The sequence below is a fragment of the Pelovirga terrestris genome (genome assembly GCF_014773365.1).
GTDB classification, from domain to species: Bacteria; Desulfobacterota; Desulfuromonadia; order Desulfuromonadales; family Geopsychrobacteraceae; genus Pelovirga; species Pelovirga terrestris.
Genome location: NZ_JACWUN010000006.1, coordinates 56,382 through 171,033, shown reverse-complemented (window position 1 = coordinate 171,033; position 114,652 = coordinate 56,382). Strand labels below are relative to the sequence as shown.

Sequence of the window (114,652 nt, the reverse complement as noted above, 5' to 3'; positions counted from 1 at the left end):
GTTCGTCACCAGACCCTCAGCGGAGACTTCGTATTCCAGAATCTTGGTGGCTAGGCCGAACCCGTGAAAAAGGCCGAAGATCAGCGTGGCCAGCTTGGTGTTGGGTTGAAACCCGAACCAGCGCTGGTACGCACCCATATTGTCGAGAGCTTTGTATATAATGGACAATCCGATGATGGCGTCAATGAGATAGGCGCTGACGCTGATCTCCATCAGGACTCCGGCGATCAGGGTGACCGAGTGACCGACAGCGAACAGGGTGACGTAAAGGCCGATGTCCTTGAACCGGTAGAGAAAGAAAATAACCCCGAATAGAAAAAGAATGTGGTCGTACCCGGTGACCATGTGCTTGGCTCCCAGATAGATGAATGGCAGGGGCATAGCGCCGCTTATTTCCTGGATATATCCCTTGTCGCCTGCGGTCACGCCGTGGGCGAACACGTCAGCCGCTCCAACAAGAACCAGCGCCAACGGGAGAACACCCCACATCAGGCCACTCCCGGCCAGGTAGTTTTTGAACAATTTCATAGCGATCTTTCTGAAACAAAGGTTGTTTGGGTGAAGTAATTGAAAAAATCAGGAAAGAGGGACGCTGAACGGAGGGGCACGGGCAGGTGGACGCCCGGCGGTCAAGAGGCCATTCTTTTCTATGACATGCGAAGATGGAATACTGATGATTTCGGAGGGGGACACGCTGATGACCCGAGCACAGATGACTACGGGTATTTTTAATGTACTGTCACCATCCGTCTTGCCGCGAAGAGATTTCCAGCTGGGCTGATGTTTATACAAATGTGCTGTTTGATAAGGTGTATCATGGCTGTGTTCGCCGTGGTGTTCTGCATTGTCGTGATGACTGCCTGAAAAGCCGGACACAAAAGATTGGTATACGGAAGCAAGCTCCGTTTTTTCAGGACCATGTTGGTGATGCACATGGGAAGACTGCCAGAGTGACACGGCCAGGAAGACCACTACCAGCATCAGCGTCAGGAAGTGTTTTGTTGTCGTATGTCGAAGCAGAGAAGTCATGTTCACTATGGTCAGCATCGCACATTTCACATGCCAACGGTTATACAGTTTTTGGGTATTGCGTTACTATCTTTAGAAGCGCAACCTTTTCCCGAAGTGGTTTGGCGTCACAGCGAAAAAGGGTAATCTTAGTCTTTCATTATGTCAAACTGAAAACAAAGTGTAAAAATCAATAATGCGTCAACAAAGACCTTGAAAGGAGAGAGAAAAAGTTGAGTTACTATCTTGTAAAAATTGCAACAACGACATTACTGATTGTAGCTATTTCAGAAATTTCCAGGAGAAGCACCCTGGTTGGCGCCATACTGGCTTCGGTCCCCCTGGTTTCAGTGCTTGCGATACTCTGGATCTATATTGACACCAAAGATGTAGAGAGGATCAGCACTCTGGCATCAAGCGTGTTTTGGCTGGTCCTTCCTTCGTTGGCACTATTTTTTGTATTGCCGAGAATGTTGAAGCATGGATTGAACTTTTATCTGAGCCTTGGCCTGTCTGGTGCAATTACCGTAGTTTGTTATTTTCTCATGGTTTCAGTGCTGAGTCACTACGGGGTTAAATTGTAAAAAGCCACACATCAGCCACTTAACCTGGACGCTCCGACGTAAGACCACTGTCTGTTGGATACCAGCCTTGTTTATTGCCCCTGCTTTATTTCTGAATGTCTCAGGTATTGTGTCAGGGATTTTTGGCAAGTCAGAACCCACCAATCAAACCAATCCAAGAATCCCTGATGTTTAAGAACCCGCCCCTCCAGAGCAAAAAAATTAGTTGCTTCTGTGCTTACTTCCAATCACCTTTACTTTTTCCATCTTCTGGACCAATAAGAGAGTTGATCCCTTCGGCTAGAATGGTTCTTTTGGCTTCGACAAGAGCCTCTGAATCGGTATTAAATGTTTCGTTCCAGACTGATGAATTACCGTATTTGTCTTCGATCTCCAGAGTCCATGACGTCTCATTTTCTAGTCGGTATATTTCAACGCTCACCGTGTTGCCAACACTGGTGATGGGTTGAGATAACGGCGATTTTATGAGTTTTGGTTCCTCGTTCATTATCAATGACCTCGACATTTAGGAAATGCGTCCATTAACTTCCAAAAGATAACACAACAACTTCAAAACCTTCTCATAATTTATCTTACATTCAGATTCAGTGAAAAGCACCTCAGATGAACCATCATCTCACTTGGCCTGCATTACCGGAATGATCAGAAAGCTCAACGGTAGGATATTTCTTTACTGTTGATTGTGAGAGCCTTGCTGCCTTGCTTTACTCCAAGCAAACAGGCAGATATCACTGTCTTTCCTTCAGGAGGTCATGGAAAGAGTGAAACTTTTTTTCATATCCTTCTTTTAAAGACCACCGTTCGATTTCAGCAATGTCGATGTCAGAGGCATATGCGACAAGGAGAGCCTGTTCCAGGCACTGCTGATCATTCCAATGGAAATAGGCGGCCAATCGATCCTTGACGCAGTCTGTTGGAGATAACGCCGCCAACTCTCCCGTTTCAAAGCTCAACACGACAATTTTTTGCGGCGTTTCATCCCCTACTGCCAAAGGGCCGGCAGGAAACTCAAGAAAATACTGGGTCTCTGGGTGGGTAAAATACTTAGCCTCTTCCTGAAAACCGATCTCGGCCAAAACTTTTTTCAACTTGCGCCGCCCAGAGGATATGTTCTCGATAAAATCCAGGTCGTAAGACACGTACCGCCCTTCACTGTAGATAGCCACGCAGCCACCTCCAGAAAGAACTACGTCGATGCCATTTATTTGGAGATGGGTGCAGACGAAAGCAGCCAGCTCTCCCATGGTCATAGCGCGAATCTCTTTCACAGAGGTTTTCCTTTTCTTCGCGGCCGTTTTCTTACCATGACCAGCTGCTCACGTTCGCTGTCAGAATAAAAGGAAAGCGCTTTATCCAGCAAAGCTTTCAGCTCTTCAAGGAATGGATAGCGCGGGTTAAAAGCATAAAGACGCGTATTGCCAACCAAGCGACTGTAAAGTACCCTTCCGACCTCCAGATTTTCAAACTGGTTTTGAATCGATCGAAGATCTGCTCCGTAAAATTTGGCTACTTCTCTCGGGTAACCTTCTTCTCTGGCGAAAAGATATAAAAGAACCCTTTCTTTGTTGACGGTTCCAAGTAAAGCCTCAAGCATCCCGTCCTCCATTTTTGACGTGTATTGCTCACCTAAGTGACGTATGTATTCCATCAAATGACGTACTTTATCCGTCAATATACTTGATTGTAGCGGTATTTACAATAACCAGATTTGCCCATCGAATTGCAAAAAATGCTGATTGTGTTCGGGATAAGGATCAAAGGAATATCGACAGCAGTGTGTCTGAAAAATAGCGCAATACAGGAATACCCCGCCTGGATCGACAGACGGGGTATTCCTGTTCAATAAGTGGTGAGTTGTAGGATTTTTTATAGCCTCAACGATCAGGGTCACTTGTGCCGCTATCAAGCATTCCCTTCGGCCCGCCGGTTTGTTATTCTGTAACCCGTGGCCATCCTGAACCAGACGAACATCAAGCAAGTTTCCCGGCCAGAAATTAGAAATATCCTGTTGTGACAGTGAAATCAAGCGTCTGTGTGGAGCAATAGGTTCCGTGAAAGGGAATATCTCTGACGATGACTGATCGCCGACACATGGAACAGGTCGATGCCCTGCTGATTGGTGGCGATCGGCAAAGATAACAGCTCAATTCGACAAGTCGTCCCGGCAAAATAACATTCAAGCAGGAGGAACCCGATGGAAAGCGTTAAAATTATGCCTTGTCTCGACATGAAGGATGGTCGGGTGGTCAAGGGTGTTAACTTTGTCGATCTCAAGGATGCCGGCGATCCGGTCGAGAATGCCACCTTTTATCAGCAGGAAGGGGCCGATGAATTGGCCATGCTCGATATCGCTGCCACCCTCGAAAATCGTGGCAACCGTCTTGAATGGGTGCGCAATGTGGCAGCGGTTATTACCATCCCGTTAACCGTGGGTGGCGGCATCGGCAGCCTTAAAGATATCGAAGAAACCCTTGCCGCCGGCGCGGATAAAGTGTCGATAAACAGTGCTGCCGTCAAAAATCCGGCTCTGATCAGCCAGGCTTCAGCAAAATTTGGTTCCGAGCGGATTGTCGTTGCTGTTGATGCGCGGCGTAATGTGGAAATGCCGTCCGGGTTTGAACTGGTGGTCGCCGGCGGAACCAAGCCGGTTGGTAAGGATGCCATCGCCTGGGCACGGGAGTGTGAAGAGTTAGGGGCCGGCACCATTCTGCCTACCAGTATGGATGGTGACGGTACCCGCGCCGGTTATGATCTGGAATTCACCAGGGCGATTGCTGATGCGGTCAGTGTGCCGGTGATTGCCTCCGGTGGTGCCGGCACCCTGGAACACTTTTATGATGGAGTGGTAAAAGGGGGGGCTCAGGTGCTGCTGGCGGCGTCGGTGTTTCACTTCCGCACTTTTCGCATTTGTGAGGTGAAGGAGTATTTGCTGAGTCGTGGGCTGACAATGAAATAAAAGCAAAAAGGCCACCCCCACAGGAATGGCCTAAGTACTTGTTTTTAAATGGTCGGGGCGAGAGGATTTGCCCACTATGTCACCGCCATCACGGCAGTTCCTGCGTCGGCTCCCCTGCGCTCACTGACGCGACCATCCATAGCCGCTCATCTGACATCAAGTCAGCGTTCGCTTCGCTTCAAATCCCTCGCACCCTGCAATTTAAAAGGCACCTTCGGTGCGCAGGTGCCTTTTAATTTTGAATGGTCGGGGCGAGAGGATTTGAACCTCCGACCCCCTCGTCCCGAACGAGGTGCGCTACCAGACTGCGCTACGCCCCGACATCATTTCTCCATCCGGGTGTTTTCGGATGGACAATTAATTAGCACCCTTAATGGTCAAATGCAAGACTCTTTTACTGCGATTCGATCAGTGGATATAGTGGAAACTGAACTCAACAGAACAGCTCTTAGTGACCTCTCCGGTCGAGTAAGCATTGCCGATCCATGTACCTTGGGGGCAATCGCCATCCACGGTGACACTACGAGCATAACCAAAATCGGGTACCACGGTAAAACTGGCAGTGGCTCCGCTGGTCACCGAACGAATTGCCGTTGTGACAGTGCCACCGAACCCGGTGTTGGCGGTCACCGTATGTTCTTCGCCAATAGTACTGAAGCGTACAGTACAATGATCTCTGATTGGCCCGGTGGTGTACCTATCACCGCTCCAGCCGCCCCCCGCACAGGAACCACCAATTGCGCTGTTGATACGGTGCCCGACGTCTGCTTGAACCCGAAAACTGGCGTTACCACCGTCAGCAATCGTCTGACGCATCGGCGCAACCTGACCCCCACCATCGACAGTGGCGTTGACCGTGTAGCGGGCAGAAACAAAACTGAAGCTGACATGACAATCGCTATGAACATCTCCCGTACTATATCGGTTACCACTCCAGGAACCAACGGCGCAGGTACCACCTGCGGAACGGTCAACACTGTAGCCACTCTGGGGATTAACAGTAAATTCAGCGCGATTGCCCCGATTGACAACTTGGACTGCCGGACTGACACCTCCCCCTGCACCTGCGACGGCACTAACTGTGACATTGCTGACCAGCGGAGAAAAAGCAAAGTCGATGGCACAATTATCCGTTATAATTCCAGTAGTGTATGTGTTTCCACCCCAGCTTCCCCCCGGGCAATTACCACTGACTTGTTCAAGCGAAACATAGCCGGCATCGGGTTGCAGATTAAAACTGGCGCGCGAACCGCCGGCAACCTGACGGTTCGTCGGAGTGACCTGCCCGCCCCTGCCGGCACTGGCGGTGACGGAACGTTGCGCTGAAAAACCGATGGTGACCGTACAGTCGCGGTTGATGGCGCCGATAGTATACAGATTGCCGTTCCAACTGCCTTGCGGACACGTGCCACCGACGGTACTGCTTGGAACATAACCGGAATCAGGAGAAACGGTAAAACTAGTACCGGACCCGCTGACAACCGACTGCCTGGCAGGTGTCAGGGTGCCACCGCTACTTGCCGTGGCGGTTACGCTATGGAGTCTGGGGAATTCAAACTGAACGGCACAGTTGCCACTGATCATCCCGGTGGTATAGGTGTTGCCATTCCAGGAGCCGGACGGGCAGTCGCCGCGGACTGCTGTGCTGATGATATGACCTGGATTGGGGACGACGTTAAAACTGCCGGTTGATCCGCTGGTGACAACCCGGTTTGGTGGATCGACCTGTCCCCCCCGGGGCGCTGCTGCCGTGACAACGTGGGATGACGAATAAAATCGAAAACTGACGGTGCAGTCGGCGTTGATCGCACCGGTAGTATAATGATTGTCTTTCCAGGTTCCACGCGGGCAATTGCCCCCAACCAGGGAATCGAGTACCCGGTAACCGGCTTCCGGCTGGACGGTGAAGGTCATAGTGGCACCCGCACGTACCGTTCGTTGTGTCGGCACAACCTGACCACCGCGGGCAGCCGTCGCAGTAACCTGGTAGTCTGAAGCCAAGACCGTGGCGCTACCCCAGGAACCACCCCCAACAGGGGCTAGCAATAGCAACATCAGGCCGGCGACTGTTGTGAATAGCCGTTTGTGCCAGCTGTGTTTGATCGGAATGACGTTCATCATGCAATATCCTCAAAGATAACCATTTACCGCCACACCAGGACACGGCAAAAGAGGCCCTTACCGCTCCCCATTGTGACAGAATGAATCCTCATTTCGGAAGATGAAAATATATCAATTTCACGGTTTACTCAAAGAAAAATTGATAAAGATTGTATTTTTGTAATAATTTTTCGGCCCCAACTTCTCTCACCCGACAATTCCTTCCAATCCACACCAACAAAAAAAGCCCGGGCAAATGCCGGGCACAACAATCATCTACTGTTATTTTTTGTGGGTATTAACGATCAATCAATCTGTTGCAGTTGCTTTAGCATCATCTCTGCCAGACCAATCCCGCCCTGGCGGGCAGTAGCTTTGGCTACTTCGAGATCCTGCATCTGGATAAAAGTATCTTCGGCATTGGTGCGCGGAATCAGGCCATCATCGGGGATGGTGTTGCGCATTTCTTTATACATCTGCTGAATAAAGATCGCCTCAAATTCCTGCGCCAGCTCTTTCAGCCGGGCTGGATCCTGCTGTCCACCCCCTTTGGCCGTGCGGGGCGCACGGGTAACCTGCCCCACAATGTGCGCCGTATCAAAACCGTGATTAATGTCCATAAAATCGTCCGTTGTCTGCCGCTTCGCGGCGTCCATCGCTATGCGATGTCATTTGTCCCACTCCCCACTCCCCACTCCCCACTCCCCACTAAAGCACCACCAGATCGGCATACAGGGCTCCCGACGCCTTAATCGCCTGAAAGATGGCGATCAGATCGCGCGGCGTGGCACCGATAGCATTGAGGGCCGAAGCGACATCACCAATACTCACACCCTGCTCCATCACGACCAGATTCCCCATCTCTTCAATCACTTCGATCTCGGTTTCCGGGATCACCACCGTCTGCCCTTCCGACAACGGAAGAGGTTGGGAGACCCTGGCCGATTCACTGATCACCAGACTGAGATTGCCGTGGGAGACGGCCACTGTCGAAATCCTGACACCTTCACCCATGACGATGGTGCCGGTGCGTTCATTGACAACAATCCGCGCGATGGTATCGGGAGTAATCCGCAACTGCTCAACCTCGGAAACAAAGGCGACCACATTGTCGCGAAATTGCGGCGGGACCTGGATTGCCAATTGTCCGGCGTCAAGTGAGCGCGCGAGTGAGCTGCCAAAATGCTGATTAACCGCATCACGCATACGGGATACCGTAGTGAAATCGGAATTTTTCAAACGATAATTGAGGTTATCTGTGTCACCAAAGACGTAAGGGACTTCACGTTCAACAAAAGCACCACCGGGAATCCGTCCCGAGGTCGGATGGTTTTTCTGAACCGTCGCCGCCTTGCCGCCAAAAGCCAGGGAGCCTACCACCAGCGGTCCTTGAGCCACGGCATAAACATTGCCATCAGCGGCATTCAACGGGGTCATCAACAAGGTTCCCCCAGCCAGGTTGTCAGCATCACCAATGGACGACACGCTGACATCAATGGTACTACCGGCGCGGGCAAAAGGAGGCAGTTCGGCCGTAACGATCACCGCGGCAACATTATCCACCTTGACCAGCGCCGGATTCACTGCCACCCCCAGACGTTCCATCATATTAACCAGCGATTGCACAGTAAAGCGGGTACCGGCACTATCGCCGGTACCGTCAAGGCCGACGACCAGACCGTAACCCACCAGCTGGTTTGCCCGTACTCCTTCAAGTTGAGCCAGTTCCTTGATGCGTGAGGCTTCAGCGTTCACTGCCAGAAACATGCCCGACACCAGCATCAGCGCGATAAGTAATTTGGTCGTAAGATTTGTCATGGTGATACTCCTGTCGATTGCTGCCGGCGCTAAAAAGGCCAGACCTGATCCAGAACCTGAACCAGCCAGCCCTGCTGTTGCTTATCACTGATGACCCCTTTGCCAACGTAGGAGATACGGGCATTGAGAACATTCTGTGAATCAACCAGATTACGGGCGGAAACATCGGACGGCCTGACGATACCGGATAACTGCACAATCTGCATCTCGCGGTTGACCGTGACGGTTTTGTTCCCTTCGATCCGCAGGTTGCCATTGGGCAGGATTTCCACCACCTGGGTCGTCAGGGTCGCAGTGAGAGCTTCTTTACGCTCGGTTTTACCACTGCCGTCAAACTTGTTGCCGGCGTTGGCGTTAACGATGCTGGAGGGACTACCGCCAATAAAATCGCCAATGTCCGTTTCCAGACCAAAAAGGTTGGTGATCCCGGCCGACATAGTACTGTTACGCCCGGTCTGGGTTTTGGCTTCCTTGCTGGCACTGGCATTTTCGGAAATCACCACGGTAATAATGTCACCGACGGTGTTGCCCTTCATGTCAGCAAAAATCCCGCCTCGGCTGGTTGTCCACAGTGAACCTGCGGTCTGCGGTGGTGCCGGTTCTGAAATCACCGGGGCAATCGGCTCCACCTCGGCCAGATCGACGGATTGGCCCGGCATGGCACAGCCACTGACAAGGAGTAATACGACAATCCACAAGAGATGTTTTAACATAACTATAACTCCACTCTGACCAGCCCGGGGGCAACGACCCGGCTGATCACTTCGCGGGAAGAACCGGTATTGATCACCTTGATCGATTCCCCTTCACGCCCGTCCTGGCGCGCTTCACCAACCGCCGACAGGGTCATTCCGGCATGTTGAACTTCAATAACCACCCGCTCACCGCGCTTGATCAGGGGCGGATATTCCATCTGCTGAGCCTGCAGTGGTTCCCCTAAACGGACGGTCCGCTTGACGACTTTACCGACGGCATCGGCACTGTTGAAAATCGGTTCCGCCAACCGTGAAATATCCTGCAGGCGCATCTCGATCAGGTCCTCGGTGAGCATGGTGCCGCGTCGCAGCCCCTCTTTCGCGACAGCAATCTCAGCCATGGCTTCGATCTCGATCCGGATCGACTGATTGCTGACAATCTGGTCATCAACCCGGGTCATGATCGACATCCGGCGGCTACCAAGCACGCCGGGACGCGACGGCAGTAACTGATGCTCGATCCGCCCCATCGGCACCCTGTAGGGTGAAGGAAACTGCACTCCGGTAAGCCGCAGTTCAACCTGGGGCAACAGCGCGGACTGTTCGGCCAGAAAATCATCGAGAATCTGTTGCATCTCCTGATGATCGATGACCACATGGGTTGTCTCGCCGGCGCTGACCGGGTTCATCCCAAGCAGCAGCAGGACGATGGTCAGCAGGGTGAGCATTTGATGTCTCATGTTACATCCTTATCAGCGAACCAGCTGGCTGGTAATCGACAGCATCTCGTCTGCGGTTTTAATGGTTTTGGAATTGACTTCATAAGCACGCTGGCCGGCGATCATGTTGACCATCTCTTCCATGATGTTAACGTTAGAGCCTTCGAGAAAACCCTGAGACAAACTCCCGAAACCAGCCTCTCCGGGGGTTCCGGCAATAGGGGCGCCGGTCGTCGGGGTTTCGGAATAGAGATTGCGGCCCAGACTTTTCAATCCTGACGGATTGCCGAAGCGGATCAATTCAATGACACCGACCTCGGTGGGAGTGCTTTCACCATCAAGTAGGACATCAACCGTGCCGCCACTGCCGATGGCAATACTGGTCGAGCCTTCGGGGATAACGATTTCGGGAATCAGCGGGAAACCGTCAGAAGTTACCAGTCGGCCGGTACTGTCCTTTTTTAACGCTCCTGAACGGGTGTAGGCGTCCGTTCCATCCGGCAGAATCACCTGAAAAAAACCCGGCCCCTCAATCGCCACATCGAGTTCACTCTCGGTCTGAACAAAGTCACCGGAGGTAAAGACTTTCTGCACGGCCGCAACCCGTGATCCCAGGCCGATCTGGATGCCGGTGGGAACCTCACCTCCATCAACGCCGGCACCGGCAGCGCGGGTGGTCTGATAGAGGATATCCTGGAAATCGGCCCGGCTTTTTTTAAAGCCGGAACTGTTGACGTTGGCCAGGTTGTTGGCGATAACATCCATGTTGGTCTGCTGTGATTGCATACCGGTCGCGGCGGTCCAAAGGGCTCTGATCATGGTGTGGCTCCTTTACTCCAGACGCTGTATTGAGCGTCGGTGATATCTATTTATTATTTATCCATTTGTATCTGTTCAGCACCGGCTCGGCGATCCCGTGCAAAGATAGCGCTGAAGAGTTACATCCATTTTTTACTGTAGCAGTCCCATCTCGGTCGCTTTGGCATTCATATCACTGTAGATTTTAAGGGCTTTCTGGGTGGCTTCAAAAGCACGCAGGTTCGCGGTCATGAGCACCATTTCTTCCATCAGATTAACATTCGAACCTTCGAGGCTGTTCTGCACCATCTGGGGTTGCGGATGAATCTCCGGGGCAGCATCCTCGACCGGGACAAACAGATCCTTACCGGCACGTTGCAACAGCCCGGTGTCTTCGAACAGAAACAGGCCGATCCGGGCAACCTGCTGATCTTCGATCCAGATCGAACCGTCACCAAGGATATCGACATCCGGGCGCTCAAGAATAATTTCTTCGCCGTTGGGGCCGGTTACCGCATAGCCATTGCTGTCAACCAGGACCCCCTCAGCGTTAAGTTGGAAGCTCCCCTTGCGGGTATAAGCCAATTCACCATCAGGCTGTTGGATCTGAAAAAAACCTTCGCCGTTAATGGCGACATCAAGGGCCTTATCGCTGTGCTCAAGGTGACCAGGGGAAAAATCGATTTGATGACCGGTCAGCCCGGTAAAGTTGGTGGCATTGCTGGCCATCCCGGAGGTCGCCTCGCCCAGCCGAGCGGCAAAAGTGACGGTGCCTTTTTTGTAGCCGGGGGTGCGGGCGGAGGCCAGATGCTCACTGATATTATCAAGCTTGTGCATCCGTGCGACGGCTCCCGAGATTGCTGCATATTTTCCGTCTGCCATAAGACTTCTCCATCTATTATCAGGCATGAACCTTGTCGACCGTTACTGGCCGAAACTTTATCTCTGTATCGGTGAACCACCGGACCCGCCGTTCAGATTGGACGCTTTACCCGTGACAGCTGCATCACCTGTTCCACCTCGGCGGGAGCCATGTTCAGCGCCTGAGCAATACTGTCAACGTTTTGACCCTGGGCGGCCAGGGCCACGGCGTATCGGTACTTATCCGCCTGGCCCTGTGATTTAGCTGCGTTATTTTCCTGAAGTTTTTCTTTTAGCTCTTGCCGGTTTTGGTGCTGATTTTTCTCTGCATCGCTCAAATGAGCTGAAAATCCACTGGTTGCCGACGCCAAAGGCCGATCTTTCAGCACTTCAGCTATTTCCGACACGGTTGCTTCCATGTCTTGTAGCTGTTGCCGCAGAACCCTTAAGGTCCGGCGTTGCCATAACGTCATCAGTAGTGCGATGACGGCGCCAACCAATGCCGCTGCGCTTATCATTGCCGCTGCTGTCATCCTAACGACCTGTTCCCAGCGCATTGATACTGCGCTTCATCTTGACTTTCAGTTTTGCCAGCCCCTGACTGTGCAATTGGGAAATACGCCCCTCGGTCAACTCCAGCACATCGGCAATCTCTTTTTGCGACAGCTCTTCGTAATAGAGCAGAGCAATCACCAACCGTTCTTTTTCTGACAATTCGTCCAGATAACCTGCCAGTTCACGGGTTAACTCGTCGGCCTCCAGCCGCTGCTGGACATTGACCTGAAAGGTGTCTTCGAGGTTGTCGATGAACGATTTACCGTTACTCTCGCCCTGATCAATCTGGTCATCGAGGCTGACATAACCCAATTGACTGACCTGAAACTGCAGTTCACGAAAATCATCCAGCGACATCTCCATGGCAACAGCCACTTCTTCATCCTGCGGCAGGCGACCAAGACGTTGCCCCAATGTTTCCACTGCCCGATTCAACCGGGTCTGTTTTTCCCGCAGGGTGCGCGAGAACCAGTCCATACGACGCACTTCATCAAACACCGAACCCCGGATCCGGCGCTCGGCAAAGGTCTTGAACAGTACTCCGCGGCGCGGATCAAAGCGATTAGCGGCATCCATCAAGCCCATCAATGCGGCACTGCGGATATCATCACGGTTAACGAAAGAAGGGACCTGGGTCATCATCCGATCGACCAGAAAGTCGACCAGGACAAGATGAGCCTCGATCATTTTTTCACGTTCTGCCGGTCCCGGTGGACCGTATCCGCTCTGACTGTAGGTCATCAGCTTGCCTCCGCACCAACACCAAGAAACTGTTTCCAGAAAAACTGCAGGGTTCCCTGGGCCTGATTGTTCTGTGGTATTTCCATCAGGGTTGCTGCCAGTTCCACAAAAGATTTGGCCACTTTGCTGTCAGGATACAACTCAATCATCACCCGCTGCTGACGAACCGAGTCATGCATTTTACGGTCGAAGGGGATGGCGCCTAAATAGTCGATAAAAATATCAAGATAGCGCCCCGATACCATGGTCAGCTTTTCGAAGACGTCGAGTCCCTCGTCGGCACTGCGCACCGAGTTGACCGCGAGCAAAAACCGCTTCTGGTGATAGTGGGTCGACAGCAACTTCATCAGCGCATAAGCATCGGTAATGGCTGTCGGCTCAGGGGTGGTAACGACCAGGATATCCTGCGCCGCGACATTGAAGTAGGTGACGTTGTCAGAAATCCCGGCCTCCGTGTCGATCAGCACCACATCAAAGTGTTCGTCAAGCGCATCCAGGGCATCGATCAGGCGCATCTTCAATTGCCCGTCAAGCCGGGTAAACTGTTGAACGCCGGAGCCGGCAGGCAGAATCTTCAGGCCGTGAGGCCCTTCGACCATGATGTCAGCCAGGCTTCGCTCACCGCTGAAAAAATGATTGAGATTGTAGGGCGGGGAGATCCCCAGGACCACATCCACATTGGCCAAGCCCAGGTCGGCATCAATGATCAGGACTTTTTTGCCCAGGCGCGCCAGGCTCACTGCCACATTGGAAACAACTGCGGTCTTGCCGACGCCACCCTTGCCGCTGGTGATGGAAATGACCCGGGTCGCGGGCATCTGTAATTCGCTGGAGGCCTTGCTCTGGTGACTGCTCATCTGCCGCAGGGTTCCGGCCTGATCAGGGGTACTGCTCATCATACGGCTATCCTCCGGGCATCATCATAAGAACCCATGACCAGGTCGGCTACCAGTTGCGGATCAGCCGGTAGCAGATCTTCCGGCACTTTCTGTCCATTGGTCAGGCAGCCGATCGGCAGATTGGTCTTCAAGGGGAGATTGATCAGGCTGCCACACTGATCAGCTTCGTCCAGTTTGGTGAACATCAGCCGGCTGATCGGTAATTTGCTGAAGGCTTCAAAGCTCTTATGCTGCAGGCTGTCGGCAGTCGGCGCAGCGAGCACCAGGCAATTTTCGACGCCACTGTGGGCGCCGAGAAAACTGTTCAGTTCATCGATACGCGCTACGTCTTTGGGGCTGCGCCCAGCGGTATCAATAAGAATCAGATCCTTGTCACGGTGACGGCGGAAGGTTTCCTGCAGTTGCTCGGGAGAAAAAACCACATCGACGGGAATTCCCATAATCTCGCCATACACCTTGAGTTGTTCAACCGCGGCAATTCGATAGGTATCAATGGTCACCAGGGCGACGCGGGCACCGGTCTCGGTGATGGCCTGGGCGGCGAGTTTGGCGATGGTGGTAGTTTTGCCGACACCGGTGGCACCGATGAGAGAAAGTTTTTTTTGTGGTTGCCCGGGGCGCCACAAGGTCCCTTTGGACTGCACCAGACCGGCCAGGGTGGTACATAAAAATTCGCGCTGCTGGTGGATATCAAGACGCTGCTGTGAGGTCATGCGCGTAGCGGCGTAAGCGGCGATGGTCGTTGCCGATTCGGCATCGATGCCACGCTCCTGCAACATCGCCACCAAGGGATCGGGGTGGTCGCTCGCTACCACGGTCCTGAGCGGCATTGGTGCGGTACGGATAGACGGTTTACGCAGCTCAACCGACTCCGGCACAGCCGCCGGCTGTTGCTTCTGGGCCTGTGCTTGCGCCTGGGCCAGCTGGTTCATCAACGCTTTGAGTTGCTCAATTTCAGCCTTAAGCTGGCTGATGCTCTGCGCCTCGCTCTGAGCGCGCAGCCGGCGCAGCTCCTCATCAAGACGCGGATCAACAGCCGGAGCACCAGCTGCAGCGGGTGCCGCTGGTTGAGGCGCCGCGGGGTTGCGTCCCGACAGGCTGACGATCTCATCTTCCAAGGTTTCAACGCGATTGGCCGCCGTCACCGGATGAGTCAGCGCCGCAGCGCGCTGATCGCTATAAGCGTTACGGGCCGGCAGCGAGGAGCGGCGCATTGAGGGGGATTCAACCGCCGCGGTCACTTCGATGGTCTGCCGACCGAGAACCCCGAGCCCTTTTTTCCTCAGGGTGCGGGTTGAGAGGATCAGCGCCTCCGGGCCAAGGGTGTCTTTGACCTGCTTGAGGGCCGCAGCCATGGTTTCTGCTTCAAATTTTTTAACCAGCATTGACGGTCACCGTTCCTACCGACCGCACCTTGAGGTGGGGTGCGATCTCATTGTGGGAAATAATTGCCAGACCGGGCAGATAACGCTCAGTCAACCTTTTGACATGGAGTCGAATTGTTGGCGTACACAAGAGTACCGGATTGCCACCGGCAGCATTCTGTAAGACCTGGCTCAAGCTGTTAATCAGAGCCTGGGCGAATCCTGGCTCCAACGCCAGGTAGGAGCCCTGTTCGGTGCTGTGCAGGGCGTCCTGAATGCGGGTTTCAACGTTGCGATCGAAGGTCATCACTTCTAATACCTCATCATTTTGACTGTAGCTGCTGCTGATCGATCGGGCCATGGTCGCCCGCACATGTTCGGTCAGTTGATCTGGATCTTGCACAACTGGTGCCCAATCCGCCAGAGTTTCCAAAATAGTTCGCAAATCGCGCACAGACACGCCTTCACGCAGCAGATTCTGCAGTACCCGCATGATCACTCCGAGACTGAGCAGGCCCGGCACCAGTTCCTCCACCAGCTTGGGATATTGCTGGGCAAGGTTATCAATCAGGTTCTGGGTTTCCTGGCGGCCAAGCAACTCATAACTGTGGGTCTTGATCAGCTCACTTAAATGGGTCGCAACCACCGTTGTGTTGTCCACCACGGTATAGCCGGAGATCTGCGCCCGTTCTTTTTTATCTTCCGAGATCCAGATCGCCGGCAGCTTGAAGGCCGGTTCGATGGTTTCAATCCCCTTCATCACCTCGGTGGCGGTGCCGGGATTCATCGCCAGATAATGGCCGGGCAGCAGCTCTCCCCCACCAATTTTGACCCCTTTGAGAATAATGGCATATTCATTGGGTTTGAGCTGGAGGTTATCCTTGATATGTACCGGTGGAACAATGAAACCCATATCGAGGGTAAACTGACGGCGAATTGATTTGATCCGTGGCAGCAGCTCACCATTCTGGGCGGTATCGACCAGGGGAATCAGACCGTAACCAACCTCCATCTCAAGCAGATCAACGGAAAGCATCTGCTCGTAATTTTCTTCTTCGATCTGTTTTGGCGGTGGCGCATCGTCGATTTGTTGCTGGTGCAGTTTTTCCGTATGGGTCTTAGACACCTTCCAGGCGACCACTCCGGTCAGAATCGACAGTAAAAAGAAGGGAATCTTTGGCAGACCGGGAATCAGGGCAAAAATCAACAGAATCGCTGATACCACCCACAAGGAACGGGGATGAACGCTGAATTGACGCTTCATCTCGGTACCAAAATCCTCATCGCCGGCGGTGCGCGTCACCATGATACCAGCACCGGTAGCGATGATCAGGGCGGGGATCTGCCCGACCAGACCGTCACCGACAGTGAGGATGGTGTAGTTAGCTGCAGCTTCGGCAACCGGCATCCCTTTTTGCATGACCCCGATGACAATACCGGCGCCAATGTTGATCAGGGTGATGATGATACCGGCGATAGCATCCCCTTTAACAAACTTGCTGGCACCGTCCATCGCACCGTAAAAATCGGATTCTGAAGCGATCTCCTTGCGCCGCGCCCGCGCCTCGTCATCGTTGATCAGACCGGCATTCAAATCAGCATCGATCGCCATCTGCTTGCCCGGCATGGCATCGAGGGTAAAACGCGCCGCGACTTCAGCCACCCGCCCCGCACCTTTGGTGATAACCATAAAGTTGATGATGACCAGGATGGCAAAAATAACGATACCAACGACATAGTTACCGCCGACCACGAACTGGCCGAACGACTGGATAACGCTCCCGGCAGCGCCGGGACCTTCGTCACCGCGCAACAGAATCAAACGGGTGGAAGCCACGTTGAGAGAGAGGCGAAACAAGGTGGTAACCAGCAACACGCTGGGAAAAATGGCAAAATCCAGGGCGCGAGAGGTATACAGGGCAGTGATGAGAATCAACAAAGCGATGGTGATATTCAATGATAAAAACACGTCAAGCATCATCGGTGGAACCGGCAGAATCATCAGCATCAGGATCAGCACCAGCCCGAAGGCAATTAATACGTCGGTACGAATAATCAGCCTGCGCCAGTCATCGATAGTTGCTAGTGTTGCCATGATCTGCTCCTTGTTACTTAAATACTGACACCCTCTAGTGTCAATTTATCGGCACCGGGCTTCAACCCTGATCACTATAATTTTTCCCTATATTTTTCAGCTACTTTTTGTTTTTCAGGCGGTACACATAGGCCAGAACTTCGGCGACAGCAGTAAATAATTCCTCAGGAACCTGCTCGCCTATCTCCTGCTTGTACAAAGCCCGTGCCAGCGGCTTGTTTTCGATGACAGGAATTTTGTGTTCGCGGGCAATTTCACGAATTTTAAAGGCAACATGGTCGGCACCCTTGGCAATGATCTGCGGCGCATCCATGGTTTCACGCTCATAACTGATGGCGATGGAAAGGTGGGTCGGGTTGGTGATAATGACATCAGCCTTGGGTACTTCAGACATCATCCGCCGCCGCGCCTGCTGCATCTGCATGGAACGGATGCGCGATTTGAGGAGCGGGTCGCCCTCGGTCTCTTTATGTTCTTCTTTGACCTCCTGCTTGGTCATTTTCATTTTTTGCTCCATCTCATATTTAGAAAATGAGAAGTCAATAACTGCCAGCACGATCATGATGGCGCAGGTCTTGGCCATCACCAGAAAGGCAACCCGGGCAAGGAATACCAGCGTCTGATTCAGGTCCAACAGCCCCAGAAAAAGGGCGGTATCAAATTCATTAGCTACGGTCAGATAAGCGACATAGGCAATCAGTGACACCTTGGCCAATGACTTGATTAATTCCACTGCCGAACGTTTGGAGACAAATTTTGCCATCCCTTTGATCGGGTTGAATTTATTGATGTCCGGCTTGAAGACTTTGGTTGAAAGAAGGGGGCCAACCTGGGCGAAGGACGAAAGAAAACCAACGAACAGAGAAACGAAGAAAATGGGCCAGAGCAATTTGCCCAGAGCGCCGCCCAGCCCCCAGGCCAGTGCAACCACATCAGGAGGGGTTACGGCATAATCACGGATTCTGACGAGGGAAACCACATAAAGGTTTTCAAGATTCTGCCAGAAGGGGTGGGCGTAAAAAAACCACAACAGCAGCGACAGGGTGAACAGACCAGCGGTGGTCACCTCTTTGCTCTGGGCCACCTGTCCTTTTTCACGAAAATCGTTGCGCCGTTTGGTCGTCGCTGTTTCTGTCCGTTCCTGTCCTGAGTCTTCAGCCACACTGCTCTCCCGGAAGCGATCACTGCTATCACCTTGGTGCAGCCCTCGCCTGGCAGTCTAATCGGTGCCGGTTTTTTGGCACGATCATGCAAGGAAGCTACAACAAGCTGAACAGTCGCAAGAATCGTTCCGAAAGTGCGGCAAACTCGCCCTGAAGAATTGCAACAAAGACGCCGAAGGTCAGCCCCATAATGATAAACGACAGGCCGATGTTCAGTGGGAAGGAAAGCATGAAGACATTGAGTTGAGGAAAAATCCGGGTCATGAAACCAAGGGTCAGGGTGACCAGAATAAGAACTGCCATGATCGGCGCCACCAGTCGGACACTCAGGATCAGAGCATGATTGGACAGCTCAATCATCATTGGAATAGCACCACCGGAGAGATTAAGCCCGCCTGGCGGTAACATGGCAAAAGAGGCAACAATAGCTTCAAGAAACAGATGATGGGCATTTACCGACAGGAACAACAGGATCGCAAAAATCCCCTGAAACTGGGAAATCAGCGCCACCTGCTGCTGAGTGGTCGGGTCAAAGATATTGGCAGCGGCAAAGCCCATCTGGTAACCGATAACTGAACCGGCAAATTCTGCCGCCATGAAGATCAACTGCGCGATAAAGCCGACCAATAGACCAAAAATAACCTCGGCGGCGACAATGATCGCCATATCAGTAATGTTCAAGGAGGTGACCGGCAGAACATGCTGTACGACAGGATAGGTCAGCAGGGCAAACATCACCGCCACCCCAATCCGCATCTGGGGCGGAATCTGACCGCCGCTGAACACGGGGATGACCGCAAAAACGGCAGCAATGCGGGCCAGGCAGATCAGAAACCCCTGAACCATGGTGGTGGTAAAGATCGGCAACTCCATAGGGTGCCCGCGTCAGGGAGTGATATTGGGGAGGTGATTAAAAATAGAAATCAAAAACGCTGAGGCTTTCTGCAGAATCCAGGGCGCAAAAATCAGCAGGGTAACAAACACCCCGACGATCTTGGGGATAAAGGTCATGGTCTGTTCATTGATCTGGGTCGCCGCCTGAAAGATACTAATCACCAGACCGATAGATAATGCCGCAATCAGCATTGGAGCCGCACACATGAGCGTCGTTTCAATCGCCTGACGGCCGATATTAACCACAAATTCCGGAGTCATCAATGGATCCTTCTAGCCAAAGCTCTGGACCAAAGAGCCGATAACTAACGACCAGCCGTCCACCAGCACAAACAGCAAGATCTTGAACGGCAACGATACGATAATCGGTGGCAGCATCATCATCCCCATCGCCATCAGGATCGAGGCGACGATCATATCGATCATCAAGAAGGGGACAAACAGCAAAAACCCCATCTGAAAAGCGCGTTTAAGTTCCGACAGCATGAACGCCGGGATCAAGGTCAACATGCCGATATCTTCCATACTTTCCGGTTGTTCTGAACCGGAAATATCAACCAGCAATTGCAGGTCCTTTTCCCCGACCTGGGAGAACATAAAGCGCCGCATCGGTTCCAGAGCCAAGGGGATCGCTTCGTCCTGGCTGATTTCCTCGTTGAGATAGGGCTGCAAAGCCTCGTCATTTATCTGGGTGAACACCGGTGCCATGATAAAAAAGGTGAGAAACAGGGCTAAACCAACGACAATCTGGTTGGATGGGGCCTGCTGGGTACCCATGGCCTGGCGGACAAAGGACAACACAATGACGATACGGGTAAAGGCGGTGGTCATCAGCAGAATCGATGGGGCCACCGACAGAATCGTCAGCAGGATCAGAATCTGCAAAGCGGTCGACACCTGTGCCGGCTCGGTCGCTTCCCCGATCCCCAGGGTAATGGTCGGCAACCCCTGAGCCTGCGCCATCACCGGCAGCAGCAGGGCCGGCAGCATGAGGATTACGCGCCACGTCACGGCTGCTTCTCCTGGGCTGCATGCAGGCTGTCACTAAAAGTTTTTTTGGCCGGTTCCAGGCGCCCGAGATTTTCGATGCGATCGTGGGTCATCCCCAGGAGAATCTCTTCGTCGCGCACCTTCACCACACAGAGGAATTTTCGCCCACCTAGCGGGCGGGTCTCGATAATCTGAATAATTTCGCTTTTATTCTGCGGCAAAAAACCAAAACCCCGGCGGCTGGCGGCATAAAACAGCAGCAACAAACCGACGACAACCCCCAGCGCTGCCAGCATTTTCAAACTGGCGGTAAACAGGCTCGGTTCTTTTGCGGCAGTCTCAGCTAGCGCCGTTACCGGAACCAGCAGAACCATCAGTACCATCACTGCAGGCATCAGCTTACCCCAGGTTCTCAATGCGCTCGGACGGGCTGACAACATCGGTCAGGCGCAACCCGAACTTTTCATTGACCACCACCGCTTCACCGCGCGCGATCAGGCGTGAATTGACGTACAGATCAAGCGGCTCGCCGGCCAGCTTGTCGAGCTCGATCATAGAACCTTCCTGCAATTGCAGCAGATCGCGGACCAGAATCCGTGAGCGGCCTACCTCAACGGCAACCTCGAGGGGGATATCAAGGAGCAGATCGATTCCCCGGTCTTTCATTGGGGGGACTGCGGGGGCTTTTGGTGTTTGATTATGTTCAGTACTCATTGTTCTCCTCCACCGGGAATAGGTCCCGAAATACGTACCGCTTTTTTATTCCCCTGAACCCCCACCATCCCGAAAAACTTGGAGCGTTCTTCGATCGACACCTTGGCCGGGGTTTCCGGTTTAATTCCCAGATCAATCACATCCCCCACCTGAAAGTTGAGGATATCCCGCACCCGTAGAGATAAAGACGCTAATCTGACCTCGACCTTGACCTCCATGTTATTGAGCTCTGCACAGACCAGCTGCTGCCAGCGGGTGCTTTGCAACGAACTGGCAGGTACGGCTTTTAATTTCTGTTTTTTCTGCAGCGGCTCGAGGGTTAGATGAGGAATGACCAGGGTAATATGCCCCTCGAGATTTTCGATAGCGACCTTGAACTGGGAAACCGAGACCCCGACTTCCGGATCGACAAAGTTAAGCAGTCGCAGGTTACTGACCACCTCAACCAGCTCTGCCTTAATCGCTTCGATCTGTTTAAATCCTTTATTCAACTCCGGACAGGCAGAGAGAATCACATCGCGCAGGACATTCAACTCGATGGCACTTAACGGGCGTTCGGGGATCAGCGCCTGGCCCTGGGAGTTGCCACCCAGCACCATCTCCATCAGCGAGAAAGCCAGCTGCTCATCAAAGATCAGCAGACCACCTCCGGTTAGCGGCTCAAGCTGCAACACCCCGATAGCGCCACGACCGGACAGCCGTTGCAGCAGGGTGTCAAAGGACATGGATTCCAGCGCTTCAAGCTTGATATGGGCGGCGCGCTGAAAACGGGTTGATAAGGACATAGCGTAATTACGGGCAAAACTGTCAAGGATCAGATCGAAATTGCGCAACCGCCACCCTTCGGTGCCGCTGCTGCGGAACAGGTTACAGTTCTCCACCGACTTCGCTGCAGCCGGCTGGACGGCATCTTCAGCGACGGTTTCGATATCAACCTGGCCCTGGCGAACCGCCGAGAGCAGATCGGCAATTTCTTCTTTACTGAGGATCTTTTCCACAAGGTTGCCCTTTACTGAACAACAAAATCAGTAAAATAGATGCGTTTGACCTTGCCGACCAACAACAGGCTGTTGACCCGGTTGAGCAATTCTGCCCGCAGCTGCAGGCGACCTTGCAGGTCACTGAGTTCAGCAAAGGTTTTGTTGCCGATCAGCAGCAGAATCGCATCCTTGATCTGCGGCATACGCTGAGTGATTTCGGCGGCAGTTTCGGGCGTATCGGCTTCGAGGGTAATAGCTGCTTTGAGATAACGCACTTCCCCCTGATCAAGGATATTGACGATAAAGCTCTCGATATTCACCATCGGCCCGATTTCTTTCGCCTGGCGCTCCAACAACGCCTGTTCCTGCTCCGGCGTCAATGATTTGTCATCACTGCTAAAAAACAGATAGGCACCAATCCCGACCCCGATCAGCAGAACAACGCTCGCCACAATGATTATTATCATTTTGATCCTGGATTTACCGGCCTCTTCCGTTTTCTTTGCTGGTTCTTTTGCCATCGGTTTATCCTTCCCTGATCATTTTTTGACAGTCTTTAACCTTGGATTATCTACTTCTTAAAAGGGGGCTTGATCCCGTGCATCAATCAGATAAGGCAACTCCTGCTGCGGATCCCCCTGACTTTCCAGAACGAATTCGACCCGTCGGTTCAGGGCACGCTCACGGTCGCTGAGATTAGGAAACAGGGGTCGGTGGGATCCGTAACCGGTCGCCGAGATGCGTGCCAAGGGCAACAATTGATCGCTGACCATAAAACGCAGCACCGACACGGCACGAGCTACAGACAATTCCCAATTCTGCATATCATCCCCAATATCATCGGTGTGCCCCTCGATCTTGAGGTTGAGGGGCAGCGGACGGACCAACTCGGCCACCTTGCGCAGTACCGGATCGGCATCCGGGTTAAGGCTCGACTGGCCGACACCAAACAGGATGGCTGCGTCGACCCGCAGTACCACAGCACCACGATCCTTGACCAGTTCAATCTGCCGATCGAGTTTAAGTTCACGCAACTGGGTACGCAGGCGCTGATAAACCCGCGCGTTAAAATCATCGTCGATAGGGACACGAGACATGACTTGTGGTGGTGCAACTTCTGTACGGGTACTGCTTTCCAGCACCCCGACGCCGAAGGCTCCCGACAGAGATTCGGCGGCCTGCTGAAAACGCACCTGGTCAAGGGTGGCCATGGACAGCAACAGAACAAAAAAAGTCAACAGCAGAGTCATCATATCACTGAATGTGACCATCCACAGGGGGGCTCCCGCCATCGGTTTTTTTGGTTTTTTTGCCATCATTAAACCCTTTAACCAAAATTACTACGTCGCTCTTTCGGGGCAACAAAGGCGTGCAGACGCTGCTCCATCAAGCGCGGATTCTCCCCTTCCAGAATCGCCTTCATCCCCTCAGTCACCAGGGTCTTGTTGAGCACTTCGCTGGCCGACCTGAGTTTGAGCTTGCCGGCAATCGGATTGGCAATAATATTGGCAATAATTGCACCATAAAACGTGGTGAGCAACGCAACCGCCATGGCCGGGCCAATGGTGGAGGGATCGTCCATGGTTTGCAACATCTGCACCAGGCCGATCAGAGTACCAATCATCCCCATGGCAGGGGAATAGGCGGCAAAGGTGGAAAAAATCTCCGCGCCCTTGTCGTGACGCTCCATCACGTATTCGATTTCACGCTCGAGCATCTCCTTCAGGGCTTCCGGCTCCTGCCCGTCAACCGCCATTTGCAACCCTTTAAGAAAAAACTCGTCATCAATATCATTCATCACCGCCTGTAACGACAGGATCCCTTCTTTACGGGCCTTGCCGGCATAGGTAATCAGCCGCGAGATGGTGTCAGTCGGTGCGTGGGCTTTGTACCTGAAGGCTTTACCGGCGACCTTAACAGCACCCAGGATATCGCTGAAAGGGAAATGCACCAGCACCGTTCCGAAGGTTCCACCGATAACGATGGTCAGGGCGGCGATATCGACAAAAACCAGCAGGGAACTGCCCTGCATGATGGCGGTGATCATCAGGCCGAAGGCGGCAATCAAACCGACAATTGTTGCCAGATCCATAGGTATCCTCGAAGTGGCGTGGTTGCAAAAAGATCGACGCGGTCAATTAAACGACGAACGATCTATCAATATCAACAAATTACACCGATCATGTATTATCTTAAGCAGGTATCATGCCACTATGTAAGAAACTACTTAGACTATTTTCTGTCAAGTATTTTCAGTATGTTATAGTAAATATGTGCCACTACTAACAATGAAAAAGGCGCCTCCGGGACAGATTCCGGTGGCGCCTTCAGCCTAAGTCAGAATTTTGACCGATCCGCTTAACGCTTCAGGTTGATGACTTCAGCCAGCATTTCGTCCGTCGTGGTAATAGTTTTCGAGTTGGCCGAGAATCCCCGCTGGGTGGTGATCATCTTGACAAACTCACTGGCCAGGTCAACGTTGGACAGCTCCAGCGCGTTGGTAAAGATATTACCGACCCCGGAACCGACGGTGCCGACAACCGGCACCCCCGATGAGGTGCTCTGAGAGTACATGTTATTACCGATTTTATCCAGCGCGTTGGGGTTGGTAAATTTCGCCAGCGCCATCTGCATCAGTTTCCGCGGCGCACCGTTGGAGAAATTACCGACGATATAGCCTTCCGCATCAATACTCAGCTTGACCAACGTACCCGTGCCAAAGCCATCCTGCTCCTGCGACACCACCACTGAAGGGCTGGCATACTGGGTGGTCTGCATGTCGATGGCAATTTCCTGAGTTGGCAACGCACCGTTACCCCACGGCAGATTGCCACCAGGAATGGTGGCCTTTGGCTTAGGTTCAACGGGATCACCATAAGCAGACGAATCAAGTGGATAGACAAACGTACCAGAACCCGGTGGATCTTCAGTAATATTTGAATATAAAGGCTGTTCATCTATAACGATCAAATTACCACTGGGGTCAAACCCTAGAGTGCCACTACCAACAATGGCAAACTCACCAGGGATTCCAGCACCAACAATCGCATTTCCGTCAGAGTCCACAGCACCAGCTTCCAGTTCCCCGCCGTCAACAACCGCATTCCAATCCCAAGTTTGGTCTGCCGTCTTGGTAAAGTAGGTTGTCATCAGATGGGTACTGCCGAGGCTATCAAACACCTGGATTGATGTTGCGTAATTGGACGTGACGGAAGGATCAGAAATATCAAATCCACCTGGAATCGCCGTCGCATCAGAATTCAAGTTAGTATTGAGATTGACGTTGCCGGTCGGACCGGACTGGGTGAAGGAGTTGGTGTTGACCCAGATCGGTTGTAAATCGCCCACCGTATTACCGTTGGCGTCAAGGTCGTAGCCCATCACGTTGAACCCTTCCGGATTGACCAGAAAACCACCGGCATCAAAACGGAAGGCACCGGCACGGGTATAGAAGTTACCAGCATTACCGGTGGTTGGATCACTGACGATGAAAAAACCGGAACCTTCGATCGCCAGATCGGTATTGGTTTCAGTGTTTTCAAAGGTCCCCTGGCTGAAGATATTATCAACAATCGAGAGCCCGACCCCGCGGCCAACCTGGGAGGCGCCACCGGAGCCGGAGATCTGGCTGGAGAGCAGGTCACCAAAGATGGCGCGGCTCGATTTGAAACCAACGGTATTGGCGTTGGCGATGTTGTTACCAATAACGCTCATGGCGTTGGCATTGGCGTTGAGTCCACTGACACCACTATAAAGAGAACTCGATACTCCCATGGTCTTACTCCTTTTTTGTCGAAAGCCGCGTCCGTCGGTCGGCGGCTTGCGAACCTCCTCAAATGAGGACCGGTTCGGCAGGTTTTAAGCAATAACTGCGCTGTCGATGTTGGTAAATACGTTGTTTTTCAATTGATCCTTGCTCACGACGGTCACCACCGTGTCATTTTTGACACTGACCACCAGGGCGGTATCGTCGAGCATCACCAGGGACTCGCGTCCCCCCTTGAGGTTGATCTGCTCGATGGCTGATTCCAGTCGTTGCAATTGCTGCGGGTTAAAAGTAATGCCCCGGCTTTGCATGCGTTCGCCGGCATGACGCGAGAACTTGATGTTCTGCGGCGCCATTTTATTGCGCAACAACGCATCAAAGTTGGTTCCGGTCGCCGGCGCACGATCAGGCCGTTTAGCCGGCGGCTGACCACCCGGAAATACCGGTTGCGGAAAGATATTAATCGCATCGGTCATCAGCTGCCTCCGGCCCTGGTAATCCGTCCCAGCGCAAAGGTACCGCTACTGGTGTCGAGTTGCACGCTGGTACCGCCTAAATCGACTGACTCCACCCGCCCCTTGACCAGGCTCTTACTGTCGATGGTCTTCTCATCGGCATCGATAGCATGAACAATTAGGGAATAATCACCAGGAACCAGCGGCATGCCGGAATCGGTGTAACCATCCCAGTCAACAAAGTACTGACCGGAGCTGGTTTCACGGGCGCTAATGGTGGTCAGGGTGCTACCACTTTGGTTCTGCACGTAGAGGGTCACCTTCTCTGCCGGCGTATCCAGCTGGTAACCAAGTTGCATTGATTCGCCATTAAAATGGAAGGCCGACCCTTCCGCGACCACCTCCTGACCGATCAGGCTTAAAGCTGACATTTTTTCCATCTCGCCACTCATACGCCCGAGTTGTTCCAGGCTTTTGTTGGCATTGGTCAGCTGTTCGAGTTGGCCAAACTGCGCCAATTGGGAGGTAAACTCGGTCGGATCCGCTGGATTTAACGGGTCCTGATGCTGTAATTGGGCAACCAGAAGCTTGAGAAAGTCTTCCTTGCCCATGGACACATCACGATCGCCCATATTGGTCACTGGTGGCGCCTGTGCTGAAATGGCTGAGCTGATTGCTGTCATCGTTGTTTGACCTTTCTTCCTACCGACTTTTTATCAGGTTAAACATGAAGGCTGATACCTCTGCCACCATTCTGGATCAGGTGAGTCAGGGGGATGGCCTGATCTTCCACTAACGGCTCTTCCTTATGGGCGCGCCGGTGTTGTGCTGATTGTTCTGCTGCTTGGCGCTGGTGCGCCAAATCTTCGGCCGGTCCCTGTTGCTGATGCTGACGGGCATCACTGCTGACCTGAAAATGGTCGATCTTCAACCCCTGTTCAGCCAGGGAGTTACGCAGTTGTCCAAGATTGCGCTCAAGCACTTCCTGAACCTGCTGGGTCTGGGCATGGAGATTGGCACGCACCTTGTCTCCCTCAACCATCAACTCAATCCGCAAGGATCCCAGTTCCGCCGGGTGCAGGCGCAGCACCATGCGGCCCATATCACCTTTCGCGCTGCCGGAAAGATGAGTCACCACCTGGTCAAAGATCTGACTATCGGTAACTTGCGCGCTGGCGGCAAAGGGTGCTGCAACCGCTGCTGGAGCGGCTATGTGTTGCGCAGCATTAACCAGCGGGGTTGGTTGACCTGGCAACTGGCCGTGTTGTGACATCACAACTTCAGATCCTGGTTTGGCGTTCATGGCCATCTGGGCCACGGGGATTTGCCCACCATTCTTTTCAGCAACCTTGGCAAAAAAAGCCTCTACAGCATCATCCGAAGCGGCTTGATTGGTCTGCACCTGGGACAGTTGACGACCTGCTTCTGCTACCTGTGGTGGCGCTACCTGTGGTGGTCGGGGTTTAAGCAGTTCACTAAAGCGTGCTTCGAGGGGGGACTCGGGGGACTCCTTGTGCCCCGCCATTGCAGCACCGCGAACTGCAGCGGCAGCCATCTGGTGGCCTTTAGCTTCGCCTTCTACTTTAGCTGGCTCAGCCTTGTTGCCGGTTTCTGCCAGGCTGGCGCGCAGTTGCGTCAAGCGCTCACGAACCTGCTCGAGCTGTTGTGCGGCCACCAGTTGCCCGGGGGGTAAGTCACCGACAATCCCCTTGCCCGGGTGATGCTGAACCTGCTGCTCCTGATACTGATCGAACCAGGCGATCAGCTCTTCGACCTTCTGTTCTAAGGCCGGGTCCTGCTGTTCGGGCAGCAACTCCTGTCCGCTGTTCTGTTCTGCCACCACCTGATTGTGAAACGGCCACTCGGGCAGAACCTCTTCAACCAGATCGACCAGTTGTTGCAGTTGAGCGTGATCCATTGAGTTCGGAACGGCTCCTTGCTCAAGTAGCAGCGCCACACTGTCGAGCCATTCCATATGGAGTTTGCCACGTTGCTCCAGCAGATCCTGCTGCTGAGTTTGCTGGGCCAAGGACTCGCCAGCGTCTTTTCCCAACAGTTCGGAAAAGTTGCTCAGCAACAGCCCTTTGCCTGGCACACCAAACAGCGCGGTCTGCTCCTGTTCCGGGGTCTGATAAACCACCTGTTGCTCCTGTTGCGCCAGCGCCTGACCAAAAAGTGGCTCTTGTTCTGCTGCCGCTTTTCCCCCAAATTGGACAGTGCCCGGCTGGGGAGCCGGCGCAATCATCATCGCTGCATTCATCATCGCTGTTTCACCTCCTTTCCTTATTGATTATTTGCCGGATTAATTTCCCGCAGTTTCATCTACCGACAAGTCGGTAAAAGCGTTACTTAGCTTGATCGCCGTTTCGGCGTTGAGTCGTTCCATAATCTGCCCGGCGGTTTTCTTCTTGATGCCAAGCAGCAGATTAACCGCAAGTTGAGTTTCCAGTTCACTAATCAAAACCGCAGCCTGCTGCGGATTCATGCGCTCATAGATCAGGCTTAATTCTCCGATTCTGGCATTTTCTTCGGCATCACGACGATCGAGGAGTTCGCTCAGTTCAGTGCGCAGGCGCTGCATGGCGGCGATTTTCTTATCGACCTCTGCTTCCAGGGTCTTTAGCTGCAATTCACGCCCGTGCAGCTGTTCTTCCCGTACACTTAGGCGTTCATCACGCTCCCTGATGGCGGTGAGAATGCGGCGCTCTTCCACCGAGGCAAATTGTTCATCGCCGGTAAGGGCAAAGAGGGGTGTTTGCAGCAACAGGATGATGATGCTGACGAGAATGACAATAATCCACAGTCGCTTTTTCATGGCGTGGTCCCCTTACTGCGCAGGCTGATTTCATCGAGCTGAATGCGCTCTTTGCGCTCCTGCTCGCGCCGAAATTCAGCCTCCTGACGTTCCTTGAGCTTATCCATGACCTGCCGGTCACGCGCTGCTTGAAGCAACGCCTCACGTTGCTTGACAATCTTTTTTTCGAGCGTTGCAAACTGTGCCTGCAATTGTGCACTGCGGTGCCGACAATGGTTGATGCGGCTTTCATAAATATTGATCTCGGCGATGGTCAACCCCTCTCGCTGGCGCTGTTTAAGTTCTTGATCCTGGTCGTTCAATTCCTGCTGCTGGCGGGCAATGGCAGCCATTAATTCCTGTTGCTGCTGCTGACTTAAAGCCAGGGCTTGCTGCGCCTGCTCCTCGAGAGTCGTACGATAGTTGAGCACCGACTGCAGTTTGAACTTTTTCACCATGATCTAACCTTCGCGCGGCGCTTTACGCCGATCAAGAACCAATGAGTTCATCTCTTTGATGGTCGTTTGCAGATCAAAGGATTCATCCATTTCCTGCTGAAGAAAATCGTTCACGGCCTCAATACGACCGATGGCGTAATCTATTTTTTTATTACTGCCTTCGGCATAGGCACCGATATTGATCAGGTCTTCCGCCTCTTTATGGACGGCCATAATCTCACGCATGTTACCGGCCAACTGCAGGTGCTCCTTACTGACGATATCGCGCATGACACGGCTGGCCGAGGTCAGCACATCAATGGCGGGGAAATGGTTGCGCGCTGCCAGATCGCGTGACAGAACAATATGGCCATCAAGGATCGAACGTACCGAGTCAGCTACCGGCTCGTTCATGTCATCCCCTTCCACCAGCACGGTATAAAGACCGGTAATGCTCCCCTTGTTCTTGAAATTGCCGGCGCGTTCCAGCAATTTTGGCAGGGTGGCAAACACCGACGGGGTGTAACCTTTGGTGGTTGGCGGCTCACCGATGGCCAAGCCAACTTCACGCATGGCCATGGCAAAACGGGTGACCGAATCCATCAGCAACAGAACATCCTTGCCCTGGGCGCAGAAATATTCGGCAATAGTGGTTGCGACAAAGGCACCACGCATACGCAACAGCGGCGATTGGTCGGAGGTTGCCGTCACCACCACCGAGCGCGCCAATCCTTCAGGGCCCAGATCACGTTCGATAAATTCCCGCACCTCGCGGCCACGTTCACCAATCAGGGCGATCACATTGACGTCGGCCTTGGTATGTTTGGCGAGCATACCCAGCAGCACACTCTTACCAACCCCGGAACCGGCCATAATCCCCATGCGCTGACCGGTACCACAGGTCAACAAAGAATTGATCGCCCGCACCCCCAGGTCGAGGGGTGCGACGATCGGTTTTCGCGCCATCGGGCTGGCGGGCAGAGCGTACAGGGGGCATTCATTGTCGCAGGGTTGCAGCGGCATCTCATCCAGTGGGTGCCCGAGGGCATCCAGCACCCGCCCGAGGAGTTGCTCCCCTACCGCCAGGGTTGCGCTGCTGCGCACCACCTGAATGAGAGAGCCCGGCCCCAGGCCACGCAACTCCCCCAGGGGCATCAACAATGCCCGGGAATCACGAAAACCAACCACTTCGGCTGGAACCGCCGGACCACCGTCATGAGGTAACAGCTCACACAAGGTGCCGACGGTCGCCGATGGACAATAGCCTTCCACTACCAGTCCGACGATCTGAATGACCTTGCCACTGACCTTGTAGGGGTTGACGGCTTTGACCCGCTGGACCAGATCGATCATGAGTTTCCTGTCATCGTTTCCTGGAGGGCTTGACGAATAGCGGCAAGCTGGGTTTCCAGGGTGGCATCCACTGTGCCGAGATCTGACTCAATCTGACAACCGCCGGCAGTCACCGCCGGGTCAGCCTCCACCATCAGGTTTTTCAGGCCACTGATACTTGCCAAAAACAGGGGCTTGTGTTCGTTGACGGCGGCCAGATCAGCCGGATTGACCTTGATACGATAATGGTCGGCACGGACCGACACGGTCAGGGCTTCGGCAATCACCTGATTGATAATATCGGCGTGAACACTGACCTCACGCCGAATAATCTGCTCGGCAATCGCCATCACCAGACGCAACATATCGTCGCGGCTGTTCTCGGCCATCTGGGCGCGCAACTGGTCAACCTGCTTCAGTGTTGCAGCCAGCGCCTGGGCTGATGATTCCAGCCTGGCGGCGGCTGCCTTCATGGCATCTTGTTGGCCACGGGCATAGGCCTCGTCAACATCCTTTTTCGTCAGGGCCGCCGCTGCCGAGGAAGGCGCCGAACTGGTGGCGGGGACTTTGGCTTTTACCGGCTGATCAACGACAAAAGCGTGAGCCGCGGAGGTAATCGCGCCGTCCTCACCAAAGGAGCTGAAATGAAACTCTCTGACGTCAGCCGCTTCGGCTCCACGATAGATTTTAGACAAGCTCATCGCCACCACCACCTCGGCCCGGGATGACAATCGTGCCCTCTTCTTCCAGCTTCAGGGCCACCTTCACCACTTCCATCTGCATCGCTTCAACCTCGGACAACTTGCGTGGCCCCATAGCCTCAAGGTCTTCCATAATCATGTCGGCAGCACGCTGGGAGATATTGGAAAAAATTTTGTTTCTTACCGCATCACTGGCGGTCTTCAGCGCCAGGGTCAGCATGTCGGTGCTGACCTCACGCAATACTGCCTGCATGCCGCGGCTATCGATGGCAACCAGATCCTCGAAGGTGAACATGCGCCGACGGATTTCTTCAGCCATTTCAGGATCGGTCGCTTCAATACTGGTGAGGATATACTGATCGGCCCCTTTTTCCATTTTACCGAGGATCTCGACCACCTTCTCAATCCCTCCAACCTGCTTGTGATCGTGTCCGACGATGACTCCGACCTCACGTTGCAGGGCCGCCTCGATCTGATTGATCACTTCCGGCGAGACATTATCGATCTTGCCGATCCGATAAACCACTTCACCGCGCAGATCCTCCGACAGTTCCGCCAGGATCCGGCTGGCGTGATCATCACGCTGGGTCGACAGGATCAGGGCAATGGTCTGGGGATGTTCATTTTCAAGCAAGCCGGCGACCATCCGCGGATGCATCTTGGAGATAGTTTCCAGCGGTCGCCCTTCGATCCCGGCCGAGACCTGATCCAGCAGTTGCTGGGCCCGGTTGCTATCAGCACCGCCTAAAATCGCATGCTTGGCAAATTCTTCGCCGCGGATATACACGCCGATATCGTTATGGCGGGCACTCTTGTATTCTTCAAGAATTTCACGCGCCAATGAGGGTTCAACGTGCTCAATTTCCATCATGCAGCGGCTGATTTCGCGCACTTCGGCGTCATCGAGGGCTTCAAAAATGCGTGCTGTCGCTTCCTCGCCCAGACACAACAGGAGCAAAGCCGCTTTTTTGGCACCCGACAGATGTTTGGTTTTTTTCACTGCAGATTCTCCCTGTAAAAAATCAGATCAACACCAGATCAGGACTCAGCGGGCTCATGGCGCAACCAGTTTTTGACCACCTGGACCGGGAACATGTCACCGCCCAACACTTCCTGGCGGATTTGCGCCAGCGGATCGCCAGGGCCACCCAACAACGGGGTCGAAGATTGGCCACGCAGTTCATTTTCAAGCTCTTCGACGGTTTTCATCGGTTCAGTCTGCTCACCGGCGCCCCGCAGGGTGCGGAGCAACGGCTTCAGGAACAGCAGATAAACCATCAATGCAGCAATCGCCAACAGGCCATAACGGATCAAGGGCAACAACGGGTAGACTCGATCCACCATCGAGGGTTGCGGCAGGGTCATGTCACCAAAGGTGCTTTCAAAGGGCATAGAAACAACTGAGATCAGATCACCGCGGCCGTCATTGAGGCCCAAGGCGGTGCGTACCATCTGTTCGATTTCCTGGATTTCTCTAGCACTGCGCGGAGTGGTCACCGGCGCTTCGCCATCAGCACCAGGGGTCACTCGATCGGCCACCAGCACCGAAACCGACAGGTTCTTCACCGCTCCGACAGATTCTACCGTCTTGCTGACCACCTTGCTCAATTCATAGTTGACGGTTTCTTCGGTCCGACTGGAAGGGATATTGGTCATTACTCCGGCGCCACCCTCTTCCAGATTGGCCACAACCCCGGGGACACCACCGGTGATCTGCCGGCCGCCTTCTTCATTCATGGTCTGTTCACTTACCACCACCGTACCCCGTGGATCATAGGCTTCCTCAACCCGCTCACGTTGATCAAAATCGATGCCGGCATTCACTTTAACCAGGGCATTGCCTACCCCGAGAGCGCGGTCCAACAAGGTCTGGGCGCGATGTTCCAGACGACTCTCCATGGTTTGCTGGTAGCTCAGCATTCCCGGCGTCATGGGCCCGGGCATTTCATCGTTGCGATTGTTGGACAGGGTACGGCCATTGGAATCGACGACGGTGACATGTTCCGGTTCAAGTCCTTCGACACTACCGGATACCAGATGAACGATCCCCTGGACCTGGGTATCGCGCAAGGTGCGGCCGGCGACCAGCTTGACAATGACCGAAGCAGTAGCAGGTTGCTGCTGTTCACGAAACAGGCGTTTTTCCGGCAGGGCGAGATGGATCCGCGCCGCTTCCACCGGTGCCAGGGAGGTGATGGTGCGGGTCAATTCCCCCTGCAGAGCGCGGCGGTAGTTGACCTTCTGGGTGAAGTCGGTCATGCCGAAGCTCTGCTTGTCAAAAATTTCAAAGCCGACCCCGCCATCGGCCAGTCCGGAACCGGCCAACTCGAGCCGTGCCTCATAAACCTGATCGGCGGGGATCATGATCATGGTACCGTTACCTTCCAGACGATAGGGAATCTTGCGATCCTTCAGCCATTGCACCACCTCGGCCGCATCACGACTGGGAAGATTGGCAAACAGCAGACTGTAATCAGCCACCCGCGCCTGCATAATGATCAGGCTGAAGAGCAACATGCTGACCACCGCAACCCCGACCAGGCTGAGTTTACGCGCCATCGACCAGGCGGCAATCACATCGATGAAGGTTTGTTTTTTGTTGCTGCCGGCGGCGGCGCCTTCATCACTGGTACCGATCAAAGCCGGTTTGTCCTCAGCCATCGACTTGCTCCTTTTTCACTGGTTCTTGACCAAACAATGAACTCGCTTTTCCCAACCACGACCCACGACCCACGACCCACTACCCACTACCCACTACCCACTACCCACTACCCACTACCGAAACTTTATCCAACCTAGACCTGCATGCGCATCACTTCCTGATAGGCCTCAACCGCCTTATTGCGCACCTGAACCATCATGCGTAACGAAATATCTGCCTCTTCCAGGCGGATCATCGCTTCATGGAGGTTTTTGGTATCCCCGGCGACAATATTTTCAGCAGCGCGGTCGGCCGTTATCTGCGCCTGATTCACTCCGGCAATAGAAGCCTTCAGGGCCTCGGCAAACTTGTCACCAATCTGTTGAACCGGTGCGGTCCGTGGGTGCGCCAGGCTTTTGAGTTGGGTTGCGAGTGTGACATCCGTAATATGTTTCATCATTCACCTCAACGTCCGATATCCAGGGCTTTAAGAGCCATTCTTTTTGCCGCCTTGACCACGGTGACATTGGCCTCGTAGGCCCGCGATGCCGACATCATGTCGGCCGTCTCCTCAACCAGGCTGATGTCAGGCATGGCCACCGTGCCGTTTTCGTCTGCATCCGGGTGGGACGGGTCATACACCAACCGGGGGGGGCGATCGCTGGCCTGAATATGGGACACGCGCACCGCATGAGCCGCATCGCGCATCCGGTTATCGAGGGTAGCGGCAAAGTCTTGCTGGGTACTCTGAAACACTACTTCACGCTTGCGATAGGGGCCACCATCCGGGGTGCGGGTGGTTTCAATATTGGCCAGATTGGAACTGATGGCATTAAGCCGGGTGCGTTGCGCTTTTAATGCCGATGAGCTGATTTTCATACTGTTGAACAGATCCATAAAACCTCCTTAGCGCCTTATCGACCATCCGACACGGCGTACTTGAGCATCGTCAACTTCTTCTTTAAAATTTGGGTGCCGGCTTCATAGAGCAGCTGGTTCTCCGCCAGAGAAAACATCTCTTCATCAAGGGAGACGGTATTACCGTCACCAATGTCGCTGGTATCGACATTACGGTGAATACGCCCCTGAATCTGGTTAAGGCTGGCACCGTTGACCGGGAGGTGACGGGCGTGTGCCGGCTTGGTGTTCATTTCCGGGCGCTTGATGGCCTGCTGCAGATCGTCCTCAAAACTCAGCTTGCGGGCACTGTATCCAGGGGTGTCGGCGTTGGCCATGTTGCCCGCAATCACCTGCTGGTTCCGGGCACGCAGATCGAGACTCTTTTCAAGAACCGCAAGGGTACGATCAGTTATTTTCATGGGTCACTCCTGACTGTTTTTTGACACTTGGGTAAAAATTTCAGCGTTCCAGCTGTATGAGCAAATCCCGCGCCAACTTTCCCCAGGCGCTGTTGGCATCATCACCAATCAGGGCCTGCAACTGCGCTAAAGCCGCCGGCCGTTGACCTCGCTGAAGCAGCATCTGGGCGCTGCGGTAACGCGCCTGGGATGAAAAATCGGGATCATCAACCAGACCTTGATAGAGTCGCAATGACGAGGGTACGTTACCCAGCCGGTAATAGGATTCGGCCAGTCGGGCTTGCTCGCGTGGTAATAACGACTGAACGGCGGCAGCTCGTTCGAGGTTGTTGACGACCGCGGCAAAGTCATCCTGTTGCCAGTGAATAGCGGCGACGCGCAGATTGGCTTCCGGGGTATCCGGACGGTCACGGTGCTGAATCCTTTGACTGATCTCAGCGTCCAGTCCCTGCCGTTCCAGGCTGTCGATCAACAGCACAAACAAGGCGCCGGCATCAGCTCCGTCAGGGTATTGACTTAAATACTGGTGGGCATAGTCGCCGGCCGCCAGATACTGATCACGCTGCATGAAGCTTTGCGCCAGCGGTAGAAAAACATCTTTCTGGTCCGGGGTTCCGGCACTTTGGTTAAACAGGTAGAGCAGCACCCGCGATGAACGCTCATAAAGACCAAGACGATTAAATGCCCGCACCAGATTATTAAGAAAAGCCCGGTCATAACCACTGGCCAGCAACAATTCGCGATTCTGTTCCACCAGGACCACCGCCTGCAGATCGTTCCCTTGATCAAGCAGCTGCTCAACGACAATCGGTAATTGTTGGCTTAGCAGAATATTGGCTTCGCGCCGCAGTGGTGAGCCGGCAAAATCGCGGCGAAAACGCATCAGGCGGTTAACACTGGTTTGATGGTCAGCGGCCAGAAACCACACCAGGATTTCTTTGAAAAAAGCCTCTTCACGTAAGGTGCGGATCTGCGAACGTTTTCCGATGGCCTCATATTCACCGGCCATGGCAGCAATGGTCGTCTCTTGAGCATTCATCATCCGGATATCGAGCAAACGCAAGGCGGCCCGATCTCCCCCTTCGCTGCGCGGGTAATCCTGGGTTGTACGCTCCAGCCCGATCCACCCCCAGTCCGGATCACCGGCCTCAAAAACTGCGGCAGCGGCAGCGAAATGGATCATATCGGCACCCTGTTCACGGCTAAAGGCCAATGCCAGGGGTTGATAAAGGCGACGGGAGAATTCAAAATCCCGGGTCTGGAATGCCGCGTGGGCGGCGCGCTGGCAGGATGCGTAATAAAATTCGCACAATAACGGTTCGTCAGCCAATTCCCGGTAGGTGCTCAGGGCACGACTACGCTCTGACAATCCAGCCAGGGCATCAGCCAGGCGAATCCGGCGAACCTCTTCCAGCTGGTCAGGCCAGGACAATCCCTCCTCCCGCAACAGATCAAGCGCCAGTTGATGCTGGGACGCAGCCAGCGCCGCTTCGGCGTGAAGCAGACGTATCGGCCCGGCGAGAGGATGATCCTCGGACACATCGGTCAGATGGATTTGCAGATGGAGCAGGGCACCGATGGCATTATCACGCGCAGCCTCTCCCCACGCTGTCAAATAATCGACACGGATTTGCTCATCGCCACCTAGATCCCTCAGCGCCCCCAAACGCGCTAATCCGGCGGCATAAGATCCTGTGCGTAAATAAGCATCCCCCATCATCAGATCGCGCTGACGTCTTTCTTCAGCATTCACACCCTGGAACGCCATACCGCTCTGGAGCAGACTTAAAAACATCCCTTCATCTGCAAGTTGCTGTAATGGCAACAAGGCGCTGTCGGTGGCGGCATCCAGTGGTGGCGGGGGAGTCAGGCGCTGGGGGATACGAATGTCCCAGTCGCTACGATAATCGCGGAAAAACGCCAGCCAGTTGTCTTCCCAGGGTGATTGCTGCTGCAGGTGCAGGGCGACCGTGCCGCCACGGCGGGAAGGGACATCGGTCATACGAAAAGCGATCCCTGGACGGGCCGCGTCATCACCAATCCATTCAATATCCAGGACGATCCGGGCCGGATTGTTCAGCGCCTCAGCACTCACACGCAGTGGCGGACGCCGCATCAACATGGAAACCAGCAGATCGTTATGACGGCGGATCAGGGTCATGCGCACGACGGTACCATCCTCGGGCAGGGCTTGCAGAGTCGAGTCCGAACTCGCCCCGGCGAGAAGAAGATCGATTCGTTGACCTGATGAATCAACGCTGAAGTCCGTTGGTTGCGACAGCATAACGGTCACCCGGGTGCGACTTGGGTCTTCCTGCTTCTGAATCCCACTAACCGTCGTTGCAGCTTTGGCCGGCAGCACCAGACTCAGAAAGAACAACAACAGAAACAGGCCAACGCCAATAATTTTTTTCCAGGTCAACAATGGGGTCATGCGTTCCTCCGGCAATGGTCAAAGCACATCAGCGAGGATCAATGGCGAGAATCATGCCAATCCGCCGGAATCACTCTTATCCTACTATTTTTATTGGTATTTTTATTTTTACAAAAACTAAAACGAGCTTATAGGGAAGACTCTCTCAACCATGGTCAGTATTTTGACAGGCACGGGTTTAAGCGTCAGCTTCAAGAATATTCAGCAATTGACCCATTCGGTTTATATCGATTGAGCGCCAGCCCAACAATCCAACCATAGTGAATTGCTTCAATCAGGGGCTCCTGCTAAAGTAGCTCCGTTAAAATGAGATATCATTCGTATCTGTTCAGCCCAGTCCTTGCGCAGGGTCGGGGTTCCTGTGGCAAGGGTGTTTGTCGCCATGGATGGCGACAACAAGCGGTCATGGATGACGAAAAGCGTCCCTTGCCATAGGATCCCCGACCCGGTGCATGATAGTTACGATCATTCTTGTCAATCACAGCCAAAGGGCCCAGACCATGAATTTTTTCTGCAGCAAAGACTGTCCGGATCTCTGTGGGATGGATATTCACAGTGAAGAAAACATGATCAGTTACCGGGCCGAACCCCAACCGTGGAGTTCTCCCGGCTTTATCTGTTCAAAATTCAAAGATTTCGCCACCCGTGAAATCAACAACGGTCTGCGGTCGTGGCAAAAAACCGGGGACGACATACAGCATTTCCCTGATACCGCCGACGGTCTGGGTGCTCTTGCCAAGTGGCTGGCCCCTTACCGTAACAAAAACATCCTCTACCTGCGCGGATCCGGCAGTCTGGGCTACAACATGGGTTACTGGGATCAGCTGTTCGCCGCCTTTCCCCATTGTGTCACGGTCAACAGCGATCCCTGCAATGCCACCGGTGGCAAAGCCCACAGGCTGGACTTCGGCTGCGTCAGCAACCCTTGTGTCACCCATCTTGCCGAGGCCGAAACCATTATTCTGTACGGCAAAAATGCTGCGGTCACCTCACCCCATCTGTACAGCTATCTGAAAAAGCTGAAAAAATCGGGCAGTGAAATCATTCTGATTGATCCAGTCAGAACTGCCACTGTCAGCCTTGCCGATTACTTCATTCAGATTCAGCCGGCCTGTGATGGTCTGCTCGCCTGTGCTCTGCTGACGGAGCTGGGGCATGAACGGGACTACCCGATCCCTCAGCTTCTTGAAACTGCGGGAGTAGCTCACGAAGACTTCGCCCTGCTGCTCGACCGTTTGCGCCACAAAAAGGTCGCCCATATCCAGGGCATGGGACTGCAGCGCCAGGAAAACGGTATGAACGCCATGCGCTGGATCAACCGCCTGGTTCACTTTACGGCAGGGGAAGAACGTCTCTACTACGGTCATAAATCCAAACGCCGCTGGCAGCCACACCCGGTGCGTTTCAGTAAGGAACTTTCCCTGGATGAGATAACAGTACGTCTCGCAGCAGGAGAATTCGATCTGTTTGTCAACATTGCCGTCAATCCGGTAGTAACCTATGCCGACAGTAACCTCTGGATTCGCGCTCTGAACCGCACCCCCACCCTGGTAGTCGATACGAATATGACAACAACGGCTACCTATGCTGACTTTTTCCTTAAGGTCGGTGGCATGTTCGCGCAAGCAGATTTTCAGGGCAGCTACTTTTTCCCCCACCATTATTCGCGCCCCGCCCTTACTGATGAGCTCAGTGACATGCAGGCGGCCCACGCCCTGGCAAAAAAGCTCAACATTCCGCTGATCCGCACCCCTGAAGAGAATTTGCGCGCACCAGCACCAGCACCACGCAAATACCAAACACAAAGCCTTGATCTGCACTGGCCACAAGAGATGAAGGATTTTCGATTACTGACCGCCTCGCACCTTGACTACCTGAATTCGCAGATAATGAACGGACAGGAAGAAGGTCTTCAGGTTATTCACATCAACCCCCTGGATGCCGAACAAAAGGAAATAGCAAGCGGCGATCACCTGCGCGTCGAAGGGGATTGCGGCGCCTTCAGCGCTCAGGCCCTGATCACGGATGAGGTGCGTGCGGGCACCCTGATGTGCTGGAAAAACCTGCCCATGCTCGATGGCTTCTGCAACAGTGCGGTTCCCGGCCGCCTGACCGATGGCGAAACCGGTCTGGCCTATTACGCTGCCGAGGTGCGCATCTTTAAGATCAACGGCGGCTGATTGGCCGCTCCCTTGACCCCGCACATGAGTGCAACGCACAATAGGATCCAGACTCAAATAATCACGTGGAGGATGACCATGCGTTCTGTCCGTATGTTGTTACTGATCACCATCATCTTGTGGTTCCAGGTTATTTCAGCGTCAGCCCATCCCCATATACTTCATGTCGCTACGGGAGAAATACTCGATTTCCGGCAGCTGGTCGAGAAACTCGAACAAACCCGCGTGGTTTTTATCGGTGAACAACATGATCATGCCGGACACCATCAGATGCAGCTCGAAGTAATTCGTACCCTTGCCAAACAACAAGAAGTCGCCATCGGTCTGGAGATGTTTCAGGCTGAAGATCAGCAGGCGCTGGATGACTGGATAGCCGGTACCAGCAGTGTCGAAGAGTTTCGGCAGATTTACCAACGCAATTGGGGGTGGTGGTCGCTCTATGAGCCAATTTTTAGCTATGCCCGCCAACAGCAGATTCCCATGGTCGGCATCAACCTGCCGCGCAGCATCACCCGCCAGGTGGCAATTAGCGGTTTTTCGTCATTAGACCAGGAGCAGGTCAGTTTTCTTGGTGGCATGACCTGCAGTGTCGATGCCACATATGAAGATTTTATCCGTCGCGCCGTTGGGAGCCACGGTCATGGCAGCTTCGATTTTCTTAACTTCTGCGAAGCGCAACTGGTGTGGGATAAAGCCATGGCAGGTTATATGTCCCGCTATATTCAGAACAACCCCAAGCAAACCGCCATCGTCCTGGCCGGCAATGGCCACGCCTGGAAATATGGCATACCAACGCAGATGGCTGATGTTGGCTACAAAGACTATCTGGTCCTGCTACCGGAAGTCGCCGGACGCCTGACCCGTCATCAGGTCACGTTGGAAGATGCAGATTTTTTATGGCTGGATGAGGGCGAGGGTTCTTGGATAGCGAATGAAGAGTATAACTGATGCATATCTGGGTTGATGCCGACGCCTGTCCAGCGACGATCAAGGAAATTTTGTTTCGTGCCGCCCAGCGCACCGGTCTGAAGTTGACCCTGGTGGCCAATCACGGCATGCGCATTCCGTCTTCTCCAGACATCTCCTTCGTGCTGGTTGCCGCCGGCAGCGATGTCGCCGACAACGAGATCGTCAAACGCTTAAGCACAGGTGATCTGGTGGTGACCGCCGACATCCCCCTGGCCGCCGAAGTGGTCGCCAAGGGCGCCGTCGCCCTTGATCCGCGCGGTGAACTCTATACCGAGGAGAATGTCCGCGCCCGGCTCAATGTTCGTGATTTTATGGAAAGCCTGCGCAACAGCGGAGTTGAAACCGGCGGCCCGGCAGCGTTAACCGCCAAGGACCGCCAAGTGTTTGCCAATCGGTTGGACACTATTCTCCAACAGCGTAAACGCTGAGAAAAACTTGTTTTCCGGATAACACTTGGCTGTTCAAAAAAAAGGCCGACGCTTTTTTAGCGTCGGCCTCGCCCCTCTCCCCAACCCTGTCCCTCACGGAGAGGGGATGAGTTACCAGCTACGAAAGAGTCGTAATAAGCAGTAAAATTATTAGCGGACGCCGTCTCCCAGAATTAATGTCGCACTCCCGGCCAGCAGGGTGACATATCTTTGATCGTCCTCAAAAACATGGCGCACGGCGATCTGCGTCTCGTCATCGGTGGGTTTAAGCACATCGCCGTCATAGAGTTCATATTCTTCATTGAGTTGCATCACAATAACGCCGTCTTGCGCCGCGCTGCTACGATTGCTACTGCCGCAGCCGGCGAGCCAGAACAGACCACCGAGGACCACAAGGATCAGAAAAACAGATTTTTTAGGCATATAAATTCTCCTTATCAGAAGCGAATTTCGCGGGTAACCTGGGTTTTGATACGGATTTGCAGACCATCGGTTGCATCTTCCTCGATGACAATCTGATTGCCCGCCTCGAACGTGTCGATATCCCGCGCCAGGGTGGAAAAGGCTCTCTCCCAGGCGTCACCATCTTTGATCTCAAACCAGGTGCGGCTTTCACCGTCGCCATCGGTGATCGCAACCGCTCGCACTTCACTAAAGCCTGCACGCGTCACCGCCATCCAGCCGCCATGAAGTTCTTCAATGCCTGTCGAGTTTGAGTTTTCATCGGTGATGGTGCTTTGCACGCGGGTTTGCGCAGCGTCAGGGTCAGGCTCTACGACATGCCCCGCCTGGATGTCCCCCTCTTTTTCAACGAGCCATACTTGGGCAGCGCCAAACACGAAATGTTTCTGCCAGTCCAAATAGGGCAAAGTCGCCGCTTCGACGATATTCCAGGTCGCATTAAAATCCCAGCCCGTGAAGGTCACTGCCTGTTGCAGTTCAGCGGTGGTTTTAGGCTCTCCTTTGCCGCTGTCATCCTTATCGTTAGTATCGCTGTTGTAATATGAGGCAACAATTGTTGCATTCGAGAGTTTTCCAATCAGACCGCCAACATGGGGGCCTGCCGAAACCACCACGCCTGTAGCGTAGGAGTTTTTGACCATATCAGCCCCACTCACGCCACTGAGTTCACCGACAAGTCCGCCTACTTCTTCATCGCCAGTCACAGCACCTGACGCGTAGGAATCTACGATGGAAGACTGGCTCGCGGTTCCCACCAGTCCACCGATACGCAAATTTCCGTTGACATCACCGGTAGCATAGGATGCGTCAATTTTAGCATCTTCGGCGTCGAGATCACCCACCAAGCCGCCGACGGTATTGCCTCCCGTAACCTTACCCGTTGCATAAGAGGAAGAGACCTTACCGTCCAATCGTCCAATGAGTCCACCAATGGCACTTAATGTGCCAGAGACCGTGCCGGTGGCATAAGATTGGGTAATGTTGGTGGACTTTAAGGCATATCCAACCAAACCGCCAACGCGCCCCCCACTCTTGACCGCGCCCGTGGCAAAAGACAGATTAATCTCTCCATCCGTCCGGCCAACCAGGCCACCCACGTCCTCAACACCTTGCACGCTGCCAGTGGCATGAGAAGTAGAAATTACAGAACCCAGCACCGCATAACCCACCAGCCCACCTACATTTCTATTGCCCCTGACATTGACATTGACCAGCCCGATATTTGAGATATTTGCCCCTTGGGTATAACCAAACAAACCAACCCCTTCGTTATTAGGGGTACTAGGCCTGACAATAAAAAGATTGGAAATAACATGTCCATTACCGTTGAAATGGCCAGTGAAGCGTGCGGCGTTAGCTCCGATGGGCTCCCACCCTTCCCCCGTATTATAGGGCGCGACATCCAAATCGATATCCGCAATCAGGATAAAGTGACTGTCGAGGTTAAGGCGCACGGCATCAAGCTGCTCGACCGTTGCTATCTCAAAGGGATGATCGAAAGAGCCATCACCTCCGGCAAATGGAGAAGGAATAGCCAGCGCGGTTGAAGAAAAAACAAATAGCGCCGATAGCAAAACGCAAATCCCTGCTAACAATCTGAAACACCTCATCTGAAACCCCTTTCCTTACTTTTATAAAACTCAGAAACCTGGCAACCAACCCCACTCATTCGGAAAACAAATGACATGCGTGGTCGGATGGAAAAACTGCCCAACACCGGAACTTGAATCTGAAATTTTTCTAACAACTACCAAATGTTGTTGCTCTTAAAAAGTCGACTTTTTGTAAACCTTGCATTTATTTTTGCTTCCCTATACTATTTGAAAATATCAATATTCTGCCAAGCCATTGAAATAACAAACTTTTAACAAAAGCCACTAAATAATGTCCAAATTATCCCCTCTGTTACCGACCCTGTCCTTCGCCGCCTTTGTCTTTTGGCTGCTGGCGGTGCCGATGAATGGTCCGTTGATTGCGGGGATTGGTATTGATGATTCCATGCGCTGGTTTCTCTTGCCCCATGTGCTGGCGCTGGTAACCATTGGCACGTCCTTTTCCCGGCAACTTTTCACCCGTCTGGCTCCTATTGCCACCGTCCTGACTCCGGCTTTTTGTCTGTTGCTGCCGCTGGTGCCGGAATTGGGCAAACTGCTGCTGGTATTGCTCAGTTTTAGTGGCGCCTTTGTTGCGCTCGGGGCCTGTAAGCGCTTGCACTGTTCTCCATCCCCCCTGGTCAGTGCTGGCGGCGGATTGATTCTGGCGAATCTGGCGTTATTTGTTGTTTTTCGGCTTCCGGCAGCAGGGTTGCCGCTGTTTGCCCTGGCAACCCTGCCTCTATTCCTGCTGTTAGTGCCGACCGGAGAACAGCACCCGGTCCCGGTCGACAACAGCCTCAAGCTCAGCCACTACCTCCCTTTTATCCTGATTTTTCATGTCGTCAGCGGCCTGATGTACAGCGTCATTTATCCCGCGTATCAACAATTGGACGTACCGGGTGGGGTGGAGTTGCCTTTTTATATGGTGGCGGTGATTGCAGCGGTCTTTCTGGGGCGGATCAACCGCGAGATTCCGCTGATTTTGGGCGTGGTTTTAGGGATGGGAGCATTTATTGTACTGCAATGGGAACATGCTGCGGCCGTGACCCTCAGCCTGTTCATCATGCAGGCGGGGCAAGGGTTCATTGACCTGTTCCTGCTGGCGTTTTTGTTGCGCTTTAGCGACCCGCTACGGGCCTTTGGTATCGGCCTGGCGACCCTGTGTCTCGGCATCTATGGCGGGCAGATTCTCGGTGATTTACTCTCAGGCAGTGCCGGAACAGTAGCCATGTTCGGCCATCTTTTTCTGAACCTGGCGGTACTGTCCTTGTACCTGCTGCATCGCCGCCACCCCACGGCAGAGACCGAGATTCCCCCCGATCGACCGACCGCAATCGATCCCCTCGAAGCGGCCCCAAACAGTACGGATGAGATTTATATTCCCGATCATCTGCGCCTGCTGCTGTCCGAGCGCGAGCTTCTGGTACTGACCCAGAGCCTGAAAGGCACCACCTATAAAGAGATTGCCTCAGAACTCGACATTGCTGAATCCACCGTCAAAACCTACATGAAACGGATTTGCGACAAATGTGGCGTAACAGGCAAAAGAAACTTGCTGCAACAGCTTACACAACCAGGCAACCCGCCCTCAGCCTCAGGCTAACCCTACTAGTAAACCCTATTCCAGTTTATGGGTTGACTAGTGTGACATGTTTGAGTATCGTCCCCCTGTTTTTTCCACATCAACATAAACAAGGGGTTCATGATGGTTTATCTTGTCGGCATTACCCTGCTCTGGGCTTTTTCTTTCAGTCTTATCGGCGTTTATCTGGCCGGTCAGGTCGATTCCTACTTTTCTGTATTTATGCGCGTGGCGCTGGCGGCCCTGGTGTTTCTCCCCCTGCTGCGACCGATCCCGCTTAAACTCGCCGGTCAATTGATGGCTCTGGGCGCGATTCAGCTGGGGCTGATGTATGTTTTTTACTTCCACTCGTTTACCCTGCTCAGCGTCCCCGAAGTACTGATCTTCACTATTTTAACCCCCATCTATGTCACCCTGATCCATGATTTGCTGAAGCGGCGTTTCCGCCTGGGCTACCTGCTAACTGCGTTGCTGGCCGTTATCGGCGCGGCGATCATCCGTTACAGTCCGGTGGAAAGTCAGGTTTTTGCTGGATTCCTGGTGGTTCAGGGGGCTAATCTCTGCTTTGCCCTGGGGCAGGTTGGCTACAAGACATTGATTGAAAGAACGGCGACGAACCTGCCGCAACGTTATCTGTTCGGTTATTTTTACCTCGGCGCCCTGGCGGTGACCCTGGTCCTGTGGCTGGCCTTTGGCAACATGGACAAGTTACCGACAACCCATCTGCAATGGGGAATACTGGTTTACCTGGGAGTGATTGCTTCGGGACTGGGGTATTTTCTCTGGAACAAGGGGGCTACCCTGGTGGATGCCGGCACCCTGGCGATCATGAACAATGCGCTGATTCCCGCCGGGCTGATTGTCAACCTGTTGATCTGGAATCGTGATGCTGATCTGATACGTTTAAGCATTGGAGGTGGGGTACTGCTGGTATCACTGCTGGTACATGAGTGTTGGGTGAAAAAACCGGAACCCGTGGCAGATTCCGGCTGCTGAAACGATCAATCCTGAGGGGTTGCGTTGCGCTGACGCCTTTGCGCCAACTCTTCCTGCAGTGAAACAATAAGCAGGATCGCAACGCCGACACTGATCGCACTGTCAGCCACATTAAAAGCCGGCCAATGGTACTGATACCAGTGGACGCCGATAAAGTCGACCACCTCGCCCAGACGGATGCGGTCAATAACGTTGCCAATCGCACCGCCGAAAATCAGCCCGAGGGAGAAGTGCATCCCCCTGGCCGTCGCCGGCAGGCTCCGCAGGTACCAGAGGATCCCCACCACCGCAATCAATGCTACGGTCAAGAAAAACGGCAAGCGCCAGGGGCTGTCGGCGAGAATGCCAAAGGCGGCACCGGGGTTGCGCACATGGGTCAGGTAGAGGTGATTCTCGATCAGCACCTTGAATTGCCCAAGGGTGTAGTTACGCTCAAAATAGACCTTGGTGAGCTGATCAAGAATCAGCACAACCAAGGCGATACCGCAGAAGATACTGTATTTTTTCATTTCACTCCGCCGCCAGGGCCGCGACACAGCGCGAGCAAAGGCTTGGATGCTCGGCATGATCACCGACACTGGTGGCATAATTCCAGCAGCGTTCACATTTACTGCCCTCGGCGGCAACAACCTGCACTTTGAGTCCCGGCACCTGGGGAGAGGCCTCGACCTCAAGCGTGTCATGAGTCAATGCCACTTGCGATACAATGAAATAGGCCGGCAACAGCGGCAGATACTGGCTCAGTAATTCACGATATTCAGCGGGAACCTGAAGCACGACCTTGGCCTCCAACGACTGGCCAATCAGTTTTTCCGTTCGCGCCTTTTCCAACTGGCGTGAGACCTCGTTACGCACCTTGAGCAGCCGCTCGTAGGTGGCTTCCAGGGCATCATCCAGATCCGCCGTGGCAACCTCGGGAAAAGATGCCAGATGAACACTGACCGGCCGTTCACCGGGCAGGCGTTGCCAGATTTCATCAGCGGTAAAGCTCAAGACCGGCGCGATCAACCGGGTCAGTGTCTCAACAATACGGTACAAGGTGGTCCGGGCGCTGCGGTATTCGATGCTCGACGGGGCACTGGCGTACAGACGATCTTTTAAGATATCAAGATAAAAAGCACTTAAATCGATACTGCAGAAATTGTGGACGGCATGATAGAGCGTATGAAACTCGTAACGCTCATAAGCCTGACGCACCCGCTGGGTCAACCGGACCAGTCGTGACAAGGCCCAACGATCCAGCTCCAGCAGCTGTGATGAATCAACCTGATCGGCGGCAGGGTTAAAGTTGTTCAGGTTACCGAGCAGATAACGGGCGGTATTACGGATGCGCCGATAGGCGTCGGACAAGCGTTGCAGGGTTTCATCGCCGAGACGGATATCGTCGCGATAGTCAGTGGCGGCGACCCACAGGCGCAGAATCTCAGCACCGTACTTCTTGATGATTTCATCCGGAGCAATGACATTGCCCATCGACTTGGACATGGGGCGTCCGGCCTTGTCGAGCACAAAACCGTGGGTCAGTACCGCCTTGTAGGGGGCGCAATCTCTGGTACCAACCGATTCCAGCAAGCTGGAGTGAAACCAGCCGCGGTGCTGATCTGACCCTTCGAGGTAGAGATCGGCGGGGCTGTGAAGCTCATCCCGCAACTCACAAACAGCCGCATGGGACACGCCGGAATCAAACCAGACATCGAGGATGTCGGTTTCCTTGGTGAAGCGGTCATGGTTGCAAGCCGGACAGCGGGTGTCGGCCGGGAGCAGTTCGGCGGCGTCCTTCTCGAACCAGACATCACTGCCCGCCTCGTCAAACTGGTCGGCGATATGGTGCATGATGGCACCATCGTTGAGGGCTTCGCCACATTTCTCACAATACATGATGGTGATCGGCACCCCCCAACTGCGCTGCCGACTGACACACCAGTCGGGACGGGCTTCAATCATATTATAGATGCGGTCACGCCCCCAGGCCGGAATCCACTCGACCTGCTCAATCGCTGCGAGAGCCTTGTGACGCAGGTTGTTGTGTTCCATGCTGATGAACCATTGCTCGGTGGCGCGAAAAATAACCGGCTTTTTACAGCGCCAGCAGTGAGGATAGCTGTGGCTGAGGTCACTCTCATGCAACAGCGCCCCAACGTCAAGGAGCTTATCGTTGACCGCGCGGTTGGCCTCAGTCAGCTTCATACCGCCGAACAGCCCCAGTTCTTCGCGGTAGCGGCCATAATCATCCACCGGATTGTAGATCTCCAGGCCGTACTTAAGGCCGATCACATAGTCATCATGACCGTGCCCGGGAGCGGTATGAACACAACCGGTTCCGGCTTCGAGAGTAACATGATCACCAAGCATGATCAGGGAATTGCGCTGATAGAGGGGATGACGGCAATTTTTTTGATCGAACTCCGCCGCGTCAAGAGGCGCAACGACCCGGGCACCTTCGAGGCCAAGGGCGGCTTCTACCTTTTCGCGCAATCCTTCGGCAACCACCAGGTAGTCCGTCCCCGTGTCAATCACCACATAGGGCAGCTCCGGATTCAGGCTGATGCCAAGATTGGCGGGAATGGTCCAGGGAGTTGTCGTCCAGATGACAAAACTCAAGGGTTTATCGGTCAGCTGCGCCAACGACTTCGGCAAGGCATCAGCATAGGGGAATTTGACATAGATCGAAGGGGAGCTGTGGTCGGCGTACTCGACTTCGGCTTCAGCCAGAGCGGTGACACAGGAGGCACACCAGTGAATCGGCTTTTTCCCTTTAAACAGGGAACCGCGTTCGGCCAGACGTGCAAGCTCACGGGCGGTGGTTGCTTCATAGCCGGTGGTCATGGTCAGGTAAGGGTCGGCCCAATTACCAAAAATCCCCAGGCGCTGGAATTCCTCTGACTGGGTGGCAACCCACACCTTGGCATATTCACGGCATTCGCGGCGAAATTCGGTTTTGCTCATCTCGCGCTTCTTTTTGCCGAGCTTTTTATCAACCATCAGCTCAATCGGCAAACCGTGACAATCCCAGCCGGGGACGTAGGGAGTATGGAACCCTTCCATCCGCTTGCTCTTGACGATGATATCCTTGAGCACCTTGTTCAGGGCGTGGCCCATGTGGATATGGCCGTTGGCATAAGGGGGGCCATCATGCAGGATAAATTTCTGCTTGCCGCTATTGGCCTCTTCGAGCTGGCGATTGAGATCGGCCTGCTGCCACTGGGCGAGGATTTCCGGCTCACGCACCGGCAGATTGGCGCGCATGGGAAAATCGGTGACAGGTAAATTGAGGGTGTCTTTATAGTCCATGAGTTGTCTCTCCACGGGGCTTGAAATGCCCTGATATAATAGTGTTGTCCAGCCTACTCCTGCGCACTTTGTCCCATCAGCCGCGCCCACAACATCCCCAGATGCTCATGAATCAAAGCATCAGTGCGGGCCAGAGCTTCTCCGTCGGGGAATCTCCATAACCGCCGGGTCGGCTTGCTGAAGTGCCCGGTCGGCGCCGGAGTGGGATCAAGCCCGGCGCCGCGAAACAGTTCCATGGAACGCGGCATATGGGTCGCTGAGGTCACCAGCACCAACTCTGCATCAGCAAACAGTTCCGCTATCAATTGTGCTTCTTCGGCGGTATCGCGCGGACCGACAAAGGTCAGGATATCTTGATCGGGAACACCCAGAGCAAGGGCCAGTTCCTTAAGTTTTTCCGGATAGGCCACCGGATCGGCGTTAATACCCTGATAACCGGTAAAGATCAGGCGGCTGCCGGGATTTAACCGATAAATACGCATGCCTTCCGCCAGCCGCACAATAGCAGATGCACTCAACTCACTGGTCAGAGGCTGATCAGCTACCGTCTGGTGCCAACTGCCGAGAACCGCAATGTAATCCGGTGCGCCACTGCCCTGTTCGTAGGCCGGGTAGCGTGTTTCCAGATCAGCTAGCCAGCGGTTATTCAAGGGCGCGTAACTACTGACAAACAACAGGGTGGTAGCAACAACCACGCAAAGAATTCCAAACCAGCGGTTTTTACGACGCAGCAGGGAAGGAACCGCCAGCAGCAGCAATAACAGGGTTAAGGGAACCGGGGTGAGAAAATCTCCCAGGATTTTTTTCAACAGAAACAACAGATGATCCATCGGTCAGTATCCAGACAAGGCAAAAAAAGCTTAAAACAGCGGGAGCTTAGCGCAGAAACCGGAATTGTTCAAGCCGCCTGAGTGGCATAATCACAGATATCTTTAAAAAAACAGGCTGAGCACAGGGGGGATTTTCGGCAACGCTCCTTGCAATGGGTCACAATCAGGGCATGATAGTGCTGATAGAGGGGAACCTCCCGGTTCACTTCTGCCATGAACAGAGTACGGATATCATCATAGTTTTCTGTGCCGGTCAGCAGCCCCAAACGCCCAAAAAAGCGCCGGGTATAGCTGTCGACGACAAAGGATGGGCGCTGACCGGCGTAGAGCAGGATCGAATCTGCCGTTTCCGGGCCGATACCGGAGAGGGTCAGAAGCTCGTTACGGGTTTGTTCAAGATCGCGTTGCAGCAGATCTTCGAGGGATCCACCGTGCTGATCCAGGACATAACGACAGAAATGCTGCAGGCGCTGGGCTTTCTGGCGAAAAAAGCCGGATGGGCGGATCAGCTGTTCCAGTTGCGCCAGAGGCATATCCGCCAGCAGCGCTAAATCCAGAGCCTCGGCCTCTCTGAGATTTGCCAGCGCCTTCTCGACATTATGCCAGTTGGTATTCTGGGTCAGAAAAGCCCCGACCGCCACCTCAAAAGGGCTTTGCGCCGGCCACCAGCTATCAAGACAATACTCCTGCCCCAGGTGCCGATATATTTCCAGGATTGTCGGCATAAAAAACCTTATCTTTCTCCAGTGAAAGGCAAAGACTTACTGCAAAAATGTCTTTGCCGCAAGACAATCCTTCCCCTTCTCATCCCGCTTCCTCTATAATCCCGCACCATGTTTGCTGACTTCTCACCAGATTGCCTCGACCAGATGCGCTACGCCATTGCCCAAGCCCGTGGCCGTGAAGTATTTTTTCTCGGCCAGACCGACGTAACACTACGGGTTGTCCAGGTTGAGGTGCTGGCCCGTGGCTCGAAAAAGGCAGTTCCTGCCATCCTTAACACCTGCTCCCACGGCGATGTTGTTATCCACAACCATCCTTCAGGCAACCTTGAGCCATCACCGGCCGATATCGATGTCGCCGGTCTGTTAGGCGATCTGGGGGTCGGCTTTTTCATCGTCAACAACCGGGTCGATGATCTCTATCGGGTGGTGGAACCTTTTGCGGCAAAAAATAGCGAACATCTCGACTATGGGCAGATTCAGGATCTGCTCGGTCCCGACGGGGTCATAGCCGGCAAGCTACCCGACTACGAAGAACGCCCGGAACAGCTGCGCATGGCCTTTGCGGTGGCCGATGCTTTTAACCAGCGCCAGTTGGCGATTATTGAAGCCGGCACCGGTACCGGCAAGAGTCTGGCCTACCTGGTGCCGGCCCTGTTGTTCGCTCGTGACAATCACGAACGGGTGGTGATTTCAACCCGCACCATCAACCTGCAGGAACAGCTGATCCGTAAGGATATTCCCTTTTTACAGCGCGCCACCGGTATCAACTTTCAGGCGGTGCTGGTTAAGGGGCGCAGCAATTATTTCTGCCTGCGTCGCGGTGAAACCGCCGGTGCCGAACTGGGTCTGTTCGACCAGGAGCAGAGTGCCGAGCTGCAACAGATCCTCAGCTGGGCGGCCGCCACCGAAGATGGCTCACGCGAGGATCTCTCGTTTATCCCATCGTACCAGGCCTGGGAGGAAGTATGCTGCGAACCGGATCAGTGTGCGCGGGTTCGTTGCAGCCACTACAGTCGCTGCTTTTTCCATCGCGCCCGGCGTCAGGCGGCACGTGCCAACCTGCTGGTGGTCAACCACGCTTTGTTGCTATCCGACCTGGCGCTGCGCGAACAGACCGATAATTATTCAGCCACCGCTGTCCTGCCTCCCTTCGAGCGGGTCATTCTTGATGAAGCCCACCATCTCGAAGATGTCGCCACCAGCTATTTTTCTGCCCAGATCACCCGCTTCACCTTTTCACGGGTTTTAGGTCGCCTGCGCCATCCGCGCAAACCGGAGCAGGGGCTGCTGCCACGCCTGCTCGATCAACTGACACGGGCACTGCCGGACAGTGCTGACACCCTCTACCGCAATTTCCATGAAACAATTGAGGAGTTAACCAACCGCCGCCAGCGCCTTTATGAGCTCTCCATTGGTGAAATGCAGGCGATTGCCTCAGAATTACCGGCAGCCCTGGGCAAAAGTGTCGGCAGCGGGGCCGAGCTGAAACATCGTATCCTCGGTGATTTTTTATCAACAGAGTTGTGGCAACGCCTGTGCCGACGGCTCGAAGGGTTACGCAACGAAACCGTACGGCTGGAAGAAGGGCTGACTGCTCTGCTCCGACTGGCGACAACGCTGCCCGATAACATTGCGGAAAAAGTGAATCCGACCCTGACTGATCTGCGGGGCATGACTGGTCGCTTAAGTGTTATCGCCGGCGAGCTGGCATCCTTTCAGGCCGCCACCCCCGCCAACTGCCTGTGGATTGACATCCGTGAAGGGCGGATCGGGCGCGGCAAGGGGCTTCTGACCAGCCTCTGTCAGGCGCCCCTCGATGTCGGAGCCAGCCTGAAAAACGCCCTTTACGACCGGGTCCAGACCCTGGTCATGACCAGCGCAACCCTGACTGTCGCTGACTCCTTTGCCTATTTCTGCTCGCGCATCGGACTGAATCACACCGAAGCGGGGCGGCAAAAACAACTGGCCCTGCACTCTCCCTTCGATTATCAGCACCAGGCGCTGGTGGTTGTGCCGACCGATATCCCGGAACCGGGCCGCCCCGGTTTTGCCGAAGGGGTCCGTGATGCTGTCGAAAAAGCGCTGCGTATCAGCCAGGGGCGCAGTTTTGTGCTTTTTACTTCCTATGCCCTGCTGCGTGATGTCCATGAGCAACTCGCCCCCATCCTCGAAGCTCAACGCCTGCGCTGCCTGCGTCAGGGGGAGGAAAACCGCCATCACCTGCTCAAACGCTTTGCCGAAGAGATTTCCAGTACCCTGTTCGGTACGGACTCCTTCTGGGAAGGGGTCGATGTGCCCGGCTCCTCACTGGAACAGGTCATCATCACCCGGCTTCCCTTCAAGGTACCCACGGAACCGGTCCTGGAGGCCCGCTGTCAGGCCATCACCGCTGCCGGCGGCGATCCTTTTATGGAGTATACCGTGCCTCAGGCCGTTATCCGTTTTAAACAGGGGTTTGGCCGCCTGATTCGCCATCGCAGCGATCGCGGCGTCGTGCTGATCCTTGACAGTCGGGTGGTCAAACGCGGCTACGGGCGGATTTTTCTTAAATCTCTGCCGCCGGCACCAATAATTCGTGGCTCAACCGAGCAGGTTTTTGCTACACTGCGGCAGTTTTTTCAATCCCCTGTATCAACAAAGGAAACACGATGAACGTTCTCTTAAGATCAATCCTGCTACTGGTACTGCTTGGCCTGTTGGGCGCCTGTGATAATCCGGCGGGACTCACTCCGTTACGCCCTTACGATAAAATCCTCGCTTTTGGTGACAGTCTGACCGCTGGAACCGGTGCCGAAGCCGACAGCAACTATACTGCCTATTTGAATCGCCTGATCGGCCGTAACATCATCAACGCAGGTATTCCCGGCGAGGTCAGCGCCGACGGTGCCAGTCGCTTGCCCGGTCTGCTCGACACCCACAAACCGCACCTGGTGCTGATTATGCACGGCGGCAATGACCTGCTGCAAAAACGCGACGAACAACAACTCAAAGAGAATCTGCGGCGCATGCACGAAGCAGCCCACCAACGCCGCATTCCGGTGGTTTTTATCGCCGTTCCCAAGCCCGGGCTGATCATTCAGGATGCCCCCCTGTACCAGGAACTGGCCGACGAATTGAAAGTTCCACTGCTTGAAGGGGCCTTAACTGAACTGATGAAAAACAGTTCTCTTAAAAGTGATGCTGTCCATCTTAACGCGTCCGGCTACGAAGCCCTGGCCCGCAAGATTGCTGATTTTCTCAAGCTGAAGGGCGCTATCTGAAGTTAAATATGATGTTTTTGCAAAAAGCATCAGGTTGGATGGCTAAGCAAAAAGCGCCAAATGCAAGGCGCGCCATTGTTGAACAATGAGGCATACTTACGTACGTCGAAGCAGTGAAACGATGGCGGCAACGCAGCAGTTGGTGAGTTTTTGCGACGCCATCTACAATGGAGGGGGAAACATGCAACGCATCAAGGACTGGCCCGCCGACGAGCGTCCGCGGGAGAAACTACTGGCGCGTGGCGCCGATCATCTGACCGATGCCGAATTGCTGGCATTGATTATCCGTACCGGCGATTCTTCCAGTAAAAACAGCGTAGTTGACCTGGCACGCGGATTACTGCGGCGCTTTGGGTCGTTACGCCAACTGGCTGCCGCCACCATCACTGAACTCTGCGAGCAACCGGGTATCGGCCCGGCCAAAGCGGCTGAAATCCAGGCAATGTTCCAGATTGCCCGGCGCTTTTCCGACCAGCGCCTGCAACCGGGGAACACCTACCGGAGCTCCACCGACGCCTTCTATCATTTCCACGAACGTCTGTGTGACTATCGCAAAGAGGTATTTATCGCTTTGCTGCTCGACACCAAGAACCGTCTGATCCGTGAAGTTCAGATCTCCGAAGGAAGTCTCAACGCCAGCATTGTTCATCCGCGTGAGGTTTTTGCCCCGGCCCTTAAGGAATCGGCGGCGGCGGTGCTGTTTGTTCACAACCATCCGTCCGGCGATCCGACGCCAAGCCGCGAAGACATCGAGATCACCGGTCGCCTGAAAAGTGCCGGTGAACTGCTCGGCATCCGCGTGCTGGATCACATCATTATCGGTAACGGGGCCTATATCAGTCTGGCAGATCGGGGAGAGTTGTAGCTGGGCAGTTCAATTGATACCGTAATCCTTGATTTTGTACATCAGCGCCCGCAGACTGAGGTCCAGCAGTTGCGCCGCCTGGGTGCGATTGCCGCCGGTTCGCTCCAACGCCTGGCGGATGTATTCTTCCTCCAGTCGCCGCGCAGCGCTCTTGAGGGACAGATCCTCTGCCGGCGACGCATCCCTGGGTCGCGCCGCCGGCCCCAGAGGCGGCAACTCCAGTTCGTCAGCAACGCTGAAGATCAGCGCCTTTTCCAGATAGTTTTCCAGTTCACGAATATTTCCCGGCCAGTTATGACGGCGAAGCTGCCCAATGGCAATATCGGTCAGCAAGGGTACCGACCGATGTTCACGGGCGCAAATACGCTGCAGAAAATGCCGCGCCAGCACCGCTATATCGTCCGGGCGCTCGCGCAGAGGGGGAATATGCAGATCGACCACCGCCAGACGGTAATAAAGATCACTGCGAAAATCTCCGGCTTGTACTGCCTCCCATAAATCGCGACCGGCCGCCGCGACCACCCGTGCTGACACCTTTTCCGTGCGGGTTCCTCCGACCTTACGGATTTCACCCTCCTGCAGCACCCGCAGCAGCTTTGGCTGTAACTCCAACGGCAGATCAGCAATTTCATCGAGTAACAGGGTGCCATTTGCAGCAATGGCAAACAGTCCCTGCTTTTCCCGGTCGGCACCGGTAAAAGCACCCTTGACATGGCCAAAGAGCTCACTTTCGAGCAGGCCGCTGGTCAGGGCGCTACAGTTGATCGCAAGAAATTCCCCGTTCCGGCCACTTTCACTGTGCAGGGCGCGGGCAATCAACTCCTTGCCGGTACCGGTTTCTCCCTTGATCAGCACCGGCGAATCAGTCGCAGCAACCTTGCGCACCTGGTCAAGCAGCAGCGTCATCTTGGGGCTGGTATGGATAATATCTGCAATCGAAAACCCCGTATGATAACGGGACAGGGCTTGTTTAAGGCTGACGTTCTCGTGCTGCAACTGCAGACGTTCTTCTGCCTTGCGCAAGGTCAGGATGACTTCATCGGGCTTGAACGGTTTGGAGATATAATCGTAAGCACCGGACTTGATACATTCAAGGGCCGTGTCGATGCTACCATACGCACTCATCATGATGATGGTGGCGTCCAGCACCGCCACTTCCGGGTGCTTGAGGAAGGTCAGACCATCCATATCGGGCATGCGGATATCAGAGAGGATCAGATCAAATTTTTCTTTACCTAGCCGTGCTAACGCTTCAACACCATTAGCGGCCTCGGTAATACGATAGCCCTGCTCTTCAAGAACCAGACGCAGCATATGACGCATGGCAGCTTCATCGTCAATGATCAACAGATTCCGATAAATTCCCGCCATAACCCTCCTCTATTGGTGAACCAACATTGAACGTTTTTCTTCCGGCAGACTCCGTGCCTGTCCATGACAAAAAGGATAGCCCTGTTTTAGCAGATGGGCAATCAAAAGAAATCTGATATGACTGGTCAGCCCCTGATCAGGGTTCAGGATTCCGGGCAAAACATCAGGCCTCCAAGACGCCAAGGTCTCCAAGAAAAACAAAGCAAATGTGTCTTGTTTTAACCAAAACTGCTTTTTCTCTTCTTGGAGCCTTGGTGGCTAATTGATGTTGACCTGACAGCGCCGAACAAACGAATGAAACGCCAAAGGGACGAGCTGGCGGCCCGTCCCTTTGGCGTTCATCAAAATGCCTGCTTAAAATCTATCAGGGGGTCCAGATTTTCAGCAGGGCCGTTGCCATATCGGCCGGCGAGTCAGCTACGCTGATACCGCACTCGGCCAGAAAAGCCTTTTTACTGGCGGCATCACCCTTACCCCCGGAGATAATCGCGCCGGCATGGCCCATGCGCTTGCCTGCAGGCGCCGTGGCACCGGCAATAAAGGCAGCGACCGGCTTGGTCATGTGATCGCGCACATAGGCCGCAGCCTCTTCTTCAGCATTACCGCCGATCTCACCGATCATGATAACCGCCTTGGTTTTGGGATCGGTTTCAAACATCTTCAATACATCCAGATGGCTGGTGCCGTTGACCGGGTCACCACCGATACCGACACAGGTTGACTGACCGATGTTACGGCTAGTCAGCTGCCATACTGCTTCATAGGTCAGGGTACCGGAACGGGAGACAACACCAACCGGTCCGGGCTTGTGGATATAGCCGGGCATAATGCCGATCTTACATTCGCCGGGGGTAATCACGCCGGGGCAGTTGGGACCGATCAGACGGCAGTTGCGCCCATCCATATATTTACGCACCTTGACCATATCCAGAACCGGGACACCCTCGGTGATACAGATCACCAGCTCAATGCCGGCATCAACGGCTTCCATAATGGCATCGGCACTACCGATCGGTGGGACGTAGATAACCGATGCGGTGGCGCCGGTCTCTTTGACCGCATCTTCTACGGTATTAAAAATAGGAAAGCCGTCAACCTTGGTCCCGCCCTTGCCGGGGGTTACCCCCCCCACCATCTGGGTGCCGTAATCACGGGCGCCCTGGGCATGAAAAAGGCCTGTTGCACCGGTAATCCCCTGGGTAATCACCTTGGTATTTTTATCGATCAGAATACTCATCGCGTTTATTCTCCTTAGCCGTTGACAGCTTTGACAATTTTTTCGGCCGCGTCAGCCATCCCTTCGGCACTGACAATGTTCAACCCCGACTCAGCCAGCAGCTGGCGTCCTTTTTCGACATTGGTGCCCTCAAGACGCACCACCAGAGGAATGCTGACTCCGACTTGCTTAGCCGCTTCAATAATGCCGGTGGCGATAACATCGCACTTCATGATGCCACCAAAAATATTGACGAGAATCCCTTTAACCTTGTCATCAGAGAGAATAATCTTGAAGGCTTCGGTTACCCGTTCAATCGTCGCGCCGCCCCCGACATCGAGGAAGTTGGCCGGCTCACCCCCGGTATGTTTGATAATATCCATGGTTGCCATGGCCAACCCGGCACCGTTGACCATACAGCCAATATTGCCATCTAGGGCAATGTAGGAGAGGTCGTACTGGGAGGCTTCGATTTCCATCGGATCTTCTTCATCGTAATCACGCAGATCACGAATCCGCAGGTGGCGGAAGAGAGCGTTATCATCGAAATTCAGTTTGGCATCGATGCAGAGCAGATCCCCTTCTGCCGTGAGGATCATCGGATTGATTTCAAGCAAAGAGCAGTCCGCTTCAACAAAGGCCTTGTACAGGTTCAGGAATAACGGCACTGCCTGCTTGACCTGAGGCATGGCAAAACCGAGCTTGAAAGCCACTTTACGGGCCTGGAAGGCGGTCAGGCCAACGACCGGGTCGACGGCCTCAAAGAAAATCTTTTCCGGGGTTTTGGCGGCGACCTCTTCGATATCCATACCCCCTTCCGCCGACGCCATCAGGGTCACGCGATCGGTGGCGCGATCGACCAGAAAGGAAATATAAAACTCATCAGCGATATTACTGGCATTTTCCACCAAAACCCGTTTAACGGTTTTCCCTTCCGGGCCAGTCTGGTGGGTAATCAGAGTCATTCCGAACATATCCTTGGCGTATTGCCTGACCTCGTCAGCCGTCTTGGCAATCTTGACACCGCCACCCTTGCCCCGCCCGCCGGCATGGATCTGGGCCTTGACCGCCCAAGGGCCGTCGCCCAACCGCCGGGCCCAGTCGCGGGCCAGGTTACTGTTGTAGACTACATGCCCATCCGGAACCGGAACTCCGAAATTGCGCAGGATTGCCTTGGCTTGATACTCGTGAATATTCATCGTGACCTCACCTGGTTAGAAAAAACGGATGTGAAACTAGCGCTGAAACAAAGGACTAGCAAAACAACCAACATCTACCTGAACTACCGGCATACTGTCAAGTGGTCTGACCATATTGTCGATGAATTTTTTAGTTTGGCTGAAAAAATGGGATCAAGAGCTGGAAACTAAAAAACGCCGGTATCTGAGCAACTGTCAGATTACCGGCGCCGGTGATCACTGCTTGTTGGGCGAATTACGCCTTGGCTTTGTTCCAGTCAGCCAGAAACTTTTCGATGCCGACATCGGTGAGAGGGTGATGGGCCAGCTGCTTCATCACCGCAAAGGGGATGGTGCAGATATCGGCGCCGATCAGTCCGGCATGGAGAACGTGCAAGGGAGAGCGTACCGAGGCCACGATGATCTGCGTATCGTAACCATAGTTATCATAGATGGTGCGGATCTGCTCGACCCCTTCCATCCCTTCGTGACCCACATCATCGAGCCGCCCGACAAAGGGGGAAACATAGGTCGCACCCGCCTTGGCGGCCAGCAGCGCCTGCAACGGTGAAAAAATCAGGGTGACATTGATATTGATCCCCAGTCGACTGAACTCCTTGGTGGCCTTGAGACCTTCAGTGGTCATGGGCACCTTGATGACAATATTCTGGTGGATCTTGGCCAGCTCTTTGCCTTCCTTGATCATCCCTTCGGCATCGAGGGCAATCACCTCGGCCGAAATCGGGCCATCAACAAAGCCGGCAATTTCGGTGATAACCTCGGTAAAATCACGGCCACTCTTGGCAATGAGTGAGGGGTTAGTGGTGACACCGTCAACCAGTCCCAGTTCATGGGCGGCACGGATTTCCGCTACTTCTGCGGTATCGATAAAGAACTTCATTAAATGACTCCTTCAATCAGGATTGGGGGGGATCGTTATCACTGTCCTTGAAACGCTCAAGACAGTCCTTGGAGCAAAAGTAGTAATCGCTGCCCTTGATCCGCGCCGTGATTGCATCCTCCTGCGGCAGGCAGGTTCCGCAGACCGGATCCTCCACCATGACATCACCCTTAACCTGCCGGTTCTGATGATGTTTGGGGGGAAGATTAGCCTTCGGGCGGGTCAGAGACAGAAAAAAAGAATAGAGGACAAAACCCAACAGGATTAGCAGCAACAACTTGATCATCAGCTTACCAGGCACCTTGTAATTGAATGTCGCCAGCCGCACGGGGCAGGGAGGTCAGTATCTCTGATACCATGCGACCAGAACGGGGATGGATCAGATCTGCGGCCAGATCAGCCAGCGGCTGCAGAACAAATGAACGCTCATGCAGGTGTGGATGGGGGAGCGTCAACCGGGATGTTGAACAAATCAGGTTGTCTACCAGCAGCAGATCAATATCGATGGTTCGGGCACCCCAGCGCACCTCACGTCGGCGACCGCCCCGACGTTCCAGTTCAAGGCAGTACTCAAGCAGCTCCAGCGGAGGGAGACGCGTTGCCAACTCAAGTACGGCATTGAGGTAGTCAGGCTGCCCTGCCGGACCACCGACCGGCGCTGTTCGGTACAAGGGGGAACTGGCCACAACGGTTATCTGCGGATGATCTGCAAACGCCTGGCGGACCTCTAAAAATCGCGCCAACGGTTCTCCCAGATTGCCACCCAGACCAATGAATACTCGACACATACCTTGTTCTGTCATAACCTGCGGCATTAAAACACAGAGGCAAAAATAAAATCAATCAGACTTGAGTGTCCCTCCGCAAAACAGCACAGAGCCGTTCATTGAATTTTTTATGGAGTCTGACCATGCAGCTAAATATGACCTTTGCGGCAATTGATCTGGATACCACCTATGACTTCTATCGCCAACTACCGGGACTCTCGATCCAACGACTGACCGATTCACGAAACACCGTAACCGCCCTGCTGATCTGCAGCGACAACCTGCGCCTGGTGTTCCAGTCATTATCCAGTCTGGAACAGCAACACCCGGCACTGTTCCAGCATCTAAGTCGCACTCTGCTCGGCGCCGGGGTTGTCCTTGAGCTGGAATGCAGCGAACTTGATGATATTTACCGCACTGCCCGTCATCACAACTGGCCGATCCTCTATGAACTGGATGATCGCGAGCACCAGCGCCGCGAACTCTGGTTACAGGATCCGAATGGCTATCTTCTTGCTGTCAATGAAGAGCCCGGAACAGGTCTATAATCGCAGCAGCCAGCTGCCGAATCAGGCGTATCCACCCTGTTGCCCGAGCATTTCGCGGGTCACCAGAACGATCCCCTTGGAGGTAATCCGGAAACCATTGTTTTTGTCTTGCTCGGAATCGTAGCCGATCACCGTACCCGCCGGAATTTCACAACCTCGATCAATAATCGCCCGACGGATGCGGCAGTTACGATGAACAACAACCTCGGGCAGAATCACGGTTTCATCAATCGTCGAATAGGAATGCACCCGCACGTTGGAGAACAGCAGGGTTTTATTCAGGCGCGAACCGGAAATGATACACCCTCCTGAAACGGTTGAGTCAACCGCCATGCCACGACGATCATCGTCATTGAACACAAATTTGGCCGGGGGCAAATGCACCTGATAGGTCCAGACCGGCCAATTAGGGTCGTAGAGATTCAGCTCCGGAGTCGGCGAAATCAGCTCCATATTCGCTTCCCAGAAGGCGTCAAGCGAACCAACATCGCGCCAGTAGGCCAGTTTGTTGGTTTCCGGATTGCGGAAAGGATAAGCAATGACATTGTGGCTCTTAATAATGGCAGGGATGATATTCTTGCCAAAATCATGCTCAGAGTCGGGATTTTTGCCATCCCTGGTTAATACTTCTTCGAGAAATTCGGTATTAAAGATGTAGTTCCCCATCGATGCCAGGGTCATTCCCGGTTGACCGGGAATCTCCGAGGGATGTTCGGGTTTTTCGTCAAACCGTACAATCCGCATGTCGTCATCCACCGTCATGACGCCGAAAGCGCCGGCCGCTTCCGCAACCGGAACCTCCATGCAGGAGACCGTCATATCTGCGCCACTTTCAACATGATGCAAGAGCATATCGCGATAATCCTGACGATAAATATGGTCTCCTGAAAGAATCAGAACGTATTTGGGTTTTTCCGCACGGATAATATCCATGTTCTGATAAACCGCATCTGCCGTTCCCTGATACCACTCCTCGGAAAAACGCTGAGACGCGGGCAGAATCTCGACAAATTCGCCTAATTCCTTTTTAAAATGACTCCAGCCGCGCACCAGATGGCGGATCAGGGAATGGGATTTATACTGGGTCAACACCCCGATCCGGCGAATCCCTGAATTAACGCAGTTGGACAGTGGAAAATCTATAATCCGGTACTTCCCGCCGAAATAAACAGCGGGCTTGGCACGCCATTCCGTCAATTCATGCAATCGACTACCACGCCCACCGGCCAGAACCAGGGCAAAGGTGTCCTTGACGAGATGGCTGACGTAACGATAGACGATATGAGGCTCGGGCTGTGAACTCATAGACAACTCCCTTCCGGTGCAAAACCTTCATTGGTGGAATAAAATTCCATTGTACACGTTCCTTGCAGAATTGTCTCTTGGATTGGACGCTTTCCGGTCGAAAAGAAAGCAGTTGCCCGTAAACTGTTCATCGGCTTTAATGGGCGCAATTCCTGACACAGTTTTTTTGATTTTTCAATCATGAGCTGCCATGACCCGCCCGGAGAACATCTCCATCAGACTGCTGTTGCGCCTTTTTGTCCCCTTCGGACTGGGATACGCCATCTCCTATCTGTTTCGCAGCGTCAACGCCGTTATTGCCCCCGATCTGATCGCCGACCTCGGTCTTACCGCTGCCGATCTGGGACTGCTGACATCGATCTATTTTCTCTGCTTCGCCGCCTTTCAGCTCCCCCTGGGCATCCTGCTTGATCGCTATGGTTCCCGGCGGGTCGAAGGGATTCTGCTGCTGTTTGCTGCTGCCGGCGCCCTGATCTTTGCGTTATCCCACAGCCTTACCGGCTTATTGATCGGACGCGCGCTGATTGGCCTGGGGGTCTGCGCCTGCCTGATGGCAGCATTCAAAGCTTTCGCCAGCTGGCTCCCGCGAGAACGTCTGGCCTTTGCCAACGGGGTGCAGATGGTATCCGGTGGGATTGGTGCATTGCTTGCGACCACTCCAGTGGAAGCGGCCATGGCCCTGACCGACTGGCGCGGGCTGTTTTTGGTGCTCGCTCTTTCAACCCTTATGGTCGCCCTGATCGTCTTTTTTGTTGTCCCGGAACAGCCACGACAACAGGTGCCCGAAACCTTGTTACAACAGCTCCAGGGGTTAAAAAGTGTCGTACTGACACCATCGTTCTGGCAGATTGTCCCCTGGGCAATGACCAGCCAGGCGGCCTATTTGTCGTTACAGGGGTTGTGGGCCGGGCCCTGGCTACGCGATGTGGCCGGACTTAAGCGGGGGGATGTGGCACTGGGACTATGGTGGATTGCCGTAGCGATGATTATTGGCTATTTTACCAGCGGGATGCTGGCAGAACGACTCAATCGCCGTGGCATCCCGACCGAACAGATAGCCGCCGTCGGCATGTTGCTGTTTATGGTCAGCCAGCTGATATTGCTGCTCACACCGGCCTATCCTATCGTTTCCTGGATCTGTTTCGGTCTGCTGGGCACCGTCGGTATTCTGGCCTATGCCATCCTTGCCCAACGCTTTCCGCAACATCTTCTCGGCCGCTGCAATTCCGTTCTGAACTTGCTCGTCTTTGCCGGCGCTTTTGGTGCCCAGTGGCTGGTCGGTATTATCATCGGCCTCTTTCCCCTCACCGCCAGTGGTGGCTATGCTCCTGCAGGATACCGCGCCGCCTTTGCTACCCTCTTAATATTGCAGGGAATCAGCTGCCTGTGGTTCTTCTGGAGCCGCCGGCGGCAGTCTTGATCAGGACGATCTGTTAGTCAGATAAAGACCGGCGCTGACCAGGAGCAGACCAACCAACAGTGACCAGGTTAATGGCTCCCCCAGCAACAGGACCGACAGGCACACGGCGGTCAGTGGCACAATATTGATAAACTGCCCGGCGCGGGTCGAGCCGATCCGGACGATCCCCTGATAATACCAGACAAACCCGAGCACCGTGCCGAACAGCGCCAGATAGCCGATATGTCCCCAGGTGGTCAAACTGCCGGCGACAACCTGCGGCCCCAGACCGGACAGTAGCGCAAGAGGCAACAGCAGCAGAGCCCCGGCAACGGCTGAGTAGGTCACTGCCACCAATGGAGAAAAATTGCGCATGGCTCGCCGACCGACCAATGAGTAGGTGGTCCAGCTGAGCACGCAGCCGAAAATCATCAGTTCTCCCCAACCGACCTCACCCGTCAACAACTGGCTCAATTCTCCGCGCACGACAACCGTGATCGCGCCGACTACCGACAGGATAATCCCGATGATCTTTTTCGGACTAAGCTCCTCACCATAAAAGATCGCGGCGCCAATAGCGATCATCACCGGATTATTGGCAATAATGACTGCCGCACGGCTCGCTTCAATCTGCTTTAACCCGCTGAAAAAAAAGACATTGTAGGCAAAGACCCCACTTAAACCCAGGAGCAGCAACGGCAACAGATCGTCCCGATTAATCCGTGGCAGATGGCCATGGTGCCGCCAGACAAGCCCCAGCAGCACCGCACCCGCCAGAGTAAAGCGCAAAAATGCGGCCACTGCGGGCGACAAACTAGCGGCAAGCAACTTGCCGGAGATAAATGTTCCTCCCCAGAACACGGCGGCAAAAGTCAGTTTCAGGTAAATTTGCCACAAAGGGGCAGCGCCGGGCATGGCTAGCTCTGGCCGTCAGTAGCTGACCTGATCTCGCCGATCAGTGTCTGCACAACAACGCCTGCCATGGTCAAACCGAAGATCGGGGGAATATAAGACGAACTGCCAAGAATGACCCGCCGGTCGCTGCAACTCCAGCGTTGTTCCTCGCGATTGGGGCAGATGCAGTTGTCGGCACAAATATGGGCTTCGTCACTTAAAGGACGAAATTCTTCCGTCGAGTAGACCACCTGCACCCCCTGATCGATCCCGCGCCGCCGCAGCTCCTTGCGGATAATCCGGGCCAGACGACATTTTTCTGTGGCGCTGATGTCAGCAACCGTGATCTGGGTCGGGTCGAGCTTATTAGCGGCGCCCATCGAACTGATGACCGAAATCCGCTGTTTTACACAGTTCTCGATCAGGTGCAGTTTAGCGGTGATATGATCGATGCAGTCAAGAACATAATCGTAGCCCGCCGGCAATAGCTCCGGCGCGGTTGCGGCCTGATAAAATGCGTGCCTGGGAATGATTCGGCAAGCGGGGTTGATCTGGTGACAGCGCTCAGCCATCACCTCGACCTTGGAGCGGCCGATGGTACTATCCAGCGCATGGATCTGGCGATTGATGTTTGTTGCGCAGATTTCATCGAAGTCTACCAGGGTCAGGCTTCCAATACCTGCTCTTACTAAAGCCTCCACCGCGTAGCTGCCTACGCCGCCAATACCGAAGACAGCGACTGAGGCTCCCGCCAGACTGTCCATTGCCGACGCACCGACCAACAACTGCATCCGGCTGAAGCGATGTTCATTCATTTGCTACCTTCCTGAAATTTACCAAACAATTGATAGTAATTATTCAACTGCTGTCCTTCGCCCAGGAGCAGGCATCCGGTGCGGAACAGATACCAATTTTAAAGTATTTTCTGTCGTTACTCTAGCTACACCGTAAAGTGACAGGCTTTTAATTTCAGCAATTTTTTTCGCCACATTGATTAATTCCTCCGGTGTCCGTGCCATATCCGGCAGATCCGTCTCCACGACGAAAGATGATGTTGGCAGGGCCGCGACCACCTCGATCAGCTTGCGCGCATTGTGCCGCAACAGAACCGGTCCAACCCCGATGACAAAGCCCAGGTCAACCAACTCGCGAGCAAAGGGCAAACTGCCTGAAAAACCATGCCAGACCCCGCCAATGTGCCGCCCGATATCCAACTCACGCAATATCGCCAGCAGGGCACCTTTTTTTTGACGACAGTGAAGCAGTACCGGCAAGTCATGATCCAGAGCAATCTGCAACTGGGCGCGCAGGGCCCGCTCCTGAACCTCTTGGGCAGGCCCGACAACAGCATCCAGACCGATTTCACCGATAGCCACAACCTTTGGATGGCAGGTCAGTTCCTTTAACTGCCGGGCCGCCTCGTCATCCCATTGATCCGCGCACATGGGATGAATTCCCGGGGCGGCATAGACGCTCGGATGGCGCTGTGCCAAAGAGACCATCGCATCCCAATCACCGATTCTGACGCCGGGCTGAATCAGACAGTCGATCCCCGCCGCGGCGGCGGATTCAACCCATACGTCGGCCTTCTCTTTGGTGCCAGCGGCCACCAGATGAATGTGCGTATCACAAAAGTGCATGGCGATACTAATCAAGGACCCGTGCTGCCATGATCCGGCTTCCCAGATTCTTTACTTTTCCCGGATCAGCGATAGGTCCAAGTCCGGTAGCAGCCTGGTAAGTCGTTTCGGCGGCAACCGGTCCGGCAATGCGCAGCCGAGTCTGTTGGCGTTTGCCGGCCGGATCGTCGTAACCAACCTCAAGGGTGATATCACCAATACTAACCGGGGTCTGATTCGCCAGACGGACAAGCAGTTGTCCCTGGCGATCGAGAGCATAGTCGATTTTAAGATATGTTGCAGGATTGGTGGACAGATCAAGTCGCACCAGAGATGCATAGGCCTGGCGCCCGGCGGGAGAATCAGACGCAGCCGCTCCGGAGAAATATTCCATCGCGCGCGTGCTGTCGCCCTGCTTGAGAGCCAATTGACCCAGAGAGTTCATGGCCGGGGCAGTCGGCAACAAAGCGACGCTACGCTCCAGGTCAGCGTTTGCTGAGCCGGTCTCCCCCAACGCCTGATAGGCCAGACCACGCTGCAGATAGTAGTGAAAATAGTCCGGCTGACGCTGCAGGGCCAGATCGAAGGCCGCTATCGCTTCGCGATCACGCCCCTGCTTACGCAGGGCATCACCGCGCAGACCATAAAAAAGGGCTTCTTTGGGTTCACCGGCAATCGCCTGGTCGGCCAGAACCAGCGCGCGTGCGGCACGATTGTCATTTAAGGCCTTGCGCCCTTCATCATAGGCATCATAGGATTTTTGGGCAGCACGCAGCGGAGCCATCATCTGACGGTAGCGCTCCACCCCTCTTTCACCTCCAGGGGGCAAGCTTGCCAGGGTGCGGCGGTTGGCATCAACCCGCTCCTGCGATGGCGGGTGGCTGGCAAACAGGCCTTCAAGCCAGTTACCCTGGCGTCCTTCCGACAGGCGCACAAAGGTCTGCTGTAGATCGACCGCCGCGCTGGGATCATAACCGGCGCGTGACATATAAAGCATGCCGTAGTAATCGGCCTCGCTCTCCGCTTCGCGACTGTATTTCTGGCTGACCAAACCGGCGGCAATGGACGCGCCGCCCATCGCCAGCCCGGCATATTCACTGTTGCCCGCCGCCATCGCTGCGGCAACCACCGCTCCCTGTAACAGCATTCCGCGCTGCATACTCTGGGCACTGTGACGCGCGGCGGCGTGGATAATTTCGTGACCAAGCACCGCTGCCAGCTCCGCTTCGCTCTGCATCTCGGTCAACAGGCCGCGATTGATGGCGATCTTGCCGCCGGGCAACGCCCAGGCATTCGGCGTCGAATCGTTAATCACCTGAAACTCATAGGGCAGTTGACGATCACTGACGGCGGCCAGACGCCCGCCAATCTCCTTGACGTAGGCCGTAATCTGCGGCTGGGCAGCGTAATCCCCCCCCTGCATCTGCCGTAGCGGCGCATACTGCTCAGCGCCGATCTGCAGCTCGGTTCCTTCTCCGACCAGCACCAGTTCATTGCGCCCGGTGACCGGATTGACGGCGCACCCGGTCAGCACCAGCAGCAGCAACATCCATCCCAGCTGTCGTAACATCATTACCTCCCGCTCACCTGTTCACCGGCGGTCAAATTATTTTCAGCCCTCAATCAGGGAAACCAGCACCCGGCGCTTGAGTTCTCCCGCCAGCATCTGCTTGATTTTTTCTTCCAGTTGCTCCAGCGCCACCTCTTCGACCATCCGGTCGAGATCAGCGAGTTTCCACTCGTCCGCCAGCTTGGTCCAGACCTGCTGCCGACGCGCCATGGGAGCTTCGGCGGAATCGATACCGATCAGGCGCACCCCGCGCAGAATGAAGGGGAAAACATTGATCGGCAGTTCCGGCGAGGCCACCAGGCCACAACAGGTAACCACCCCATCGTAACGGGTAGACTTGATCGCCGTCGCCAGCATCTCGCCACCGACACAATCGACAACACCACCCCAAGTGGTTTTCAGCATCGGGCGGTCACTGCCGGTCATAAAGGCTTCTCGACTGAGCACCTGTTGGGCTCCGAGGCGTTTAAGGTAGGATTCTTCATCAAGCTTGCCGGTAACTGCCGTCACCTGATAACCGAGCTTGGCCAGAATCGCGACCGTCAGACTCCCCACTCCGCCGGTCGCACCGGTCACCAGGATCGGACCGGAGTCCGGCGTCACCCCATTGGCGATCAGCTGGTCAACCGACAGCCCGGCGGTTAAGCCTGCGGTGCCATACATCATGCTCTCCTTGAGACTCAACCCTTTCGGCAATTTCAGCGCCCAACTGGCTGGCACACGGATCAACTGGCCAAAACCGCCATCGGTTTCCATCCCGAGGTCATAACTGGTAACAATCACCGGGTCGCCGGGCTGGAAACTGCCTTCAGTGCAGCTGACAACCTCGCCGGCAGCATCGATCCCTGGAGTGTGGGGAAACTCACGGGTCACCCCCGGGTTACCGGTTGCCGACAGGGCATCTTTGTAGTTAAGGGAGGAATAATGGACCTTAACGATCAGATCACCAGTGGGCAATTCATCAAGGCTGCGGGTTTCAATTGAACGGACAAACACCTTTTTTTCCGGCTGACTTACGACTAATGCTTTAAATTTCATAAAGGTTAAACCTCCCTGCTGCAATGTGGATCAAGAGAATCTGCAAAAACAAAGTATACCACGGACCCAGCGGTTGCCAAAGCCATTGCCCGGCAGCACTGTGTTATAATATTGGTTCTCACCACCCGTTTGCTTCGCTCACTGGAGCAATAGAGGATATACCGAAGAAACCTGGTTTTTCAGGAAGTTCTACTTACTCGCTACCTTTTTCCCAAAAAACACAGGGAGGCACATCATGACAAACTGCAAAATATTCAGCTTTTGCACCCTGGCCGTTAGTCTTGCTTTTTTACTGCTTATCAGTTCGCCTTTCAGTGCTGCTGCGCAGGTTGTCACGACCTCCAGCGAGCAAATCCGCATCGTCGAGATCACCAGAGGGCTGGAACACCCGTGGGGGATGGCTTTTCTTCCCGATGGTCGCATCCTGGTCACCGAGCGTCCGGGGCGGCTTCGCCTGGTAGAAAATGGTCAGCTGTTGCCCCAACCGGTATCGGGCCTGCCCAACATTGTTGCCCAGGGGCAGAGCGGTCTGCTTGATGTTGCTCTGCATCCCCGCTTTGCCGACAATCAGCTGATTTATATTGCCTACACCTCGACCCGCAGCCGCGGCATTAGTACCGATGTCGCCCGTGGTACATTCATCGGCAACCAGCTTAAGGAGGTTGAGGTGCTCTTTCGCGGCAACAAGGGCACCTCAACCGGTCGTCACTTCGGCTCCCGCCTGGTCTTCGACGGCAAGGGTTTTCTCTATATCAGCCTGGGCGACCATGGGCAGAAGGAGCGCGCTCAAGACACCGATGACCATGCCGGCTCGGTCATCCGGATTCACGATGATGGTCGTATTCCTGCCGGCAACCCGTACCAGCAGCAGCCGGATTGGCTGCCGGAATTATTCAGTATCGGCAACCGTAACATTCAGGGCGCCGCCCTGCACCCGCTCAGCGGAGAGCTCTGGGCCCATGAGCACGGCCCCCAGGGGGGAGATGAAATCAACATTATCCGCTCCGGTCATAACTACGGCTGGCCGGTTATTACCTACGGGGTCAATTACGGCATCGGTACCAGAATCGGTATCGGCACCCACAAAGAAGGGATGGAGCAACCTCTGTATTACTGGGATCCTTCCATTGCTCCCGCAGGTATGACGTTTTATACCGGCGATCAGTTTCCCGGTTGGCGCGGGAATCTGCTGGTTGGCGCCTTGCGCGGCCAGATGCTGGTGCGCCTGACCCTTGAGGGGGAAGAGATCGTCGCTGAAGAACGCCTGCTGCAGAACCGGGTCGGGCGTATCCGCGATGTCCGCCAGGGGCCGGACGGCTTTATCTACCTGCTGACTGATGCCCGTAACGGGGCCCTGCTGCGACTGGAACCGGCGACGCCCTAGCTTTTAGTCGACATACATCATCCTGCGCGTCATACCGCCATCGACAACAAAATTCTGGCCGGTAATAAACCCGGCCTGCTCAGAAATCAGGTACGCCACCAGGCCGGCAATGTCCTCCGGAGTCCCGACCCTGCCGGCCGGATGTTGCGCGTGATCCCGGGGCTGCAGGGTATCATTAGTGACATGAATCCAACCGGGGCTGATGCAGTTGACCCGGATCTGCGGCCCGAGGCTGATGGCCATGGCGTGGGTTAACGCCACCACGCCTCCCTTGCCGGCAGAATAGGCCTCGGTATCGGCTTCCGATTGTAAGGCCCGGGTGGAGGCAATATGGACAATGGCTCCCCGGCAGGGCCGCAACAGGGGAATCCCGTACTTGCTGCACAGAAAAACGCCGGTCAGATTAGTCGCCAGCAGGCGGTTCCAGTCGGCCAGTTCCAGCTGTTCAAGGGGGACCGCATGAGCACGGGCAATTCCGGCATTATTGATCAACCCATCCAAACGACCAAAATCCGCACTGATCTGCTCAAACAGCGCCTTGACCGACTCTTCAGCGGCAACATCCGTCCTTATCGCGGCGATTTCGCCGGCAGATTCGATGACCAGCCGGCGGCCGGCCTCATCATCCATGTCGGCAATCACCACCCGAAACCCGTCCTTAAGCAGACGCAGGGCAATCCCCCTGCCGATTCCGCGCGCACCCCCGGTCACCAGGACAACGGGCGGCACCTTATCAATCTTGGTCATCATCGACCTCCATCCTCAACGGATAGCTGCACCCTCGCTGCTATCTCCCAGCCTATTGCCCAAATGCCAAAGTAAAGAAAAGATCTTTCGCAATCCTGCGAAAATGGAAATTTCCTTATATTTCAACGTTTTGCCACCACTCAACCAGCATGCAGCTGGTTGGCGGACTAGAATGTTGTTTGCGTTTTTGCGAAAATACATATCTTATAGTAATTACCATAAAGCTCTATATATCTGTTTTTTATCATTTATTTATATTTTTACAGAAGTAAAACATCGGTATACAAATTGCTCATCCTTGTAACAGTCGAAACATGAACCGCCCCCCCTTGCAATGAAAATTGTGATTACCGTTTACAACATAAATCAATGGACGCATCTCATCATCTGTCACTACAAGGAGAAAATGCAATGCAGAAGAAAAACTCCATCCCCTTCAAGGATATCGGTCAGGGTCCGGCCGTTGTCCTCATCCATGACCTCCCCTTAACCGCAGAAATCTGGAACGAGCAGATTGACCCTTTGCAACATGCCGGGTTTCGCGTCATTCTTCCCGACTTTTCCCAATGCCGTGAATACAACTCCATCGCTGATTACAGCCACAGCATCCTGCGCCTGCTCAACCGCCTTGGCTTGCGCCGCTTTGCCGCCTGCGGCATGGGAATGGGCGGAGCCATCCTCTTCGATTTACTGGAGCGCCACCCCAAACGGATTGCTGGAGCCTGCTTCATTTCCACGCGTCCGGTTCAGGACGATGTGCAGGAGCGTGCCCGCCGTGCCGAACTGATCAATCAGCTGATGCAAAGCGAAGGGGAGAATGCGCGCGAACAACTGGTGAGCATGCTCTTTGCGGGTCGCGAGCAGCAGCTTCCCGCGCACCTGATCAACTCGGTGCGGCAGATGGTTAATAACTATGATCGCGATGCCCTGATCAATGGCCTCAAAGCGATGATTCATCGCCGCGACTACACTCAACTGCTTGCCAACCTGCAACTGCCTACCATGGTTGTCAGCGGCGAGCATGACAACATCTGCCACCCTCATCACATTGGGGTTATGGCGGGAATATTACCGCGCTGCCTCTGCTCGGACCAGCTGGATGGTGGGCACCTGCTCTCACTGGAACTGCCACAGGAGCTCAGCCGTAAGCTGGTTGATTTTTTCCGTCGCATCGCCCCGCGACGCAACCAGGTCGAGGTGGAAGAGCCGGAAGAACTGGTGCCGGCCATGTGACAAAGGATTCCCGACCCGGGGCAGAGATAGAGCTGAATAGTTACTCAATTTTTATCGTTGATCCAACTTTGATGGATTTCACCCCCGCACCACCGGCAAACAATCCCAGCGCGTCGTATAGGCTGGTGACTTGAGATCCTGTTTCATGTACCAGTCTTTCTTCGGGCGCTGCCCGCCGAACCAGATCTTGCCGACGCCCTTATTGATGTTATCGATGGCCAGCATCAGACGGTCAGCGGTGTCGGTATCCTCGGGTTGACCAAACAAGGGGTATTGCATCTGCTGTTCGGGGGTAAAGTCGCCCAGCATGACACCGGCTTTGGCATAGCGATGGCCTTCTTTCCAGATCCGTTCAAACAGATTGGTGGCCATGCCGACCAGCTGCCGGGTATCGGAGGTGGATTGAAAAAAACGCCCGGTAGCGGCATTGCCGTAGTGAGGTGCGTTTTTATCAAACGGGCTGGTACGGATAAAAGCGGTCATGACGGTTGCCCGTTGCTGCTCTTTTCTCAGTTTTTCGGCGGCACGGGCGGCAAACTCGCAGAGGGCCTGGCGGACCTGGCTTTTGTCGGTGATCTTTTCGCCAAAGGAGCGGGAACAGACGATCTGTTTTTTCACTGGGGTGATCTCTTCCAGATCCAGGCAGGATTCGCCGTTCAGCTCCATGAGGGTGCGCGCCATGACCACGGAGTATTTCTTGCGGAGGAAGCGGCTATCCATCCGGGCCAATTGTCCGGCGGTGGTGATACCGATGCGAGCGAGACTTTCGGTATGATGACGGCCGACCCCCCAGACTTCGGATACCGGGGTAATGTCGAGTAAACGCTGCCGGCGCTGGGGATCGGTCAAATCCACCACGCCGCCGGTCTGCGTGAATTTTTTGGCGGCATAGTTGGCCAGCTTGGCCAGGGTCTTGGTGGTGGCCATACCGACACAGACTGGAACACCCACGTCCTTGATCACCGTCTGCCTGATCCGGTGGCCATAGGTTTCACGATGGGGGCGACCGCTCACATCCAGAAAAGCTTCATCAATGGAATAGATTTCAACCCGTGGGGAGAAGGTTTCCAGGGTCTGCATCACTCTGGTAGAGATGTTGTCATAGAGGCTGTAGTTGCTGGAGAAGATGCGGATCTTGTGCTCCTTGATCAGATCCCTGACCTTGAACAGCGGGGTCCCCATCTTGACTCCCAAATCCTTGACCTCCTTACTGCGGGCAATGATACAACCGTCGTTATTGGACAACACCGCCACTGGGACATTTTTTAGATCGGGACGGAACACCCGCTCACAACTGACATAGAAGTTGTTGCAGTCGACCAGGGCGAAGACGTTATCGGTCATGGTTTGCGCAGGGAATGGATGACGGTGGTAACGACGCCGAAAATTTGTAGTTCCTCCCCTTCGGGTATTACCAGCGGCAGGTAGTTCCTGTTCATCGGCATCAGCCGCACCGTCGGTTTGAGCTCCAGCCTTTTCACCGTCAACTCTCCTCCGTATTCGGCAATCACCACATCGCCATGCCGGGCCTCCAAAGACCGGTCCACCACCAGCACATCACCGGCGAAAATCCCGGCATCGATCATGGAATCGCCCGAAGCACGAACAAAGTAGGTGGCGGCGGGCTTGGTGATACACAGCTCGTTCAGATCCAGACTGCCCTCGCAATAGTCGGACGCCGGCGAGGGAAACCCGGCGGGCACCCGATCAAGGAACAGGGGGATGTTTAAGTTTTCCGGCGGGACCTGATCGGCCCGACCGAGTAGAATCGCTGTCATATTAATCTCCTGACGACATTGCAGCACGAAGGATAAGCTGCCAAGGTGACACAATAAGTCATTCCAGTGCCGAATATTGGTGTGATCTTTTCTGGCGATTTTTGCTTGCCCCCAATTCCTGAGTTGGAGTAACCTTCAAATCAAGGGGCTACATGGCTTCCCCAAAAACCCTTCGTGCACCCCCCCTCCGCACGAGGGGTTTTTTTATTTACCGATCCGTTTCATTCAGGCGGATAACCTTCTAATCACAAATTGGTATGCGATCATGCAACAGTGGGTTTTTCTCTCAGCAGCCATCGTCAGTGAAGTCATTGGAACGTCAGCATTAAAGTCAGCAGAAGGGTTTACCCGCCTGTGGCCGTCACTGATTGTCGTCATCAGCTACTCAACCGCCTTTTTCTTTCTCTCCTTAACCCTCAAGACTATCCCGGTGGGTATTGCCTATGCCATCTGGTCAGGAGCAGGCATTGCGTTGATTTCCCTGATTGCCTGGTTGGTTTTTGGTCAGAAGTTGGATGCTGCCGCGATTATTGGGATAGTGCTGATCGTTGCAGGCGTTATGGTGTTGAATGTCTTCTCAAACGCGGCACCACAGTAACAAGGGTGTTCATCATGAAAATCTTGATGCTCTGGTTACTCCTGACGATTTTCGTTCCATCCTTCGGCATTGCCCATGAGTACAATACCGATTACTGCCATGACCCGGCTGAACTGCAGAAGTGGGAGCAGATGCTGACCAACGACCCTGACTCCGAACCACTCGCCACCATCCACGCCCTGTGGATCGGCCTGTGTGCCAAGGTCGAGACACGACAACTGACGACGATACAGGCGAACCGGATCTTTGAACGGTTTCGAGATGCCCTGATAGAGCAGATCAAACAACAGGAATCCTTTCCTGCCGGGAACAACATAGAACCATGCGCCTTGATACCCTGGACATCCTCACTGAGGCCATAGGGCGTTATCCCGGGAACTGGATTTACGGGAATCTCCTTACTGATCAGCCACCCCGTGCTCGACAACAATGAGGTTGTCGACGGCAAACCCTTTGTCTCGGGCAGCAGCAATCAGCCGTTGTTTGACCCCATCGGATAAATAGGGTTGCCTGGCCAGAATCCAGAGGTAGGAGGTATCCGGACCGCTGATCAGGGCGTAGTTGTAGTTCTCCTGATCAAGTTCAAAGATAATATAGGAACCGTAGAACGGCCCGAAGAATGACACCTTCAGGAACCCCTGGGTCGGTTCACGGACAAATCGTGCCCGCCCCTCGGCTTGCTTCCAACGATCCGCAGTCTGGTCATAGCCACGGTTCACCACCCGCACCAGTCCATCATCCCTGAGACTGTAGTCAGCGGTCACTTCCGACAGGCCCCGTTCGAAGGAATGATCAAGCCGGGCAATCTCGTACCAGCGCCCAAGATAACGATCCAGGTCGAACGGTTCCACCGGGGTGATCCCGGCGGGCATACCGACACAACCGGTAAGCAGCAGCGAAAGAACTGATGTTATTTTTTTCAACATGGTTGCAAACTCTCCATCATTAAACCGCAGCACGGTCATCCCGATCAGCTTCCCCATTGTCCCAGCACCCTGTATGAACCTCCTCCATGGTCTGGAAGATCCCTTCGATCACATTGTCCTTACCGGTGAATAGCCCATCTGGGCCGCCGGAGTGCAGCTTGCCGAAAGGGGGTTCGTAGGCGAGGGTGCCCGGTTCCATCACGCCACCTGTGGTGGCCATGGCCGGACGTCGGTCGCACACCTGATCCAGCGCATCATAGCCATACAGACGGTGCAGGCACTAAACCATCGCCTGCTCGGTGTTAGTGCATCATTGTTTCTGTAAATTCATTTAGGCCTGACAAAACGACAGGCCACGGTTATCCTCTTTGGTTGAATCGCCAAACCCATCCAGAGAGGAGAGAAACCGTGACCCACCTGACAGAGTGTAACGCAATTCAAGATATTGTGGAACTGTTGGCACATGATGGCTTCGATAGCCTTGGTGAGGCCGTCCGCCTGGAACGTCAGCACCATTTAGGCGTCGGCCCCTACGAACAAAAATAAAGGGGCTATGGACGAATCCATAACCCCTTGTTTTTATTAATTGGCGGAGGCAGATGTGAATCGAACACACCGGGGACGGGATACGCCCCCCATCGGTTTTGAAGACCGTGAGCGCCACCAGGCTACTGACTGCCTCCGCACGTCGTTCAGATACGCGTATTCTACGTTGATTCGTGCCCTTATTCAAGGACAAACCCCGAGAACTACACGAACAAGGATAAGGATTAACTACGCGGTTCCGGTCAGCACCTCGTTCATGCTGCCAGTGCGGTATCCCTGCAGATCGAGAGCAACATAGGAGAAGCCCGCCTCTTTACAGGCGGCAACCACCGCATCACGCAGGTCTGGATCAAGCAGGCGCGGTACCTCGCTGGGAGAGACCTCTATCCTGGCGACATCGTGATGATATCTGACCCGATAATTGACAAAACCCTGATCCCGTAAAAAAGCCTCACAGCGTTCGACTTGCAGCAGCCGTTCCGGCGTCAACTCAGTGCCATAGGGGAAGCGGGATGAGAGACAGGCAAAGGCCTGCTTGTCGGCCGTCGGCAAGCCGAGTCGGCGGCTCAAGGTTCTGATGTCCTCTTTGGTCAAACCGGCCTGCTGCAAGGGTGAAAGGATCTGTTGCTCTTTTACCGCATCGCTGCCGGGGCGAAAGTCATCGAGGTCATCCAGGTTCGAGCCGTCGAGGACCTGGCTGAAGCCGAGTTCCGCTGCTTGGGCGCGACACAGGCTGAAAAGAATACTTTTGCAATGGTAACAACGCCGCCGGTCATTGCGGGTAAAATCAGCTACCTTCAGCTCATTGCTTTCAACAACCAGTTGGCGCACTCCCATGGCTGCCGCCAGTTTGCGACTCTCTTCAAATTCATAGTGCGGATACGTCGGCGACGTTGCGGTCAGGGCCAGGACCCGGTCGGCACCCAGCACATCGACGGCAACGCGCAACAAAAAGGTGGAGTCCACTCCACCGGAAAAGGCCACCAACACCGATTCCATTGCCGCAATAGTCGCTTGTAACTGCTCATACTTTTGCTCGCTGGTCATTCTTCCTTCCTTCCCGTTAACAGGTTCAGCATTAATCAACAAGTGGCGACTTTATCAACATAGTACGGCATCCCGTCAATCTTTAACCACCACCAGGGTCTTCCAGTGACCATGGCGAAAGCGCAGATAAAACAAACCGCCACTGATCAGGAAAAAAACAATAAAGGCCAGCCACACAGCAATCGGACTGAAATTCAACACCTTAAGAAAAACAAAAACGATCGGCACCATGATCCAGTGCATGGCGACCGATAGCCCCATGGCCCAGAGGGTGTCGCCGGCACCGCGCAAGGTGCCGCTGAAAACGACGATCGTAGCATCTGCCAGCACATAGAGCGCGGCCAGCCGCAACATGTCCACCGCCAGGGGGGCTGCTGCCAGGAACAGTTCGTTGGTTGCAGACGGGGCAAAAATATCGACCATCTGCTGCGGCAAGGTAACAAACAGCAGCAGCACCAGCGATGAGTAGATCCACCCCATCTTCAAACCGGAAAAGGCCGCGCGTTCAGCGACCTCCGGGCTTCCCGCGCCCATGTACCGTCCAACCAGACTGACAACGCCGATCTGCAGGCCGAGCAGCGGCACGAAGGACACCAGGTCCCAGTTAAAGACAATGGTCACTGCCGTCGCCGTCACCACGCCATGGCTGTGAAAAATCAGGACAATAAGGGTGAAAGCCAGCAGGTTCAAAAACATCTCAACCCCGGCCGGCGAACCATAGCGCAACAGCTTGGCCATAATCGTCCGGTGAAATAACCAGCCGGCACCGATGGTAAACTCATCACGATTCGTGCGCCGCACATAGGCGGTCAGCAATACCAGCAGGGCGCAGGAGCTGCTGAACAGGGTGCCATAGGCGGCGCCGCGCAGGCCAAGGGCGGGGAAACCAAGGTGCCCGAAGATCAGCACGTAATTGGCGACGGCATTGACCACCATAGCGACCATGGCGGAGATCATGACAATGCGGGTACGGCCAATCCCGGAGAAAAACCCGGATAAACTGGTACGCAGCAGCACCAATGGTGTTCCATAGAGGAGAATATCGAAGTAGAGCTGCTGCTGTTCGCGCTGTACCGCTGGGATGTCCATCAGACCGAACAGCGAATAAACCAGCGGTCGACAGGCAAAAACCAGCAGGGTGGCGGGGAGTACCAGCAGCATCGCCTGGGTAACCACCACTGTACATTGGGATTTGCGCCCGGCACCGAGATACTGGGCAACCAGGGCGGTAGTGTAGCCGATCAGACCGACAAAAAAGGTCATCAGCATGAAACTCGACAGACCACCGGCCATAGCCGCATTCATTGGCTCCGGTCCGATGCGCGAGAGAAACAGTCGATCAATAAAGATCAGCAGGGTTTCACAGGCGTGAGACACCACCATCGGAGTGGAAATAGCGAGCATTTCACGAAAACCACCGGGGGTATTCAGTTCTGCTGTGGTTGTTGTACTCACGCGGGGATCTCACTGTCGGGCAGGACATGCAACATCAAAAATCGGTGGAAAAATTGATCAATAACCCGGATGGGACGAAGGTGTCCAGTTCCAACTGCCGCCGCCCGGTCAGCTGCTGCGCAAACAACCCGAGCAGCTCGAACTCGCGGGCAAAAGCGTCACGGAACGGGTAACGCAATTCGGCCCTGTGCAGTGGATTGCTGCCGACAAAATTCAGGGTACACCAGTCATCGGAAAAAGACTCCCCTGAACAATCGATATTCGGCAATCCGTGCAACCGGCAGGTCAAGGGACGTGACTGATAAACCAGACAGTTACCATCCGCACCAAGCAACGGACAGGGGGTCAGGTCATTCTCTGGCATATTCTGCCACTCATCGTTGGGCAGAGGGTTGAGGATGTAAGGGGCCTGAAATTCCGGCCACCGCTGCTGCAAGTCGTTCACCCGCAAGCGGGCGTTGACCAGCACCTGTTCTTTGACGGATTCGGCCAGCTCAGCAAAACCGGACTGGAGCAGAGCCGCATCGAGCAGACTGATCTCAAACAGGCCACGACAACAGCCAGAGCATCCTGGGCGGCAGACAATCTGCCCCCCTGAGCGCTCAATGCATCCGGCGTACCAGTCGTCAATGCCACCCAACAACCGGCGATATTCAGCAAGAATTTCCTGCATCCGTGACCCTCTCCTCAACGCTGAGCTGTGGCCAGCCTGATGGCCAGGGCAACCAACACCGCGCCCGCCAGGCGATTGAGAACCAACTGCAGCCGCTGCGAGCGGTTCAGCCATTGGCCGATACTGCCGGCCAGCAGAGCAATACCACCGAACACCAGAACGGTCGCCAGAATGAACAAGCCGCCGAGTAATAGCAATTGATATACAACGGCGCCGTAACTCGGATCGGCAAACTGGGGCAAAAACGCGAGAAAAAAGATCGACACCTTGGGATTGGTGAGATTCATGATCACCCCACGGCGGTAATAACGCCAGTAACCAGGCGCCACACCTGCTTCACCCTGGAGGGTCTCCGGCGGTGCCCGAAAAGCTTGCCAGGCGAGATAAACCAGATAGCCGGCACCGATCAATTTGAGCAGGGTAAAAGCAACGGCAGAGCTCTGAAAAATAATCGCCACCCCAAAAGCGACAACCGCCGTATGTACCAGTAAACCGCTACACAAACCGAGAACAACAACAAGCCCCGGGCCACGACCACGCAAGGCCGACTGGGTCAGGACAAAGAGGTTATCCGGCCCCGGCGCCAGACCCAGAAGCACTGCGGCCGAGAAAAACGTGATGATGGTTTCAACAGGAATCATGGGTTGACCGATGATTGTAGGGGCACAATTCATTGTGCCCGCCGTTAGAATGATCTGGCAACATCCTCTTACCTCCTGCTTATAGCAGCAGGGCACGCTTTTCCAGCGCCAGCAACTGATCGCGCAAAACAGCCGCTTTTTCAAACTCCAGTTCGGCAGCCGCTTCGAGCATCTGGGCCTTGATTTCGGTCATTTTAGCTTTCAGCGCCTCGGGGTTGGCATAGAGGGCCTCTTCTTCAGCACACAGGGGTAATTCCTTATCCTTGCGCCCGATAAAATTATCGACAATGGAAAAGAGGGACTTAGTGACCGATACCGGCGTGATGCCATGTTCCTGATTGTATTGCAGCTGCTTGACCCGCCGCCGTTCGGTTTCATCGAGACAGGCCTGCATTGAGCGGGTCACACGATCCGCATACATGATGACCCGGCCGTCGATATGGCGCGCAGCGCGGCCACAGGTCTGGATCAGGGAACGCTCGCTGCGCAGGAAACCTTCCTTGTCGGCGTCGAGAATTGTGACCAGGGCCACTTCAGGAATATCGAGCCCTTCGCGCAGCAGGTTGATGCCGACCAGCACATCAAACTCTCCTTCACGTAAAGCGCGGATAATCTGCACCCGCTCGACCGTGTCAATATCAGAATGCAGGTAGTTCACCCTGATTCCCGCTTCCTTGAGATAGCCGGTGAGATCTTCAGCCATGCGCTTGGTCAGGGTGGTGACCAGCACCCGCGCGCCCTTTTCCACCGTCACCCTGATTTCCTCGATCAGATCGTCAACCTGATTGAGGGCCGGGCGCACTTCGATGGGGGGATCGACCAGCCCGGTCGGTCGGATAACCTGTTCGACAAACACTCCTTCGGCTTGTGCCAGTTCGTAATCAGCGGGGGTTGCTGACACGTACACCGTCTGTGGCTGGCACTGCTGAAATTCCTCAAACATCAGCGGCCGGTTATCCAGCGCTGACGGCAGACGGAAACCATAGTTGACCAGGGTTTCCTTGCGCGAGCGGTCACCACGATACATGGCCCCGACCTGACTGACGCTGACATGGCTCTCATCAATAAACATCAGGGCATCATCGGGCAGGTAGGATAACAGGGTCGCCGGCGGTTCACCAACGTTGCGACCGTCAAGAAAGCGCGAGTAATTTTCGATCCCCTGGCAGTAGCCCATTTCTTCAATCAGTTCGATATCAAAGAGGGTACGCTGCTCAATGCGCTGGGCCTCCAGCAGCATATTCTGCTCGCGAAAATGCTGAATCTGCCGCTGTAATTCATCCTGGATTTCACCGATGGCACGCTTGAGGGTAGGCTTGGTCGCCACATAATGGCTGGCGGGGAAAATCGCGGTGCGCTCAAGGCGATCAATCACCTGGCCGCGCAGAGGGTCGATCTCACTGATGGCATCGATTTCGTCCCCGAAAAACTCAATGCGCAGGGCCCGCTTTTCCTCGTAGGCGGGAAACACCTCGACACTGTCGCCACGTACCCGGAAGGTGCCCCGGTGGAAGTCGATATCGTTGCGTTCGTACTGGATTTCCACCAGCCGGTGAAGAAAATCGTTGCGCTTGAGTTCCATCCCGCTGCGCAGATCGACCAGCATCCCATAATAGGCTTCCGGTGAACCGAGGCCGTAGATACAACTGACCGAAGCAACGATCAGCACATCGCGACGCGACAACAGGGACCGAGTCGCGCTATGGCGCAGTTTGTCGATTTCTTCATTGATGGAGCTGTCTTTTTCGATGAAGGTATCGGTCGACGGCACATAGGCTTCGGGTTGGTAGTAATCGTAATAACTGACGAAATATTCAACCGCGTTATGGGGGAACAGTTCCTTGAATTCTCCATAAAGCTGCGCTGCCAGGGTCTTGTTATGGGCCAGCACCAGGGTTGGACGTTGGGTCCGCGCCACCACGTTGGCCATGGTGAAGGTTTTACCTGAACCGGTAACCCCCAGCAGTACCTGATGACGGTCGCCGCGTTCGATCCCGGCAACCAATTCGTCAATAGCATGAGGCTGATCACCACAGGGGGAGTAGGGAGATAGCAGTTCAAATTGCGCCATGAGAATTTCTTTTGAAAAAGGTTGTTTTTTTGCGTCAAAGCGTTAGTGTGGTCGGTTCGAACGCAATCTGCGGAGGATACGGGATGACCAAAGAAAAAAGCAAATTTGTTTACTCAATTTTCTGGAACTGCGCACTGATCACCGTCGGCTCACTGATTCAGACCCTGGCTCTCAAAGGGATTGCGATTCCCCATAACTTTGTCCCCGGCGGCCTGTTCGGGGTTAGTTCATTGATTTACTATCTGGCGGATCTGCTCAATCCAGGCCTGATCTACCTGCTGCTGAACATCCCGCTGTTTATCCTCGGCTACATCTTCATTTCCCGCCGCTTCCTGTGGTACAGCGCCCTGGCGATGGCACAAATCTCGATCTTTTACCAGCTGATCCAGTTTGAAATCCATATTGAAAGCCAGCTCTATGCTGCCTTGACCCTGGGCGTCATGCTCGGATTCGGTGCCGGCATGGTTCTACGCTCCCTTGGTTCCAACGGTGGTCTTGATGTTATCGCGATCATCCTTTATCAGAAATACAACATCGGTATCGGCAAGACCTATTTCGGTTTTAATCTGATCCTGTTCAGCTTGAGTTTTATAAGTCTCGATAACGATCTGGTCATTGCATCCATGATCGCCGTCTTTGTCACCTCAGTGACCCTGGACTACACGCTGTCCATGTTCAATCAGCGCAAACTGGCCTTTATTATTTCGGAAAAGTCAGAGGCGATTGCCGACCGGGTCATGACGACATTGAAAATCGGCACCACCCTGCTGCCGGCGATCGGTGCCTACCGCAAGGAGGGTCGTACGGTCATGATGGTGGTGATTAACAACATCCAGCTGAAGCGGCTGGAAGAGATCGTTTTTACCACCGACGAACATGCCCTGTTTATTGTGGAAAATACCTTCAGCGTGCTGGGGTCAACCTTCTCAAAAAGGAAGATTTACTAAGCCCGCTCAGTTGGGCATGGCACCAACCAGCAGCGCCGGATCGAGACGGACATCGAACCAGTTCAGGCGCCAGTCGAGATGCGGGCCGGTCACCCGACCGGTAGCACCGACAGTGGCAATGATTTGCCCTTGTGTCACCTCTTGACCGACCTCGACCAGAATCTCATGCAGGTGCAGGAAGGTTGAGGAAAGCCCATGGCCGTGGTTAACCACCAGGGTGGTGCCGGCAAAAAACATCCCGGGATGGGCATAGGTTACGACCCCACCGGCCGGTGCCTTGACCGGGGTCCCCGTTGGGGCGGCGATGTCGATGCCGAAATGGGGCTGCCGCGGCTCGCCATTAAAAATCCGCTGACTGCCATAAACCCCGGTGATGCGACCGGTCAGCGGCCAACTGAACGCCTCCAGGAAATTACGGTGTACCTTGAACTGTTGACGGACAGCAGCAATCTCCACGGCTTCACGGCCAATCCGCTCAAGATCTTCCGGCGACGGTTCCATGAGCCGCTGACTGATGCCGTCAATCCGCTGCATCCGATAGTCCCGTGGTTCAAGTTGAAGCGGCTGTTGCCGCACTTGTCCATCCGGAGTTTGCACCAGCAGTTCTTTTGTCAGGGCCGCATCACGAGCAAAACCGATAATGAAATCTCCGGTCGCTGTCACCGGCACCTGACGCCCCTGGAACACCACCTGACAATCGGCACAGGTACGCCCAAATACCAGCCCACCAGGAGTGAAATGACCATGCAGGTCAAGGTCACCTGCGCCCACCGGCACGGCAATCAACAGCAGCAACAATAATAACTTTCTCACGATCTACCTCGGGACAATCCCCAGTTCAACCCTGCTTACCGGGCCTTCTTTGGGGGCGGCAAAAATATCAGTTTTTTTCAGAAAGAGCCGCGGGGTCAGTTCTTCGTTAATCACTTCGAGGGCATTGCGCACTGCCAACGCACGATCACGGGCCAGCTCAGCCAGTTGCTCTTCTTCAACAACAATATGGGCCAGCAATAGCTTCTCCATCTCCTCATCAGGCAGTTTGGTAAGCATGCCGAGCAGATTACGCGGGCGCGGGAAGGTCGCCTCCTCATATACCTGCAACAGCAGTTCAGAATAATTTTCCTCATTAATAATCGGCGGTTCTTCCGCCACAAGCGGTTGGCCCCGCCGTTGCAGATTGCGCAGCAGCGCTTCTTTGAGCATCTGCTCGAGGCGATCCTGACGATAGGCTTCCGGGTCATTGTCACGATCGGCAAAACCGCTGATTTCGAGATTGAAGGCCGGGCGCGACTGCAGCACACCGGCCAGTTCTGTCAGCTTCTTTTGTTGCTCCTCATCCAGACGGGCAATGCCATGGTCAAACGCAACGCCACTGTAGTCTTTATCACTGCCGAGCATGGCGGTCAGTAACGAAAAAGGCGCCGTTGCCGCCCGCACCAGCAGGTTGCGCAGTACGGTAAAAATGGTGCCGGCCAAGCTGAAATTCGGGTCGTTCAGGTCGCCGGAAACCGGAATATTGAGATGAATCTCTTCATTACGGTCTTTCAACAGGGCGATAGCAAGGCGAATCGGCAGGTTGACCGCCTTATCGCTCTGCACCGTTTCACCCAGATTGAACTGATCGAACAGGACCCGGTTAGCGGCGCGGATTTGCTGCTGCTCAATCTGATAATTCAGATCGAGATGGAGCTTGCCGCGATCGATGGTGTAACCCAGATAGGTTCCCGCATAGGGGGTCATGGGGGTTAGATCGATATCCTTGAAACTCAAGGTCAGGTCAAGATACAGATCTTCGCTCAAGGGGTTGATCTTGCCACTGATGGTCAGCGGTGAGTGATTTTCCAGTCGCCCGCGCAGATCAACATCAGCAAGCATGTCGGCGCTCGAGCGCATACCGCTGATCCGTCCACCCAAATCATACATGGTGGTTGAAAACACCCGTGGCACATGACGGTCGACAAAGGAAACTGTTCCCCCCTGCAGGGTGACCTCATCGATGCGGATATCTGCCGGGGTCCGGTCCGAGTCGATTTCGACCTGAAGGGGTTCGACAGCAACCGTTAGGACTTCATTGTCCGGCGGCGAGCCAAAACCGGTCAGGTTCAACTGTCCATCGGGGGTGATCTGAATGGTGGCCAGATAGTTATTCAACACCAGCTCACGGATATGCAGACGCAACGGGTCGATATCTCCACCCATCCCCTTAATGGCGAACCCCTCCCAGGAGATCATGTTGCCGCTGCCGACAGGATCGCGCAAGGCAAAATGGGTCAGGTCAAGATCACCGGAGAAACTTCCACTGAGATGGTCGCCAGATCGTTTGACCTCAAGCTTGAGATCCGTATGCAGATAACCATCCGCAAGGGCAAGATTCAACTCCGGTGGAACAAAATCATTAAAACCAGCCAAGGGGAAATCATCCATATGAATCTGCGCTGCCACGTCGAAGGGGGAATAGACCAGTTGCCCTTGAGCTTCAATCCGTCCCCGCTCGCCGATCTGCAAAGCAAATCGATAGGGGCTGGTCTGCGCCGTCGGATAGTGCAGTTCCTCCAGTTCCAGATCGATATTCATCAACTCCACCCGCGGTGTTGCCGCCATGGTCTCATCGGTAAAGCTGATACGGGCATTATCGATGACGAAGCGCCCCAACGCCAGCGCCCACTGCCCCTCGGGAGGCTGATCGCCGTGCTCTTCAGGTACCTTCTCGGCCCTTTCGCGTTGCTGCTGTTCACGCAGTAATAACTCCGGCGAAAAACGACCATCGGCCAAACGGCTGAAGTCGATCTCGCCGCCGGTGAGCTCAATAGTTTTAACGGTCATCCGTTGTTCAAGCAGATCAAGAGCCCCACCAATCAGGTTCAGTTGGGCCAGTTTAAACTGATCCTCAGCGGTGAAGGGAATCACGAGATCATGCAAACGCACATGGGTATCGACTAGCTGCACATCGGTTTGCGGGGAATAAGAAAAACGCGTGGCAAGATCGACAATTCCCAGGGGTGGCCGGATCAGCCAGGGTTCCAGATAGGGGTAGTAGGGTTGCAAGGGGATATCATCAACCCCGACAGTAAAGGCAGCGGACAAAGGCTGGAGCGTCACTTCACCACGGACATCAAGCTGGACCTGGCGCGCACTCTGCAGGGTTAGGTCGATAGCACTTTGCTGCTGCGGGTGATTACTCAACTGCCTGATATCCAGATTGATCGCCTGCAAGGTTTCAGTCACCGATTCCGCAACAAAGTCATCATGAAAGTGCAGCATGCCGTCAAAAATTGTTACCCGCTCAACATTGACCAAAAAGGGCGGTGCTTCCTCGGCATCCTGTGGGGTCTTACCCTGTGCGTTCTTTTCCGTGGTTGAGCTCATCACGGATTCAAGGTTCCAGTTGCCGGCAGAGTTGCGGCTGATCCATAGTTGCGGGTCATGGAGTTCCACCATGGCGAGGCTCATATCCCGGCGCAACAGATGGGCCCAATCGAGATCGATCACCAGCAGCGGCAGATCGAGCAGCGGCTCCTGGTCCCGATCCTGCACCAGCAGATCGCCAAGCAGCAGCAGCCCTCCCACCAGCAACTGCGGCTCTGCGCTGCGGGAAATCCGATAAGACAGATCCAGGTCGATATCAAGGCTCCCACCTTTGACCACCACCGGCAGGGGCACAGGGGAGTGGTACGCATAAAAGGGCAGATCAAGATCACTTAAGTTGACAAACAGCTGGGTTTCGAGGGAATCATGGAAGGGCTTAAGTCGGCCATGGGCTGAGATATCAGCATCATTGAGCTGCAGGCTTAAGCTCGGCTCAACGTATTGGTCAAGCAGAAAAGGAATATTCCCGACAAAAGGCACACTCAGGTCCAGCTGGCGGATCCGGTGGTGGGGTTGGGTAACAGAGGTGTAATCAACAAAGTCGAGGGCACCACCGGTCACCACGATATTGTTCAACGAAAAATGAAAAGGGCGCTTCTCCACCACCGGTTCCGGCGACCCCTCTTCCTCTGCCGCAAACAGGGGAATAAAATCAGAGAAATTATAGTGTTGCTCTCCCAGCAACGCGATATTCAGATAGGGGCGGTCGATCTCCACGCGCCCGAGAATCAGCGCCCGCCGCAACACAGAATGGGGGCTGACCGCAATCATCACCCGCTCAAATGAGACAAAGGGATCGTCCCCGTCGGCTTCGGTCAGGACAACGCCACCCAACTCAAGCTTGAGGGTGAAGGGGTTGAAATAGACCCGTTCATAACGTAAGGTTCGCTCGGTGTGGGTAGCAATCCACTGCTGCGACTGTTTTTGCAGCTGCCAGGGAACGATCAGCATTGACAGCAGCAGTAAACCGATAACAACAGCAACAGTGATCAATGTTATTTTTAACCAGCGGGGCATCGTATCCTCTTCAGGAGCTAGTGAAAAAATCCTGTGACACTCCCAATAATAGCAGACCGGCAAAAAAATTTCCTGTCGCTCTATCCTTCTTCCTCTGGTCACTCCTCGGTCATCTTATGCTAAACTGGGAGACATCATGTGACGTGTAAAAGGGACCCGGTGACATGCAGAAAATCCTTATTACTATCGGCCTGTTTATTCTCATCGTCGGCCTGCTCTGGCCCTGGCTCGGCAAGCTCCCCCTGGGACGCTTGCCGGGAGATATTGTCATTGACAAGCCGGGCTTCAACATGTTTTTCCCCATTACCAGCATGCTGCTGGTTAGTGGTGTTGTTTCAGTGATTATGTGGCTATTGCGAAAATAAGAGGTGGGTATGCGACGACATGAAAAAGAGATTACAGCTACCGGCGAGTTGGAACAGGTATTATGGCAGGGACGGGTCTGCCATCTGGCCATCCCGGATGACCCCCTGCCGTACCTGGTGCCGTTCAATTATGGTTATCAGGAGGGGGTCCTGTATTTCCACTCCGCTCCCCAGGGACGCAAAATCGAGCTGTTAAAAAAACAGCAACGGGCCTGTTTCAGTGTCACCATCGATTACGGCATCATCGAAGCTGAACGCGCCTGCAACTGGGGGGCCCGTTTCACCAGTGTGATGGGCTTCGGGCGGATTGAGCTTGTCGAGGATTCACAAGCAAAACAGGCAGCACTGCATATCCTGATGGCACAATATACGGATCAAACTTTCAGCTTCGAACCAGCTCAAATAGATGCGACCCTGGTTTTCAAACTGGTCATCGAATCCATGAGCGGCAAGCAATCTCGTGGGTAAATAAACCGATGTTCAAACGCTCTTTTCCGGCAGTTAACGACCTGTTTCGCAACGCGCTGCATACCAGCTTGATGCTGTTCAAGATTATCATTCCGATCAGCATCGCCACCCGTTTTTTGCAGCAATGGGGGGTCGTTGATCAATTCGGTCTGCTGCTCGGACCGGTCATGGAGCTGGTCGGCCTGCCAGGCCAGATGGGGCTGGTGTGGGCCACCGCCATGGCGACCAACATTTATGGCGGGATGGTGGTTTTTGCTACCGTTGCGCCGGGGCTCAATCTGAGTGTTGCCCAGGTGACGGTCTTAAGTACCATGATCCTGGTCGCCCACAGCCTGCCGGTAGAATTGCGCATCGCCCAGAAGGCCGGCACCCGTTTTCGCGCCAGCGTGTTGATCCGCGTGTTCGGCGCCCTGCTGCTTGGCTGGCTGCTGCATGTATCCTACCAGCTGAGCGGCACTCTTCAGCACGCCAATCAGGCCCTCTGGAGCCCCCCAGCCATCGATCCGACCTGGAGCGCCTGGCTGCTGGCGGAACTGCGTAACATGCTGATTATTTTTCTGATTATCCTGACCCTGATGGCGGTGCTGCAGATCATGAAAAAAATCGGGATCACCACCCTGATGACCAGGCTGCTGGAACCACTGCTCAAACTCCTCGGCATGAGTCGAGAAGCCGCACCGGTCACCATTATCGGCATGACCCTGGGCCTGAGTTACGGCGGTGGGCTGATCATCCAGGAAGCGCAATCGGGTCGTTTAAGCAAACGGGATCTATTTGCCTCGGTCACCCTGATGGGACTATGTCACAGTATTTTTGAAGACACCCTGCTGATGATGGTTCTTGGCGCCCATGTGTCGGGCATTTTCTGGGGCCGCTTGCTCTTTTCCCTGGTGGCGATCTTTCTGCTGGTACGGCTGGTCAACAAACTGCCGGAGCGTCTGTTTGACCTCTATCTGGTGCGCCCGGTGCCGGTCATTACTGCCAACTCGGCTGACAGGGTGGTGGGATGATCATTGCCCTGATTGCTGCCATGGATCGCAACCGCACCATCGGTCATGCCGGAAAACTGCCCTGGCATCTGCCCGCCGATCTGCAATGGTTCAAACGTCACACCATGGGGCACACCCTGCTCATGGGACGGCGTACTTTTGAGGCTATCGGCCACCCCCTGCCCGGACGCCGCACCATTGTTCTCAGCCGCAAACCGGACTACCAGGCTCCCGGTTGCATGGTGGCGACCGATATTGCGGCAGCTATTGCGACAGCTAAACCCGCTGAACAGCTGTTTGTCTGTGGTGGTGGCGAGATTTATCGGCAAACCCTTGACCAGGCAGAGCGTATTTATCTGACCGAGCTTGATATTGAAGTCTCAGGTGATACCTTTTTTCCTGAGTTCGATGAAGATGCTTTTAAGATCGTCTTACAGGAACACCAGGTTGAACCTTTTCATTACCGTTTTTCGCTTTTTCAGCGTAAACATCAACCGCAACCCTTGTCATTTAAGATGAAGGAAGTATCCTTATGAGCTACCGATTCCTGCCCGGCCTGCTGTTACTCTTTGTTCTTTCCGCCTGCATGCCCCACCCATTCCATCCCGAACGCAGCCTGGTCACAACAGTCTCTGACCAGACGCCACAGCTATTGCGGGTACAGGCAGAAGGACGGGTCGAAGCCACCCCCGACCAACTGCGTTTACGCCTTGGCGTCATCACCGAAGCGGCTGACGCCGGTCAGGCGGTGAACGACAACAACCAGCGTATGAGTGCAGTCATGACAATGCTTGCTGAACTCGGCCTTGAGCGCAAGGATCTGGCCACCGGACAGTTTCAGATTCAGCCACAATGGAGCCAACCGCCCAGACCAACCCCGGCCAACTGGCAGCGCGAAATTATCGGCTACCGGGTCAGCAATGACCTGTGGATCCGCACCTCCCGGATTGATCTGGCTGGACAACTCCTTGGTTTGGCCCATCAGGCCGGGGTCAACCAGGTCGGCAATCTTCAGTTTACCATTGCTGACCAGGACGACTACCAGCAACAGGCCATGACTCTGGCCACCCAGAAAGCTCTCAGACAAGCGCAGGCACTCGCCACCGCGGCCGGTGCCGAGGTGGGGAACATTCTCTCTTTGACCCTTGATACTCCCGGCGGTTTCAGCGGTGGCGCACCCTTGATGGCTGAAGCGCGCATGATGACCACCAGCGATGCGGTACCAATCACTCCCGGCAATGTCGATATTCAGGCCACAGTTACCATGGTTTTTGAATTAATTTCTCCGGCACGCAACCAGCAGTGAGGTATAGCGATGATGATCGATCCGACAGTGACTGCGAGTTTTGATGTGGATCCGCAACGTGGATTTTCACCTCTGTGCCCACGGGAACTGCCGGTTCCCGAAGGGGAGCAGATCGTCAGCGAGTTGAACGCACAGGCTGCCTTTGGTGCCGTCCGCCTGGTCAGCAAGGATTGCCATCCCGCCGAAGCACCCTGGGTTGCCGCTACCCCGGAGGAAACCCTGCAACCGGTCAGCGGTAATTTTCCCGGTCTTGATGTGAAATGGCCACCCCACTGCGTGGTTGGAACCGAAGGGAACCGGTTATTGCCGGGACTGCCCGCTGAAACCGATTACGACCTGGTGATTGAAAAGGGGGTCGATCCTCTCAAGCATCCTTACGGTGCCTGCTATCATGACCTGCAGGAAACCGAGAGTACCGGGGCCATTGAGTGGTTGCAGGAGCACAACATCACGACCCTGATCGTCGGCGGCCTGGCCACCGACTATTGTGTCAAAACCTCCGTTCTGCAGTTGCTGCGGGCGGGATTCACGGTGATCGTCAATCTCGCCGCCTGCCGAGGCATCTCCCCTGATACCACCAGAGAAGCCATAGCCGCCATGCGCCAACAAGGAGCCGTTCTGATTGATAGCAGCCGTGAACTGAGCCGGACAAAATGACGCTCATGGACCATCCACCGCTGATCACCAGCCTGATGGATACCGATCTTTATAAGCTCACCATGCTTCAGGCCTTTTATCATGCTCCCGAGTTTCGTACCGTTGAAGCTGAGTGGAAATTTCACTGTCGTAATCGCCACGGCTTTGATCTGGCCGCCCGGATTTACGCAATCAAGCAGCAATTGGAACAGGTCTGTTGCTTGCGTTTTGCCGATGAAGAGCTCGATTACCTCGCCACCTTCCCTTTTTTTACCCCTGATTTTATCGAGTTTCTAAGGATTTATCAGCTCGACATGCGGTTTGTTACGATTCGACCCATGGGTGAAGATATTGATCTGCGGATTCGCGGGCCCTTGATTCATGTTGCTCTTTTTGAGATCTACACCCTCGCGATTATTAGTGAAATACATACCAGGGTCATTTGTGGCAAGGTTGATGAGAGGGTCGCCAGCGCCAGACTCAACGAAAAAATCGCCTATCTGCAGAATCAGGAACCCTTGGCAGGATTTGGTTTTGCCGACTTCGGTACCCGTCGGCGAGCGTCACAGCAATGGCAGGAGAAAGCATTGACCCTGCTGCTCGATAACGTCCCCCACTATTTTGTCGGTACCAGCAATCTGGATCTGGCCAGGCGCCTTGGCGCCACCCCGATCGGCACCATGGCCCATGAATGGTTCCAGGCGTGGCAGGCGGTCACCCGGCTGGCAGATGCCCAGAAAGCAGCTCTGGAGGGGTGGGTTCGTGAGTTTCGTGGCCGGCTCGGCATTGCACTGACTGATTGCTATTCAATGGATTCATTCATGCGGGATTTCACCGACCCCTACTTCGGCAAGCTGTATGATGGTCTTCGCCACGACAGCGGCTCGCCTTTTGACTGGAGTGAAAAAGCGATTGCCATGTACCGGCAGATGGGGATTGACCCTGCAACCAAAACCCTGGTTTTCAGTGATAGCCTCACCTTTCCCAAAATGATCGAGATTTACCGGTATGTTCATGGACGGGCAAAGGTGGCCTTCGGTATCGGCACCAATCTGACCAACGATACGGGAACACCCGCCCTCGACATGGTCATCAAGATGGTGGCGGCCAACGGACGGCCGGTTGCCAAGATTTCCGACGAACCGGGGAAAAGTATCTGTGAAGACCAGGACTATCTTCACTATCTGGCGTCGGCATACAACATCAAATTGTAACAGCGATTTTGTCCGGGGTTAAGAGAAGATCTAAATCAGCCGCCAAGACTCCAAGGGCACCAAGAGAGAAAAAACCAGAATTAGGTAAAACAACAAAGGCCTTGCCCTGTTTTTCTTGGAGTTCTTGGTAGCTTGGTGGCCTAAAAGTTTTTGTGTCTCAGCACTGAAGCAATAATTCATTCCGCGAAGGGAAAATGGGAGCACGAGTGTCTGTTTATGATGTGATTGTCATTGGTGGTGGACCGGCCGGGCTTTTTGCCGCCGGGGTTGCCGCTGAGCAGGGAGCCAGGGTGCTGCTCCTGGAGAAGAACCGCCGCTGTGGGGCCAAACTGCTGATCACCGGCAAGGGGCGCTGTAATATCACCTATGACGAAGAGGATCCACGGCGGTTCTGCGAATATTTCGGCCGGCAGGGCAAAACCCTGCTGACGGCACTCTACAGCCTCGGTACCGCCGCTACCGTCGATTTTTTTGAACAGCGGGGCTTGCCATTACAACGCGAACGGGGTGGGCGGATATTCCCGGCACAGGGTGGTGCGAGCGAAGTCCTTAAGCTGCTGTTGAAGTATATTCGACAGGCAGGGGTAGAGACCAAAACCAGCTGTCGGGTTAACGGTCTGCAGTACGAAGAGGGATGCGTTCGAGCGGTCGAAACAGCGTATGGCACCTTTGCTGCCGCGACAGTAATTGTTGCCACCGGGGGGTTATCCTACCCGGAGACCGGCTGCAGCGGCGATGGGTACCGCTGGGCAACAGATAGCAGACATCGGCTGACCCCGCCCCAGCCGGCGCTGGTACCATTACAGCTTGATGCCGACTGGACCCAGGATTTACTCAACCTGAATCTGAAAAATGTCAACATCACCGCCTGGCACAACAACAAACCGATTGCCGAACGCTTTGGCGAAGCCTTTTTTACCCGTCACGGCATCGGTGGCCCGATTGTCCTCGATCTGAGTGCGCTGGTTCGTGATGCCCTGCAACGCGGCCCGGTCGAACTTCAGCTTGACCTGAAACCGGCAGTCAGTGTCGAACTTTTCGATCAGCGACTGCAGCGAGAACTCGCTGGCCACAGCAACAGAAACTTCGCTAACGCCCTGTCCGGACTACTGCCTCAACTCCTTATTCCGCTGTTTGTGCAATTAAGCGAGATTCCAGCCGAGAAAAAGTGCCACTCCATCACCAAACAAGAGCGGCAACGTCTGGGCCGTCTGTTTAAAGACTGGCGCCTGAAGGTGACCGCTCTCGATACGCCGGAGCGCGCGATCATTACCTCCGGGGGGGTCAGTCTTGCTGATATTGACATGCGCACGATGCGCTCCAAGGTGGTCGACAATCTGTATTTTGCCGGGGAAATGATCGATCTGGATGGCCCGACCGGGGGATTCAATCTGCAGCTGTGCTGGTCGACCGGGTATCTGGCGGGAATCAGTGCTGCCACTGCCGCAAAAAAACCGTGAACAGAACCGTCAGTTTTTAGCTGTGACTACGCCATTGCTGAAAGATACGACCAAAAGGCAGATCAAAAAAGCTGATGCTGCGGCGCAGATAGCTGTCGTGAAGATAAAAATCTGCCGCGCGCACCGCCACCTCAATCCCTTTCATGTGCAACGCTCCCCAGGGAATCACTACCACATCGTAACGATCCAGGGCCTGGGGGAGCAGCGCAATGACCGCCTGGTTACGTTTATCAATCAGATCATTCATCAGCACCCGATTGGTATCGACGGTGATATTCTCCTCAGCCCAACGATTAAACTGCAGATATCCGTGCCACAGGGAATCGGCATGTAAAAAATATCGGGCCAGGGCATTAAGCACCTCGACGCTGCGGGGATCGAACTGCTGCAGATCAATATCAGCGTTGAGAATATGCGGACCATCATAGCGCTCGCGATAAGGCTGGCGCAGATCGGCCAGACTGATACGGCGGCCGACAAAATGAAACTGCTCCTGACTCGACAGGCCAAGATTACCCGCAATATTGCCGTAACTGAAGCGTTCACCCATCAAACCGGTGTCGTCACTGACCCCTTCAGCCAGGATCAGGGTGCGCTCAGTGGGGATTGAGGCAATCAGATCGCGGTAATAGCTCCCGTGCCCGAGATGAATCATTCCTGCCAGACGGATATCCTTGCCATCAAGGTGATAGACCTTCTCCTGCATGTAAAGGCCGTCGGGTCGCAGCTGAACAAAACCACCGGTACTGCGCTCGAGCACTCCGCTGACAAGGGAAAACAGGATCAGCAGCAAGGACAGCGGTAGGACAATCAGGCTGATCAGGGAAAACTTGACCAGGGTGGTCAAGCTGAAGGACGAGCCGATAAACTGCTCGGGCACCAGCAGTAGGCTCTTGTTGTTTAACAGAGAATTGACTTTAAGCAACAGGATACCAAAGACCAGTTGCGCAATATAGGCCACCAACTGCCCCCACCCCAGGGCAAAATAATCCAGTGGCCAGTACGCCACCAGACTCCAGAACAACCACAGTAACAGCGGAATCAGCACCCGTTTGGGCAGATGACGGTTAAAACCAAAACCGATATAGACGAGAAAACCGCTGATCAGGCAGGCTCCCCGGAGGATATAGTGCATCTGCGCAGCAAAGGGAAACAACCCCTCGTGTTGAGCCAACACCATGGAAATACCGGAGAACGCTGAAACGATAAAAAGGATCAGAAACAGGTTTGCCAGTTTTCTCATGAGCATAATCCCTGTGCCGCAGTAATTCAACAAGTGACTATCAGTGCTAGGCTATTGATATTCCGATAAAATGTCAATCTCTAGCGCCGACGCCCGGTCTTTTCAACACTGTTGCAATCCCTGATCCAGGTCTTCCCACAGATCCTCCACATCTTCGATACCGGCCGAAATGCGTAGCAATCCCTGAGTGATCCCCATCTGCTCCTTGATCGCTGCCGGAATCGCGGCATGAGACATGCTCCAGCAATGGGTCAGGATGGTTTCGACGCCACCCAGGCTGGGCGCGACAATCGGCAGTTGCACGCGTTCGAGCAGAGACTTTACTGCAGCGGCATCCGTTAATTCAAAGGAGAGTACCGCACCGGCGCCGCCGGCCTGGGAAAAATGGCGATCACGTCCAACAAAATCGTCTAGACCGGGATAAATCACCCGGGCCACTGCCGAATGTCGGGCCAGCCGCGTCGCCAGTTCCTGGGCATTGGCCTGAGAGGCTTCAAGGCGCAGCTTGAGGGTCTTGATCCCGCGTGACAGCAGAAAACTGTCGAACGGCCCGAGTACCGCACCAAATGAATTCTGAATACGCTTGATTCGACCGGCAATCTCGTTATCACCAACGGCAACCAATCCGGCGAGGATGTCGCTATGACCGCCGAGAAACTTGGTGGCACTATGGATCGTCACATCGATACCCAGATCGAGGGGGCGCTGCAACAGTGGGGTCATGAAGGTATTGTCGAGCAGAGTCAGCAAGCGATGCTCACGCGCCAGGTCAACCATGGCGCGCAGATCGGTGATCTTGAACAGGGGATTGGACGGGGTTTCGAGAAACAGCGCCCGGGTGGTGGGACGGATAGCTGCGGCCACCTGGGCGCGATCTGACTGATCGACCAGGCTGACCTCAATTCCCTGGCGCGGTAACAGCATCGTCAGATAGCGATAACTGCCACCGTAAAGATCGTCCGGTGCAATCAGGTGGTCACCGGCTTCGAGCAGGGACAGGGCACTGCCGATGGCCGCCATTCCCGAGGAAAAGGCAAAACCCCGGACCCCGCCTTCGAGCAGGGCAATCGCCTCTTCAACCTGTTGGCGACTGGGGTTGCCACTGCGGGCGTAATCAAATTCCTGCCCGACCCCACCGGGGTGATGATAGGTCGAAGCCTGATAAATCGGAACGGTCGAGGCCCCGGTAGCCGGATCGCGATCCTGCCCCTGGTGGACCAGTAAGGTCGCGATACGCTTGTCAGAAAGGGTCATCAGCAAACTCCCACAAAGTTAACTATCAAACAAATATGTTGATATCACAACATCAGTCATCAGGATGCCAACGCCTGCGCCAGATCGGCAATAATATCCTGCGGGTCTTCCAATCCTACCGACAGGCGCAGCAGTGCCTCATCAATCCCCAGTCGCTGTCGATCCGCGGCGGGAATATCGGCGTGGGTCTGAACCGCCGGCAGGGTCATCAAGGTTTCTACCCCGCCAAGGCTTTCGGCAAAAGAAATCAACTGCAAGCGCTCCAACACCTGACGAGCGAGCGCGGCATCGTCGACCCTGAAAGACAGCATCCCGCCATAGCCGTGCATTTGTGTAGCCGCCAGGGCATGGCCCGGATGGTCGGGCAACCCTGGATAAAACACTTTGGCCACGCGTGGGTGACGGACAAGCCATTCGGCAACGACAGCGGCGCTTTGACAATGGCGCTCCAGCCGCAGATGCAGGGTCTTGAGGGAGCGCATCAACAGCCAGCAATCCTGGGGAGGCAACACCGCCCCGGTAGAATTTTGAAGAAAATAAAGGCGTTCGCCCAACTCCGGGGTACGGGCAACCAGCACCCCGGCACAGAGATCGCTGTGGCCACCCAGATACTTGGTCGCTGAATGAACGACGATATCGGCACCATAGTCAAAAGGGCGTTGCAACACCGGGGTCACAAAGGTGTTGTCGACGACAAATAGCAGGTTGTGCTCACGACACAGGGTTCCCAGCGCTGTCAGATCGGCGATGCCCAACAACGGATTACCCGGGCTCTCTACCAGCAGCGCCCTGGTCTCTGGCCGCAGCGCTGCTGCCACTGCCGCTACCGCCGTGGTATCGACATAGCTGACCTGCAGGCCAAATTTCCCAAACACCTGATCCAGCACCCGGTAGGTACCGCCGTAAAGGTCCTCAGAAACGATCAGATGATCACCTGCGGAAAAATGCAAAAACAGGGTCGTCAGGGCCGCCATCCCTGACGAAAAGGCCAAGCCTCGGGCCCCGGTCTCGAGATCCGCCAGCGCCTCCTCCAGCACCTCTCGGGTCGGATTGCCTGAGCGGGTATAATCATAGCCGGTACTCTGGCCGACCCCCGGGTGGCGATAGGTGGCACTCGGATAAATGGGAAAACTCACGGCTCCGGTGCGCTCATCGACCCCGGTTCCGATCTGAACGGTACGGCTGAGCGCCGAAAAATTAAGCTGACTACTCATGCTTACACTCCTTTGCGCAAAAAGACCCCTTCTCTAATCTTGAGAAAGGGTCCCTTCTATCAAAGCGCGAAACCGGGTCACTTTCTCATCTTCCCCTGAAAACGTCAGGGCAGGATTTAGCACCTGACATTCGATCAGAACGAACCGGTTGCTGTGGTTTCACAGGGCCTGTCCCTCCACCACTCTTGATGAGATGTTGCCGGGGTCAAACCACCGACAGGCGTTACACCAATTGTAACTATTCACTGCTGTCCTTGCGCAGGACCGGGGTTCCTGTGGCAAGGGTGTTTGTCGCCATGGACGGCGACAACAAGCGGTCAGGGATGACCCAACGGGAAACAATCGCGTCCCTTGACATAGGATCCAAAGAGTCGGTGCTGCACAAATACCAGCAATTTATACAATGCCTTCAAATAGAACACTCGACAGATAACGCTCACCCGAGTCGGGCAGGATCACCACAATGGTTTTCCCCTCCGACTCCGGCAGAGCCGCCAGTCTGGCTGCAGCAGCAACCGCCGCGCCACAGGAAATTCCGGCAAGAATGCCTTCTTCCCGGGCCAGACGCTGGGCATAGTCGATGGCCTCGTCATTACTGACCTGCTCAACCTGATCAACAACGTCCAGATCAAGTGTGTCGGGGATAAAACCGGCACCGATCCCCTGAATCTTGTGGGGACCCGGTTGCAGGCTTTGCCCGGCCAACTGCTGTGTAATAACCGGACTGTCCGTCGGTTCCACCGCAACCGAATGCAACGCCTGGCCGCGGATCTTTTTGAAATAACGCGAGACCCCGGTAATGGTACCACCGGTACCCACTCCGGCCACAAAGATATCCACCTTGCCACCGGTCGCCTCCCAGATCTCCGGGCCGGTGGTCTGCTCGTGAATCGCCGGATTAGCGGGATTTTTGAACTGATGCAGCAACACATATCTGGCGGGATCACTTGCGGCCATTTCTTCCGCTGCTGCAATGGCTCCGCCCATCCCCTTATTGCCGGGAGTCAATACCAGGTTGGCGCCAAAAGCCTTGAGCACCTTGCGCCGTTCCATGCTCATGGTTTCCGGCATGGTCAAGGTGATAGGAATCCCCCGCGCCGCCGCAACAAAGGCTAGCGCGATGCCGGTATTGCCACTGGTTGGCTCAACAAACTCGGAACCCGGTCGCAATTTCCCGCTTTTTTCTGCATCCCAGATCATTGACGCACCAATTCGACACTTGACGCTGTAGGCCGGGTTGCGTCCCTCGATCTTGGCATAAACGGTAGCTTTACCGGGGGCAATGCGGTTAAGGCGGACCAGCGGGGTGCCACCAATACTCAGGGAATTGTCTGTGTAGATTTGGCTCATCTTGTTCTCCCAGGGTTTTGTGTCGATAGGATTTCCACTTCGAGATCAAATAGCGACAAAAGAAATAAACATGACCGATGGTAAGCACAATAGTAAACACTATCTTCTGTGTCAAGAAAAACTTAACAATACTACATCTAGTTACAGTGGATATGCCTATTAAAGGGGCCAAACCCAGAGCAGGACAGGCAGACTGACGCCAATAACCAGTATTTCCATTGGCAATCCCAGTCGCCAGTAATCCCCAAAACGAAACCCTCCCGGGCCTAGAATCAAGGTGTTATTCTGATGACCGATGGGGGTCAGAAAGGCACAGGAGGCGCCAATGGCAACTGCCATTAAAAAACTGTCCGGATTAGCCTGCAACTCCATCGCCAGGCTGATGGCCAGTGGACACATCACCGCAGCCGTGGCGGCATTATTCATAAAATCCGACAGAGTCATGGTCAATATCAGCATCATTGCCAGTGCCAGGATCGGGTGTCCTTGAGCGACGTTCTCCAGCAGGGTGCGGGCCAGTAGATCTGCCGCGCCGGTGGTTGCCATAGCACCGGCAACAGGGATAAGTGCGCCAAGCAACACGATGATCGACCAGTCAACGCTTTCATAGACTTTGCGCGCCGGCACGATGCGCAGCAGCATAAAAGCCAGTACTCCGGTTGCGAAACTGATAGCAGCAGGAGCAAGACCCAACGCTGCGGCACCAATCGCCAACACCATAATCCCCGAAGCCAGTAGCGCGTGGCGTTTATCGGGAAGGCTGATCGACCGCTTCGCTAAAGGAACACAGCCAAAGGTCGAGGCAAAGCCGGAAAGAGAACTGGGGTTCCCCTGCATCAACAGCACATCGCCGGCGTGAATCGGGGAGATTCGCAGCCTCTTGATCGAGCGCTTGCCCTGTCTGGAAATAGCCAGCAGGTTGATGCCATATTGACTGCGCAAACGAATACTACTGGCGGTACGACCAATCAGGGCAGTTGCCGGCATCACAACAAATTCCTGAATATCAGTCTGCTTGTCCGTGACCTCCTTGGCCTCCCCATGATCAATGTTCCTGCTCTCATCAACGGTAGCCGCCGGCGTTTCTTCCTCACCATCTTCAGCAACGGTCAGCGGGACTTCTTCTTCGAGGGTCAAATCCAGAGCGGTTAATGCCGCCGACAGGGCATCCGGATCCGCCTCAATAATCAAGATATCGTCAGCTTTAACAACCCTCAAGGGATTGGGAGCGGTAATCCGCAGTTCATTACGTACCAGGCCAACCACCTGGGCATCAACGTCCCCAAGGGCTTCTTCAATTTCCCACAGGTTTTTACCAACCGCTTTTCCTTTTTCTGAGACCCGAGCTTCAGTCAGGTAGTTTCCGGTTTCAAAACCTGCTGCGCCTGCTTCTTCGCGCAAAGGAACCAGCCGCCAACCGATCAGCAGCAGGAACAGCACCCCAGCCCCGGCGACGGCACCACCAACCGGCAAAAAGGAAAACATCGCAAAACCACCGCTGCCAATATCAGCACGAAAACCGGAGACGATCATATTTGGAGGGGTACCAATCAAGGTCATCATGCCCCCGAGGATGGTACCAAAGGCCAGGGGCATCAGCACCTTGCCCGCGGGCAGGCCATGTTTTTTGGCAACCTGGACAGCAATCGGCATGAGCAGCGCCATGGCACCAACATTATTCATAAACGCTGACAACAGTGCACCAAGGCCGACCAGAGAAGTCAGACTTAATAATATCCCTCCGGTTTTCGGCATGATACGCTGTACCAGAGCATCTACTGCGCCAGTGCTTTGTAAACCGGCACTTAAGATCAATACGCAAGCAACCGTAATAACCGCCGGATGGCCAACCCCGGCAAAGGCCACTTCAGTCGGAACCAGACCGGCAAAGACACAAGTCAGCAGAGCGCCGAGGGCGACCACATCGTGACGCCAGCGCCCCCAGACAAAAAACACCACCGTGGTGATAGAGATCGCAAATAAAAGGCCCTGATCGTAAGTCATACCGACATCTCCAGTGACACAGACAACACCCCGCTATCAGTTCATACGACCTGAGGGAGTCTCCAGATAAAAATCATTAAAACACTATGGGAAAGTTTAGCAGATTGGCGACAGCTGGGGGCAAAGGGAAAGAAAAAGATCAGGCCTTGATGGCGGCCCAGGCGTTGGCGATAAGCTCATCAGCCATGTCGCACAGAGAACCTTCCAGAACGCATTCCAGTTTGAGCTGTGCCGGACGCAGGATGGCACCGGTATAGGACACCGCAGAGATAAAATAGTCTCCCTGACGGATTTCACCACCGGCCATGCCATCTGTAACGATCTGGCGGATCAGACGAAAGGGGCCGGTCATACAAATTGGTGCCATATCACCCATAAACTCAGCATGTTTCATGAACAGCAGGTATTCCATGGTGATCGGGTCATGGTCGGTCTTTTCGTAAACCAGTTCAGCAAAAGCCCGCAGCTTGTCATAGGCCGTTTCACAGTCGACCAAACGTGCAACAAAGTCATTCTGAAAGCCTGTAAGAATCTGCTGGTGCAGGGTCCGGGCCAGATTTTCCTTACTGCCGAACAAATTATAAATTGCGCCGGTACTGACCCCGGAGGCCCCGACTATATCCGGGATCGATACCCGGTGATACCCTTTTTTGACAAACAATCGCAGGGCACAGTCGAGCACCTGATGATATTTAGTTTCCGGATCGATCGTTCTAACTTTTTGCAGCATGCTCACCTGCTCCAACTCATCCAGGCAAAAGGGTATTTTTTTGATTTTCATCAAACTACTATATTGTTTTGGCCGCTTCAATCTCTTTATTGGGGCACTCACGCAAGGATGCAAATTACTTAGTAACTATGCAGCGCTATCCGTGCGCAGGGCCTTTGGATCCGGTACGGAACAGATACATTACTTAACTGGTCCAGCCGCTTGCGCCCTGCCCCGCTCCTCGTTCAACGCCAGAGCAACGATAAAGGCGGCGGCAAACAACAAGGCACAGAACAGGATGGCAGCCTGCAACCCAAAGGCGACCTGCAGTAGACCAATGCCGACCAGCCCGACGATCGCAGCCGCCTTGCTGAACATCCCCCAGAAACCAAACAGTTCAGCCACTTTGCCATGGGGTGAAAGCAGCCCAACCAGAGCGCGACCGGCAGACTGAGTTGCCCCCAGACAGGTGCCGGCAATGCAACCCACGCCCAGAAACACATACTGTGCCTGCCAGTTCCAGGCGAATAACGAGGTTGCCCAGTCTGCCAGGTCCGGGGTCAGATAAATCAGGATAATGGCAAGAATCCACAGCAATAAGGTCATGACATAGGTGACTTTGGCGCCGATCCGATCCTGGATAAACCCAAAACCAAGGGCCCCCAGGGTAGCAGTGATCTGCACAATGACAAACATCAACACCCGCACAGATTCATCCCAACGAATCACCTGAGCACCATAGATAAAGGTAAATGCAATGATAATGTAGATGCCGCACATGGAGAAAAAAATTGAGCCGAACAACAGGGCCAGATCGCGCAACTGAACTAACTTGACCCAGGTCTTGCGCACCCGACGAAATCCCAGGAACAGATATTGTGGCGGGTGGGCCAATCTACGCCCACGCCCGCGTTCTTTGAGCCAGATAAAGGTGGGAATGGCGGCTACCAGGAAAAACCCGCCGGCAAAAGGGCCGACCCAGCGTATTCTTTCAAAATTATCCTGACTCACTTCTCCCAAAAACAGCAGGGCCACAGCGGTAGCGACCAGACCGCCAACATAACCCAGGGCCCAACCAAACCCGGAAATTTTGCCGAGATCTTCGGGTTTACCCAGGTCGGTCAGGAAACTGGCAATAAAAGATTCGCCGATGGAGTAGGCGTAGTTTGAAATGATCAGTAGTACCATTGCCGGCACGATAGAACCTGGGGCAATGAAGTAAAGCATGGAGGTCGTGATCACTGTCAGCAGATAACTGACAAATAAAAACTTCTTACGGGTGGCAGAAAAATCGATAATCGCGCCAAAGACCGGAGCGGTCAGCACCACCAGAGCGTAACTGGCGGCCAGAGCCAGGCTCCAGAGCAGGTTGCCGAGACGATAATCGCCGGCGGCATCGCCAACAATGATGCGGGTAAAGAGATCACCGTAAATAACGGTAATAATCAGCAAGGTATACCCCTGATTGGCAAAATCGAACATGGCCCAGCCAAAAATTTCTTTTCTGGTTGCCAAAGCGGTGCTCATTGCTTCACTCCTGAAAACCCGACGCTGCGATATCCATGCTGAAAGGTCCAATAGACCGATCAGAATTTTTTTTTACACATCAAAAAAAGCAGCAATTTTATCAATTGTCATCCCATCTCAGGGTTGTTAGTATGGCCGTTGAAGGGAAGAATGACCTTTCTTGTTCAATAGCACAAATAACCGCTGATGGAGAAACAGCCAATGATCTCAGAAGCTGAGTTGCCGCCAAAGCTCGAAGGGCAAGAGGTGCCGGCTCTTTCCATCAGTTCGCAGCAGGACGAGGAGTGCCTGATCATTACCTGCGCCGGACCCTCTAACTGCCGTAACTGCATCGATATGCTTTATCGTCCGATCATGAACAAAATGGAAGATTCGGACTACACCGGCCTGGTGATTGATAAACGTCAGATTCTCTGTTCGCGCGAGACCAAGAGCATCAATCTGATTGCTGAAACGATTCTGCACTATAGCCATCGTGCCCTGTTGCGCAAAATTGCCATTGTCACCACCATCGAGTACAAAAAGAACGAACAGTTACTGCTTCAGGCTCTCTACCAAAAGGGGGTCAATATCCGCCTGTTTACCGAGCTTGAACCTGCTGTCCAATGGGCAAAGACCTATCCCTGATCCCTCTTAGCTCATCGGCAGCTACAAATAGGTTCGGGCCCCAACATAGGTTTTTTTGAAGTAATTGCTGGACAAGTTGGCAACCCGCACCGTCTGACCGGCGCGAGGGGCGTGAATAAACTGGTCATTACCGATATAGATTCCCACATGGGTTACCCGCCGCCCCCCTTGGGTAGCGAAGAACACCAGATCCCCTCGCTGCAGGGCCTGCTGCGCCACCGCCCGCCCGGCATCAAACTGGGCCCGGGAATTACGCGGCAGGTCGAGTCCGTTCAGGCGGTAACTGACCATGGTCAGGCCGCTGCAATCAAACCCACCCTTGTCTTCCCCGCCCCAACGGTAAGGCACACCAAGAAAACGCTGTGCCGTTATGACCAGTTCTTCACGAATATCTCCGCGCCCGCTGCGCTGAATTCTGGCAACGCTGTATTGATCCGGAACAGCAATAAAAAAGCTGTCGATCAGGCTCTGCTGTCGAAACTGCTGCGCTTCAGTACGCGCGGCCTCATAGGTCGTATAATTGCCGAACTGGACCTTGTAGAGTCCGGTTTCAGCACGGAAATAATAGGCATCAATCCCTCGCCTTGCCAGCGAGGCTTCAAGTCCAACGGCATTTTCCAGCACCGCAAATGCCCCAACCTGCACTGCGTACCCCATGCGCCTTAATTCTTCCCCGCCGGCGGGGGGTTCATCTGCGCCGGCCGGTCCGGCCAGCAAAGCGGCAATCGGATCCGTCTCCTGGGATCCCCTAACCTCCGGTCCGGTTGATCGAGAACAACCGCCCAGCAGTAACAGGACAAGAACGAGTAGCACCATTGTCAGCATGACTGAGCACCAGGCAAACGTTGGCTGAACTGGCTTGGTTTTGCGCATAAAACAATCCCCGCTCACTTGAGGACAGGAGGTGAAAGGGCAGCGTCTTTACAGTGATGCAGGGATTCTGTCATCATCAGGCAAGTAAAATCTCCATTGTGAAACAAGGAAGGGTCACGATGAAGTCGCACAAAATTTACGCCACCGATCTAGACAACGCAACCCTCGATCAATTTTATCGTGCCCTTGAACAGGATTTCAGTGTTCGCGGCGCCCTCATGCCGGATGCTCACCTCGGTTACAGTTTGCCGATCGGCGCGGTTATAGCAACCTCCGGGGTGATTCTCCCATCCTGGGTCGGCTATGATATCGGCTGTGGCATGTGCGCTGTGTCTACCAGTTTTGACGGGGATCAGGTGCGGCGGCAAGCAAAACATATCTTTACCGCCATCTACCGCGCTGTCCCGGTCGGCTTTTCCCACAACCGCAGCGACACGCCGTGGGACTGCCAACATATTCCACGAACGCCTGTGGTTGACCGGTTATTGGCCAAAAATGGCTTAAAACAGCTCGGTTCCCTGGGGTCGGGTAACCATTTTATCGAAATTGGTAGCGACGAATCCCAGCGGGTCTGGGTTATTATCCACTCCGGCTCGCGCAACCTTGGCCACAGTGTTGCCAGCCACTATATGAAACTCGCCGGTGGTGGCAAAGCGCGGGAAGGCCATTTCGGTTTTGCCGTCAGCAGCGAAACCGGGTGCCGATACATCAAGGACTTAAACTTCTGTCTGCAATTCGCCCGACAAAATCGTTTTGAGATCTTGCGGCGGGTGGTGACGGAAATGCAACAGCACTGTGATGGTGATGCGCGCTGGTCGGAATTGATTAATCGCAACCATAATCATGCCGAAGAAAAAGACGGTTTATGGATTCATCGGAAAGGAGCAACCCATGCCGAAGCAGGGATGCGCGGGGTGATCCCCGGTAACATGCGCGACGGCTCCTACATTGTGGTTGGCAAAGGAAATCCGCAAGCCTTGTGGTCAAGCTCGCATGGTGCCGGGCGCGCTCTGGGGCGAAAACAGGCCCAGCGCCAGATCTCAATGACGCATTTTAACGACAGCATGGACGGTATTGTGGCCCGCATTGATCGGACAACCCTGGATGAAGCGCCCGCAGCCTACAAGAACCTCGATACGGTGATGGCGCGGCAAAAGGATCTGGTCACCATCCTTCACCGCGTTCACCCATTGATCAACATCAAGGGATGATGAGGGCGCACAAGCACGCCTTTTTCAACCGCGCAACATGTCGACCCGAAAATGCTGCCGAAGGGTTGAAATAAGTGCCATCACCACCTCCAGTGCTTCCTTCAAGCGCCCCATCTCAACCCGATCCAGGGTTTCCGGCGCGACATAGTTGGTAATCTCTTCACCGGCATCGGCAGCGTCGATCTGAGACCGCAAGCGCATCCCCGTCAGCAGGGAAAAAGTCGCCTCAAGATCGGCCGTCTGTTTTTTATCGAGAACCCCTCGGGTTTTCAACTGACTTAATTTTTCCAGGGTACTGCCCCCAAAAATACCGACACTCAAGGCCAGGGTTTTTATCCCTTCGGTGATGGTGAAAATACCAGCTTTTTTCAGGTCTATCTTGCCGGCATGGGGGCCTTTGCGTTCCACTTTGACGCGCCCGAACCAGCCCAGCGGTTGGGAAAAATTGACTACATTCTGTGCCATACGCGTCATAAAAATGCTATTATTCTGAGCTTTTTCCAGAATAAATTGACGCAGTTCCTGTTCCAGCTGGCGATCACCACAGAGTCCACGCATATCAGACAGCATCCCGAAATTGACGATATTTTCACTACGGGGATTTTCTATCCAGACGTTGACCGTACGCTTCCAATCACTTAAGCTGCGGCGCCAGAAATCATTGCTGGCCATGATACCACCCGGACACTCAGGCACCCCGATGGCGATCAGGGCGTTGATCAATTCCCGGGAAAAATCTTCTATCTCTCTGAGCTCCTCAGCTGTTACATGGTCAGCGTAGATAATCGCATTATCCTGGTCAGTCTTTAAGGTCTGCTCTCGGCGCCCCTCACTGCCAAGGACCATGAAGGTGCTGTTTCTCCCCATATCAGGAAACCGCTGCTGTTTGAGCAATTGAATCAAACGATCGGTCAATTGATCGTTAATCAGGGCGATCAACTGTACCAGGTTGGTGGTGCCGACCCCATTGCGACGGAGGAAAACGATCAACTGCTCCCCTTCCGCGTTGATCCGGCGTAACTCCTCGATATTGCCGGCTTCATCGATGGATCTTAAGAGGTGCTGCGGGGAACGGTTCTGCAGGCGAATAATGTCGGATTCATTGATAAACCCGACCAGGGTATTATCTTCATCGACGACCCCGATGCGATGAATACGGTGACGAGACATGCGATAGAGGACTTCGAAGAGAGTGTCATCTTCTTTGACCGAGATGACCGGTGACGTCATAATAGCACTGACCTTGAGGGTACGTGGGTCGAGGCCATCAGCAACCACTTTACCGCGCAGATCGCGATCGGTCATAATGCCGACCGGTTGGCCCTGATCGTCACAGGCTATCAGGCTGGAAATCTTGCGTTCACGCATCAACTGGGCTGCGGCAATGACCGAGTCATTGATACTGCAGGTAATCAGGTTGTGGTGACAGTAATCCCGCACCGGCAAAAAAAATGTTGCCTCTTCAGACATTGACGCAACCTCCAGGGTCAAGTATCAGCACTGCCGTTTTGTTTGCGAGCGAACAGCCCGACTAAGGATCCCCCCTTGCGTGAGGGCTCAAGCCCTTCCTCGTAGAGCAAGATCTCCCAGTTGGAAAAAAGGTTGAGCAATTCACCCGGGGCAAATGAGATCTCCCGATTAACCGGCCCGAAACGCTCCTCCCCCGCCTGACTGAAGGTACGTACAACCATGTAGCCCCCGGGCCGTACAGCATCCTGCAATAGGGGCAATAGCGGGCGGTGGAGATAATAGAACTGCAACCCCAGATCATAGGAAGCCGGGGCAACCCGATAGTCACCGGTCTCCAGATCGGCGCACTCCACCGCAACCGGCAGGCCTTCCTGCGCCGCCACCCCACTGAGCAGATCGAGGGCGACCGGGGAAAAATCGACCGCGGTCACCTGATAACCAGCTCGCGCCAGAACCAGTGCATTGCGCCCCATACCGCAGGCAAGATCAAGAGCTTCCCCCAAGTCCGGTAGATGCGGCAGAACCCGCAATAACCAGTCGTCCGGTTGCCCTGCAGGCAAGGCCGCCTTTTCCTGCCAACGCTGATCCCACTTTTCGCGGCTGTACCTGCTGTCATTCATGGATCACCTTGTTGATCAGCAAAAAGCGGTTTAACGCACCTTTTTACGCCCCGGGATAGGACGACGCCGCCGTGCTTTTTCCGGCATTACCGCACTTTCTTCACTGCGCTCTTCCTTGGTACGCGCTTCGCTGACTTTGATGTAACGACCAGACAAATTGGTGCCATCGAGGGTATTAATAGCTTCGCGGGTTTCTTTGGCACTGGCCATGCGCACATAAGCCAGTCCCTTGAACTCACCGCGGGCATCACGTACCAGTTGCACCGACTGGACGCTGCCGCACAGGGCGAACAGCTGTTTAATTTCTTCCTCACTAATTTCGTAGGGCAGGTCACTGACGAAAATATCCCGATAGGCGGTGTTGCGTTTCATTCAGACTCCTGATACTGGTCAAAAGCGCTCGCATCTTCAGTCGGACGTTCCAGACTGATACGGCCAATTTTATTTGCGCGCAGATCGCGCAAGAACATTTCTGCAGCACGATGCAGATCGACCTCGCCCCCGCTGACCAGGCAACCACGGCCACGGCCAATCTGCTCCAGGAGGGACAGCGCAGCTCCCGATAAGTCCTCCAGCTGATAGCGATTCTTTACTTGCTGCGGGTAGTGTTCCCGCAAATAGTCCAGGGTCGCCAGCGCCACCTCAAGGGTCGCGTAGGCCGCTTCACCAAGGGCCCCGCTGGCGGCCAGTCGACCGGCTCCGCCAAGGTTGTCGAGGACCGGCCACAAGATGCCGGGAGTGTCGAGCAGCAGGATCCCGTTGCGCAGGTCGATCTGCTGGGTGGTGGTGGTAATCGCCGGCTTATCTCCGACTCGGGCCATTTTTTTACCGGCCAGGGTATTAATCAAAGTTGACTTGCCGACATTGGGGATTCCCACCACCATCACCCTCAGGGGCTTGCCGGCTTTGAATCGTTGCGCCAGCACGCTACGACAGAGTTTGGGAATCAAACCAACATCACGCCGGTCCTTGGCCTCCAGCGCCAGGGCTTTGACCTGCTGCTGCTTTTCCAGCAGGCGCAACCAGGCGCGGGTGATGTTCGGATCAGCCAGATCTTTCTTGTTAAGAATCTTGATGCACGGCTTCTGCCCGCGCAGACGCTCCAGCAGCGGATTGGAGCTGCTAACAGGCAGGCGTGCATCAAGGACCTCGAGAACCAGATCAACCTTCGGCAGGATCTCAATAATCTGCGCCCGGGCCTTCTTCATGTGGCCGGGATACCAGTCAATAATCATTTGTACTTTCGCCGGGAATCCCCGGATCAGCAACCTTCAGGCGAAGGCTCCCCATCAGTTTCTCATCTTCTGGATCAGGGCCAGGTCGGCCAGAACCAGCGCCGCCATGCTTTCGACAATCGGCACCGCGCGTGGTACCACACAAGGATCATGGCGCCCCTTGGCTTCGAGGGTCACCGGGTTACCGGTATAATCGACCGTCTGCTGGGCCAGACCAATCGTTGCCGGCGGCTTGAAAGCAACGCGAAACCAGACCGGCTCGCCATTGGAAATCCCCCCCTGAACGCCGCCACTGTTATTGGTCACTGTACCAAGGCGCTCACCTTTGCGAACAAATGGGTCATTATGCTCCGATCCGTGTCGCTGGGCACCGGCAAAACCGGAACCAATTTCAAAACCCTTGGTCGCCGGAATCGATAACATCGCATGGGCAAGCAGTGCCTCCAGGCGATCAAAGGCCGGTTCGCCCAGCCCCACCGGCAGGTTACGGCAGACACAGGTAATCACTCCGCCGACGGAATCCTTACTTTCCCGGGCGGCGACAATCTCCCGGGTCATCTTCTCTGCCGCACCCGGGTCAGGACAGCGGATGGCGTATTCATCAACCTGATCACGCTGGATCGTCTCCATGTTGATGGCAGCGCTGGCTTGTTGTCCGACGCCACTGACCCAGGCGACAATGTCAATGCCATAGTGTTCACGCAGAAACTTATCAGCAATCGCGCCGGCGGCAACCCGTCCGATGGTTTCCCGCGCACTGGAGCGCCCCCCCCCACTGGAAGCGTGAATCCCGTATTTCATCCGATAGGTATAATCAGCATGAGACGGCCGGGGAATCTCGCTCATGGAACCATAGTCAGCAGGACGCTGATCCTTATTTTTCACCAGCATCCCGATGGGGGTACCCAGGGTCAGACCCTTTTCAACCCCGGAAAGAATCATCACCTGATCAGCTTCGTTACGTTCCGTGCCGAGTTGGTTACCGCCCGGGCGACGCCGGTCAAGTTGACGTTGGATATCGGCTTCGCACAGGGACATCCGCGCCGGCACCCCATCGACACTGACTCCGACCCCGTAACAGTGGGACTCGCCAAAGGTACTGATATTGAATAGCCGTCCAAATTGACTTGACATCTTGCTCCCCTGCTTTTTTTGTATGACCAATTCTTTCGAACGTCAGGCCAGGTTATTATTGCGATGGATCATCTGCTAAAGACTTGCCGCTGCAGCATATCACAAGTTCTTCACTGGAAGCCATTTGCATTGCCAACAACGATCACAGCTGAATTCTTTTACTTTTTTCGCTTTTCTGCCTCACCGCAAGAGCTGAAAAAACAGTGTTTTAGCGTTTTTTTTATGCTACTATTCAGCCCATATTACATTCGATGGAGATGGAATCATGGCGGACGTGAGTAAATTTCTCGATGGGATTGGCGTTTTTCAAAAACAGCACTTTGGCGAAAACGCTGAACTCGCAACCTCTCTGGCTGCCGGTCAAAGGCCGCAGGCCCTGCTGATCGGCTGTTGCGATTCCCGGGTCGATCCGGCGCTGCTGACTGCCTGTGCCCCCGGTGATCTGTTTATTCTGCGCAATATTGCCAATCTGGTTCCCCCTTACGTTAAAAGCGATGCCAAAAGTGATGACTACCATGGTGTCAGTTCAACGATAGAATATGCCGTCTGCTATCTCAATGTCTCTGACATCATCATCCTGGGGCACTCCCAATGCGGTGGCATCAACGCCTTGATGAAGAGCGCCAAAGGGGAGATTGCCGGTGAATTCATCAGCAAATGGGTCAGCATTGCCGCTTCTGCTCGCGACAAGGTGCTGCAGGACCTTGTCGACGCGCCGGAGGAAAAACAGCTACGCGCCTGTGAAAAGGAATCGATCCTCGTTTCGTTAAAAAACCTGATGACTTTTCCCTGGGTGCGTGAACGGGTCAACCGTGGCCAACTGAGCCTGCATGGCTGGTACTACAATATCGGCACCGGCCAGCTGCGCTGCTACAATCAGTTAACTGCTGAGTTTGAAATCCTGGTTGAGCGTTACAGCCCCCCGACTGAAGGCCAAAAAGTCGACTAACATGACTCTTTCAGGTGAGAGCTAGGCATGCTGATTCATCAACAACCGATTGCCGAACGCATCGCCTGGCTACAGGATCTCGCTCAACGTCACACCGCTGAGTTTCGCAGTCCTGATGCCAGCCTGGCCCGGGAATTTTATCTCGCCAAATACCCCACTGCGATTATGGTCCTTAAATGTATGGACGGGCGCATCAATATCCCGGTTGCTACCGGTACCCCGCCCGGCATCATCCAGCCCTTCCGTAACCTTGGCGGTATGTTTAACCTCGGCTGGCCGCATCTGGGAGAAGTCCTGGCGGCGGAAGTTCACCGCATGCTGGCGGCCGGCCACCAGGTTCTGTTTTTCATCACCTATCACTTTTCCCGTGGAGATGACCGCCGTGGATGTGGAGGTTTTGACTGTGATACTGCAGCTGCCCTCGCCCATTGCCGGGAAATCAAGCAACAGGCGGAATATATCTTTGGCAACCGCCACGGCACCATCTATCCTCTTCTCTGTGGCTATGAAACAGATGATGATGCCCTGATCCTGCATGGGGCTGAGGATGAACTTCTCGACCTGTCAACCCTTTCACCGGCTGACATACCAGCGCTGGATCACAAGATCGCAAGCATGTTTCCCGACATGCCGGAACAGATGCAGCACGACCTGCTCCCCTTGCTGCAGGGGAATATTAAGCGCATTGCCGAGGTACGCAACACCTGTCGGTTGCTGGATGTAGAACATCGGGAATGGATGATCTGCCTGGGGCGCGGCTTCGACTTTCTGCATACGCCGAATCTGGCACTGATTATTGGGCCCTACAGCCCGGACCTGGCAGATCCGATTCGTAAAGCGGCAGGGATTATTGAGGGGAATATGACTGCCGGACGGATTCCCGACGATGGCTTTTTGCTATTTACGTCGGTTCCCTACGAAGGAATCGGAATGGATCGCGCGCGCGCTGAACTGAAATCGCGCTTCCTTGCTAATTTTGCTGCCAACGTCATCGGTAGTGATTTTCCCCAGCTTGCAGCGCGCATGCACATCCAGATCGGCGTGCTTTCGTGGCGCTCACGCGCCCTTGAATTGTTGCCGCGATCTTCCTGAACAAGAGCCAAGGCAGGTATCTATGCACTACTGTCCTTGCCAGGGTCTGTCAATCCAGTGCTGAACAGATAGCAAGACAGAGCTATGGCTTGGATTTCTGGACCAGACGACCCCGTTGCACCCCCAGCAGGTTGAGCTCCTTGATCGCCTCGCCCTCCAGATCAAACCCCCTGGTGCCGGTTACGCCACGAATATCATCAATATTCAGTAAAGCGATCCGCAGGTCCTCGCGATTAGCTACTTCCGACCGATCAACGGTAGCCAGCATCAGGCTCGCCGCATCAAAGGCCTGAGCTTCGAGAATACTTGGCTCCTCACCATAGGTACTGCGGTACAGACTGACAAAACGTCGCACCTCCGGGGTCCTGCTATCGGCATAAAAAGCCTCAACAAATACCGCATTATCCAGAAAACGACCGGCACGATTGATCAGTTCCGGCGAATACCAACCATTGATCCCGAGCAACAGCACATCCTTGATGCCATAAAACATCAACTGCGGCGCAATCAGACTGATATTTTCAGCAAAATCGGGAATAAACAGGGAATGGAAAGGGGGCAGGGGATATTCGGGCGGTTCAAGGCCGCCTCTTTTTTCTTCAGAAATCGGTCGGCTGCGATTGGACCAGAGCAATTGCTCAATCTGCCCGCGAAAATCGGTGGTTCCCTCCGGGTAGCTGATAACATCAACCAGTTCCCCTCCACTACGGCGTACCATCGTTTCAAACAGCCGGGTCATCTGCTCGCCACTACGGGTCTGCGGACGCAACACCGAAAAACTGATGCGCTGGTCAGCTTTGGCATAATCGACCAGGGCCGCTACCTGCTGTTCCGCAGTGACCGTATCACGAAATATAAAGTTACCAACCTGAGGTAGCCCCTCGGTCTGCGCCAACGCCAACAGCGGCACCATCTGCCGCTGGGCTTCACGGGCTGCATCCATAGCATCAGCACTGAGCAGTGGACCGATAACGCCGATCACCCGATCTTCATTGGCCAGCCCGCTAACCAGACGGGCAGTGGGCACAGTGCCGGCGCTGTCACGGTAGATAAAACGCACGGGAAAACGGGTCTTATTGTGTTCTGCCAGAGCCAGTTCAAGGCCGTTTTTAACCATTTCACCATAAAAAGCATATGGCCCTGACAGGGGCAGCAACACCCCGATGGCGTTGCGATTGAGCCAGCCATCGTCCCGGGTACGTTGCAACAGATCCTCGGCTTCCTGCCAGTAAGGGAAAGGGACACCGAGCGCAAAGAGGTTTTCCAGCTGCTCTCTTGCCGCTTGTGAATTCTGCCGTGCCAGCGCCCGCCGGGCAAGTTGCAGTCGGGCATCCTGACCGATCTCTGTCCCCTGCCACATAAAAGCTGCTTCGGCCAGGTCAATATCAGACAAACGATTCTGCAGCAGCTGTCGCGCCCTTACCAGAACCGTCTCCCGGTCAGCCTCCAGGGCCAGTTCCTGGTGCACATAGTACAAGGCAAATAACGGCTGATCTTCAGCGATAGCTGCGCGGGCCAGAGATTGGAACAGAAGCCCCTGATCCGCCGGAGTCAAAGGCTCGCCGATCAGCGGTTGCAACATGCGCAGCGCTTCGGCACCATGGCCGGTAGCCCCCAGGGCGTGGCCATGGTGTAAATCGATCTCAGGGCTGCGTAACACCTCAGGGGTACGCTGCAGATAGAGAATGACCTCGGGATACTGCTGTCGCTCGGTCAGAATTCTACCGATCAAGGCAAAAGCACGGCCTGTGTCAATATTTTCAGGCGCGTTACGAATCTGTTCACGCAGTACCGCGAGGGCCTGATCATAGCGCCCCAATTGATAAAGCTCCAGGCCACGCTCAACCTCAGCGGCGGTTGCCACACTCGACCACCCCGGGCACAAACACAGGCCTAACAGCAAGAGAAACACAAAAGTGAATCGCTTCATCGGTACTCCATGTTGAAAGCGCTGCACCAACCAAAAAATGTCAGTCGAACAGTTCTTTCACCTTATCAAAGAAACCCTTCCCCTGGGGATGGATTTCTTCGCCACCAGCTTTGGCAAAATCTTCGAGTAGTTCTTTTTGACGCGCATTGAGTTTAGTGGGAACCTCGACCCGCAATACCACCAGCTGATCGCCACGGCCATAACCTTGCAGAGCGACAATCCCCTTGCCCGACAATTTAAAAATCTTCCCGCTCTGGGTCCCCGCCGGCACTTTAAGGTTGACCCGACCTTCAAGGGTGGGAACCTCGAGTTCGCAACCAAGGGCGGCCTGGACAAAAGAAATCGGCACCTCACAAATCACATCCTGACCATCGCGTTCAAAGATCGGATGTTTTTTGACGCTGATCACAACGTACAGATCACCAGGAGCACCACCCTGACTGCCCATCTCCCCTTCGCCACTAAGTTTCAGGCGGGTACCATTTTCCACCCCGGCGGGCACATTAAGGGGCAAGGTGCGCTTTTGTTTGACGCGACCACT

General features: G+C 54.4%; 116 protein-coding genes, 2 tRNA genes and 1 riboswitch (2 of these 119 only partly in view). Of the genes, 30 read left to right on the top strand and 88 right to left on the bottom strand.

Going from position 1 to position 114,652, the window contains the following annotated elements; genetic code table 11:
* On the bottom strand, positions 1-528 hold the 5' portion of the coding sequence (locus ICT70_RS07245; protein ID WP_191154980.1) for a HupE/UreJ family protein. It extends 186 nt beyond the left edge of the window; the window shows 528 of its 714 coding nt (coding positions 1-528); it begins with the start codon at positions 526-528; the stop codon falls past the left edge of the window.
* A 48-nt stretch (positions 529-576) separates the two neighbouring features.
* The gene (locus ICT70_RS07240; protein WP_191154978.1) at positions 577-1,047 is read right to left on the bottom strand and encodes a hypothetical protein; all 471 of its coding nucleotides are present in this window, start codon (positions 1,045-1,047) and stop codon (positions 577-579) included.
* 194 nt (positions 1,048-1,241) lie between these two features.
* Between ICT70_RS07240 and ICT70_RS07235 the strand changes: the two genes are divergently transcribed.
* Complete coding sequence (locus tag ICT70_RS07235) at positions 1,242-1,592, top strand: DUF3147 family protein (RefSeq protein WP_191154976.1); 351 nt, start codon at positions 1,242-1,244, stop codon at positions 1,590-1,592.
* 217 nt (positions 1,593-1,809) lie between these two features.
* Here the strand turns inward: ICT70_RS07235 and ICT70_RS07230 are convergent, their stop codons facing one another.
* The 3 genes from ICT70_RS07230 to ICT70_RS07220 all read right to left on the bottom strand — a co-directional run bounded on the left by ICT70_RS07230 (position 1,810) and on the right by ICT70_RS07220 (position 3,186).
* The gene (locus ICT70_RS07230) at positions 1,810-2,079 is read right to left on the bottom strand and encodes a hypothetical protein (RefSeq protein ID WP_191154974.1); all 270 of its coding nucleotides are present in this window, start codon (positions 2,077-2,079) and stop codon (positions 1,810-1,812) included.
* Positions 2,080-2,320: 241 nt separating this feature from the next.
* Positions 2,321-2,860, bottom strand: coding sequence for a hypothetical protein (locus ICT70_RS07225; protein ID WP_191154972.1), 540 nt, complete (start codon positions 2,858-2,860; stop codon positions 2,321-2,323).
* Positions 2,857-3,186: an ArsR family transcriptional regulator gene (locus tag ICT70_RS07220; protein ID WP_191154970.1), complete on the bottom strand. Its 330-nt coding sequence runs from the start codon at positions 3,184-3,186 to the stop codon at positions 2,857-2,859. Before ICT70_RS07220 ends, ICT70_RS07225 begins: the two co-directional genes overlap by 4 nt.
* A gap of 600 nt (positions 3,187-3,786) precedes the next feature.
* On the opposite strand from ICT70_RS07220, the gene hisF reads away from it, so the two are divergent.
* Positions 3,787-4,548 (top strand): imidazole glycerol phosphate synthase subunit HisF, encoded by a 762-nt coding sequence (gene hisF / locus ICT70_RS07215; protein WP_191154968.1) that lies wholly within the window; start codon positions 3,787-3,789, stop codon positions 4,546-4,548.
* A 243-nt stretch (positions 4,549-4,791) separates the two neighbouring features.
* On the opposite strand, the gene ICT70_RS07210 is transcribed toward hisF, so the two are convergent.
* The 37 genes from ICT70_RS07210 to ICT70_RS07030 form a co-directional block, all read right to left on the bottom strand.
* Positions 4,792-4,868 (bottom strand) — tRNA-Pro (locus tag ICT70_RS07210).
* 88 nt (positions 4,869-4,956) lie between these two features.
* Complete coding sequence (locus tag ICT70_RS07205; RefSeq protein ID WP_191154966.1) at positions 4,957-6,669, bottom strand: InlB B-repeat-containing protein; 1,713 nt, start codon at positions 6,667-6,669, stop codon at positions 4,957-4,959.
* Between the two features lie 284 nt (positions 6,670-6,953).
* Positions 6,954-7,268, bottom strand: coding sequence for a rod-binding protein (locus ICT70_RS07200; RefSeq protein WP_191154964.1), 315 nt, complete (start codon positions 7,266-7,268; stop codon positions 6,954-6,956).
* A gap of 88 nt (positions 7,269-7,356) precedes the next feature.
* On the bottom strand, positions 7,357-8,466 hold the full coding sequence (locus tag ICT70_RS07195; protein WP_191154962.1) for a flagellar basal body P-ring protein FlgI: 1,110 nt from the start codon (positions 8,464-8,466) through the stop codon (positions 7,357-7,359).
* A gap of 29 nt (positions 8,467-8,495) precedes the next feature.
* A complete protein-coding gene (locus ICT70_RS07190) occupies positions 8,496-9,179 on the bottom strand; it encodes a flagellar basal body L-ring protein FlgH (RefSeq protein WP_224746886.1) in 684 nt (227 codons plus the stop codon).
* 2 nt (positions 9,180-9,181) lie between these two features.
* The gene (gene flgA, locus ICT70_RS07185; protein WP_191154960.1) at positions 9,182-9,901 is read right to left on the bottom strand and encodes a flagellar basal body P-ring formation chaperone FlgA; all 720 of its coding nucleotides are present in this window, start codon (positions 9,899-9,901) and stop codon (positions 9,182-9,184) included.
* A gap of 12 nt (positions 9,902-9,913) precedes the next feature.
* Positions 9,914-10,699, bottom strand: a complete 786-nt coding sequence (gene flgG / locus ICT70_RS07180; RefSeq protein WP_191154958.1) for a flagellar basal-body rod protein FlgG — start codon at positions 10,697-10,699, stop codon at positions 9,914-9,916.
* Positions 10,700-10,831: 132 nt separating this feature from the next.
* Positions 10,832-11,560: a flagellar hook-basal body protein gene (locus ICT70_RS07175; RefSeq protein WP_191154956.1), complete on the bottom strand. Its 729-nt coding sequence runs from the start codon at positions 11,558-11,560 to the stop codon at positions 10,832-10,834.
* Between the two features lie 92 nt (positions 11,561-11,652).
* Positions 11,653-12,072 (bottom strand): hypothetical protein, encoded by a 420-nt coding sequence (locus ICT70_RS07170; RefSeq protein ID WP_191154954.1) that lies wholly within the window; start codon positions 12,070-12,072, stop codon positions 11,653-11,655.
* A 1-nt stretch (position 12,073) separates the two neighbouring features.
* Positions 12,074-12,835 (bottom strand): FliA/WhiG family RNA polymerase sigma factor, encoded by a 762-nt coding sequence (locus tag ICT70_RS07165; RefSeq protein WP_191154952.1) that lies wholly within the window; start codon positions 12,833-12,835, stop codon positions 12,074-12,076.
* Positions 12,835-13,734: a MinD/ParA family protein gene (locus ICT70_RS07160; RefSeq protein WP_191154950.1), complete on the bottom strand. Its 900-nt coding sequence runs from the start codon at positions 13,732-13,734 to the stop codon at positions 12,835-12,837. The genes ICT70_RS07165 and ICT70_RS07160 overlap by 1 nt, the downstream gene beginning before the upstream one ends.
* Positions 13,731-15,119, bottom strand: a complete 1,389-nt coding sequence (gene flhF, locus ICT70_RS07155) for a flagellar biosynthesis GTPase FlhF (protein ID WP_191154948.1) — start codon at positions 15,117-15,119, stop codon at positions 13,731-13,733. Before flhF ends, ICT70_RS07160 begins: the two co-directional genes overlap by 4 nt.
* Positions 15,109-17,193, bottom strand: coding sequence for a flagellar biosynthesis protein FlhA (gene flhA / locus ICT70_RS07150; RefSeq protein ID WP_191154946.1), 2,085 nt, complete (start codon positions 17,191-17,193; stop codon positions 15,109-15,111). Before flhA ends, flhF begins: the two co-directional genes overlap by 11 nt.
* Positions 17,194-17,293: 100 nt before the next feature.
* Positions 17,294-18,355, bottom strand: a complete 1,062-nt coding sequence (gene flhB, locus ICT70_RS07145; RefSeq protein ID WP_191154944.1) for a flagellar biosynthesis protein FlhB — start codon at positions 18,353-18,355, stop codon at positions 17,294-17,296.
* Between the two features lie 97 nt (positions 18,356-18,452).
* Positions 18,453-19,229 (bottom strand): flagellar biosynthetic protein FliR, encoded by a 777-nt coding sequence (gene fliR / locus ICT70_RS07140; RefSeq protein WP_191154942.1) that lies wholly within the window; start codon positions 19,227-19,229, stop codon positions 18,453-18,455.
* Between the two features lie 12 nt (positions 19,230-19,241).
* Positions 19,242-19,511 (bottom strand): flagellar biosynthesis protein FliQ, encoded by a 270-nt coding sequence (gene fliQ, locus ICT70_RS07135; RefSeq protein WP_191154940.1) that lies wholly within the window; start codon positions 19,509-19,511, stop codon positions 19,242-19,244.
* 12 nt (positions 19,512-19,523) lie between these two features.
* Entirely contained in the window at positions 19,524-20,261 is a 738-nt protein-coding gene (fliP, locus tag ICT70_RS07130; RefSeq protein WP_337906776.1) for a flagellar type III secretion system pore protein FliP, read from the bottom strand.
* Positions 20,258-20,635 (bottom strand): flagellar biosynthetic protein FliO, encoded by a 378-nt coding sequence (locus ICT70_RS07125; protein ID WP_191154938.1) that lies wholly within the window; start codon positions 20,633-20,635, stop codon positions 20,258-20,260. The genes fliP and ICT70_RS07125 overlap by 4 nt, the downstream gene beginning before the upstream one ends.
* Positions 20,636-20,639: 4 nt before the next feature.
* Entirely contained in the window at positions 20,640-20,954 is a 315-nt protein-coding gene (fliN, locus tag ICT70_RS07120; RefSeq protein WP_191154935.1) for a flagellar motor switch protein FliN, read from the bottom strand.
* The gene (locus tag ICT70_RS07115) at positions 20,951-21,952 is read right to left on the bottom strand and encodes a FliM/FliN family flagellar motor switch protein (RefSeq protein WP_191154933.1); all 1,002 of its coding nucleotides are present in this window, start codon (positions 21,950-21,952) and stop codon (positions 20,951-20,953) included. Before ICT70_RS07115 ends, fliN begins: the two co-directional genes overlap by 4 nt.
* Before the next feature lie 11 nt (positions 21,953-21,963).
* The gene (locus tag ICT70_RS07110; protein WP_191154931.1) at positions 21,964-22,455 is read right to left on the bottom strand and encodes a flagellar basal body-associated FliL family protein; all 492 of its coding nucleotides are present in this window, start codon (positions 22,453-22,455) and stop codon (positions 21,964-21,966) included.
* A 57-nt stretch (positions 22,456-22,512) separates the two neighbouring features.
* Positions 22,513-23,250 carry a flagellar motor protein MotB gene (locus tag ICT70_RS07105; protein WP_191154929.1) on the bottom strand — a complete coding sequence of 246 codons (738 nt, stop codon included), beginning with the start codon at positions 23,248-23,250 and terminating at the stop codon, positions 22,513-22,515.
* A gap of 11 nt (positions 23,251-23,261) precedes the next feature.
* Positions 23,262-24,026 carry a motility protein A gene (locus ICT70_RS07100; RefSeq protein ID WP_191154927.1) on the bottom strand — a complete coding sequence of 255 codons (765 nt, stop codon included), beginning with the start codon at positions 24,024-24,026 and terminating at the stop codon, positions 23,262-23,264.
* 266 nt (positions 24,027-24,292) lie between these two features.
* Positions 24,293-25,708, bottom strand: a complete 1,416-nt coding sequence (locus ICT70_RS07095; protein WP_191154925.1) for a flagellar hook protein FlgE — start codon at positions 25,706-25,708, stop codon at positions 24,293-24,295.
* An 84-nt stretch (positions 25,709-25,792) separates the two neighbouring features.
* Positions 25,793-26,176: a TIGR02530 family flagellar biosynthesis protein gene (locus ICT70_RS07090; protein WP_191154923.1), complete on the bottom strand. Its 384-nt coding sequence runs from the start codon at positions 26,174-26,176 to the stop codon at positions 25,793-25,795.
* Positions 26,176-26,838, bottom strand: a complete 663-nt coding sequence (locus ICT70_RS07085; RefSeq protein WP_191154921.1) for a flagellar hook assembly protein FlgD — start codon at positions 26,836-26,838, stop codon at positions 26,176-26,178. Before ICT70_RS07085 ends, ICT70_RS07090 begins: the two co-directional genes overlap by 1 nt.
* Before the next feature lie 38 nt (positions 26,839-26,876).
* Positions 26,877-28,418: a flagellar hook-length control protein FliK gene (locus ICT70_RS07080; RefSeq protein ID WP_191154919.1), complete on the bottom strand. Its 1,542-nt coding sequence runs from the start codon at positions 28,416-28,418 to the stop codon at positions 26,877-26,879.
* Between the two features lie 39 nt (positions 28,419-28,457).
* A complete protein-coding gene (locus tag ICT70_RS07075; protein ID WP_191154917.1) occupies positions 28,458-28,970 on the bottom strand; it encodes a MotE family protein in 513 nt (170 codons plus the stop codon).
* Complete coding sequence (gene fliJ / locus ICT70_RS07070; protein ID WP_191154915.1) at positions 28,967-29,407, bottom strand: flagellar export protein FliJ; 441 nt, start codon at positions 29,405-29,407, stop codon at positions 28,967-28,969. Before fliJ ends, ICT70_RS07075 begins: the two co-directional genes overlap by 4 nt.
* A 3-nt stretch (positions 29,408-29,410) precedes the next feature.
* The gene (gene fliI, locus ICT70_RS07065; RefSeq protein WP_191154913.1) at positions 29,411-30,739 is read right to left on the bottom strand and encodes a flagellar protein export ATPase FliI; all 1,329 of its coding nucleotides are present in this window, start codon (positions 30,737-30,739) and stop codon (positions 29,411-29,413) included.
* Positions 30,736-31,419 (bottom strand): FliH/SctL family protein, encoded by a 684-nt coding sequence (locus ICT70_RS07060; RefSeq protein WP_191154911.1) that lies wholly within the window; start codon positions 31,417-31,419, stop codon positions 30,736-30,738. Before ICT70_RS07060 ends, fliI begins: the two co-directional genes overlap by 4 nt.
* Positions 31,406-32,419 carry a flagellar motor switch protein FliG gene (gene fliG, locus ICT70_RS07055; RefSeq protein ID WP_191154909.1) on the bottom strand — a complete coding sequence of 338 codons (1,014 nt, stop codon included), beginning with the start codon at positions 32,417-32,419 and terminating at the stop codon, positions 31,406-31,408. The genes ICT70_RS07060 and fliG overlap by 14 nt, the downstream gene beginning before the upstream one ends.
* Before the next feature lie 38 nt (positions 32,420-32,457).
* Positions 32,458-34,080, bottom strand: a complete 1,623-nt coding sequence (fliF, locus tag ICT70_RS07050) for a flagellar basal-body MS-ring/collar protein FliF (RefSeq protein WP_191154907.1) — start codon at positions 34,078-34,080, stop codon at positions 32,458-32,460.
* A gap of 134 nt (positions 34,081-34,214) precedes the next feature.
* Positions 34,215-34,520: a flagellar hook-basal body complex protein FliE gene (fliE, locus tag ICT70_RS07045; RefSeq protein WP_224746885.1), complete on the bottom strand. Its 306-nt coding sequence runs from the start codon at positions 34,518-34,520 to the stop codon at positions 34,215-34,217.
* A 5-nt stretch (positions 34,521-34,525) separates the two neighbouring features.
* Entirely contained in the window at positions 34,526-34,957 is a 432-nt protein-coding gene (flgC, locus tag ICT70_RS07040; protein WP_191154905.1) for a flagellar basal body rod protein FlgC, read from the bottom strand.
* A gap of 17 nt (positions 34,958-34,974) precedes the next feature.
* Positions 34,975-35,379 carry a flagellar basal body rod protein FlgB gene (gene flgB / locus ICT70_RS07035; RefSeq protein ID WP_191154903.1) on the bottom strand — a complete coding sequence of 135 codons (405 nt, stop codon included), beginning with the start codon at positions 35,377-35,379 and terminating at the stop codon, positions 34,975-34,977.
* 40 nt (positions 35,380-35,419) lie between these two features.
* A complete protein-coding gene (locus ICT70_RS07030; RefSeq protein ID WP_191154901.1) occupies positions 35,420-37,813 on the bottom strand; it encodes a tetratricopeptide repeat protein in 2,394 nt (797 codons plus the stop codon).
* A gap of 452 nt (positions 37,814-38,265) precedes the next feature.
* Here ICT70_RS07030 and ICT70_RS07025 point away from each other — a divergent pair, with 452 nt between their 5' ends.
* The 3 genes from ICT70_RS07025 (at position 38,266) to ICT70_RS07015 (ending at position 41,390) form a co-directional block, all read left to right on the top strand.
* A complete protein-coding gene (locus tag ICT70_RS07025) occupies positions 38,266-39,993 on the top strand; it encodes a molybdopterin-dependent oxidoreductase (RefSeq protein ID WP_224746884.1) in 1,728 nt (575 codons plus the stop codon).
* 78 nt (positions 39,994-40,071) lie between these two features.
* Positions 40,072-40,941 (top strand): ChaN family lipoprotein, encoded by an 870-nt coding sequence (locus tag ICT70_RS07020; RefSeq protein ID WP_191154895.1) that lies wholly within the window; start codon positions 40,072-40,074, stop codon positions 40,939-40,941.
* On the top strand, positions 40,941-41,390 hold the full coding sequence (locus ICT70_RS07015) for a YaiI/YqxD family protein (RefSeq protein WP_191154893.1): 450 nt from the start codon (positions 40,941-40,943) through the stop codon (positions 41,388-41,390). The genes ICT70_RS07020 and ICT70_RS07015 overlap by 1 nt, the downstream gene beginning before the upstream one ends.
* 150 nt (positions 41,391-41,540) lie before the next feature.
* Here ICT70_RS07015 and ICT70_RS07010 read toward each other — a convergent pair whose 3' ends face one another.
* Both ICT70_RS07010 and ICT70_RS07005 read right to left on the bottom strand, forming a co-directional pair.
* The gene (locus ICT70_RS07010; RefSeq protein ID WP_191154891.1) at positions 41,541-41,813 is read right to left on the bottom strand and encodes a hypothetical protein; all 273 of its coding nucleotides are present in this window, start codon (positions 41,811-41,813) and stop codon (positions 41,541-41,543) included.
* Positions 41,814-41,827: 14 nt separating this feature from the next.
* A complete protein-coding gene (locus tag ICT70_RS07005) occupies positions 41,828-43,447 on the bottom strand; it encodes a GLUG motif-containing protein (RefSeq protein ID WP_191154889.1) in 1,620 nt (539 codons plus the stop codon).
* Between the two features lie 289 nt (positions 43,448-43,736).
* On the opposite strand from ICT70_RS07005, the gene ICT70_RS07000 reads away from it, so the two are divergent.
* Positions 43,737-45,050 (top strand): helix-turn-helix transcriptional regulator, encoded by a 1,314-nt coding sequence (locus ICT70_RS07000; protein ID WP_191154887.1) that lies wholly within the window; start codon positions 43,737-43,739, stop codon positions 45,048-45,050.
* A gap of 99 nt (positions 45,051-45,149) precedes the next feature.
* Positions 45,150-46,025, top strand: a complete 876-nt coding sequence (locus tag ICT70_RS06995) for a carboxylate/amino acid/amine transporter (protein ID WP_224746883.1) — start codon at positions 45,150-45,152, stop codon at positions 46,023-46,025.
* A 5-nt stretch (positions 46,026-46,030) separates the two neighbouring features.
* Here ICT70_RS06995 and lspA read toward each other — a convergent pair whose 3' ends face one another.
* The 4 genes from lspA to ICT70_RS06975 form a co-directional block, all read right to left on the bottom strand.
* Positions 46,031-46,534 carry a signal peptidase II gene (lspA, locus tag ICT70_RS06990; protein ID WP_191154885.1) on the bottom strand — a complete coding sequence of 168 codons (504 nt, stop codon included), beginning with the start codon at positions 46,532-46,534 and terminating at the stop codon, positions 46,031-46,033.
* Position 46,535: 1 nt separating this feature from the next.
* Positions 46,536-49,316 carry an isoleucine--tRNA ligase gene (ileS, locus tag ICT70_RS06985; protein ID WP_191154883.1) on the bottom strand — a complete coding sequence of 927 codons (2,781 nt, stop codon included), beginning with the start codon at positions 49,314-49,316 and terminating at the stop codon, positions 46,536-46,538.
* A 53-nt stretch (positions 49,317-49,369) separates the two neighbouring features.
* Positions 49,370-50,146, bottom strand: a complete 777-nt coding sequence (locus ICT70_RS06980; protein WP_191154881.1) for an ElyC/SanA/YdcF family protein — start codon at positions 50,144-50,146, stop codon at positions 49,370-49,372.
* A gap of 68 nt (positions 50,147-50,214) precedes the next feature.
* Positions 50,215-50,871 (bottom strand): endonuclease III domain-containing protein, encoded by a 657-nt coding sequence (locus ICT70_RS06975; RefSeq protein ID WP_191154879.1) that lies wholly within the window; start codon positions 50,869-50,871, stop codon positions 50,215-50,217.
* A gap of 108 nt (positions 50,872-50,979) precedes the next feature.
* Between ICT70_RS06975 and ICT70_RS06970 the strand changes: the two genes are divergently transcribed.
* The 3 genes from ICT70_RS06970 to radC all read left to right on the top strand — a co-directional run bounded on the left by ICT70_RS06970 (position 50,980) and on the right by radC (position 54,996).
* Entirely contained in the window at positions 50,980-53,523 is a 2,544-nt protein-coding gene (locus ICT70_RS06970) for a helicase C-terminal domain-containing protein (RefSeq protein ID WP_191154877.1), read from the top strand.
* Positions 53,520-54,131, top strand: a complete 612-nt coding sequence (locus tag ICT70_RS06965) for a GDSL-type esterase/lipase family protein (RefSeq protein ID WP_191154875.1) — start codon at positions 53,520-53,522, stop codon at positions 54,129-54,131. The genes ICT70_RS06970 and ICT70_RS06965 overlap by 4 nt, the downstream gene beginning before the upstream one ends.
* Before the next feature lie 181 nt (positions 54,132-54,312).
* Positions 54,313-54,996, top strand: a complete 684-nt coding sequence (gene radC, locus ICT70_RS06960) for a RadC family protein (RefSeq protein ID WP_191155013.1) — start codon at positions 54,313-54,315, stop codon at positions 54,994-54,996.
* A 9-nt stretch (positions 54,997-55,005) separates the two neighbouring features.
* Here the strand turns inward: radC and ICT70_RS06955 are convergent, their stop codons facing one another.
* The 6 genes from ICT70_RS06955 to folK form a co-directional block, all read right to left on the bottom strand.
* Entirely contained in the window at positions 55,006-56,367 is a 1,362-nt protein-coding gene (locus ICT70_RS06955; RefSeq protein WP_191154873.1) for a sigma-54-dependent transcriptional regulator, read from the bottom strand.
* A 364-nt stretch (positions 56,368-56,731) separates the two neighbouring features.
* Positions 56,732-57,604 (bottom strand): succinate--CoA ligase subunit alpha, encoded by an 873-nt coding sequence (gene sucD / locus ICT70_RS06950; protein WP_191154871.1) that lies wholly within the window; start codon positions 57,602-57,604, stop codon positions 56,732-56,734.
* A gap of 14 nt (positions 57,605-57,618) precedes the next feature.
* Positions 57,619-58,782, bottom strand: a complete 1,164-nt coding sequence (gene sucC / locus ICT70_RS06945) for an ADP-forming succinate--CoA ligase subunit beta (protein ID WP_191154869.1) — start codon at positions 58,780-58,782, stop codon at positions 57,619-57,621.
* 235 nt (positions 58,783-59,017) lie between these two features.
* On the bottom strand, positions 59,018-59,662 hold the full coding sequence (gene fsa / locus ICT70_RS06940) for a fructose-6-phosphate aldolase (protein WP_191154867.1): 645 nt from the start codon (positions 59,660-59,662) through the stop codon (positions 59,018-59,020).
* Between the two features lie 16 nt (positions 59,663-59,678).
* Positions 59,679-59,948, bottom strand: a complete 270-nt coding sequence (locus ICT70_RS06935) for a YHS domain-containing protein (RefSeq protein ID WP_191154865.1) — start codon at positions 59,946-59,948, stop codon at positions 59,679-59,681.
* Positions 59,949-59,952: 4 nt separating this feature from the next.
* A complete protein-coding gene (folK, locus tag ICT70_RS06930; protein WP_191155011.1) occupies positions 59,953-60,450 on the bottom strand; it encodes a 2-amino-4-hydroxy-6-hydroxymethyldihydropteridine diphosphokinase in 498 nt (165 codons plus the stop codon).
* A 122-nt stretch (positions 60,451-60,572) separates the two neighbouring features.
* Between folK and ICT70_RS06925 the strand changes: the two genes are divergently transcribed.
* A complete protein-coding gene (locus ICT70_RS06925; protein WP_191154863.1) occupies positions 60,573-60,977 on the top strand; it encodes a VOC family protein in 405 nt (134 codons plus the stop codon).
* Between the two features lie 21 nt (positions 60,978-60,998).
* On the opposite strand, the gene glgC is transcribed toward ICT70_RS06925, so the two are convergent.
* On the bottom strand, positions 60,999-62,282 hold the full coding sequence (glgC, locus tag ICT70_RS06920; protein WP_191154861.1) for a glucose-1-phosphate adenylyltransferase: 1,284 nt from the start codon (positions 62,280-62,282) through the stop codon (positions 60,999-61,001).
* 190 nt (positions 62,283-62,472) lie between these two features.
* Here glgC and ICT70_RS06915 point away from each other — a divergent pair, with 190 nt between their 5' ends.
* The gene (locus tag ICT70_RS06915; RefSeq protein WP_191154859.1) at positions 62,473-63,702 is read left to right on the top strand and encodes an MFS transporter; all 1,230 of its coding nucleotides are present in this window, start codon (positions 62,473-62,475) and stop codon (positions 63,700-63,702) included.
* Here ICT70_RS06915 and ICT70_RS06910 read toward each other — a convergent pair whose 3' ends face one another.
* The 5 genes from ICT70_RS06910 to ICT70_RS06890 are packed head-to-tail and all read right to left on the bottom strand — an operon-like array spanning position 63,703 to position 68,802.
* Positions 63,703-64,596 carry a DMT family transporter gene (locus ICT70_RS06910; RefSeq protein ID WP_191154857.1) on the bottom strand — a complete coding sequence of 298 codons (894 nt, stop codon included), beginning with the start codon at positions 64,594-64,596 and terminating at the stop codon, positions 63,703-63,705. It lies immediately after the preceding gene.
* Positions 64,597-64,598: 2 nt separating this feature from the next.
* Entirely contained in the window at positions 64,599-65,390 is a 792-nt protein-coding gene (locus tag ICT70_RS06905; protein WP_191154855.1) for a tRNA threonylcarbamoyladenosine dehydratase, read from the bottom strand.
* 39 nt (positions 65,391-65,429) lie between these two features.
* The gene (locus tag ICT70_RS06900; RefSeq protein ID WP_191154853.1) at positions 65,430-66,230 is read right to left on the bottom strand and encodes a TatD family hydrolase; all 801 of its coding nucleotides are present in this window, start codon (positions 66,228-66,230) and stop codon (positions 65,430-65,432) included.
* On the bottom strand, positions 66,223-67,767 hold the full coding sequence (locus tag ICT70_RS06895; RefSeq protein ID WP_224746882.1) for a M48 family metalloprotease: 1,545 nt from the start codon (positions 67,765-67,767) through the stop codon (positions 66,223-66,225). Before ICT70_RS06895 ends, ICT70_RS06900 begins: the two co-directional genes overlap by 8 nt.
* 39 nt (positions 67,768-67,806) lie before the next feature.
* The gene (locus tag ICT70_RS06890) at positions 67,807-68,802 is read right to left on the bottom strand and encodes a YhdH/YhfP family quinone oxidoreductase (protein WP_191154851.1); all 996 of its coding nucleotides are present in this window, start codon (positions 68,800-68,802) and stop codon (positions 67,807-67,809) included.
* A gap of 235 nt (positions 68,803-69,037) precedes the next feature.
* Between ICT70_RS06890 and ICT70_RS06885 the strand changes: the two genes are divergently transcribed.
* Complete coding sequence (locus tag ICT70_RS06885; protein ID WP_191154849.1) at positions 69,038-70,186, top strand: PQQ-dependent sugar dehydrogenase; 1,149 nt, start codon at positions 69,038-69,040, stop codon at positions 70,184-70,186.
* Positions 70,187-70,189: 3 nt separating this feature from the next.
* Here the strand turns inward: ICT70_RS06885 and ICT70_RS06880 are convergent, their stop codons facing one another.
* Positions 70,190-70,936: an SDR family oxidoreductase gene (locus ICT70_RS06880; RefSeq protein WP_191154847.1), complete on the bottom strand. Its 747-nt coding sequence runs from the start codon at positions 70,934-70,936 to the stop codon at positions 70,190-70,192.
* 408 nt (positions 70,937-71,344) lie between these two features.
* On the opposite strand from ICT70_RS06880, the gene ICT70_RS06875 reads away from it, so the two are divergent.
* Positions 71,345-72,166 (top strand): alpha/beta fold hydrolase, encoded by an 822-nt coding sequence (locus ICT70_RS06875; RefSeq protein ID WP_191154845.1) that lies wholly within the window; start codon positions 71,345-71,347, stop codon positions 72,164-72,166.
* A 78-nt stretch (positions 72,167-72,244) separates the two neighbouring features.
* Here ICT70_RS06875 and umuC read toward each other — a convergent pair whose 3' ends face one another.
* Together umuC and umuD are read right to left on the bottom strand one after the other, a co-directional pair.
* Positions 72,245-73,510 carry a translesion error-prone DNA polymerase V subunit UmuC gene (umuC, locus tag ICT70_RS06870; protein ID WP_191154843.1) on the bottom strand — a complete coding sequence of 422 codons (1,266 nt, stop codon included), beginning with the start codon at positions 73,508-73,510 and terminating at the stop codon, positions 72,245-72,247.
* Positions 73,507-73,944, bottom strand: a complete 438-nt coding sequence (umuD, locus tag ICT70_RS06865) for a translesion error-prone DNA polymerase V autoproteolytic subunit (RefSeq protein WP_191154834.1) — start codon at positions 73,942-73,944, stop codon at positions 73,507-73,509. Before umuD ends, umuC begins: the two co-directional genes overlap by 4 nt.
* 265 nt (positions 73,945-74,209) lie before the next feature.
* Here umuD and ICT70_RS06860 point away from each other — a divergent pair, with 265 nt between their 5' ends.
* Positions 74,210-74,542: an SMR family transporter gene (locus ICT70_RS06860; RefSeq protein WP_191154832.1), complete on the top strand. Its 333-nt coding sequence runs from the start codon at positions 74,210-74,212 to the stop codon at positions 74,540-74,542.
* Between the two features lie 14 nt (positions 74,543-74,556).
* Entirely contained in the window at positions 74,557-74,904 is a 348-nt protein-coding gene (locus ICT70_RS06855) for a hypothetical protein (RefSeq protein WP_191154830.1), read from the top strand.
* A 36-nt stretch (positions 74,905-74,940) separates the two neighbouring features.
* On the opposite strand, the gene ICT70_RS06850 is transcribed toward ICT70_RS06855, so the two are convergent.
* Positions 74,941-75,468 (bottom strand): lipocalin family protein, encoded by a 528-nt coding sequence (locus ICT70_RS06850; RefSeq protein WP_224746881.1) that lies wholly within the window; start codon positions 75,466-75,468, stop codon positions 74,941-74,943.
* A 19-nt stretch (positions 75,469-75,487) separates the two neighbouring features.
* Positions 75,488-75,667: a hypothetical protein gene (locus ICT70_RS06845; RefSeq protein WP_191154828.1), complete on the bottom strand. Its 180-nt coding sequence runs from the start codon at positions 75,665-75,667 to the stop codon at positions 75,488-75,490.
* Positions 75,668-75,876: 209 nt separating this feature from the next.
* Between ICT70_RS06845 and ICT70_RS06840 the strand changes: the two genes are divergently transcribed.
* Positions 75,877-76,014, top strand: coding sequence for a hypothetical protein (locus tag ICT70_RS06840; RefSeq protein WP_191154826.1), 138 nt, complete (start codon positions 75,877-75,879; stop codon positions 76,012-76,014).
* Positions 76,015-76,055: 41 nt separating this feature from the next.
* Here ICT70_RS06840 and ICT70_RS06835 read toward each other — a convergent pair.
* The 6 genes from ICT70_RS06835 to uvrB form a co-directional block, all read right to left on the bottom strand.
* A tRNA-Sec gene (locus tag ICT70_RS06835) sits at positions 76,056-76,151 on the bottom strand.
* A 91-nt stretch (positions 76,152-76,242) separates the two neighbouring features.
* Positions 76,243-77,061: an ATP-dependent sacrificial sulfur transferase LarE gene (larE, locus tag ICT70_RS06830; protein ID WP_191154824.1), complete on the bottom strand. Its 819-nt coding sequence runs from the start codon at positions 77,059-77,061 to the stop codon at positions 76,243-76,245.
* Positions 77,062-77,136: 75 nt separating this feature from the next.
* Positions 77,137-78,516 carry an MATE family efflux transporter gene (locus ICT70_RS06825; RefSeq protein WP_191154822.1) on the bottom strand — a complete coding sequence of 460 codons (1,380 nt, stop codon included), beginning with the start codon at positions 78,514-78,516 and terminating at the stop codon, positions 77,137-77,139.
* Positions 78,517-78,550: 34 nt separating this feature from the next.
* Positions 78,551-79,189 (bottom strand): YkgJ family cysteine cluster protein, encoded by a 639-nt coding sequence (locus tag ICT70_RS06820; protein WP_191154820.1) that lies wholly within the window; start codon positions 79,187-79,189, stop codon positions 78,551-78,553.
* Between the two features lie 14 nt (positions 79,190-79,203).
* Complete coding sequence (locus tag ICT70_RS06815) at positions 79,204-79,830, bottom strand: LysE family translocator (protein WP_191155004.1); 627 nt, start codon at positions 79,828-79,830, stop codon at positions 79,204-79,206.
* A gap of 79 nt (positions 79,831-79,909) precedes the next feature.
* Positions 79,910-81,901: an excinuclease ABC subunit UvrB gene (gene uvrB, locus ICT70_RS06810; RefSeq protein WP_191154818.1), complete on the bottom strand. Its 1,992-nt coding sequence runs from the start codon at positions 81,899-81,901 to the stop codon at positions 79,910-79,912.
* An 83-nt stretch (positions 81,902-81,984) separates the two neighbouring features.
* On the opposite strand from uvrB, the gene ICT70_RS06805 reads away from it, so the two are divergent.
* Complete coding sequence (locus tag ICT70_RS06805; RefSeq protein ID WP_191154816.1) at positions 81,985-82,848, top strand: YitT family protein; 864 nt, start codon at positions 81,985-81,987, stop codon at positions 82,846-82,848.
* A gap of 6 nt (positions 82,849-82,854) precedes the next feature.
* On the opposite strand, the gene ICT70_RS06800 is transcribed toward ICT70_RS06805, so the two are convergent.
* Positions 82,855-83,661, bottom strand: a complete 807-nt coding sequence (locus tag ICT70_RS06800; protein ID WP_337906759.1) for a M23 family metallopeptidase — start codon at positions 83,659-83,661, stop codon at positions 82,855-82,857.
* Between the two features lie 3 nt (positions 83,662-83,664).
* Positions 83,665-87,231, bottom strand: coding sequence for a DUF748 domain-containing protein (locus tag ICT70_RS06795; protein WP_191154815.1), 3,567 nt, complete (start codon positions 87,229-87,231; stop codon positions 83,665-83,667).
* Between the two features lie 164 nt (positions 87,232-87,395).
* On the opposite strand from ICT70_RS06795, the gene ICT70_RS06790 reads away from it, so the two are divergent.
* The 8 genes from ICT70_RS06790 to ICT70_RS06755 all read left to right on the top strand — a co-directional run bounded on the left by ICT70_RS06790 (position 87,396) and on the right by ICT70_RS06755 (position 93,669).
* Positions 87,396-87,596 (top strand): DUF2905 domain-containing protein, encoded by a 201-nt coding sequence (locus ICT70_RS06790; protein ID WP_191154813.1) that lies wholly within the window; start codon positions 87,396-87,398, stop codon positions 87,594-87,596.
* A 9-nt stretch (positions 87,597-87,605) separates the two neighbouring features.
* Positions 87,606-88,064, top strand: coding sequence for a pyridoxamine 5'-phosphate oxidase family protein (locus ICT70_RS06785; RefSeq protein ID WP_191154811.1), 459 nt, complete (start codon positions 87,606-87,608; stop codon positions 88,062-88,064).
* A gap of 8 nt (positions 88,065-88,072) precedes the next feature.
* Complete coding sequence (locus ICT70_RS06780; RefSeq protein ID WP_191154809.1) at positions 88,073-89,074, top strand: nucleoside recognition domain-containing protein; 1,002 nt, start codon at positions 88,073-88,075, stop codon at positions 89,072-89,074.
* A complete protein-coding gene (locus ICT70_RS06775; protein ID WP_191154807.1) occupies positions 89,071-89,589 on the top strand; it encodes a dihydrofolate reductase in 519 nt (172 codons plus the stop codon). The genes ICT70_RS06780 and ICT70_RS06775 overlap by 4 nt, the downstream gene beginning before the upstream one ends.
* On the top strand, positions 89,586-90,359 hold the full coding sequence (locus ICT70_RS06770) for an SIMPL domain-containing protein (protein ID WP_191154805.1): 774 nt from the start codon (positions 89,586-89,588) through the stop codon (positions 90,357-90,359). Before ICT70_RS06775 ends, ICT70_RS06770 begins: the two co-directional genes overlap by 4 nt.
* A gap of 9 nt (positions 90,360-90,368) precedes the next feature.
* On the top strand, positions 90,369-91,016 hold the full coding sequence (locus tag ICT70_RS06765; protein ID WP_191154803.1) for a nicotinamidase: 648 nt from the start codon (positions 90,369-90,371) through the stop codon (positions 91,014-91,016).
* Positions 91,013-92,209, top strand: a complete 1,197-nt coding sequence (gene pncB / locus ICT70_RS06760; protein ID WP_191154801.1) for a nicotinate phosphoribosyltransferase — start codon at positions 91,013-91,015, stop codon at positions 92,207-92,209. Before ICT70_RS06765 ends, pncB begins: the two co-directional genes overlap by 4 nt.
* Positions 92,210-92,415: 206 nt before the next feature.
* A complete protein-coding gene (locus tag ICT70_RS06755; RefSeq protein ID WP_191154799.1) occupies positions 92,416-93,669 on the top strand; it encodes an aminoacetone oxidase family FAD-binding enzyme in 1,254 nt (417 codons plus the stop codon).
* Between the two features lie 16 nt (positions 93,670-93,685).
* Here ICT70_RS06755 and ICT70_RS06750 read toward each other — a convergent pair whose 3' ends face one another.
* From ICT70_RS06750 to ICT70_RS06720, 7 genes are all read right to left on the bottom strand, one after another.
* Positions 93,686-94,912 carry a hypothetical protein gene (locus ICT70_RS06750; protein WP_191154797.1) on the bottom strand — a complete coding sequence of 409 codons (1,227 nt, stop codon included), beginning with the start codon at positions 94,910-94,912 and terminating at the stop codon, positions 93,686-93,688.
* Between the two features lie 102 nt (positions 94,913-95,014).
* Positions 95,015-96,166: a trans-sulfuration enzyme family protein gene (locus tag ICT70_RS06745; RefSeq protein ID WP_191154795.1), complete on the bottom strand. Its 1,152-nt coding sequence runs from the start codon at positions 96,164-96,166 to the stop codon at positions 95,015-95,017.
* Between the two features lie 59 nt (positions 96,167-96,225).
* On the bottom strand, positions 96,226-97,380 hold the full coding sequence (locus tag ICT70_RS06740; RefSeq protein ID WP_191154793.1) for a trans-sulfuration enzyme family protein: 1,155 nt from the start codon (positions 97,378-97,380) through the stop codon (positions 96,226-96,228).
* Positions 97,381-97,462: 82 nt separating this feature from the next.
* Positions 97,463-97,575: riboswitch (SAM riboswitch) on the bottom strand.
* 201 nt (positions 97,576-97,776) lie between these two features.
* Positions 97,777-98,730 carry a cysteine synthase A gene (cysK, locus tag ICT70_RS06735; RefSeq protein ID WP_191154791.1) on the bottom strand — a complete coding sequence of 318 codons (954 nt, stop codon included), beginning with the start codon at positions 98,728-98,730 and terminating at the stop codon, positions 97,777-97,779.
* Positions 98,731-98,889: 159 nt separating this feature from the next.
* A complete protein-coding gene (locus ICT70_RS06730; protein WP_191154789.1) occupies positions 98,890-100,734 on the bottom strand; it encodes an SLC13 family permease in 1,845 nt (614 codons plus the stop codon).
* A gap of 139 nt (positions 100,735-100,873) precedes the next feature.
* Positions 100,874-101,464, bottom strand: a complete 591-nt coding sequence (locus ICT70_RS06725; RefSeq protein ID WP_224746879.1) for a TetR/AcrR family transcriptional regulator — start codon at positions 101,462-101,464, stop codon at positions 100,874-100,876.
* Between the two features lie 180 nt (positions 101,465-101,644).
* Complete coding sequence (locus ICT70_RS06720) at positions 101,645-102,970, bottom strand: MFS transporter (protein WP_191154785.1); 1,326 nt, start codon at positions 102,968-102,970, stop codon at positions 101,645-101,647.
* A gap of 201 nt (positions 102,971-103,171) precedes the next feature.
* On the opposite strand from ICT70_RS06720, the gene ICT70_RS06715 reads away from it, so the two are divergent.
* A complete protein-coding gene (locus tag ICT70_RS06715; RefSeq protein ID WP_191154783.1) occupies positions 103,172-103,597 on the top strand; it encodes a hypothetical protein in 426 nt (141 codons plus the stop codon).
* Between the two features lie 21 nt (positions 103,598-103,618).
* Here the strand turns inward: ICT70_RS06715 and ICT70_RS06710 are convergent, their stop codons facing one another.
* Positions 103,619-104,422, bottom strand: coding sequence for a C40 family peptidase (locus ICT70_RS06710; protein ID WP_224746878.1), 804 nt, complete (start codon positions 104,420-104,422; stop codon positions 103,619-103,621).
* 167 nt (positions 104,423-104,589) lie between these two features.
* On the opposite strand from ICT70_RS06710, the gene ICT70_RS06705 reads away from it, so the two are divergent.
* A complete protein-coding gene (locus ICT70_RS06705; RefSeq protein WP_191154781.1) occupies positions 104,590-105,681 on the top strand; it encodes an RtcB family protein in 1,092 nt (363 codons plus the stop codon).
* 24 nt (positions 105,682-105,705) lie between these two features.
* Here the strand turns inward: ICT70_RS06705 and ICT70_RS06700 are convergent, their stop codons facing one another.
* The 5 genes from ICT70_RS06700 to aroC are packed head-to-tail and all read right to left on the bottom strand — an operon-like array spanning position 105,706 to position 110,140.
* Positions 105,706-107,151: a putative nucleotidyltransferase substrate binding domain-containing protein gene (locus tag ICT70_RS06700; RefSeq protein ID WP_191154779.1), complete on the bottom strand. Its 1,446-nt coding sequence runs from the start codon at positions 107,149-107,151 to the stop codon at positions 105,706-105,708.
* Positions 107,152-107,168: 17 nt separating this feature from the next.
* Positions 107,169-107,771 carry a methyltransferase domain-containing protein gene (locus ICT70_RS06695; RefSeq protein WP_191154771.1) on the bottom strand — a complete coding sequence of 201 codons (603 nt, stop codon included), beginning with the start codon at positions 107,769-107,771 and terminating at the stop codon, positions 107,169-107,171.
* Positions 107,772-107,801: 30 nt separating this feature from the next.
* A complete protein-coding gene (locus ICT70_RS06690; RefSeq protein ID WP_191154769.1) occupies positions 107,802-108,143 on the bottom strand; it encodes an RNA recognition motif domain-containing protein in 342 nt (113 codons plus the stop codon).
* Positions 108,140-109,006 (bottom strand): ribosome biogenesis GTPase YlqF, encoded by an 867-nt coding sequence (gene ylqF, locus ICT70_RS06685; RefSeq protein WP_191154767.1) that lies wholly within the window; start codon positions 109,004-109,006, stop codon positions 108,140-108,142. Before ylqF ends, ICT70_RS06690 begins: the two co-directional genes overlap by 4 nt.
* Before the next feature lie 54 nt (positions 109,007-109,060).
* A complete protein-coding gene (aroC, locus tag ICT70_RS06680) occupies positions 109,061-110,140 on the bottom strand; it encodes a chorismate synthase (protein ID WP_191154765.1) in 1,080 nt (359 codons plus the stop codon).
* 265 nt (positions 110,141-110,405) lie between these two features.
* On the opposite strand from aroC, the gene ICT70_RS06675 reads away from it, so the two are divergent.
* Both ICT70_RS06675 and ICT70_RS06670 read left to right on the top strand, forming a co-directional pair.
* Positions 110,406-111,089 (top strand): carbonic anhydrase, encoded by a 684-nt coding sequence (locus tag ICT70_RS06675; RefSeq protein WP_191154763.1) that lies wholly within the window; start codon positions 110,406-110,408, stop codon positions 111,087-111,089.
* A 27-nt stretch (positions 111,090-111,116) separates the two neighbouring features.
* Positions 111,117-112,181 (top strand): hypothetical protein, encoded by a 1,065-nt coding sequence (locus ICT70_RS06670; RefSeq protein ID WP_191154761.1) that lies wholly within the window; start codon positions 111,117-111,119, stop codon positions 112,179-112,181.
* An 82-nt stretch (positions 112,182-112,263) separates the two neighbouring features.
* Here ICT70_RS06670 and ICT70_RS06665 read toward each other — a convergent pair whose 3' ends face one another.
* Both ICT70_RS06665 and dnaJ read right to left on the bottom strand, forming a co-directional pair.
* Positions 112,264-114,111 carry a penicillin-binding protein activator gene (locus ICT70_RS06665; RefSeq protein ID WP_191154758.1) on the bottom strand — a complete coding sequence of 616 codons (1,848 nt, stop codon included), beginning with the start codon at positions 114,109-114,111 and terminating at the stop codon, positions 112,264-112,266.
* 40 nt (positions 114,112-114,151) lie between these two features.
* Positions 114,152-114,652 carry the end of a molecular chaperone DnaJ gene (gene dnaJ, locus ICT70_RS06660; protein WP_191154756.1) on the bottom strand. It continues 612 nt past the right edge of the window, so 501 of the gene's 1,113 nt are visible here — the last part of the coding sequence; the start codon falls outside the window, past its right edge — the gene reads right to left on this strand; the stop codon is at positions 114,152-114,154.

Bases quoted from the DNA above. Each gene is read 5' to 3' on its own strand.
- ICT70_RS07240 (WP_191154978.1), bottom strand. From the start codon at position 1,047: ATGCTGACCATAGTGAACATGACTTCTCTGCTTCGACATACGACAACA.
- ICT70_RS07230 (WP_191154974.1), bottom strand. From the start codon at position 2,079: ATGAACGAGGAACCAAAACTCATAAAATCGCCGTTATCTCAACCCATC.
- ICT70_RS07220 (WP_191154970.1), bottom strand. From the start codon at position 3,186: ATGCTTGAGGCTTTACTTGGAACCGTCAACAAAGAAAGGGTTCTTTTA.
- hisF (WP_191154968.1), top strand. From the start codon at position 3,787: ATGGAAAGCGTTAAAATTATGCCTTGTCTCGACATGAAGGATGGTCGG.
- ICT70_RS07205 (WP_191154966.1), bottom strand. From the start codon at position 6,669: ATGATGAACGTCATTCCGATCAAACACAGCTGGCACAAACGGCTATTC.
- ICT70_RS07200 (WP_191154964.1), bottom strand. From the start codon at position 7,268: ATGGACATTAATCACGGTTTTGATACGGCGCACATTGTGGGGCAGGTT.
- ICT70_RS07195 (WP_191154962.1), bottom strand. From the start codon at position 8,466: ATGACAAATCTTACGACCAAATTACTTATCGCGCTGATGCTGGTGTCG.
- ICT70_RS07190 (WP_224746886.1), bottom strand. From the start codon at position 9,179: ATGTTAAAACATCTCTTGTGGATTGTCGTATTACTCCTTGTCAGTGGC.
- flgA (WP_191154960.1), bottom strand. From the start codon at position 9,901: ATGAGACATCAAATGCTCACCCTGCTGACCATCGTCCTGCTGCTGCTT.
- flgG (WP_191154958.1), bottom strand. From the start codon at position 10,699: ATGATCAGAGCCCTTTGGACCGCCGCGACCGGTATGCAATCACAGCAG.
- ICT70_RS07175 (WP_191154956.1), bottom strand. From the start codon at position 11,560: ATGGCAGACGGAAAATATGCAGCAATCTCGGGAGCCGTCGCACGGATG.
- ICT70_RS07170 (WP_191154954.1), bottom strand. From the start codon at position 12,072: ATGACAGCAGCGGCAATGATAAGCGCAGCGGCATTGGTTGGCGCCGTC.
- ICT70_RS07165 (WP_191154952.1), bottom strand. From the start codon at position 12,835: ATGACCTACAGTCAGAGCGGATACGGTCCACCGGGACCGGCAGAACGT.
- ICT70_RS07160 (WP_191154950.1), bottom strand. From the start codon at position 13,734: ATGATGAGCAGTACCCCTGATCAGGCCGGAACCCTGCGGCAGATGAGC.
- flhF (WP_191154948.1), bottom strand. From the start codon at position 15,119: ATGCTGGTTAAAAAATTTGAAGCAGAAACCATGGCTGCGGCCCTCAAG.
- flhA (WP_191154946.1), bottom strand. From the start codon at position 17,193: ATGGCAACACTAGCAACTATCGATGACTGGCGCAGGCTGATTATTCGT.
- fliR (WP_191154942.1), bottom strand. From the start codon at position 19,229: ATGGAGTTGCCGATCTTTACCACCACCATGGTTCAGGGGTTTCTGATC.
- fliQ (WP_191154940.1), bottom strand. From the start codon at position 19,511: ATGACTCCGGAATTTGTGGTTAATATCGGCCGTCAGGCGATTGAAACG.
- ICT70_RS07125 (WP_191154938.1), bottom strand. From the start codon at position 20,635: ATGCCTGCAGTGATGGTACTGATGGTTCTGCTGGTTCCGGTAACGGCG.
- fliN (WP_191154935.1), bottom strand. From the start codon at position 20,954: ATGAGTACTGAACATAATCAAACACCAAAAGCCCCCGCAGTCCCCCCA.
- ICT70_RS07110 (WP_191154931.1), bottom strand. From the start codon at position 22,455: ATGGCAAAAGAACCAGCAAAGAAAACGGAAGAGGCCGGTAAATCCAGG.
- ICT70_RS07105 (WP_191154929.1), bottom strand. From the start codon at position 23,250: ATGGCAAAAAAACCAAAAAAACCGATGGCGGGAGCCCCCCTGTGGATG.
- ICT70_RS07100 (WP_191154927.1), bottom strand. From the start codon at position 24,026: ATGGATCTGGCAACAATTGTCGGTTTGATTGCCGCCTTCGGCCTGATG.
- ICT70_RS07095 (WP_191154925.1), bottom strand. From the start codon at position 25,708: ATGGGAGTATCGAGTTCTCTTTATAGTGGTGTCAGTGGACTCAACGCC.
- ICT70_RS07090 (WP_191154923.1), bottom strand. From the start codon at position 26,176: ATGACCGATGCGATTAATATCTTTCCGCAACCGGTATTTCCGGGTGGT.
- ICT70_RS07085 (WP_191154921.1), bottom strand. From the start codon at position 26,838: ATGACAGCAATCAGCTCAGCCATTTCAGCACAGGCGCCACCAGTGACC.
- ICT70_RS07080 (WP_191154919.1), bottom strand. From the start codon at position 28,418: ATGATGAATGCAGCGATGATGATTGCGCCGGCTCCCCAGCCGGGCACT.
- ICT70_RS07075 (WP_191154917.1), bottom strand. From the start codon at position 28,970: ATGAAAAAGCGACTGTGGATTATTGTCATTCTCGTCAGCATCATCATC.
- fliJ (WP_191154915.1), bottom strand. From the start codon at position 29,407: ATGGTGAAAAAGTTCAAACTGCAGTCGGTGCTCAACTATCGTACGACT.
- fliI (WP_191154913.1), bottom strand. From the start codon at position 30,739: ATGATCGATCTGGTCCAGCGGGTCAAAGCCGTCAACCCCTACAAGGTC.
- ICT70_RS07060 (WP_191154911.1), bottom strand. From the start codon at position 31,419: ATGAGCTTGTCTAAAATCTATCGTGGAGCCGAAGCGGCTGACGTCAGA.
- fliF (WP_191154907.1), bottom strand. From the start codon at position 34,080: ATGGCTGAGGACAAACCGGCTTTGATCGGTACCAGTGATGAAGGCGCC.
- fliE (WP_224746885.1), bottom strand. From the start codon at position 34,520: ATGATGAAACATATTACGGATGTCACACTCGCAACCCAACTCAAAAGC.
- flgC (WP_191154905.1), bottom strand. From the start codon at position 34,957: ATGGATCTGTTCAACAGTATGAAAATCAGCTCATCGGCATTAAAAGCG.
- flgB (WP_191154903.1), bottom strand. From the start codon at position 35,379: ATGAAAATAACTGATCGTACCCTTGCGGTTCTTGAAAAGAGTCTCGAT.
- ICT70_RS07030 (WP_191154901.1), bottom strand. From the start codon at position 37,813: ATGACCCCATTGTTGACCTGGAAAAAAATTATTGGCGTTGGCCTGTTT.
- ICT70_RS07025 (WP_224746884.1), top strand. From the start codon at position 38,266: ATGATAGTTACGATCATTCTTGTCAATCACAGCCAAAGGGCCCAGACC.
- ICT70_RS07020 (WP_191154895.1), top strand. From the start codon at position 40,072: ATGCGTTCTGTCCGTATGTTGTTACTGATCACCATCATCTTGTGGTTC.
- ICT70_RS07015 (WP_191154893.1), top strand. From the start codon at position 40,941: ATGCATATCTGGGTTGATGCCGACGCCTGTCCAGCGACGATCAAGGAA.
- ICT70_RS07010 (WP_191154891.1), bottom strand. From the start codon at position 41,813: ATGCCTAAAAAATCTGTTTTTCTGATCCTTGTGGTCCTCGGTGGTCTG.
- ICT70_RS07000 (WP_191154887.1), top strand. From the start codon at position 43,737: ATGTCCAAATTATCCCCTCTGTTACCGACCCTGTCCTTCGCCGCCTTT.
- ICT70_RS06995 (WP_224746883.1), top strand. From the start codon at position 45,150: ATGATGGTTTATCTTGTCGGCATTACCCTGCTCTGGGCTTTTTCTTTC.
- lspA (WP_191154885.1), bottom strand. From the start codon at position 46,534: ATGAAAAAATACAGTATCTTCTGCGGTATCGCCTTGGTTGTGCTGATT.
- ileS (WP_191154883.1), bottom strand. From the start codon at position 49,316: ATGGACTATAAAGACACCCTCAATTTACCTGTCACCGATTTTCCCATG.
- ICT70_RS06980 (WP_191154881.1), bottom strand. From the start codon at position 50,146: ATGGATCATCTGTTGTTTCTGTTGAAAAAAATCCTGGGAGATTTTCTC.
- ICT70_RS06975 (WP_191154879.1), bottom strand. From the start codon at position 50,871: ATGCCGACAATCCTGGAAATATATCGGCACCTGGGGCAGGAGTATTGT.
- ICT70_RS06970 (WP_191154877.1), top strand. From the start codon at position 50,980: ATGTTTGCTGACTTCTCACCAGATTGCCTCGACCAGATGCGCTACGCC.
- ICT70_RS06965 (WP_191154875.1), top strand. From the start codon at position 53,520: ATGAACGTTCTCTTAAGATCAATCCTGCTACTGGTACTGCTTGGCCTG.
- radC (WP_191155013.1), top strand. From the start codon at position 54,313: ATGCAACGCATCAAGGACTGGCCCGCCGACGAGCGTCCGCGGGAGAAA.
- ICT70_RS06955 (WP_191154873.1), bottom strand. From the start codon at position 56,367: ATGGCGGGAATTTATCGGAATCTGTTGATCATTGACGATGAAGCTGCC.
- sucD (WP_191154871.1), bottom strand. From the start codon at position 57,604: ATGAGTATTCTGATCGATAAAAATACCAAGGTGATTACCCAGGGGATT.
- sucC (WP_191154869.1), bottom strand. From the start codon at position 58,782: ATGAATATTCACGAGTATCAAGCCAAGGCAATCCTGCGCAATTTCGGA.
- fsa (WP_191154867.1), bottom strand. From the start codon at position 59,662: ATGAAGTTCTTTATCGATACCGCAGAAGTAGCGGAAATCCGTGCCGCC.
- ICT70_RS06935 (WP_191154865.1), bottom strand. From the start codon at position 59,948: ATGATCAAGTTGTTGCTGCTAATCCTGTTGGGTTTTGTCCTCTATTCT.
- folK (WP_191155011.1), bottom strand. From the start codon at position 60,450: ATGTGTCGAGTATTCATTGGTCTGGGTGGCAATCTGGGAGAACCGTTG.
- ICT70_RS06925 (WP_191154863.1), top strand. From the start codon at position 60,573: ATGCAGCTAAATATGACCTTTGCGGCAATTGATCTGGATACCACCTAT.
- glgC (WP_191154861.1), bottom strand. From the start codon at position 62,282: ATGAGTTCACAGCCCGAGCCTCATATCGTCTATCGTTACGTCAGCCAT.
- ICT70_RS06915 (WP_191154859.1), top strand. From the start codon at position 62,473: ATGACCCGCCCGGAGAACATCTCCATCAGACTGCTGTTGCGCCTTTTT.
- ICT70_RS06910 (WP_191154857.1), bottom strand. From the start codon at position 64,596: ATGCCCGGCGCTGCCCCTTTGTGGCAAATTTACCTGAAACTGACTTTT.
- ICT70_RS06905 (WP_191154855.1), bottom strand. From the start codon at position 65,390: ATGAATGAACATCGCTTCAGCCGGATGCAGTTGTTGGTCGGTGCGTCG.
- ICT70_RS06895 (WP_224746882.1), bottom strand. From the start codon at position 67,767: ATGATGTTACGACAGCTGGGATGGATGTTGCTGCTGCTGGTGCTGACC.
- ICT70_RS06890 (WP_191154851.1), bottom strand. From the start codon at position 68,802: ATGAAATTTAAAGCATTAGTCGTAAGTCAGCCGGAAAAAAAGGTGTTT.
- ICT70_RS06885 (WP_191154849.1), top strand. From the start codon at position 69,038: ATGACAAACTGCAAAATATTCAGCTTTTGCACCCTGGCCGTTAGTCTT.
- ICT70_RS06880 (WP_191154847.1), bottom strand. From the start codon at position 70,936: ATGATGACCAAGATTGATAAGGTGCCGCCCGTTGTCCTGGTGACCGGG.
- ICT70_RS06875 (WP_191154845.1), top strand. From the start codon at position 71,345: ATGCAGAAGAAAAACTCCATCCCCTTCAAGGATATCGGTCAGGGTCCG.
- umuC (WP_191154843.1), bottom strand. From the start codon at position 73,510: ATGACCGATAACGTCTTCGCCCTGGTCGACTGCAACAACTTCTATGTC.
- umuD (WP_191154834.1), bottom strand. From the start codon at position 73,944: ATGACAGCGATTCTACTCGGTCGGGCCGATCAGGTCCCGCCGGAAAAC.
- ICT70_RS06860 (WP_191154832.1), top strand. From the start codon at position 74,210: ATGCAACAGTGGGTTTTTCTCTCAGCAGCCATCGTCAGTGAAGTCATT.
- ICT70_RS06855 (WP_191154830.1), top strand. From the start codon at position 74,557: ATGAAAATCTTGATGCTCTGGTTACTCCTGACGATTTTCGTTCCATCC.
- ICT70_RS06850 (WP_224746881.1), bottom strand. From the start codon at position 75,468: ATGTTGAAAAAAATAACATCAGTTCTTTCGCTGCTGCTTACCGGTTGT.
- ICT70_RS06845 (WP_191154828.1), bottom strand. From the start codon at position 75,667: ATGGAACCGGGCACCCTCGCCTACGAACCCCCTTTCGGCAAGCTGCAC.
- larE (WP_191154824.1), bottom strand. From the start codon at position 77,061: ATGACCAGCGAGCAAAAGTATGAGCAGTTACAAGCGACTATTGCGGCA.
- ICT70_RS06820 (WP_191154820.1), bottom strand. From the start codon at position 79,189: ATGCAGGAAATTCTTGCTGAATATCGCCGGTTGTTGGGTGGCATTGAC.
- ICT70_RS06815 (WP_191155004.1), bottom strand. From the start codon at position 79,830: ATGATTCCTGTTGAAACCATCATCACGTTTTTCTCGGCCGCAGTGCTT.
- uvrB (WP_191154818.1), bottom strand. From the start codon at position 81,901: ATGGCGCAATTTGAACTGCTATCTCCCTACTCCCCCTGTGGTGATCAG.
- ICT70_RS06805 (WP_191154816.1), top strand. From the start codon at position 81,985: ATGACCAAAGAAAAAAGCAAATTTGTTTACTCAATTTTCTGGAACTGC.
- ICT70_RS06795 (WP_191154815.1), bottom strand. From the start codon at position 87,231: ATGCCCCGCTGGTTAAAAATAACATTGATCACTGTTGCTGTTGTTATC.
- ICT70_RS06790 (WP_191154813.1), top strand. From the start codon at position 87,396: ATGCAGAAAATCCTTATTACTATCGGCCTGTTTATTCTCATCGTCGGC.
- ICT70_RS06785 (WP_191154811.1), top strand. From the start codon at position 87,606: ATGCGACGACATGAAAAAGAGATTACAGCTACCGGCGAGTTGGAACAG.
- ICT70_RS06780 (WP_191154809.1), top strand. From the start codon at position 88,073: ATGTTCAAACGCTCTTTTCCGGCAGTTAACGACCTGTTTCGCAACGCG.
- ICT70_RS06775 (WP_191154807.1), top strand. From the start codon at position 89,071: ATGATCATTGCCCTGATTGCTGCCATGGATCGCAACCGCACCATCGGT.
- ICT70_RS06770 (WP_191154805.1), top strand. From the start codon at position 89,586: ATGAGCTACCGATTCCTGCCCGGCCTGCTGTTACTCTTTGTTCTTTCC.
- ICT70_RS06765 (WP_191154803.1), top strand. From the start codon at position 90,369: ATGATGATCGATCCGACAGTGACTGCGAGTTTTGATGTGGATCCGCAA.
- pncB (WP_191154801.1), top strand. From the start codon at position 91,013: ATGACGCTCATGGACCATCCACCGCTGATCACCAGCCTGATGGATACC.
- ICT70_RS06750 (WP_191154797.1), bottom strand. From the start codon at position 94,912: ATGAGAAAACTGGCAAACCTGTTTCTGATCCTTTTTATCGTTTCAGCG.
- ICT70_RS06745 (WP_191154795.1), bottom strand. From the start codon at position 96,166: ATGACCCTTTCTGACAAGCGTATCGCGACCTTACTGGTCCACCAGGGG.
- ICT70_RS06740 (WP_191154793.1), bottom strand. From the start codon at position 97,380: ATGAGTAGTCAGCTTAATTTTTCGGCGCTCAGCCGTACCGTTCAGATC.
- cysK (WP_191154791.1), bottom strand. From the start codon at position 98,730: ATGAGCCAAATCTACACAGACAATTCCCTGAGTATTGGTGGCACCCCG.
- ICT70_RS06730 (WP_191154789.1), bottom strand. From the start codon at position 100,734: ATGACTTACGATCAGGGCCTTTTATTTGCGATCTCTATCACCACGGTG.
- ICT70_RS06725 (WP_224746879.1), bottom strand. From the start codon at position 101,464: ATGCTGCAAAAAGTTAGAACGATCGATCCGGAAACTAAATATCATCAG.
- ICT70_RS06720 (WP_191154785.1), bottom strand. From the start codon at position 102,970: ATGAGCACCGCTTTGGCAACCAGAAAAGAAATTTTTGGCTGGGCCATG.
- ICT70_RS06715 (WP_191154783.1), top strand. From the start codon at position 103,172: ATGATCTCAGAAGCTGAGTTGCCGCCAAAGCTCGAAGGGCAAGAGGTG.
- ICT70_RS06710 (WP_224746878.1), bottom strand. From the start codon at position 104,422: ATGCTGACAATGGTGCTACTCGTTCTTGTCCTGTTACTGCTGGGCGGT.
- ICT70_RS06705 (WP_191154781.1), top strand. From the start codon at position 104,590: ATGAAGTCGCACAAAATTTACGCCACCGATCTAGACAACGCAACCCTC.
- ICT70_RS06700 (WP_191154779.1), bottom strand. From the start codon at position 107,151: ATGTCTGAAGAGGCAACATTTTTTTTGCCGGTGCGGGATTACTGTCAC.
- ICT70_RS06695 (WP_191154771.1), bottom strand. From the start codon at position 107,771: ATGAATGACAGCAGGTACAGCCGCGAAAAGTGGGATCAGCGTTGGCAG.
- ICT70_RS06690 (WP_191154769.1), bottom strand. From the start codon at position 108,143: ATGAAACGCAACACCGCCTATCGGGATATTTTCGTCAGTGACCTGCCC.
- ylqF (WP_191154767.1), bottom strand. From the start codon at position 109,006: ATGATTATTGACTGGTATCCCGGCCACATGAAGAAGGCCCGGGCGCAG.
- aroC (WP_191154765.1), bottom strand. From the start codon at position 110,140: ATGTCAAGTCAATTTGGACGGCTATTCAATATCAGTACCTTTGGCGAG.
- ICT70_RS06675 (WP_191154763.1), top strand. From the start codon at position 110,406: ATGGCGGACGTGAGTAAATTTCTCGATGGGATTGGCGTTTTTCAAAAA.
- ICT70_RS06670 (WP_191154761.1), top strand. From the start codon at position 111,117: ATGCTGATTCATCAACAACCGATTGCCGAACGCATCGCCTGGCTACAG.
- ICT70_RS06665 (WP_191154758.1), bottom strand. From the start codon at position 114,111: ATGAAGCGATTCACTTTTGTGTTTCTCTTGCTGTTAGGCCTGTGTTTG.